Here is an 85,364-nt window from a genome sequence, read left to right on the forward strand (position 1 = left end):
ACGGATGCCCCGACCGGGCGCACGTACGGACCGGCCAGCCACGCGGTGGGAGCCGCCGCACCGGCCGGGTCGGCGGGTGCGGCCGCGTTCGCCGCCTGCACGGCCTTCGCCCGCGGCAGCAGCCCCAGCTCCGACTCGAGGTGCGCGGCCTCCTGCGCGTGCCCGGTGATCCCGGGATGCCAGAACGTGAACTTGTCGGCGCTGTCGCGGTAGTCGGTCTCGGCCGAGAAGCCCGGCGGCACCTGCTGGGTCTCGGTCTCGAAGAACTCGTCCACCCAGCGGTAGAGGTTCGAGTCGCCGGGCGCCGGCTCGTGTCCGGCGAAGAGGTCGTGGATGTCGGTGACGTGGATCGCCTGGGGCACGCCGGGCTGCTGGTTGTACGCGGCGACGAGCGTGTCCTGGAGGGCGTTCGCCTCCAGGCCCAGCTGCCGCACGCCGGCGGATGCGTCGTACTCGTAGTCGCCCCAGCAGATCACGTGGTAGTCGCAGAGGATGTACGGGGTGTCCGTAGCCAGCAGCGGATAGCCGAGGATGACGATCTGCGCGTCGGGCTGCAGCTTCGCGGCGAGCTCGTCGAGGATCTTCCGCGTCGCCTCGACCACGCCGGAAAGGTCGGCTTGTGCGGCGTCGACCGAGCTGCGGCATCCGTCGGCGCTCCGGAAGGCCACCAGGAAGCAGTTCTCCACGATCGTGGAGAACCCCACGTCGTTGCCGCCGATCGTGAACATCACGAGGTCGGTGTCGGGCGAGACCTGCGGCAGCTGGGTCTCGAGGATGTCTGAGGTCTCCGCCCCGCTGTGCGCGTAGGAGACGTACTGCACCGGCAGATCCGGCTGCGTGGAGAGCCAGTCGGCGTAGAGGTTCGCCCAGCTGCGGTGGCTCCGGTAGGCGGCAGGGTCGCCGTAGTAGTCGCCGGCGCCGTTGCCCGCGGAGTAGGAGTCGCCCATCTGCACGACGTGATAGACCTCCTGGGCGTCGCCGTCCGCGGCCGTCGCCGTCACCGCTCCACCGAGGACGAGTCCGGCCGCCGCGACGAGTGCAGCGACGCTGCGGAATCCTGACGCCATCGCGAACTCCTCTGTTCCGTGTGCGGTCGAGCCGCGGGCCGTCGTCGGCCGCTCCGTCCGAGCACAGTCTCGGGCACCGGCGCCCCGGTGTCGATGGACTCAGGTCCCGGTTCGGTCACGGCAGCGGCATCCATTCAGTTGTGCACAACTGAATTGTGTGCAATGGTTTATGCATGGTCGCCGTCCTCGATGACATGCTGTGCTTCTCGCTCTACGCGGCGAGCCGCGCCATGACGGCCGCCTACCGCCCCGTGCTGGAGCCGCTCGGCCTCACCTACCCGCAGTACCTCGTGCTCGTCGCGCTGTGGAGTGAGGGGACGCAGACCGTCGGCGATCTGGGTGACCGGCTCGCGCTCGACTCCGGCACGCTGTCGCCGCTGCTGCGCCGGCTCGAGACGCGGGGACTCATCGAGCGCGCCCGCCGCGCCGCCGACGAGCGGGTGGTCGAGGTCACCCTCACCGAAGAAGGCGTCCGGATGCGCGACGAGATGGACGACGTGCAGCCGCGGATCTTCTCCTGCACCGGACTCGACCTCGACTCCGCCCATAACCTCATCTCCGCCTTGCACACCCTCACCGAGGGCCTGCGCACGACCCCTGAGGCGACCGCCTCCTGACCCGGAAGGACATCCACATGGACGCCATCTACACCGCAGAAGCACTCGCCACCGGCGGAGGCCGCAACGGCCACGTCGCCACCAAGGACGGCATCATCAACACGGACGTCCGCGTCCCCAGCGAGATGGGCGGCCCCGGCGGCGCCCCGAACCCCGAGGCCTTCTTCGCCGCCGGCTACGCGGCCTGCTTCCACGGTGCGCTGCAGGCCGTCGCCCGCGCGCAGAAGGTGAAGATCGAGGACACGAGCGTCGGCTCGCGCGTGCACATCGGCGACAACGGCGAGGGCGGCTTCAAGCTGGCCGTCGAGCTCGAGGTCGTCATCCCCGGACTCGCCCACGACGAGGCCCAGGCCCTCGCGGACGCCGCGCACCAGGTGTGCCCGTACTCCAACGCCACCCGCGGCAACATCGACGTGACGGTCACCGTCTCCGACGACTGATCCGCTTCTGTTCGACGAAGGCCCTCGCTCCGGCGGGGGCCTTCGTCGCGCGCGCCGGTGTCTCGCCGGTCACGGCGGTGGTGCCATGCGCGACCCAGGTCTATGGCACGAGCGGATGCCGCGGGTCAGGCTGTACACAACACCTGATCACACCTGGGGGGACCATGAGGAACAGGCGCGCGACGGTCGTCGCACTGATGATCGGCTCGCTGCTGCTGGCAGGGTGCGCGGCGGGCGGGGGGAGCCCGTCGCCCACCGGCTCGGCGACCCCGACCGGGTCGGGGACGCCGGCCGCGGCATCCGCGTGCGTCAGCGATCCGGACGCCGTGATCGCCCGCACCGCCAATCTGCCGAGCACGCCGATGCCGGAGGCCGCAGCATCCGCCATCGACGCGGCCGCGCAGCAGGGACTGAAGGATGCCGCGGCGCCCGGCGTGATCGTAGGCGTGCAGTCTCCGGACGGGCTGTTCCTCAGGGCGTACGGCGTGGCCGATCCGGCGACCGGTGAGGCCATGACGACCGACATGCACCACCGCGTCGGCTCGATCAGCAAGACCTTCACCGGCACGCTGCTGCTGCAGCTGATCGACGAGGGCGAGGCGGGCCTCGACGACCCCGTGTCGGACTACCTCGACGGGGTGCCGAACGGCGATCAGGTGACGCTGCGGATGCTGCTGAACATGACCAGCGGACTGTCGAGCTACACGAAGGACGAGGCGTGGCAGAAGTCGCTCTTCGACGATCCGCTGCGGGTCTGGTCTCCGGATGAGCTCGAGGCGATCGGCCTCGCGCTGCCGCCGGCGTTCGCTCCCGGCACCGATTTCGACTACTCCAACACCAACACGGTGCTGATCGGGAAGGTCATCGAGAAGGTCACCGGCGAGTCGTACGACGACGTGATCCGGGAGCGGATCATCGAGCCGCTCGGGCTGTCGAACACCGTCTGGCCGGGCACGACCGCCGACTTCCCGCTGCCGCACGCCCAGGGCTTCACCCTGCAGGGCAACGACGCCACCCCCGACTCGCCGACGAACGCGACGGAGTGGAACCCCTCCTGGGGATGGACCGCCGGCGAGCTCATCTCGACCGCGGGCGACCTGCTGACCTACGCCCGGCATCAGGCGACCGGATCGGGACTGCTCTCGCCCGAGGTGCAGCGCGAGCGACTGTCGGGCTTCTCGGACTACTCCGGCTACGGCTTGGCCCTCACCTGCGCGGGTGGATGGATCGGCCACACGGGCGAGCTGCCGGGCTTCAACACGATCATGTTCTACGACACCACGACCGACACGACGCTCATCGCCCTCACGAACAGCGACATCCCGTCGGGCGACTGCCCGGTCGGGGCCACGCTCACCGACAACCCCGCGTCCGACCAGGCGTGCAGCTCCCCCGCACTGCGGGTGGCGACGGCGATCTCGACGGCGCTCGGCCACACCTACGACCGGCCCGGCGCGCCGCGGTAGCCGCGACCGCCTTCGGTTCGCGCCGGGGTGCGGCGCAGCATCCGGTCTCTGTCGGCTTTGGTTGACGCCTGCCTCGGGAATCCGGCATCGGATGCCGCACGCAGCGTCAACTGACGAGAACCGGATGCCGCGGCCGCGGCCCGCAGCCCCCACGACCCCGCTCACCTGACTCTTGTCGCGGGAATCGGGCTCGGGATGCGGCGAGAAGCGTCAACCCCGGACGAGCGGATGCCGCGGCCGCGCGTCGCGGCATCCGAGACCGTGCTCACCTGACTCCTGCCGCAGGAATCGGGGGTTGGATGCCGCAGGAAGCGTCAACTCAGGACGAGCAGACGCTGTGGTAATTCCTCGCTGCACCGACCACCCAGCTCACCCGACGCTCGTTGCGGAACCGCGCGCGGGATCCTGCAAAAAGCGTCAACCCAGGATGCGCGTATGCTGCGGCCGCTCCTCGCGGCACCCACCACGTGTTCAGCCGGCTTTCTGCGCGGGAACCGCGCGGGGGATCCCGCAGGCAGCGTCAAGTCACGACGAGCGGATGCCGCGGCTGCTCGCCGCAGCATCCGACACCCTGCTCACCTGACGCCCGTCGCGGAAATCGGGCTCTGGATGCCGCAACAAGCGTCAAGTCACCACGAGCGGATGCCGCAACAAGCGTCAAGTCACCACGAGCGGATGCCGCGGTGAGGTCAGTCGGCGGCAGGCAGGTGGTCGCGGGCCCAGATGGCGGCGCTCGTGCGGTCGACGACGTCGATCTGCCGGAAGACGCTGCCGAGGTGGGCCTTGACCGTGCGCTCGGCGATGCCGAGCTCGGTGGCGATCTGCTTATTCGCGTAGCCCTGGGCCACCAGACGCAGCACCTCGCGTTCGCGCGGGCTGAGGCCGTCCTCCGCGGGGGACGTCGGCAGGAGGGCGCCGGCCACGCGCGGGTCGAAGGGGGCGTTGCCGGCGGCGACGGCGCGCACCGCGGCGCGCAGCTCGGACGGCTCGGCGTCCTTGAGCTGGTAGCCAGTCGCGCCCGCCTCTATGGCCTGGCGCACGCGCGCCCGGTCGGAGAACGACGTGAGCACCAGCACGCGCGTCGACGGCACCCGCCCGCGGACGCCCCGTGTCGCCTGGACACCGTCCATGACGGGCATCGAGAGGTCCATCACGACGACGTCGGGCTCGAGCTCGACGGCGAGGGCAATCGCCTCCGCGCCATGGGCGGCCGATCCGATCACCTCGATGTCCCCGTCGCCGGCGAGCACCGCCGACAGGCCCTCGCGCACCATGGCGTGGTCGTCGGCCACGAGCACCCGGATCATGCCCCGCTCCCCTCGCCCTGAGACCGCCCGCCCGGGATGCGCAGGCGCCAGGCGGCGCCGCGACCGGGGGCGGCGGCCACAGACAGCTCCGCGCCCGCCTCGGTCGCCAGATCGACGAGCACCCGGGTGCCGAGGTGTCCCTCCGCCGGCCGCGACGTGACCTGGGCGAGGTCGAAGCCCGGTCCGTCGTCGGAGACCTCCAGCAGTACATCGCCGCCGGGCGCGCCGCGCAGATCGACGCGCGCGCGACAGGGCGCGGCATGCGCGGCGACATTGCGCAGCGCCTCCTGGGCGATGCGGTGCACGAGGCGCTCCTGCTCGGCGGACAGCGGCGGCAGGTCGGGCGCGATCGTGACCCGCACGTCCACGCCGCGCGTCCGCGTGGTGGCGGCGAGGTCGTCGAGCGCCTGCGGGAGGCCGGCCGCCGCGAGTCCGGCCGGGTAGATGTCGACGAGAAGCGAGCGCAGCACGCGGATGTTCCCTCGGACGGATGCTGCGACCCCGCGCAGCTGCGCAGCGGCGCCCTCGTCGCCGCGGCGAACCGCCTCACCCGCCGCGCTCTCGGCGGCGAACGTGGTGGCGATCAGCTCCTGGACCGGACCGTCGTGGAGGGACCCGGCGATGCGTCGGCGCTCCGCATCCGAGGCGTCGACGGCGTGCTCGAGCAGAGCGGTCCGACGCCTCTCCTCCGTGCGCAGCCCGCGCAGGAGACGCCAGACGATCGGCGCGGTGAGCACGACCAGCAGGAGGAGGCTGCTCGTGGTGACGCCGGCGAAGCCGCGCCAGAGTCCCTCGGCGCGGGCGGCGACCGGCTCGTAGGGGAAGTAGACCTCGAACAAGAGCTGACGGCCGTCGGGCGCCCACACCGGCCGGTAGACCTCGAGAAGCCGGCCGCCGGTCTCGAACTCGTTCTCGGCCTCATCCAGGTCGCTGACGTCGGCGCGGGTCTGCGGATCGGACAGCGCCTCGCGCTGCGCCTCGTCGAGCGGGAACGTGCGACCGATCAGCTGCGGCTCGTCGGCGTAGAGCACCTCGCCGTCGGGGCTCCAGATCTTCACCCGCGTGACCTCGTCGCCGAGGACCCTGGTGCGCACGAGCGCGTCCATGACCCCCGCGGCCGCCGGATCCCCGTCGGCGAGGGCGTCGGTCACGGCGGGCTGCACGACCGCTTCGGCGAGCACGTCAGCGATGGTGGCGGCGTCGTTGACGGCCTCGCGTTCGGCGAGCCACTGCGCGGCGAACGCGCCGAGCAGCCCGACGGCGATGAGCACGGCAGTGAGCCCTGCCGCCAGGCGCAGGGCGACGGTCCGCGCCGTCGGCGTCCGACGTGACGCCGCCTCGCGCGAAGGGGCCTCGACGAGGCGCGTCCAGGGAGCGGCGGGCAGGCGCGCGGCTGTGCCCTCGGTCGACGACAGGTCGATCGGGGGCGCATCCGGGCCAGAGTCGATGCTCAGTGGTCGCCTCCTGAGCCGTCGTCGTCGGATCCGCCGCGATCGTCCGACCCATGACCGCCGGAACCCGCGCGGTCGTCCGAGCCGCCGTGCCCGCTCGAGCCGGAGTCGTCCGAACCCGAGTCGTCCGAACCCGAGTCCGAACCGTCCGAACCCGAACCCGAACCCGAAGCCGAATCGCCGGAGCCGGAGCCCGAACCCGAACCCGAATCGCCAGAGCCGGAACCGGACCCGGACCCGTCGGAAACGGACCCGCCCGACCCCCCGTTGTCGTCGTACCCCGCGACGTCGTCCGACCCGGTCGAGCCCGAACCGTCCGAATCCGAACCGCCCGAGCCGCCCAAACCACCCGACCCGCTTGAGTCGTCGCCGGTAGCGCGCCGGTCGTCGCCCGTCTCGGTGCGCTGGTCGCGCGGCACGTCTCCGCCGTGGTCATCGACCCCGGTGGACCCGGACGGCGACGCAGTGGGGCTCGTGGTCGGGGTCGCCGATGAGACGGGCACCGCGGTCTGCACCTGACCTGACGCCGGCACCCGCACCGGCACGGACTGAGCGAACGAGGTGTTGCCCCAGAGCCCGATGACCGCGGGCGCCGCCACCAGCACCAGTGCCGCACCGCCCACCAGCAGTCGATTCCTCATGGTTCTCCCTCTCCGCCATTGTGGCCGGTCGCCACGGGATCGGACGTCTCGTCCGCATCATGTGTCCCAGCCTCGCGGGGAGGTGCAGCATCCGCCATTGCACCTTGGTCGTAGTACCAACGTCCGATTGTCCGCGCCCATCTCCGACGGGGAGGGTGAGTGCTGCTCCCCCACCGACCCCATGAGAAAGAAGAAGCGCATGAGAAGCATCCCCCTGGCACGTCGAGGCGTCCTCGCCGCTGCCGCCGTCTTCGCCGCAGCCGCCGTCGTGCTGGCCGGCGCCGGAGCCGCGGAGGCCAAGACGACCTCCGCGGGCGGCGACTACGCCGTCACCGTCAACGGCACCACCTACAACCCCGCAGCGGGCAAGGACATCAAGCTCGAGAACGTTGCGGTCTCGGGCCTGATCACGGTGACGGGGCGCAACAACTCCTTCACCATCGACTCCCGCACGCTCGGCGTCTACGACTACACGCTCACCGGAGCGCCCGACACCCAGCGCATGGTCACCTCGCCGACCGTCGTGTTCGCCTCCAAGGTGCCGACCCTCTCCGCCGCCCAGCGCGCCGGAGTGCGCCTGAGCAAGCTCGAGATCAAGGACGACGCTCTCGTCGCGATCTTCACCACCAACGCCGGCAAGCTCAAGGTGCAGGCGAAGGACGGCGCCCAGGGCGGCATCTTCCAGATGGAGCCCGAGTTCGCCGGCCCGGTCGAGCTCGTGCACACCCTCGCACCCGGCATCTTCTACTTCGTGAACCAGTACACCGGCAAGGTCAACTTCGGAAACGGAGTGGATGCTGTCGCCACCGGTGCGAACGCCCACCAGATGCTGCTCGGCAAGGACAGCCCCCAGGTCGCCACGAAGACCTCGCAGACGGCGACCGTCACGACGTGGACCGTTCAGCCCGGCGGACGCATGGGCGGCGTGCTCGGCGAGGACGCCGTCGAGCTGTCGGCCGGCGCGACGAACTGCACGAGCCAGTGCCAGGCGCAGAACCGCATCAAGGGTTCGCTCCCTGTTCCTCCCGACCCGACCAACCCGACCCCCATCGGCGGCTGATCGCGTCGACGCAGGACGAGGACCCCGGGACGACGTCCCGGGGTCCTTCGCGTGCGCTGCATCCCGCCCCCTCCGCTCCCCGCCCGCCCCGGCCGCTCCCCGCCCGCCGCCGCATCCGCTCCCCCGGCCGCTCCCCGCCCGCCGCTGCATCCCGCCCCCGCAGCTGCCCACCCGCCGCGGGAATCGGGCCTGGATGCCACGAGAAGCGTCGACTCAGGGCGAGCGGATGCCATGGCCGCTCGTCGCAGCACCCACCACCTGCTCACCTGACTCTTGTTGCAAAAATCGGGCGGCGGATGCCACAAGAAGCGTCAGCTGAGGACGAACGGATGCCGCACCCAGCGGCCGCAGCATCCGCCCCCCTGGCTTCACCTGACGCTTCGTGCGGCTACCGCGCGAGGGATGCTGCAGGAAGCGTCAGGTGAACCGGCGACCACGACACCGGCAACACCGAAAGCCGCGACCACGAACCGGCGACCGCCCGGCTCAGGAGCGCGGCGGCGGTGCGTAGGTCTGACCGAGCAGGCCCGACAGGGCGACGAAGATGCGGACGGCCGGCGCCTCGCAGATCTCGTCGCCCGGGTCGTCCTGGAGCGTCGGCGAGTTCTCGCAGCCACCCGACGCGATGTCGCTGTTGGCCTGCACGACGACCGTGGTGTCGGTCGCGGTGTCGTAGAACATCGTCGAGTTGTAGCCCGAGAGCTCGCCGCCGTGCCCGACCCACCCCTGGCCGCAGCCCATCGCGAGTCCGTAGCCGCCGGCGCCCGGGGCGGGCGGGCTCTGCGACGGGTCGAGGAAGCTCTCGAGGCGGATCCTCTGCATGTCGTCGTCGAGGATGCCGGCGCCGGTGCCGAGCGCACGGCCCATCGTCAGCATGTCGTCGGTCGTCGAGATGACCTCGCCCGCGGTCCAGGCCCACGAGGGGTTCCAGTCGGTCGAATCGGTCGGGCTCTCGGGGGTCGCGGCATCCCCGTTCAGGGTGAATCCGCGGGCGAACGGCTCGGGGATCGCGTTCGAGTCCCCCGGCCACGACGTCGAGGTCAGACTCAGCGGCTCAAGGATGCGCTCGTCCAGCTCATCCGCGAACGGGCGGCCCGTCACCTTCTCGATCGTCTCGCCGAGGATGATCGTGCTGCCGTTGGAGTACAGGAACCGCTCGCCCGGATCGGCCGCCGGCGAGACCTCCACCGTGGCGGCGACGAGCTCATCCGGCGTGTAGACCGCGGACGGATCGGCGAAGTACTTCGTGATGAAGTCCTCGTTCGCCGTGTAGGTGTTGACGCCGCTCGTCATGTCGGCGAGCTGCGCCAGGGTGATCCTGTCGCCGTTCGGGATGCCGCTGACGTACTGGTCGACGGTGTCGTCGAGCGACAGCTTCCCCTCCTGTGCGAGCTGCAGCAGGATCGTGCCGGTGAACATCTTGGTGAGCGAGGCGATGCGCGTGTGCATCCCGACCGCCATCGCGGTGCCGGCCTTCGGATCCGCCAGTCCGTAGGCCTTCGTCCAGCGGCCCTCCGGCGTCTGGACCCCGACGATCGCGCCTGGCGATGCGCCGAGGTCGAAGGCCTGCTGGGCCGCGGCGTCCAGCGTCGCCACGAGGTCGGCCGGCAGCTCGCCCGTCGGCGCGGGCGTCTTGCCCGCGGCGATGGCGGCGTCGGGATCGGCGACGCACGTCGAGACGGCGAGCGGAGCGGACGTGGATGCCGCGGGTGAGGCCGTCGGCCCGCTCGGGCTCGGAGCGGTGCATCCCGACAGGAGGAACGCGCCGACCACGAGGAGGGCGGCACCGGCGAGCGGCGTGCGAGCGTGCATGGAGTCTCCTCGGGCGTCGGGGCGCGCGGTCATCCCGACGCCGCACCCCCAGCATCCGTGCCCGGCGCGACGCCGACCATAGACCCAGGTCTCGTCCGCCGCTCAGCGCCGCGCGGGGGCCGCCTCCACGCGGGACTCGAGCCAGTCCGCGACCTGCGCGCGGACGGATGCCGCGTCGTAGGCCGACTCGTCGGCGTTGTCGGCGCGCAGCACGAACACCGGGATGCCGGCCTCCTCCAGCGCCCGGGTGATCGCCCACCCGCCGCGGGGGTCGTCGGAGACGAGGTGCACGACACCGTCGACGCCGTGCTGCTGCGCCTGATCGACGTACCACTCGGTCGCCTCGGGCGCGACGTAGAGCCGCTCGGGGAAGCCGATGAACCGCGAGGCGAGCGCCCGGAGCGGATCGCCGCCGTAGCGCGCGTACCCGTCGGCCGCGATCGACAGGTACATCGACCAGACGAAGACCGCGCCGTACTGCTCCTCGAAGTGGCGGTAGAAGTCCATGTCGAACCACAGCCCGCGTCCGATCCACATCAGCCGCGCGCGCTCGTCGGCCACGACGCCCCGGCCCGCCTCGACCCGCTCGGCGATCTCGTCGTGCAGCGCCCGGGCGGCGTCGCGGCCCCACTCCGTGCCGCGATGCCACTGCGGCAGCATCACGGCCGGGATGGTGTCGGTGACCCGCACCGGCAGCGGACGCGCGGCGGCGATGAGGTCGCGGGTGCGGCGGTTCCACTCGGCCTGCTCGTTGCCGAGCCGCATGATCTCGCGCAGCGCCGTCTCGTCGTAGGCCCGGCCGCTGATCCGCTCGAGCACGGGGATGAGCTCCCGCAGCTCGGCGACCATGAGGTCGATGCGGCGGCTGCCGACGACGTGCTCCCACTGGTCGGCGACGGTTTGCCACCACTCCTCCACCGGGGCCGTCTGCACGGCGCTCTCGAAGGCGAAGAGCTCGACCCCCACGACGTCGCGCCACGCCTCGAACAGCTTGCCGGTGACGTCCCCAGTGCGGTCGGTCGCGACCAGCGCGGGCCGCGGCAGCACGCCCCACCCGGGAACGTCGTCGGCGTCGCCGTTCAGCACGTTCCCGAGCCCGATCGTGTTGTACGGCTCGGAGTCGCGGGGCAGCCCCGCGCGGGCGACGGCGTCCAGGCCCGACTGGGCGGCGCCCCGGGAGGCGGCCACCGACGACCACCACTGGTTCACGACGTACGGCACGTCGAAGGCACGGAACAGCTCGTGCGGAACGTCGGCGTTCACCAGTGCGACGGGGCGCCCGGCCTCCGCCTCGGCGCGCAGCTCGGCGAACCACTCGCGCTGATGCCGGAGGGCTTCCCGCGCGGTGCGGAGTCGGTCGTCGGTCATCGCAGCATCCCGATCTGCTCGAGTCCGCCGCGGAGGACGGAGAGGTCGATGTCGCCGGCGGCCTGCTCGTGCACGACCACCACGGGCAGCGCGGTCGCCGCGCGCAGGGTGCCGACCTCCCACATGGCGGCGTCGTCGCGGCGCCGCGCGTACGAGACGATCGCGGCCGCGCCGGCGCGCTCGGCGCGGACGGCCAGGGAGGCTGCCCGCTCCAGCGCGGAGCCGCGGTGCGCGCTCTGCCCGTCGCGCCAGGCGCGCTCGGCGATGCCGTCGACGGACGGCTCGCGCACGTCGAGCTCGAGCCCGAGCGCCCCGCCCGCGCAGTCGTCGGCGACGACCCGCACGCCGCACTGCTCGATGCGCTCGACGACCGCCGGCCCCCACTGCGAGCTCCCCGTCAGGGCGATGCGCGGCAGGTCGGCCGGAGATGAACGGCGGGCGGATGCCACGGCCTCGCGCAGCGCGACGAGCGCCGCCTCGGGGGCCAGCTCGTCGGCCCGCGCGCGCAGCAACGCGAAGTCCGCGCCGCTGATCGCCGGACGCAGGTCGGCCAGGAGCCACAGCGCCCGGCGCACCTGTCCGCGCGCGCGGGCGGCGTCGGCGACGTCGCCCGCCGACGGACGCCGGCCGGTCCAGTCGCCGAGCGCGTCCTGCAGCCGTGCGACCTCGGCCGCCGTGTAGGCGAGCGACGACGCCCGCGGCAGATGCAGCACGTCGGCGAGGTGGACCGGCGGGAGCCCGCGGTCGTGCTCGCGCCGCGCGAGCTCGCGGAGGGCGTAGTAGAGGCGCTGCGTGGCATCCGCATCACTGCACAGCACGATCGCGTCGAGACCCGACGGGTCGGCGAGCACGTGCGCGAGGGTCGCCGTGGCATCCGGGTCGATCCCCGTGCCGAGGATCTCCCCCGCCTCGGCGAACGCGTCGGCGAAGGCCGGCCCGGCGGCGCCCCGCGGCAGCGCGTCGAGCCGCCGCACCCGGGCGCCGACCGCGTCGAACACCTCGATCGGCACGTCCCGTCCGACGACGCCGATCACGGCCTCGCCGCTCATACGACGCGCGCGTCGGCGAGGCCGGCGATCCGCTCCGCCGAGTAGCCGAGCAGCTCCTCGAGCACGTCCTGCGTGTCGGCGCCGAGCGCGTGCGCGGGCCGGTCGAGACCCACCTCGCTGCGGCTGAAGGTGATCGGCACGCCGGTGCCCCAGAGCTCGGTGTCGACGTGGAAGTCCGGATGCTGGATCCGCACCACTTCGCGACGCGACTGCACCCGCGGGTCGCGGACGGCGTCGGCAAGGGCCCGGACGGGCGCGCAGGGCACGCCGTTCGACTCGAACGCGGTGACGGCCTCATCGACGGTGCGGTGCCCGGCCCAGTCGGCCATCCGCTCGTGCAGCTCGTCGGAGTTGCTCACGCGGGCGTCGCGCATGGCGAAGCGCGGATCGTCCAGGAGCTCGGGGGCGTCGATCGTGCGGAACACCCCCGCGGCGAACGCGTCGGTGGGCCCGCACACGGCGAACCAGCCGTCGGAGGCCCGGAAGGTGCCGAACGGCGCGAGCCGGGGCACGTAGTCGCCGGTGCGCGTGGGGTACCCCATCGACTCGAAGGCGTCGAAGGGCTCGCAGGCGACGAGCGAGGTCATCGCACCGAGCATCGACACGTCGACGTGCTGGCCCTCGCCGCTGCGATCGACCTCCATGAGGGCGGCCAGGGTGCCGATGACGGCGAAGAGCGGGGCCGACAGATCGGCGATGGGCAGGCCGAAGCGCACCGGGCTGTCACCGGGCTCGCCCGCGGTCATCATGATGCCGCTCAGCGCCTGGACGATCGTGTCCATGGCCTTCCCGCCGTCGCCCGCGTCGGAGCCGAAGCCGGTGATGGACGTGTAGACCAGGCGCGGGTTGGCCGCCCGGACGGCCTCGTAGTCGATGCCGAGCCGCCGGGTGACGCCGGCGCTGTAGTTCTCGACGAGCACGTCGGCGTGGGCGATGAGGTCCATCAGGACGGCACGGCCCTCCTCCGTCTTCAGATCGAGCGAGATGCTCTCCTTGTTGCGGCCGCGCAGCAGCATCGACACCGACATGTCGTCGGCGGCGGTCTTGACCGGCGACAGGCCGTCGCGCGTCGCGTAGGGCGAGTTGGTGCGGGAGCTGTCGCCGCCGCGGTGGGGGTTCTCGACCTTGATCACCCGGCCGCCGAGGCCGCCGAGCATGAGGGTGGCGTAGGGGCCCGCGAGGGCGGTGGTGAGATCCAGGACGAGACGTCCGTCGAGGGGGGCGCCGGTCATGAGGGCTTCTTTCTGTCGGCGTGGGGAAGAGGGCGGATGTCGGGGGTGCGGGCGAGCGTGCCGCGCAGCGGCCGGCGGGCGGCGGCCGCCTCGGCGGCCTCCACGTCGCCGAACCAGCCGCCCTGGAGGGTCTCGGCGAGGGTGGCCAGGATGGCGGGCACCCGCTCGCGATCGGCTTCGCTCAGGTCCGACATCGCGCGGGCCTGCATCATGCGCAGTTCGCCGCGTGCGGCATCCAGCACCTCCCAGCCCGCATCCGTCAGGCGCGCGAGCTTGATGCGGCCGTCGGTGGGGTGGTCGACGGTCTCGACCAGTCCGCCCGCGACCAGCGTCGAGACGACCTGGTGGCTCGACTGGGGGGTGACGAACGCGCGACGGGCGAGCTGCGCGGAGGACAGCAGCACGCCCTCCGCGAGGACGAGCAGCACGTTGAACTCGGCCAGGCTCACCCCGTGCCGCCAGGAGATGTCGTCGGCGGCGCGGTTCATCGACCGGGACAGACGGTTAAGCGTGTAGTAGAGCTCGTCGGTGGCGAGGCTGGTGGCGCGAGGGGGCAGCTGCTCGTTCATGGAGCGAAGGTATCCGAGACGATGCCGTCGGCGGGATGGGCGGAACCCTCGATCTCGGACAGGAACACGGCGACCTCCCTCGCCAGGCGGGCCGGGCTCTCGCCCGCCATCATGTGGCCCTCGTCCTCCCAGAGGACGGCCTTGGCCCCGCGCACGTTGACGGCGGCGCGCAGCGTCGCCTCCGGACTGATGACGCCGTCGCGCAGGGCCCCCAGGATCAGCACCGGCACCCGGATGGAGCGGAAGATCTCGGCGAGCTCCTCGTCGGTGCGCGCCTCGGGGAAGGGCTTGCCCTGGTTGATGCGCGCCTCCTCCTCCGACTGGCCGGCGAAGGTGTCGATCATGCGGCGGAACATGTGCTCGCGGCCGGCCTCGCGGCGCGGCTCATCGGTCCAGCCCGCGAGCTTCCCGAACTGCGCGCGGATCACCTCGGGGTCCTTGCGGCCGGCGATGACGGCGGCGCGGCCGGCCGAGCTGGCGGTGCCGCCCGCGCGGTCGTGCGGGGCGCCGACGACAGAGATGAGTGCCGCGAGGCGCTCGGGATGCCGACGGGCGAGGTGCCAGCCGATGCCCGCGCCGTGCGAGACGCCCGTGTAGACGAACCTGTCGATGCCGAGCTCATCGGCGACGCGGCAGACGTCGTCGGCCCACGTATCGAGCCAGCCGTCGGGCGGGGTCTCTGCGAGGTGGGTCGAGCGTCCCCATCCGCGGGCCTGGATCTGGATGACGCGGCGGCCGAGCGGGTCGCGCGAGAGGATCTCGGGGTAGCCGCCGGGCTCGAACGACGAGGCGCTGGCCAGAATGGGCATCCCCTCTCCGGAGAACTCGTCGTACCAGAGCGACACGTCGTCGACGGGCATGTGGGGCATCAGCGGGTCTCTTCCTGGGGGAGCGGGGCGGAGCGGCGGGAGGCGTGCCCCGCCTGGGGCACGGACTCCAGCAGCGCGCGCGTGTAGTCCTCGCGCGGGTCGGCGAACAGCTGCTCGGTGGGGCCCGACTCGATGATCCGGCCCCCGCGCAGCACGACGACCTCGTCGGAGATCTGGCGCACGATCGCGAGGTCGTGCGAGATGAACAGCAGGCTCAGTGCGAGCTCGCGCTGCAGACGCGTGAGCAGGTTCATCACGTCGGCCTGCACCGAGAGGTCGAGCGCGCTGACCGGCTCGTCGCAGACGATGAACTCGGGGTCGGTCATGAGGGCCCGGGCGATCGCGATCCGCTGGCGCTGGCCACCGGAGAACTGAGCGGGATACCGCACCAGCGCGCCCTCGTCGAGTCCGACCGTGGCGACGAGCTCACGGGCACGGGATGCCGCGGCATCCGCCGTCATGCCGTGGAACCGTGCCGGCTCCATGAGGCTGTAGCCGATGGTGCGCAGCGGGTCGAGGGAGCTGTAGGGGTCCTGGAAGATGACCTGCCGCACCTTGCCGAGCTCGCGCCGGCGCTTCGCGGAGACGTCGTGGACCGGCTGACCGAGGAAGCGGATCTCGCCCGCGGCGACCGGCACGAGGCCGAGCACGGCCATGCCGATCGTGGTCTTGCCCGAGCCCGACTCGCCCACGAGGCCGAGCGTGCGCCCGCGGCGCACCTCGAAGCCGACGCCCTCGACGGCCGTCGAGCGCTTGCGGCCGGCGCCGTAGTCGACGCGGATGTCGCGCACCTCCAGCACGGGGGTGGTGTCGCTCATGCGCGGACCTCCTCGTCGACGAGGGCGCCGATGCGGATGCAGCGGCTCACCCGCTCCGCTCCGGCCTCGCGCAGGGCGATGGGGCCGGAGGAGCACTCGGGGGTGGACAGCGGGCAGCGCGCGGCGAAGCGGCAGCCGTCGGGCCAGGATCCGGGCGGCGGCACGACGCCGCCGATGGTGGGGAGGATGTCGCCGCGGCGCGCGCCGTGCGGGTCGGAGGCGAGGAGCCCGCGCGTGTACGGATGGCGGGGGGCGCCCAGCAGGGCGTCGACGCCGGCCTCCTCAACCAGCTGGCCGGCGTACATCACCAGCGTGCGGTCGCACGTCTCGGCCACGACGCCCCAGTCGTGGGTGACGAGGATGATCGACATGCCCGTCTCGTCACGGAGGCTCGAGAGGAGGGAGAGGATCTCGGCCTGCACGGTCACGTCGAGGGCCGTCGTGGGCTCGTCGGCGATGAGCAGACGCGGGCGGCCCGCGAGGGCCTTCGCGATGACGACGCGCTGGGCCATGCCGCCGGAGATCTGGTGCGGGTAGCTGCGGAAGACGCGCTCGGGGTCGGGCAGGCGCATCGAGACGAGCAGCTCGATCGCCCGGCGGCGCGCGTCGGCGCGAGACGTCCGGTCGTGGCGGCGCACGACCTCGACGATCTGGAAGCCGACGGTGAACGAGGGGTCGAGGGCCACGAGCGGCTCCTGCGAGATGTACGCGATGCCGCTGCCGCGGACGGCCTTCATCGCCGCGGCGTCGCCGGAGATGGTCTGCCCCTCGAACGACACGGTGCCGCCCGTCACGCGGCCGCCGCGGCCGAGGAGGCCGATGGTCGCCAGCGCGGTGACGGTCTTGCCGCTGCCGGACTCGCCGACGATGCCGAGGATCTCGCCGCGACCGACGTCGAAGGTCACGCCGTCGACGACGGTGAGCGGCTCGCGCCCCCCGCCGAAGGCGACGGTGAGCTCGTCGACCGCGAGCAGCGGGTCGGCGGCGTGGCGACGGGCCTCGACCGCGTCGGCGGGGCGGGCGGCGTCGCGGGGTGCGCGGACGGCACGCGTCGGGGCGCCGCGCTGCTGCACCTGCTCGGCGGTCACGTCGCGCAGGGCGTCGCCGAGGAGGCCGAGCGCGAGGGTCGCGATGACGATGACGCCGCCGGTGGGCACGAACATCCAGGGGAAGGACTGGATCGCGGAGGCCGCCTCGGCGACCATCCCGCCCCAGGTGGGCGCCGGCGGGGGCGGCCCGAAGGCCAGGAACGACAGACCGGTCTGGATGCCGAGGGTGGCCGCGGCGAACAGCGACGCCTGCACGAGGATGGTGCCCCGCGCCTGGGGCAGCACGTGCCGGAACAGGATGAGCCGGGTCGGCAGGCCGGTCACGACGGCGGCCTGCACGAACGGCTCCTGCCGCAGTGCCAGCACGGCGCTGCGGAACACGCGGGTGAACGCCGCCGAGGCGAGCGCGCCGATCGTGATCATGGCGGCGAGCATGCTGTTGTTGAAGATCGCCAGCGACGCGAGCGTGATCAGGATGGCGGGGATCGACATCACGATGTCGATGACCGACAGCACCGCGCGGTCGAAGGCGCCGCGGATGTAGGCGGCGAGGATGCCGACGGGCACGGAGATGACGAGCATCACCAGCAGTGCCTCCGCGACGCCCAGGAGCGAGTCGCGCCCGCCGTACATGATGCGGGTGAGGAGGTCGCGGCCGAGGAGGTCGGTGCCGAGCCAGTGCAGCGCCGACGGCCCCTGGCGGGCGACGGACGGGTCCTGGGCCAGCGGATCCCACGGCGACAGCAGCGGGGCGAAGATCGCCGCGAGCACCAGGAGGAGCACCACGACGAGCGCGGCGACGCCGAGCGGCTTGCGCAGCAGCGCCCGGGTCAGGGAGGCCGACGGCGGCCGGCCCGTGGAGACCGGACGCGTGACCGGGGCCGGCTCGCCGGCCAGGACGGGGAGGGTGGGCGACGTCATCGGCTCTGGCGCACTTTCGGGTTCAGGGAGGCGTAGGCGAGGTCGACGGCGAGGTTGATCACGATGACGATCGCGGTGAAGGCCACGCCCACACCGAGGATCACCGGCAGGTCGTGCCGGGTCGCCGCCGAGGTGACGAGGCTGCCGAGGCCGGGGAGGACGAAGACGTTCTCGATGAAGACCGCGCCGCTGAGCGCGCCGACGGCCATGAGCCCGATGAGGGTGGTGGTGGGGATGGAGGCGTTGCGCAGCACGTGCAGCAGCACGATGCGCGTCTCCGAGACGCCGGTCGATCGCAGCACCCGCACGTAGTCGCGCTCCAGCTCGCGGCGGGCCGAGTCGCGCATCTGCTTCGCGATGACCGTCACCCCGCCGAGCGAGAGCGCCGCGACCGGCAGCACCAGCGAGTTGAGCCAGGGGCCCGTCCCCGCGGCCGGGGGGACGTACCCGGTCGCGGGGAACAGGCGGAGTCCCACGGCGAAGATCGCCACCAGCACGATCGCGATCCAGAAGCTCGGCAGCGCGAAGCCCACGAGCGACAGGGCGTCGATCGTGCGTCCGATCCAGCCTTCCCGCAGCGCGCTGGCCAGACCGATCACGATGCCGAGGATCGCGATGGCCACCGTCGAGCCGATCATGAGCGCGAACGTGACGCCCATGCGGCCGCCGACGAGCTTGGTCACCGGCTCGCCGCTGTAGATCGACTTCCCGAGGTCGCCGCGCAGCACGCCGAGCACCCAGTTCCCGTACTGCTGCCAGAGGGGCTGGTTCAGGCCGAGCTGCTCTCGCAGGTAGTCGACCGACTGGGGCGTGGCGTTCTCGCCGAGGATCGTCTGGGCCGCATCTCCGGGGACCAGCGACATGAGCACGAAGATCGTCAGCGTCGAGACGAAGATCAGCACGATCGACATCAGCACGCGGCGGATCACCAGCAGCGTCATCTCATCTCCTTTCGGTGCGGCCCGGACGATTCAGGATGCCGGGGACCAGGCCAGGTCGGCGGAGGGCGCGACCGGGATCGGGTTCGGGTTCAGCGTCGAGACGCGCACGTTCTTCACGTCCGGCGAGATGTAGTACACGTTGTTCGTCGCGATCAGCGGCAGGAACCACGCCAGCTCGTTGGAGCGTTCCGTGACAGCCTGCTCCGCAGCATCCTTGCCGTCTCCGGTCGCCAGGATCGCGGCCTGCGTGAGCTCCGCCAGCTCGGGGTCGGTCACGCCGAAGGCGTTCGTGAAGCCCGGGCCGGTGAAGGTCTGGGAGTAGTCCGAGGCGACGTCGCCGACGATCGGCCAGATGATGGCGGGGTACTGCTTGCTGCCGGCCTTGCCGATGAAGTCGGGGATCGCGCTGGCGACGTCGAGCGTGACGTCCACGCCGATCTCGCCCAGGTGGGCGATCGCGGTCTGCGTGATGAGCGACTGGTTGTCGAGCGGCGTCTCGGACAGGAGCGTCATCGAGAAGCCGTCGGGGTAGCCCGACTCGGCCATCAGCTTCTTGGCCGCGTCGAGGTCGTAGTCGAAGCCGGCATCGGCGACGTGACCGACCTCCTGGTCGGTCGTCAGCTGGCTGAGCGCGGTGGCGAACTCGTCGCCGCCGCGAGCCGAGACGATCGCATCGCGGTCAATCGCGTAGGCCATCGCCTGGCGCACCTTCTCGTCGCCCAGCGCCGGCACGATGGTCCCGTCGCGGTCGAGCACGATGAGGCCGTAGTTGAAGTACGGCGCGGACAGCAGGGAAAGGCCCGCCGCCGTCGCGGCCTCCGCCGTGTCGGCCCCGCCGCCGGCGAACTGCACCTGGCCGGTCGTGGCCGCGGAGATGACCGCGTTGGGGTCTCCGATGACCTGGATGGAGATCTGGTCGTACTTCTGCGCGTCGGTGTTCCAGTAGCCGTCCCAGCGGTCGTACACGTAGCTGGACTCGGCGACGGACGTGTCGGGGTTGTAGCGGTACTGACCGGTGCCGTCCATCGTGGTCAGGAGCGACTCGGGGTTCTTCACGCCCTCCGGTCCGATGATGAGCCCGAGCTGGTTCAGCTGCGTGAGCTTGGACGGCCCGGCGGGGTACGGGCTGGCGTAGGTGATGAGGACGGTGTCGTCGTCCTCGGCGGTGATCGTGTCGATCGGGCCGACGGTGGGAACCTGGCCGCCGCCCGCGCCCATGAAGTAGTTCATCGAGTCGGCCACGGACTGCGCGTCGAGCTCGGCGCCGTCCTGGAAGGTCACGCCGTCGCGGATGGTGAGCTCGAGCTGGGTGTTGTCGGCGTCGCGGAACGACCACTCGGTCGCCAGACTGGGCACGAGGTCGCCGTCGCCGCTCAAGTAGATGAGCGGGTCGTAGGCCAGCGCCGTGTAGACGACGCTGCCGCCACCGCCGGCGAGCGCGGGGTTGAGGCTGATGGGGATGCCGGTGAACTGGAGGGCGAGCTTGTCGCCGCGGCCTCCGTCCGAGGTGGCGGCATCGGTCGAGGCGGCACAGCCTGACATCGTCAGCGCGGTGACCGCGGCGATGGCGAGCAGCGCCACGGCAGGGCGTCGGTGTGACATTCGTTGCTCCTTTGCAAGGGTCAGGGGTCACTCATCGACACCCTCGATCCGGAAACTTATCAAGTAGACTGATGATTCACAACCCTTCCCGGAAGGCTTCGCCGATGAAACCCTCTGCCCGGTCCGTCACGTTCCTCGACGGCGCGCGTGCGCCGTTCGGCACCGCCGCCCTGTCGCCGGGCGCCGAGGTCCCCGCCGCCTCCCGCCTCACGATCGATCTCGACGGTGCCCGCTACGTCGAGGAGGAGTTCCTGCTGTCCGGCTCCGCGGGAACCTGGGAGACGGGCGACCCCGGCGCTCCGCGGCGACGGGACGACGGCATCCCGTATCGCACCCGTTTGCTGGTGCGACGGCCCTCGTCGCTCCGCGATGCCACCGGTGTGACGCACGTCGAGCCGCTGCATCCGCACCGCGACGCCGGTCTCACCTGGGACGCGCTCGCACCGCATCTCCTCCGCCGCGGCGACGCGTGGGTCGGGGTCACGGTGTTCCCCGACGTCGCACGGCTCATGCGCGATCAGCTCGATCCCGGCCGTTACGGGCAGCTGCTCGTGCCGGGGCTCGGCACGGAGTGGGACGTGCTGTCCGACGCGCTCGGCGCGGTCCGCGAGAACGCGCTCGGCGCACTCGAGACCCGGCGGATCGTGCTGTCGGGCTGGTCGGCGACGGGCAGCGTCTGCCGGGTCTTCGCACGCGAGGGCTTCGCGACCGCGCGCGGCGGGCTCGTCGACGGCATCGCCATCGTCATCTCGTCGGGCGGGGCCGGGCCCGCCGGGTACCCACCCCTCACCCCGGATGCCGCGATGGTCGACCTGGCCGACCCGCGGCGGACGGTGCGCGACGTGGGCGTGCCCGTCTTCGAGATCCTCAGCGAGACCGAGTCCGAGACGCATCGCGCACAGCTGCGCGACGACTCTGACGACGCGGGCGACACCTACCGCCTCTACCAGCTGGCCGGCGCCGCGCACATCGAGGACTGGCCCGGACGCCACGCCACCAACGCGCAGACGCTCGCCGCGGCGGGTCACGCCGACGGCGCCGTGCCGATGCGGGAGGCGCTGACCGACGCCCGCTCCGACCTCGTCGTACGGGCCCTCTTCGACCGGCTCGTAGACGCGATCGACGGCCATGCCGCACCCCGCGCTCCCCGGTTCGCCTACGAGACGGGCGACGTGCCGGAGGAGCGGATGCTGCGGCGCGACGCCGACGGCAACGTGCTCGGCGGCATCCGCACGCCCTGGATCGAGGCCGCCCTCGCGGCCTACGCCCCGCACGGCACGCCCGCCGCCGAGGGGTCGGGACCCGACTGGACGCCGATGGCGAATGCCGGATTCGCGGCACGGCTGACAGGGACCATGACGCCGTTCCCCCCGGCGGAGGTGCGCCAACGGTTCCCGTCGCGGGAGTCCTATCGGGAGGCGTTCACCGCGTCGACCGACGTGCTGCTGGCCGATCGGATGCTGCTCGCTGACGATGCGGGCGAGCTGATCTCGGCGGCGACGAGGCGGTGGGAGGCGGCAGCGGGTGCGGGCGATGCGACGGCCGTCCCCTCGCCGGAAGCGGGCGTCTGACGTGACCGCGCAGCCTCTCGTCATCGCCGCCGTCGGCGACCTCATCGTCGATCAGCCTGAGCCTGGCCGGTTCTTCCGCGACGTGACCGCACATCTCCGAGCGGCCGATCTCGCGATCGGCCACATCGAGGTGCCGCACTCGACGACGACCGAGGTGACGAGCGTCGACGTGCCCGCCCCGCCCGCCGACCCGAGGCACCTCGCCGCGGTCGCCGACGCCGGCTTCGGCGTGGTCACGCTCGCCGGCAACCACATCTACGACTCCGGTGCGACCGGCATCGCCGACACGATCGCCGCGGCCGCCCGCGTCGGCATGGTCACGGCCGGCGCCGGTGCAGACCTCCCCGCCGCGAAGCGGCCCGCGGTGCGGGAGATCGCCGGTCGCCGCGTGGGCGTGGTCAGCTACAACTGCGTCGGGCCCCGCGAGTCGTGGGCGACGAGCCGCAAGGCCGGCTGCGCCGCCGTCGACGTGCTCACCCACTACGAGATGCGCAACGCGAATCCCGGCGGACCCCCGCGCGTCCGCACCTTCTGCGACCCGGCGTCGCTGCAGGCCTTCCGCGACGACATCGCCGCGGTCGCCGCCGAGACCGACGTCCTCGTCGTCGCCCTCCACAAGGGGCTCGTCCACACGCCCGCGCGGCTGGCGGACTACGAGACCGAGATCGCCCATGCCGCGATCGACGCGGGGGCGCACGCCGTCATCGGCCACCACGCGCACATCGGCCGCGGGGTCGAGCTCTACCGGCAGCGGCCGATCTTCCACGGCCTGGGCAACTTCGTGACGGTGACCGACGCCCTCACCCCGTCGCACGACTCGTCCGAGGAGGCCGCGGCCTGGGCGGCCGGCCGCGCCGAGGTGTTCGGCTTCGTCCCCGACCCGGCGATGCCCGCGTACCCCTTCCATCCCGAGAGCCGGCACACGATGATCGCCCGGCTGACGATCGGAGACGAGGTCGCCGCCTCCTTCGTCCCCTGCTGGATCGAGGACGACGGCCGGCCCGTCCCGCACGGCCGCGACGCCCGCGGCGAGCAGATCCTGGAGTACGTCCGCTCCATCTCCGCCCGCGCCGGGCTGATCACGCGCTACGACTGGGACGGCGACCTCATCCGCGTCCACTGAGTCCCGCGCGCCGCGGCCCCGTGCCAGCATGGCTGGCATGCTGATCGATCTCACCGGCCGGACGGCCGTCGTCACCGGATCCACGGCCGGCATCGGCTTCGCCATCGCCCGCGGGCTGGCCGGGGCCGGCGCGCGGGTCGTCGTCAACGGCCGCTCCCCGGAGACGGCGGATGCTGCGGCCCGGCGCATCCGCGAGGAGGTTCCCGCGGCATCCGTCCTCTCCGTCGCCGCCGACGTCACGACCGAGGACGGCGCGCGCAGGCTCGTCGACGAGGCCGGCGATGTGGACGTGCTGGTCAACAACCTCGGCATCTTCGGCGCGACACCCGCGCTGGAGATCGGCGACGAGGAGTGGCGGCGGTACTTCGACGTGAACGTGCTCGCCGCCGTGCGGCTGATCCGCCTGGTGCTGCCCGGGATGATGGAGCGCGGATGGGGTCGCGTGCTGAACATCGCGAGCGATTCGGCGGTCGTGATCCCGGCGGAGATGATCCACTACGGCGTCTCCAAGACGGCGCTGCTCGGCGTCTCGCGGGGCTTCGCGAAGGCCGCCGCGGGCACGGGTGTCACGGTCAACTCGGTGATCGCCGGTCCGACGCACACCGGCGGCGTCGAGGACTTCGTCTACGAGCTGGTCGATCGCGATCTGCCGTGGGACGAGGCGCAGCGCGAGTTCATGCGAATCCATCGACCGCAGTCTCTGCTGCAGCGTCTCATCGAGCCCGAGGAGATCGCGAACATGGTGGTCTACCTCGCCTCACCGCTGGCCTCGGCCACGACGGGCGGAGCGCTGCGGGTCGACGGCGGCTACGTCGACTCGATCCTGCCGTAGCCGCCGCGCGGCGTCGGCGCGGCCCGGCGTCGGCGCGGCGCCTCGCAGCGCCGGGCCCACCTGCGCGAGCAGTCACAACACGCCGTTCCACGTTCGGCTGGAACAGCGTGTTGCGACGTCTCGGCACCGCCGCCCCGATTCAGTGGCCGGCGCCGAGCCCGCCGCTGAGCCGCCCGTGGAAGCGGGTCGTCGCCTCGTTCATCCCCTCGAGGGTGACGGTCTTGCCGAGCCGGTCGTATTTCGTGCGCACGGCGTCGAGGGCCGCGACCGTCGAGGCGTCCCAGATGTGCGAGCGCGACATGTCGATGACGATGCGCTCCGGATCCTGCGTGTACGAGAACTGCGTGGTGAGGTCGTTGCTCGAGGCGAAGAAGAGCTCGCCGTCGACGTCGTAGTGGGCGGTGGCCGCGGCATCCGTCCCCTCGATCCGGCGCGTGACCGTCACGAAGTGGGCGACGCGTCGTGCGAACAGGATCATCGCGGCGATGACGCCCCCGCCCACGCCGAGGGCGAGGTTGTGGGTCCAGACGGTGATGACCACGGTCACCACCATGACGAGGGTCTCGCTCTTCGGCAGGCGCCGCAGCGTCGAGGGCCGCACGCTGTGCCAGTCGAAGGTCGCCACCGAGACCACCACCATGACGGCGACCAGGGCCGCCATCGGGATGATGGCCACGACGTCGCCGAGCACGAGCACGAGGATCAGGAGGAAGACGCCGGCGAGGAAGGTGGAGATGCGCGTACGGGCGCCCGAGGCCTTCACGTTGATCATGGTCTGCCCGATCATCGCGCAGCCGCCCATGCCGCCGAAGGCCCCGGAGAGGATGTTCGCCGCACCCTGTCCGAGCGCCTCGCGCGTCTTCGGCGAGTGCGTGTCGGTGATCTCGTCGACGAGCTTGGCCGTCATAAGCGATTCGAGCAGTCCGACGACGGCCATCGCGGCGGCGAAGGGCAGGATGATGCCCAGCGTCTCCCACGTCACAGGCACGTCGGGCAGGAACAGCTCCGGCAGGCTCTCGGGCAGTGCGCCCTGGTCGCCCACCGTCGGAACGCTGATGCCGAAGACGACCGCCGCGCCCGTGAGGAGCGCGATCGCGAAGAGCGGCGCGGGCACGACGCGCGTGACGAGCGGCATGAGGTACATGATCAGCAGCCCGACCACGACGAGGGGATACACCGCCCACGGCACGCCGATCAGCTGCGGCACCTGCGCGATGAAGATCAGGATCGCGAGCGCGTTGACGAAGCCGACCATCACGCTGCGCGGGATGAAACGCATCAGCTTGGCGACGCCGAGCACGGCAAGGACGATCTGGATGACGCCGCCGAGCAGCACCGTGGCGATGAAGTAGTCCATGCCGTATTCGCGGGCGACCGGAGCGATCACGAGCGCGATGGCGCCGGTGGCGGCGGTGATCATCGCCGGACGTCCGCCGAGGAACGAGATGGCGACGGCCATGATGAACGACGAGAACAGCCCGAGGCGCGGATCCACGCCGGCGATGATCGAGAACGCGATCGCCTCGGGGATCAGGGCGATCGCGACGACGAGTCCGGCGAGCACCTCGCGCGTCAGGAGGCGCGGGCTGCGGAGGGCCTGCAGCACGGTGGGTTCGATGCGCGGCCGGGTCGGCGCGGGCGTGACGGCGGTCATGGGGCTCCAGAGGAACAGGGCGAGCGGGGGCTCGACGGCGGAGCGCGGCACTGCGCGGAGGGAAGGAGGGGAGAAGATGGGATGTCGCGGCACCGGCGACCACGATGAACCCTACCGTAACGTCAGGGTTGCGCCGAGAAGAGGACGAGATGCCCGGACCCGGGACGATGCACATCGGCGAACTCGCCGAGCGCACCGGGCTGTCGCTGCGGACGCTGCGCCACTACGACGAGATCGGCCTGCTCACCCCGTCGGGGCGCACGGACGGCGGCTTCCGGCTGTACACGGCCGACGATGAAGCCCGCCTGCTGCTCATCCGGCGCATGAAGCCTCTGGGGTACTCGCTCGAGGCGATGGGCGAGCTGCTCGCCGTCATCGACGGGCTCGAGGCGACGCCCGGCGACCGCGTGCTGCAGCAGCGCCTCGACGCCATCCGGGCGGAGGCCCTCGAGCGACGCGGACGTCTCGAGGCGCAGCTCGCCGCCGCCGACGAGTTCGTCGAGCGGCTCAGCGGCCGCTGACGGCACCGCTCCCGCGCCCGCGCCCTCTAGCGCCCGCTCCCGCTCTCGCTCCCGCGCCCCTCTCGCTCGCGCTCTCGCCGCGAGAAGTCGCAACACGCCGTTCCACGGTCGGCGGGAACGGCGTGTTGCGACGTCTCGCCGGGGAGGTGGGGGAAGGGGGGAGGACGCCCCGGCACCAGGCGACGCCGCACGCTCCACGACATGGCCGGAGTAGCCTCGACCCGTCGGCGGGCGCCGACCCGCGGCATCCAGGAGTCTCATGCACACGCGCACACTCGGTCAGGACCTGCTCGTCTCCGCCGTCGGACTCGGATGCATGGGGATGTCGCAGAGCTACGGACCGAACCCGGGCGACCGCGACGACATGATCGCGGTACTCCGCTCGGCGGTCGACGAGGGCGTCACCTTCTTCGACACCGCCGAGGTCTACGGACCGTATGTCAACGAGGAGCTCGTGGGTGAGGCGCTCGCGCCCGTGCGCGACGAGGTCGTCGTCGCGACGAAGTTCGGCTGGCGCATCGAGGGCGGCCGGAGCGTCGGCCTCGACAGCCGTCCGGAGCAGATCCGCCGGGTCGCCGAGGCGTCCCTCACGCGACTCCGCACCGACGTGATCGACCTGTTCTACCAGCACCGCGTCGACCCCGACGTGCCGATCGAGGACGTCGCCGGCACGGTCGCCGACCTGGTGCGCGAGGGCAAGGTGCGCCACTTCGGCCTCTCCGAAGCCTCCGCGGCGACCATCCGCCGCGCGCACGCCGTCTTCCCCGTGACGGCGCTGCAGAGCGAGTACTCGCTGTGGACCCGCGACCCCGAGCGCGAGATCCTCCCCGCACTCGCCGAGCTCGGCATCGGATTCGTCCCCTTCAGCCCGCTCGGCAAGGGTTTCCTGACGGGCACCGTCGACACCACGACCGGCTTCGCCGACGGCGACATCCGCTCGAGCATCCCGCGCTTCTCCGAAGAGAACCGTGCCGCGAACCAGGCACTGGTGGACCACGTGCGGCAGCTGGCGGAGGGGAAGGATGCCTCCCCCGGCCAGGTCGCACTGGCCTGGCTTCTTGCTCAGCACCCGTGGATCGTCCCGATCCCCGGAACGCGCCGCACCTCGCGCATCCGCGAGAACGCCGGTGCGACCGCGGTCGCCCTGTCGGCCGACGAACTCGCCGACCTCGACGGACTCGCGCAGCGGGTGGGCGTCGCGGGCGCCCGCTACAACGAGGTGCACATGGGGTTCGTCGACAACTGAGCCGCCACCCTCCGGACGACCGCGTAGCGCGGCATCCTGTTTCGCGCAAGGTGCATCCGCAACGGCCGCGCCGGACGAATCTCTGAGAAAGGTGCCGTCCACTCGCACGGCTCGCACTCACGGAGGTGTCCCATGACCACGATGACCCGCACACGAGGATCGGCGACGAGCCGGCGCATCACGGCCGGCCGACTGCTGGTGCTGATCCTGGCGATCGGTCAGCCGGTGTCGTCGCTGGCGTTCGATCTGCTGTCACCGAACGAGCTGCAGGGCGGGGCGGACTTCTCGCCCATCGTGCCCCCCGGGCCGATGTTCAGCATCTGGGGACTGATCATCGTCGCGAGCATCTTCTGGTCGCTGCTGCAGGCGCGCCCGAGCGTGCAGGTCTCCCCTCTGCGCGACCGGCTGGTCGCCCCGAACTCCGCGCTCTACGTCGGGTTCTTCCTCTGGCTCTCGGCCGCCGCGATCGGTCAGCAGTCGCCGCTCACGCTGGTCGTCTTCGTGCTGATCGTCGGGGCGAACCTCGTCGCGTGGGCGCGCATCTCGCAGGGGCGCGAAGAGATCGCCGGCTGGAAGAGGGTCGACCGCGTCTCGCTGTACCTGTCGCAGGGCGTCTACGCCGGCTGGACGTCGATGGCGTTCTTCGTCAACGTGGCGACGGTCGTGCAGGGCAGCGGGGCTCCGATCGAGGGCGGCTGGGGCACGACGTGGCAGATCCTCGTGATCGCCGCGGCCGCCGGCACCGCTGTGCTGTTCCTCGTGGTCTCGCGCGGATCGATCTGGTACGCCGCCATCGCCTCCTACGCCCTCGTCGGTGCGACGATCTCGACGGCCGTGTCGGGGTTCGGCGTGCTGTCGGTCGCGCTCGTGTCGGGCCTGGTCATCATCGCGGTGACGACGATCGCGGTTCGTCGCCGGCTGGGTCCGGCCGTCCAGCGCTGAGCCGCCGGGGCGCTGACGTTCCTCGTCCCGCACCGCCCTGCCCTGCCCTGCCCTGCCCTGCCCTGCCCTGCCGAGCCCCGCCGAAACGTCGCAACACGCTATCCCGCGCCGTCAGCGAAAGGCGTGTTGCGACGTTTCGCGGAAGGGTGACGAACGTGACCGCGTGCGCAGCGCGGCGGGGCGACGCGGCATCGCATCGTTGTCACGTGACGCTTCCTGCTGTCATCACAGGCCGGTTCCCGCAGCGAGCGTCAGATGAACGGACGCAACCGAGCCGATTCCCGCGGCGAGCGCCAGATGAACAGACGCACCCGCGCCGGTTCCCGCAGCGAGCGCCAGATGAACGGGCGCAACCGCGCCGGTTCCCGCGGCGAGCGTCAGGCGGTGAGCCGAGCGGATGCCGCGGGCAGCCGTCAGCGCGGTGAGCCGAAGCGGCTCTCGGGGTCGAGCTGGGCGCCCAGCAGGGCCGTGATGCGCGCGAGGTGCGCGAGGTCCTCCTCCGACAGCGCGTCCACGACGAGCCGCCGCGCGGTCTCGATGTGGCCGGGGATCGCCCGGATCAGCGCCCGCCGCCCCGCGCCGGTCAGCGCGACGGTGGTCACGCGGCGATCCTCCGGCGACGGAGAGCGCGAGATCAGCCCGCGCCGCTCCAGCCGCGAGCACACGTGCGACAGCCGCGAGAGGCTGCCGCTCGTGGCGTCGGCGATCTCGCTCATCGACACGGAGGCATCGGGCGCCCAGCGCAGGAACGTCAGCACGGCGAACTCGTAATGCGTCATGTCGGCGTCGCGCTGCAGCTGCGAATCGAGCTCGCTCGGCAGCAGCTCGCACACGCGGATCAGCCCGAGCCACGCCTCGCCCTCGGCCGGCGACATCCGCGGGACGGGATACATCACGCCGCCGTCAGGTCCAGGAGGTGCCCGGTGTGGTCGCGCTTGGCCTGCAGGTACCGCGCGTTCGCCGGCGTCAGGTGCACGCCCGTCGGCACGACCTCCTCCACCGCGATGCCGTGGGCGGTCAGCTGCGCGGCCTTGTCGGGGTTGTTCGTGAGGAGACGCAGACGGTGGATGCCGGCGGCACGAAGCATCTGCGCGGCGGCCGCGTAGTCGCGCTCATCCTCACCGCGGCCCAGCGCGGTGTTGGCCTCGTAGGTGTCGAGACCCTGGTCCTGCAGCGCGTACGCGTCGAGCTTCGCGTACAGGCCGATCCCGCGTCCCTCCTGACGCAGGTAGAGCAGAGCGCCGCCCGCGACGGACAGGCGCTCGACGGCCTCGCGCAGCTGCGGGCCGCAGTCGCAGCGCTCGGAGCCGAACACGTCGCCGGTCAGGCATTCGCTGTGCAGCCGTACGAGCGGAGCCGGAGCGGGTCCGGAGGCGGCAGCATCCACTCCCCCGCCGAAGCTGAGCAGCAGGTGCTCGGCGCCGTCGACGAGGTGGCGGAACGTCGACACGCGCGCCTCCGCTCGGAAGCCGTCCGAGAAGCGCAGCGGCACCGTCACCGTGGTGCGGATCTCCGCCTCGGGCAGCGACGCACGGTCTTTCCCGAATCCGCTCACGCCGCCACCCCCTCGGGCGCGACGGTCAGGAGCGTGCCCCACGGGTCGCGCAGCCGCAGCGCGCTGCCGTCGTCCTCGGCCGAGACGCCGTGGTGGCGGGCGCGGTCGGCGAGCGAGAGGATGTCGCCGCGCTCCGGCATGCGCAGCCGCACGTCTCCGAGCCCGAGCGACACCGCCCGCGGTCCGGCGCCGGCGCTGTGCCACGTGTTCAGGCCGATGTGGTGGTGGTACCCGCCGGCCGAGATGAACAGCGCCGAGCCGAGGTCCATGATCACATCGAAGCCGAGCATGTCGACATAGAAGCGGCGTGCGGCGGCGATGTCGCCGACCTGCAGGTGCACGTGCCCCACCGTCGCGGCGTCGGCGGCGACCCGGTTCGGGTCGAGGTGCGTGCGCAGGAACGCGTTCGGATCGATGGCGGTGTTGGTCGGCATCCATCCGTCAGGCTGGTTCTGCCAGATCTCCACAGGACGGTCCCAGTAGAGCTCGATGCCGTTGCCCTCCGGGTCGCTGAAGTAGAACGCATTGCTGAAGGTGTGGTCCGTGGCGCCCTGGTAGAGGTGACCGGCGCGCTGGGCCATCGACAGCACCGCCGCGGCGAGCGCCGCCCGATCGGGGAACGCGATGGCCGTGTGGTAGAGCCCGGCGGCGTGCCGGTCGACGGGCGGAAGGTCGGGCGTGTGTGTCAGCGTGACGATCGGGATGCCGTCGCGCCCGAGCGTCGCGCGTGCACCCGACTGGTCGAGCACGTCGAGCGTCACCGCGTCGCGGTAGAACGCGGTCTGCGCGTCGAGGTCGCCGACGAGCAGCTCGACGGTGTCCATGCGGGTGGCGTCGGCGGCCGCCCCGAGGGTGCGGATCGGCGCGGGGCGCCAGTCGAGCGGCGAGGCGATCATGCCGGAGTCCTTCGTTCGATGCGCGACGGTATGCCGCGACCATTAGTTGACACAACAACCAATGCTCGGGTCTATTCCCCCGACCTCCGCGGCGCCTCACGTTCGCCTGACCGGAGTTGCAGCATCCGACCCCCCATTCGGGCAGCACGCGTCGACTCGAGCCGGAGCGGGCGCTGCCGCCGCACAGACCGCCGGCCTCACCTGACGCGGCGTGCCGCATCCCGCTGCTCGATTCCGCAGGAAGCGTCAACCCGACCGGGCGAACCGGGCGAGACCGGCAGGATGAGGGCATGGAGCACACGACGGAGCGGACGCCATGCGGATAGTCGTCGTCGGCGGGAGCGGCCACATCGGCTCCTTCCTGGTTCCGCGACTCGTGCGCGCCGGCCACGACGTCGTGAACATCACACGCGGATCGAGCAGCGCCTACGTCGACGCCCCGGAATGGCGAGCCGTCACGCAGATCGTGGCCGACCGTGAGGCGCAGGATGCCGCGGGCGAGTTCGGGCGGACGGTGCTGGCGCAGCATCCCGAGGTCGTCGTCGACCTCCTCTGCTTCACGCTCGCGTCCGCGAGCGCCCTCGTGGACGCGCTGCGCGGTCGCGTCGACCACCTCGTGCACTGCGGAACCCTCTGGCGCTACGGACCCGCCCTGAAGACTCCCATCCACGAAGGCGAGGGGACGCCGCCGTTCGACGAGTACGGCATCCAGAAGGAGGCCATCGCACGGATGCTGCAGCGCGAGACCGCCGGCGGCGGCCTCGTCACGACCTCCGTGCACCCCGGTCACATCGTCGGCCCCGGATGGTCGCCGGTCGGCCCGCTCGGCAACGGCGATCCGTCGGTGTGGCGCACCCTCTCGGAGGGCGGCACGCTCCGCATCCCCGGCATCGGGTCCGAGCTCCTGCACCACGTGCACGCCGACGACGTCGCCCAGGTGTTCGAGCTCGCCGTCGCGCACCGCGACGCCGCCGCCGGCGAGGACTTCCACGCGGTCGCCCCGTCGTCGCTGAGCGTCCGCGGCTACGCCGAGATCGCGGCCTCGTGGTTCGGCCGGACGGCGACGCTCGAGCCGATCTCGTGGGAGCAGTTCCGCGCGGAGAACACCGAGCGGCACGCGGACGCGAGCTGGGGGCACCTGTTCCGCAACCACCACCTCAGCATCGACAAGGCTCGTCGCGTGCTCGGCTTCGCGCCGCAGTACGAGCCGGAGGCGGCGATCCTCGAGTCGGTCCGGTGGCTGATCGATCGCGACCGCCTCGACGTCGCACGTCCTCTGCAGGTGTGACGAGCCGGATGCCGCGGCCCCGGCTAGCCTGACGGTATGACCGACTCGAGCTCACGCCGGACGACGGACGCGGTCGTCGTCCGCCGCAGGGTGACGGCGTTCGTCATCGACGCCGTGCTCATCGTCATCTTCGCCGCGATCGGCCGCGCCAGTCACACCGAGGGCATTTTGGCCGGGCTCTGGACCACCTCGTGGCCGTTCCTGCTCGCGCTCGTCGTGGGCTGGGTGCTGTCGCTCGCGTGGCGGGCGCCGCTGGCCGTCGTGCGCACCGGCCTGCCCGTATGGGCCATCACCGTCGCCGGCGGGATGCTGCTGCGCGCCGTGACGGGACAGGGTGTGCAGATCGCATTCGTGATCGTCGCGGCATCCGTCCTGCTGCTCTTCCTGGTGGGGTGGCGCGGCCTGCTCGCCCTGCTCCGACGCCGGAGCCGCACCCGCAGCTGAACCTGCCCGCACACGGGCCCGATCCGAGCGCTTCAGCTCTCAGACTCGACCTGCTCGGCGATCTTGTCGACCTTCTCGACGTATGCCTTCGGGTCGGTCTTGCGCTCGAGGCCCGCGGCGTTCATGTAACGCACCGTGCCGAAGACGGGGCGCTCGGTCCACCCGCGGTCGTGCTGGCCGAAGAGCCACGCGATGTTCGAGAACGAGTTCGCATCGCGCCCGTCGAGGAAGTACCTGTTGTTGAGGTAGAGCGCGGTCCGGTAGGCCGTCTCCGGAGTCTTCGACCACTCGATGATCTTCTTGCCCCAGTACATCCGCATGTGGTTGTGCATGTAGCCGCTCACGACCATCTCGCGCATCGCGGCGTTCCAGTACTCGTCGTGCGTCTCGCCCTTCTCGAGCTGCCCGCGGGTGTAGACGTGCTCTCTCTTGTCCGTCGCATGCTTCTGCAGCGTCTCGCGCGCCCAGTCGGGCAGCCCCTGATACGAGTCGTAGTGCGGCTCGTAGAACACGAAGTTCTGCGGCAGCTCGCGCCGGATGATGAGCTCCTCGAGGAACCCGTCGACGTTCTCGCCCCCGCCCGCCTTCTTCACCTCGAGCGCGAGGTAGACCGGCGAGATCTGCCCGAAATGCAGGTACTTGCTCATGTGCGAGACGTCGTTCGTCTGGGGCTGGTTGCGATTCTCGGCGTAGTGCGGCAGCGAGTCCTCGATGAAGTGCCGCAGCATCGTCTTCGCCGCGGTGGTGCCGCCGGTGAAGATCGTCACCGGGGGCACGTCGCGCTCGATGGACAGCTTCTTGAGAAGCGTGGGGATGTCGCTCAGGTCCTCCCCCGCGATCTCCCTCCCCAGGCTCGTGTTCTTCACCGTCGTCGCGCGGAGCGGCGCGAGGAAGCGCTCCAGGTGCTTCGTGATCTTCGGGCGGAGGGTCCGCGCCGCAGTCTCCTTCTTGTCGGACGCGAGCTCGACCGGCACCACGACGTCGCTCTCGACCTGGATGACGGGGACGTCGGCGTCCTTCGCGACGCGGTCGCGCCACTGTCCCTGGATGCGGAGATAGCCGCGATCGGTGACGACGAGGGACGCGTCCTTCGAGAGCTTCGCTGCGACGTCGTCCGGCGTGCCGCGCTGGGCGACGAAGGTGATGCCTCGCTTCTCGAGCGCCTCGGCGACGTCGGCGAGCCCTTCGAGCATGAAGGAGTAGTGCCGCTCCTGAGCGTCGGGGTAGTCCTCGGTGATGCCGAAGCAGACGAGGATCGGCTGGTCGAGCTCATTCGCGCGGTGCACGGCGTATTCGAGCGCGTGATTGAACTCCGCCCGCTGCGACTGCTGCATCCAATAGAGGACGTACGCGCCGTCGCCGATCTCCTCGATGTCGTTCAGCTGCTGGACGCGCTCGGACTGGATGCCGGCGTAGACGTCGATCTCCGCGACGTCGTGGGTGTCGTCAGGGGCCATGCGCTCATCTTGACGGCCTGTCCGGGCGCGCAGGAGGGGTTGCGGACGCGGTCCTCGTCGGATTCGCAGAGGAACTCAGGCGATCGCACCTCCCGCGCCGACCGCGGCTAGACTCGAGCTTTTGCGCCGGGTCGGGTCCGGCGCCGGCCGGGCACGAAGGCGGGAGGTGACCATGAACCGGCGCGAGCGGACCGTTCTGAAGGCGCTGTCGGGCTTCGTGCGGACAGGCGCATCGACCGACACCTCGACCGATACGCTCCCCGTCATCGACGACCGCCTCGCAGTGTCGATCCTCGACCTGGCGGTGCGCATCGGCGAGACGATGCTCGTGGCCGGAGCCAGCGCCAGCGCGGTGACGACGACGATCGTCCGCGTCGCGGGCGCCTACGGCGTCGACCCGGTCGACGTCGACGTGACCTACAACTCGATCACCGCAGCGCATCACCGCACGGGCGCGGCATCCCCGGTCACGCTGCTGCGCGTCGTGCGCGGCTCCGCGCCCGACCATCTGCGACTCGAGCGCCTGCAGGCGCTGGTCGCCGAGATCGAGCAGGGTCGCGACCCCGCCGATGCGCTGGCCCGCTGCCGGGAGATCCGGCGCACGCCGTTCCGCTACCGGCCCGCCGTGGTGGTGCTCTCGCAGGCCCTGCTGGCGGTCGGCGTCGCGATCATGTTCGGCGGCAACGGACTGGTGATCGCCCTCGCCTTCGTCGCCGCTGCGGTCGCCGCCCTCACGCAGTTCGCCCTCGCGCGCGCCCGCGTCCCCTACTTCTTCAGCCAGATCGCCGGAGCCTTCGTGCTGACGATGATCGCGGCGGCCACTCCGCTGCTGCGGCAGACGGGGTGGGATGCCGCGGCCCAGGTGCGTCCGTCGGTGATCGTCGCCTCGGGCGTGGTCCTGATGCTCGCCGGGCTCACCGTGGTCGGAGCCGCCCAGGACGCGATCGACGGCTTCGCGCTGACCGCCATCGGGCGCATCCTGGAGCTCACGACGAACACGCTCGGCGTGGTGCTCGGCATCCTGGCGGGGCTGGAGACGGCCAGCGCGCTCGGGTTCGCCATGTCTCCCCCGACAGAGGCGCTGCCGCTCGGTCCGGTGCCCCTGCAGTTCTTCGGCGCAGCGCTCATCGCCGTATCGGTGGCCATCTTCAACGGCGGCGGCGGCCGCATCATCGGCGTCAGCGCGGCACTGAGCCTGGTGGCGTGGGTCGGGTACCTCGGCGCGACCCGGCTCGGCTTCGAGGTGGCTGCCGCAAGCGGCTTCGGCGCCTTCCTCGGCAGCCTCGCCGGAGTGCTCATCGCCTACCGACTGCACGTTCCGTCCGTGGCGATCACCACCGCTGCGATCCTGCCGCTCGTGCCGGGAGCCGCCGTGTTCCGGGGCCTGCTCGGCGTCGTGGAGTCGGGACAGAACGCGTCGCTGCTGCTCACCGGGTTCACCACCCTGGCCGGCGCGGCGACGATCGGCATCAGCCTCGCGGTCGGCGCATCGCTCGGCATCTACCTCGGCCAGCCCGTGCGCGCCTCGCTGCGCGGAATCGCCGGCACGCGGGCACGCCTGCGCCGCTGATCGCCCGGCCGCCCCGGCTCAGATGCGACCGCCGGCCTCCCACAGCCGGATGAGCTTGAGGGCGAGGTGCAGGGTGCTGCGCTTCATGCCGTCGGCGAGCGCATCGCGCACCTCGGCCGGCATCCGCTCGAGACGGTAGTAGAGCGTCGTCCGGTGGATGAACAGCACCTCGCATGCCGCCGGAACATTGCCGGCGACGTCGAGGTAGGTCTCGACGGTGCGCCTCTGGGTCTCGTCGCCGTGTGTGACGAGGGTGTGCGCGGCCGGCGAGACGGCCGCCAGGCTCGCCGGGTCGACCTTCGCGGTCGCGAGCAGCAGCCAGCCTCCCAGCGCGCTGACGTCGACGGCCGGGCGGAACTCCGCGAACGCCGCCGAGAGCTCCGCCGCGTGCGTGGCCTCCCCCACGGCGGCATCGAGGTCGGGAGCCGCCGGCACCGGGGAGGCGGTTCCGATCCCCAGGACCCGGATGCCTCGTGCCTCCGCTTCGCGATGGATGCGCGCGTCGAGGTCCGACTCGGTCGACGGCCCCACCACGATGACGGCTCCGCTGCGCATGCCCGCCAGGTAGGCCGGGACGGGGCGCAGTGCCGCCAGCTGACGCCCGAAGCCCGCGCGTCTCAGCGAGGTCACGGCGTTGTCGATGAGCACGACGCGGACGACGGTGCCGGCGCCCCGTTCCAGCCACCGGTTCTCCACAGCGGTCTCGAACGCCTCGCGCCTGGCGGCCGGGTCGGCCGAGGTCAGCGCGAAGAGCACACCGTGGCGGTCGGCGTGGCGCGCACCTTCCGACTCGCGTACGAGGTCGCTCATGGCTCTCCCTCACGGTGGGCAGCCGCACGCGGGGTCGCGAGGCGGACGCGGCCGTGTGCGGGGGTTCTTGTGGAGTGTTGCTTCATTCGACCGCGTGGGCCGCGGGGACACCAGGAAGAAAGGGGGCAGAAATCACGTTTCCGGGATTTTGCGGCGATTGCGCGATCTGCCAGGCTCGCCGTAGGACGTCGCACGCGAGATCCCACGAGGACGCGCGTGATGCGGGATGTCCTTCAGCCGGGAGACGAGCTCGTGTCGCAGCATCCATTCGGTGTCCTGCTTCGCCGCCGTCGCCAGCACGCCGATTTCACGATCGAGCACCTCGCCGAGCGGTCGGGACTGAGTCCGCGGGCCATCGGCGACATCGAGCGCGGAGTAAGCACGGGTCCGCAGCGGCGGACGGTCATCGCCCTCGCCGACGGACTCGACCTCGGCGGCGACGACCGCGCGGACTTCCTCCAGGCGGCCCGCCCCGGGCGGCGAGCCGCGTCGCTCGATGCTCCGGCCGTCTCCGTCCGGCCCTTCCGCCTGCCCGACTTCACCGCCCGCGAGGACGAGCTGGAGGTCCTCACGACGCTGCTCGCGGGGAGCGACGCCGCCGTCACCACCCCCGTGCTCGTCACCGGCATGGCCGGCGTGGGAAAGACGACCATCGCGCTCGAAGCGCTCCACCGGGTGACGACGGATGCCACCGGCATCCTGTTCGTGAATGTCCACAGCCCCGACAGCCTTCCGCTTCCTCCTCTGCAGGTCCTGCAGGCTCTGCTCCGGCAGACCGAGGCCGGCGAAGAGGCGGACACGATGGACGATGCCGTCGCCGCGTGGCGGCGGGCGACCGCCACCGCGTCGCTCGCCGTGCTCCTGGACAACGTCGCAGGCGAGGAGCAGGTGCGAGCGGTGCTGACGGCGACCCTGCCGGTCCGGCTCGTCCTCACGTCGCGACGCCCGCTCGCCGGCCTGGAGGGGTGTCGCCGGGTGGCCCTCGGTCCCCTCCCCCGCCCTGCGAGCATCGACGTCCTCTCGAGGATCATCGCGCCCGCGCAGCTCGCCCGTGGCGATCTCGACGAACTCGCCGCACTGTGCGCCGACCTGCCGCTGGCGCTGCGAATCGCGGGGAGCCGGATCTCGTCCCGTCCCGACTGGAGCGTCGAGGACTACGTCCTGCGGCTGCGCACGGAGACGACGCGACTGCGGCATCTGGTGGCGGGCGACCTGAGCGCGGCATCCGCGTTCGCTCTCTCGTACGACACGCTGGCACCTCGGTCCCAGCAGCTCTTCCGCAGCCTCTCCCTCATCACCGGACCGTCCTTCCGCGCCGACATGGCGGCGGCGGTCGCCGCCCTGAGCGCGGAGGCGGTCGCCGAGAGCCTCGACGAGCTCACCGACAGCGCGCTCGTGGAGCCGCTGATCGGCGAGCGCTATCGCATGCACGACCTCCTCCGCGTCTTCGCGAGGGAGAGGCTCGCGTCGGCCGAGACGACCGAGCAGATCGACGAGCGACAGGCCGGCCTGCGGCGCTGGACGCTCGACACCGCCCGCAGGATGGCCCAGGTCACCGAGGAGCAGGATGCCGCGGCGGAGGCCGGCGGCGTCACTCTCGCGTCGGCGCACGACTGGCTGACGACGGAGGCGGACGCATGGTTCCGCGCGCTCGAGACCGCTGCGGCCGGCGCCGGCGACCCGCCGGACACCGTACTCGCGACCGCGGAAGCCCTCGCGCACTTCGCCGAACGGTGGCTGGGCTTCCCGCACTGGCGGACCGTCCTGGAGATCGCCGTCGCCGCCGCAGAGCAGCTGGGCGATCAGACCGTTCTGGTCAGGCAGCTGCACTGGCAGGCGGCCCTCGAGCTCGGTCTGGTGGACGGCGACGCCGACCGCGCGCTGACGATGTCGCACCGCGCCCGTGACATGGCCCTCGCAGCGGGCGCGACGGAATCGGCGGTCTGGGCACTCGTGACCCTCGCGTGGAGTGAGACGCGACGCGGGGAGCTTGCGGCGGCACGCGAGACGGCCGCGCTGGCCCTCGCCGAGGCGACGGCCGCCGATCTGGTCGAGGCGCAGGTGCACAGCCGCTACTTCCTCGCGAGCGGGTGGATGGAGGACGATCCCGAGCGGGCGCTTCAGGAGGCCGGCGAGATCCGGCGCGTGCTCGACGAGCGCGAGGCCGACCTCGCCATCCGCGAATGGAACACCGCCAACAACTCGCAGACCGCCATCGCCGCCAAAGCGCTCCTCCAGCTGAAGCGGTACGACGAGGTGATCGTCGTGGCCGAGCGGATCATGGACGACGCCGCGCTCTTCCCCCATGAGCCGGGCTTCCTCGCGCGGGCGCACCGTCACCGCGGCTTCGCGTTCCTCGGGCTCGGCGCGACCGAGAAGGCGCGCGGCGATCTCCAGCGCGCGCTGGATCTCGTGCAGCCGCACGAGCGCCCCGACTGGTGGGCGGCGGAGATCCAGACGGCGCTCGACTCCCTGCCGCAGCCGTGACCACGCCGCGACGCGGATCTCGCGACAGGTGTCGGATGCGCTGAGAGGCGGAGGATGGGATGCTGGGGCCCCAGCTCGCCGCCCGAAGGACCTCGCATGAGCGCAGACACCTCGTCCCACCGCGTGCCGATCGAACCGCAGAAGGTCGATGCCCCGCTCACCCAGCACGCGATCTTCCTCGTGCTCACGGTGCGCGACTCGGATGAGGCCCGTGCCGCGGTCCGCGCCGGGCTGGGATCGATCAGCGATCTGGTGAAGAACGTGTCGTTCCGCGACCTCACCGGCGCGCTGTCGTGCACGGTGGGGATCGGCAGCGACGTGTGGGCCGCCGTCACGGGGCAGCCCGCCCCGGGGGAGCTCAAGCCCTTCCAGCCCATCGTCGGCGCCACGCACACAGCGGTCGCCACCTCGGGCGATCTGCTCTTCCACATCCGCGCCGACCGCCGCGACCTCTGCTTCGAGCTGGAGCGCCAGCTCCTCGCCGTCCTCGGCGACGCGGTCGACGTCGTCGATGAGACGACCGGCTTCCGCTATTTCGACACCCGCGATCTGCTCGGCTTCGTCGACGGCACCGCCAACCCCGTCGGGCCCGCCGTCCTCGATTCGACCGTGCTGACGGAGGACGACGGTCCGGGCGCCGGCGGCACCTACGTGGTCGTCCAGAAGTACCTGCATCCCCTCGACACGTGGCGCGCGCTCACCACCGAGATGCAGGAGCAGATCATCGGCCGCACGAAGGCGGACAACACCGAGCTCGACGACGCCGTCGACGGCCAGAAGTCGCACAAGACGCTCTCGACCATCGTCGACGAGAACGGCGAGCACGACATCCTCCGCGACAACATGCCGTTCGGGTCCCCGGGTTCCGGCGAGTTCGGCACCTACTTCATCGGCTACGCGCGTCACCTGTGGGTGATCGAGCGGATGCTGCAGCGCATGTTCATCGGCGACCCGCCGGGTCTGCACGACCGGCTTCTGGACTTCTCGACGGCGCAGACGGGGAGCGTGTTCTTCGCTCCGAGCGCGGACCTGCTCGACGGTCTCGGCGACAGCTGACGACCGGCGCGCGGGCGCGCCGGTCGCGGACCCGCCCGACCTCAGAAGTCGGTGCGCGCCTCCTGGTCGATGTCGAGGACGGTCTCGTCAGCAGCCCACGCGTCCAGCGCGCCGTCGAGCTGCCGCTTGAGCCAGTCCGCCGGGAGCGGTGCCGCCGCCTCCCGCTGGGCGAGCTGCTGTCGCCGCTCGTCCGCGCTGCCGGTGAGGTCGTCGAGTGTCGGGGAATCGGACATCGGGTAACTCCTTGCGCTGGTGATCGTGAGGCGGGGGCAGACGCCGGGTGCGGCATCCGCTCGTCGGAATGCGGGAGGAGGCGAGACCCGGCATCGCCGGACCGCGCCTCCCCCGCGCGTCGACCTACTTCTGGATGAACGCGAGCAGGTCGGGGTTGATGACGTCGGCGTGAGTGGTGAGCATGCCGTGCGGGAAGCCCTCGTAGATCTTGAGCTCCGAGTTCTGCAGCAGCTCGTGCTGCTTCAGAGAAGCGTCCTTGTAGGGCACGACCTGATCGTCGTCGCCCTGCGTGACGAGCACCGGCACCGTGATGGCCTTGAGGTCCTCGGTCTGGTCGGTCTCCGAGAACGCCTTGATGCCCTCGTAGTGGGCCAGCGCGCTGCCGGTCATGCCCTGGCGCCACCAGTTGGCGATGACCGGGGCCGACACGTCGGCACCGGTCCGGTTGAATCCGTAGAACGGTCCGGAGGCCACGGCCTGGTAGAACTCCGCGCGGTTGGCGGCGAGCGCGCTGCGGAACCCGTCGAAGACGGAGACCGGGGTGCCGTCGGGGTTCGCATCGGTCTGCACCATGAGCGGCGGCACGGACGAGACGAGCACGGCCTTGGCGACGCGCCCCTGCGGTTCGCCGTACTTCGCGACGTAGCGGGCCACCTGGCCGCCGCCGGTGGAGTGACCGATGTGCACCGCATTGCGCAGGTCGAGGTGCTCGACGACGGCGCTGGCATCACTGGCGTAGTGGTCCATGTCGTGACCGGTGCCGATCTGCGACGAGCGGCCGTGGCCGCGGCGGTCGCTGGCGACGACGCGGTAGCCCTTGCTCAGGAAGAAGAGCATCTGCGCGTCCCAGTCGTCCGAGGACAGGGGCCAGCCGTGGTGGAACATGATGGGCTGCGCATCGCGGGGCCCCCAGTCCTTGTAGTAGATCTCTGCGCCGTCTTCTGTGGTGATGAATGACATGATCGACCTCCGCGTGCGTGTAGGACCAAGCCGGAGCCTGGGACGGGGTGTGGTGATTTCGCCACGGGATGCCGGGCGAGTGCGTCCACGGTAACGCCGGCGATTCCCGCCCCGCGAGGGCCTCAGCGGTACTTCCGACAAGTGTCTGAGGGCGCGGGTCGGCGCGACGCATCCGTGGATACGATCGGTCGTATGAGCTCCTGGGAGACCGTCCGTCCGTACTTCGCGCGCGGCGCGCTGGCGCACATCGCGACGCTGCTGCCCGATGGCGCCCCGCACTCCGTGCCGGTGTGGATCGGCGTCGAGGGCGACCGGCTGGCGGTGTTCATGGTCGAGGACTCGCGGAAGGACCGCAACCTGCAGCGGGATCCGCGTGTGGCGCTGTCCACGACGCGTCCCGACCAGCCGCTCGACATGGCGACCGTGCGCGGTCGCGTCGTCGAGCGCATCACCGGCGAGGCGGCGATGGAGGTCGTCGACCGTATCGCCCGGCTCTACACGGGCGCGGACTACGACGTCCGCTCCGGCATGGCGGTCTTCTTCATCGAGCCCGAGAGGGCCTGGTCGCAGGACTACTCGGGCTGACCGCGACGCAATCCCGTCCGCGCGGCGCCTCAGACGCTAGGCAGTGCGGCGTGGGCGACGACGACGTCGCCCGTTCCGCGCAGCTCCATGCGCACCGTGTCCTCCCGCATCACGCCGGCGTTCATCCGGCACACGATGGGCACGTCCGAGCCGAGCACTTCGCCGGCGGAGAACTCCTCACCGTTCGACCCGACGAAGACGAGCTCGTACGTCGCGCCCACGGTGAGACCCGTGGCCTCGAGGTACGCCTCCGTGCCCCAGGTGTGAGCGACGAGCTGCGCGTGCACGTCGGCTGCACCCTCGTCCTCCACGACGGAGATCTGTTCGACGGCGCCGAGCGTCCCTGGCGGACCGGATGGTGGAGACGGGGCGAACAGCCCCGCACTGTTGACACCGATGACGAGGCCCAGCACGAGGCACGCGGCCGCCGAAAGCGGGGCCAGCCACCGGCGCCGTCGACGCGCTCCCTCTGCGGTGACCGCCTGCGAGGGCGACGGCGACAGGGCTGTGAGGTCGTCCCTCTGGATGGACGCCGCGATCCGGTCGGCGAGGTCGTCGGTTCCCCGAGGAGCCACCCACGTCAGGTCGCCCTGACGCAGTCTGCCTGAGATCCCCTGGAGCGCGACGTACTCCTCCGCGCGTCGCGTATCGCTGCGGCGCAGGTCATCGAACTCCGCCGCCTCGGAAGAGGTCAGTTCTCCGGCGAGGGCGGCGGCGGCCAGCTCGGCCCATCTGTCATCGGGAGTGCGCATCATGCTCATCCATCTCTTCGAGGTGCGTCCTGAGTGCGCGCAGCGCATGGAAGGTCCGGGTGCGCCACGTGGCGACGGGAACGCCTGTGGCCTCCGACAGTTCCCGGTAGCTGCGGCCGTGAAGATGCACGGCGACCACGGCCGTACGGTGCGACTCGCTCAGCACGGACAATGCCTCCAGCATCCGGAGACGCTCGAGCGGATCGATGGCCTCTGTCGCGCGGCTCTCGAGCTCGGCGTCGTCGCCGATGATCGGCAACCGCGCCCGGGCGCGGACGGCGTCGACGATGACGTTGCGGGCGATGGAGAACAGCCACGTGCGCTCCGACGCGGACCGCGGATCGTATCGTGTGCGTGCCCGCCATGCGCGCAGGAAGGTCTCCTGCACGCAGTCTTCGGCGAGCGGCCGGTCACGGAGCGCGTTGACCGCGTACCCCAGGAGAGCGCCGCCGTGATCCTGGAAGGCACGATGCACGTCGAAGATGTCGTCGCGTCGAGAAGGGGCATCCATATGCACCTCCCCGCCTCCCGCGGCGGGATCCACCGTCCGTCCGGCCATCGGCCCGTCCCTTCGAGGCTAGCGGTCGCGGTACTGCCGGCCTTCGCCAGGGGATACGTCCACAAAGCGCGGGACGTTCATTTCGCGACGATTCCGGCAGCGGATGAACATGCGGAGGGTGCGGGTCGTACACCCCCGACAACCGGACCATGAGCGTCCCGATCGAGAGGCACGACGATGACGAAGAAGACGTACACCCGCCCACTGACGATCGGAGCGCTCGCGGGCGTCGCCCTGCTGGCTGTGGGAGCGCCCGCCTACGCCGAGACCGAGGTCTCCGAGCCGTCGGAGTTCACGAGCGCGTTCACCGTGATGGCCACGCCCGACCAGGTCATCAACAACGACGGCGTCGCCGCCCCCGGCGAGAGCGGCGCGACGGGCACCTTCACCTTCCGCATCAACTCCGATCTCGAGATCATCTGCTACGACATCCGCCTCGAGGGCGTGACCGGCGACTACCAGAGCCCCGCCAAGACCGCCACGCACATCCACGAGGCGGCTGTCGGCAAGCCCGGGCCGCCCCGGATCTCCTTCCCCAATCCGGCTCCCGCCGGCGACGGACCTCGTACGTCGTCCGGCTGCCTGCAGGGTCCGTTCACCACCGGGATCCTGGCGGAGGGCGTCGACACCGGCGAGGGCTTCACCCTCGCCCAGATCGAGGCGAACCCCGCCGGGTTCACCGGCGACTCGCACACCGTCACCTCGCCCGCGGGGGTCGTTCGCGGGCAGCTGTCCGCCATCCCCGTCGGCGGTGTCGACACGGGAGCAGGCGGAGCCGCCGACGCGGGCATGAACCCGCTCGTCGTCTCGGCCGCCGTCGGCGGTGCGGGCCTGCTCGCCGCGAGTGCGGTGCTGGTGCACCGACGTCGCGCATCCGCAGGGCGATGACCTCGAGATCCCACACGACACAGCGGGGCGCCCGATCAAGGCGCCCCGCGCTGGTCGCGGGCCTGGTCGCCCAGGTGACGATGTCAGGGCTGGCCGGGTGCACCGCGTCCGGCAGCGCTCCCGCCGGCGCCGGTGGCCGGCGCGACCGCGTCCGCCCCTCCTGCTGAGTCGGCGACGCCGGCGGCTTCGCCGACGCCCTCCGTACGGGCGTCACCACCGCGGTCAGCCGAACCGTCGCGACTGGTCATTCCGGCACTGGGGCTGGATGAGCCTCTCATCGAGCTGGGCATCGCCCCGGACGGCAGCATGGAGGTGCCCGTTGACTACGACGAGGTCGGCTGGTTCACCGGCGGCGGTCGCCCCGGCAGCACCGGTCCCACCGTGATCGCCGCGCACGTCGACTCACCCACCGGACCCGCGGTCTTCCGTCATCTCGCCGACGTCTCGACCGGTGACGTGATCGAGGTCCACGATTCGCAGCAGCGTACGCACCTCTACCGCGTCACGGAGACGCAGGACTACGCGAAGGCACTCTTCCCCACCGCGCAGGTCTTCGGGGCGACGCCCCGCGATGAGCTGCGCGTCATCACCCGCGGCGGTGTGTTCGACCGCGGAACGGGGCATTACCTCGACAACCGGGTCGTCTTCGCCGAGCGCATCTGATCACCCGCACGAGCCGGATGCGAGTGCCCGGGCACGACCCGCCTCACTCCCCCGCCGGCCACCAGGCGGGGAGGAGCCCGCCGATGCGCGTCCCGGCTTCGCTCACCTCGGCGTCGTCCGACATCGTCCAGACCTCGATGACACCGACGAGCCCGCCCGCGATGTAGGCCGCCGCCTCGGCACGCTCGCGCGGATGCTCCGGCACGCCCTCGACCCCCTGCGTCGCGAAGACGGCGAGCGCGTCCTCGGCGCGCGCGCGCAGACGAGATTCGAGCGCCGCGCGGAAGGCTCCGCGCGAATCGGAGGTCAGCAGGGCCCGGTACACCGTCCGGTCGACGACGAGGTGCGCGAGCAGCTCCCGCAGGGAGGCGAGGTACCGGCCCGCCACGTGCGCCGGTGTCTCCTCGTCGACATGCACCTCGACCGTCGCGATCCGATCGAGCTCGGCGGTGAACTCCGCGATGGCGAACTGGCGGACGCCGGTCGCGTGGCCGTAGAAGGTGGTGCGGTGCACGCCGGACGCGCGGCACAGCATCGCCACCGAGATGTCGTCGAGGGAGTGCTCCGCCAGCAGCGACCGGAGCGACTCGCGGAGCGCCGTGCGGGTGCGTGTCGTGCGCGGGTCTTCACGCATGGCGCGGCCTTCCTGAAGACGAGTGGATGGAGTCGTAGTGCGAGAGCCCGGCCGTCTCTCCGCCGTCGGCGACGAACTCGGCGCCGGTGGAGAAGCTCGACTCGTCGGAGGCGAGGAAGAGGATCAGGTTGGACAGCTCGATCGCCTCGCCCATGCGGTGGAGTGCGACGTGGTTCTGCTCGCTCGGCAGCCCGTCGGTCATCGGCGTGCGGATCGCACCGGGGTGCACCGAGTTGACGCGGATGTTGTACTTGCCCAGGTCGAGCGCGGCGCTCTTGGACAGGCCGCGGACGCCGAACTTCGCCGCGTTGTAACCGGGGAGGGCCTCGTAGCCCTGCAGACCCGCCGTCGAGGACACGTTGATGATGGAGCCCTTGCCGCTCTTCTTCAACGGCTCGATCGCGGCCTTCGTCCCGTAGAACACGCCGGTGAGGTTGATGGCGATGATGGTGTCCCACGCCTCGAGGGTGTAGTCCTCGATCGAGGCGAAGTTCGCGATACCGGCGTTGTTGACGACGATGTCGAGTCCGCCGAATTCGTCGACGGCCGTCTGCACTGCGGCCTCCCACTGGGCGTAGTCGGTGACGTCGAGGTGGACGTATCGCGCGGCGTCGCCGAGTTCGGCGACCAGCGCCTCGCCTTCGGCGTCGAGCAGGTCGCCGATGACGACCTTCGCTCCTTCGTCGATGAGCAGCCGTGCGTGGGATGCTCCCATTCCGCGGGCTCCGCCGCTGATGAGGGCCACTTTGTTGCTGACGCGTGCCATGGTGTGCACCTTTCTCCTCGAGGAGTCCCGGATGCGATCCGGGGCCGTCGCTTCCTGGGCGACACCACTATTTTACAAGTGTCGATTAGCTGAGGGGCCGGTGGCCAAAGACGTCGAGCTGTTCAGACGAGACGCTGGACGGCCGCGCAGACCGCGGACGTCACCAGGGCATCAGCCGGTCGGGATCGCGCGTGCTGTCGTCGGGGATGTGGGGCAGCTGGTCGCCGCCGGCGCGGATGCACAGCCAGCGCAGCTCCGTCGGACTGTCGGGCGCCGCGCGCCACGTCCGCCACACGCCCTGGCCGACGCGCACGACGGTCCCGGCCTCCACGTCCACGACCTCCTCATCGAGACCCATCTGGCCGCGTCCGTCGAGGAAGACGTACAGCTCCTCGATGTCCGCGTGCGTGTGCCAGTAGCCGGCGTCCTCACCGGGGAGGAGCGCGTTCGCCGTCATCCCGATGTACTGCATCGACAGCTCGTGGTCGACGACCCGCCGTCCGTCGCGCGACCGCGCCGGAACGAAGCCGCCGAAGTGATCGCGCCAGGCATCCGGCGCGCCGATCCGAGTCACCTCGAAGTCCGTCATCACGTTCTCCTCTCCTCGACACCTAGCCTGCAGCGAGTCGCGGCGCATGGTGCCAGTCGCCGTCGCGCAGCTCGTACACGACCCGCGTGTGCCGGCGGTCCTCGGCTCCCTGCCAGAACTCGACCCTCACCGGCATGATCCTCCACAGAACCCACTCGCCCGGCTCGACACCCGCGCGGGCTGCGGCGGAGCGGGCAGCGAGATCCGCGTCGCTCTCTTCGCGGGATGCCTCGCGGACCGGTCCCCGGAGGCGCACGGCGCGCATGATCGGCTGCCACCAGAAGGTCAGCGCCGCTGCCGGGTTCGCCGCGAGGTGGGATCCCTTGGCGGACGAGCGCGGACCGGCGACCGCCCAGCCCCTGCTGTCGGCATCCTTCAGGATGAGGGTTCGCGCATCGGGCATGCCCGCAGCATCCACCGTCGACATCGTGGCGGCCAGCGGCTCCGGAACCCCTGCCCCGACGGCCTGCTCGATCCACGCCTGGAAGAGCTCGACCGGCTGGGTGGGCAGCGCCGTCGTGTCGAAGGGCGGCGGAGACCCCGTGAGCGAGGGCTGTTCTCTCAGCCACGTCGCGAAGGGTGAAGGCACCTCCCCATCATGACAGCGAGCGAAGCCGGCTGTCGGTCGCGGGGAACGCGACCGAGTAGGAGATCTGCGTCGCCGTCATGTCGCCCCAGTCGTCCTTCTTCACGCGAATCGTCGAGGGTGACACCTCCGCGATGCGCACGCGCAGCCAGGTCCCGTCGTCCAGCCGCAATTCGTACGGGTCGGCGAGATAGCCCAGACCGAGATCGTCGAGAGTCTCCTCAGCGAGCATCCAGTCCACGACCCCTGTCCGCCGCCGTCCCAGCAGGTCGATCACGATGAACCCGTCGTCGACGGGTTCCATCCACCCCACTCGTTCGCCATCACCAGAACGTCGGTGCTCGATCCACTCCGCTTCCACGCGCCAAGGCTAACGACGATATCGAGTCGGTGTCATCGAAGACGGCGACGCTCATTCGGGTGCGACCTCTACGCGAAGTCCCCGACCGGCGCCATGTCGGTGAAGCGGGAGAAGTGGCCCTGGAAGGCGACGGTGATCGTGTCGGTCGGGCCGTTGCGGTGCTTGGCGACGATGAGGTCGGCCTCGCCGGCACGGGGGCTGTCCTTCTCATAGGCGGCCTCGCGATGCAGCAGCACCACCATGTCGGCGTCCTGCTCGATCGAGCCCGACTCGCGGAGGTCGGAGAGCGCGGGCTTCTTGTCGGAGCGCTGCTCGGCGCCACGGTTCAGCTGCGACAGCGCCACGACCGGCACACCCAGCTCCTTGGCGAGGAGCTTGAGCGCGCGCGAGAACTCCGAGACCTCCTGCTGGCGCGACTCGACGCGCTTGCCGCTCGTCATGAGCTGCAGGTAGTCGATGACGACCATCTTCAGGCCGACGCGCTGCTTGAGGCGACGGCACTTCGCGCGGATCTCGACCAGCGTCATGTTCGGGCTGTCGTCGATGTAGAGAGGGGCGTCGTTGATGCGTCCGCGCACCGACGCGATCGTCGTCCAGTCGCGGGAGTCGAGCGTGCCCTTGCGCATCGCCTGCAGGGGGATCGCGCCCTCGGCGCTCATGAGGCGCATGGCGATCTCGCTGCGACCCATCTCGAGCGAGAAGAAGATGGTCGGCATGTCGTTGCCGATGGCCGCGGTGCGGGCGAAGTCGAGCGCGAGCGTCGACTTACCCATGGCCGGACGCGCGGCGATGATGATCATCTGCCCCGGGTGCAGGCCGTTCGTCAGCTGGTCGAGGCCGGCGAAGCCGGTCGGGATGCCGGTCATCTGACCGTCGCGACCGCGGGCGGCCTCGATCTCGTCGACGGCGGCGTCGACGGCGACCGTCAGCGGGACGTAGTCCTCGACGGCGTCGGCGCCGGTGACGCCGTAGATCTCCGCCTGCGCGGTGTTGACGAGGTCGAGCGCCTCGCCCTCGCCCTGGTAGCCCATCTGCACGATGCGCGTGCCGGCCTCGACGAGACGGCGCAGCAGCGCGCGCTCGGAGACGATCGAGGCGTAGTAGCCCGCGTTGGCCGCCGTCGGCACGATCGAGGTCAGGGTGTGCAGGTAATCGGCCCCGCCCGCGCGCTGCAGCTCGCCGGTCTTGATGAGCTCGTCGGTGACCGCGACGACGTCGGTCGGCTCACCGTGCGAGTACAGCGAGAGGATGGCCTCGTAGATGAGCTCGTGCTTCGGCACATAGAAGTCCGCGCCGCGCAGGCTCTCGATGACGTCGGCGACGGCGTCCTTCGAGAGCAGCATGCCGCCCAGCGCGCTCTGCTCCGCCAGCACGTCGTGCGGAGGCGTCCGCTCGTACTGCCGGGGTCCCCCCAGACGCTCCTCCGAGATGTCGGCGATCGACATGCTGCCGTCCTCTCCTGTCGTCTTCACCCTCATCGCGCGTGCCCGTGAGGTGCGCGCGCGAACAGCGCCGATCCGATCTGCGGATGCCGCGGCATCCGCTCCCCGATCGAGCACAGCCCACCACGAACCGCCGACATCGCATCACCCCCGATGGATGACGGCGCAGTCGTCCGATGGGCCGGACCCCACGCTATGGAGGGTGATTCCGAGGCGCAAACAGCCCTGTGGATAACTCTGTGGAGAACATGCGCGAAACGCCGCGGACCCTGTGCACAACGGATGTGGACAACCTTCTTATCGCGAGTGGGTCGAAAGAATTTAAGTGCTCCTGATCTGCCCTTCTCATCGCGGTGAGGGTGTGGAGGAAGAAAGAGGTGAACTCGGGATTGAAGGTTCGGTCTGATAGGAGCGGCTGTGTACAGATCTGGGGATGACGAGCGACGTCGTGTTCTCGATCGGTACGCGACCGACAGCCGGCCGTTCGGCGACAGCCGGCCTCCTCTGGGCGCCTCTGCGGCACGCAGAGCAGGACCCCACCCCGAACAGCTCAGCGCTCCCACGGGTGCGCACAAGGCCCTCCTGCGGTCTCCGCCCCTGCTTCGTCCTCCCCATCGCACTGATCGAGCGATCCATACGCGACGCGACGACGGCCGAGGCCCGTCGCGACGAAAAGGGGGCCTCACCTACCCACGTCGCGATCGCAGGGCTAGCTTCAGATCACCAGGCACCCCTAGATCTGCTCCTCACGGACGGATCTCCTTTTACGTCGTCGTATTCGGGAGGTGAACATGGACGCCATTCATCCGCAGCGCGTGTCGAGGATCTCCACGCTGCTGATCGCCTCCCTCGGCGTCGCGTTCGCCTGGGTGCTCCTGTCTCTCGTTCTGGGCTTCTCCGCGCCTCAGGCGCACGCCGACGACGACGGTCTGCTCGGCACGGTGACCTCCACGGTCGAGCGCACCACCTCCTCCGCGACCCAGGTCGTCTCCGACACCACCTCGTCCGTGACCGACCTCGTCAGCGACACGGTCGCCGCCGTCTCGGAGCCGGCCGCGCCGCCCGCCCCGATCGCGCCGCCCGCCCCCATCGCGCCGGTCGTCGAACAGGTCGCGCCGGTCGTGGCCCCCGTGGTGGAGACGGTCGCCCCCGTGGTCGCCCCGATCACCGAGGCCGTGGCCCCCGTCGTCGCCGGTGTGACCCCCGTCGTGGAGACGGTCGAGTCCGCGGTCGGCACCGTCACCACGGGTGCGACGGAGATCGTCGATGCCGGCGTCATCAGTCCGGTCGTGGATGCGGGCGTCGAGGTCGTGACGTCGCTCCCTGTCGTCGGTGACGTCGTGGCCTCCACCGGCGTCGATGACGCCCTCTCGTCCGTCGGCCACACCGTCGACGGCGTGCTGCAGGGCACGACGGAGGCGGTCGTCCGCCCCGTGACGGAGATCGTCGACACCGTGACCGACCCCGTCGAGGGTGTCGTCGACGGGGCAGTCCCCGCTGCGGTGACGCCTGTCGTGCCGGTGACCGGCAGCCTCACGCCGCTGTCGCCCGCGCTCGCCCCCGCCTCAGAGCTCCCCGCCTCCCGCACTCTTCCCCGACCCCTCGACGCGACGTCCGCAGCCGGACCGCTGGACTACTTCGCGCGTGCGGCGGTGCTGAGCGGCACCGCCCTGTGGATGGCCGTCGCGCCGTCCGCCACGGCCGTCGTGTCGTCGGCGGATGCCGCGGCCATCGGCGGCGGCGCATCGAACGACCCGTTATCGCTGCTGCGTTCGACGCTGCAGGGCGAATCGTCCTCCATGGGGCCCGCCGGTGCGGGTTCCGGTGCCTGGGCGCTGATCGCCGTCGCGTTCGTGCTCGCATACCGTGCCTGGATGCGACGCACCGGACTCGAGGACGACGCGGCTCCCGTGGCACCCACCTACCCCACCGACGTCTCTCCCGACTGATCGGACCTCGTCGCCCCCTCGGCGACCGAGTGTCATCGCGCATTCCCGCGCATCCGAACAGTCAACACATCTCGAGGAGAGATCATGAACACCTTCATCACGCGCGCCTTGATCGGCACGCTTCTCGCCGGCGGCGTCACGCTGCTCGGCGCGACGGTCGCCAACGCGGCCGAGACCACGGGCGAGGACGGACTGCTGTCCGGCACCCAGGCCCTCATCGACGTGTCGGCCCCGGTCGACGTCGTCGGCGACGCGGTGTCGCTCATCGGGGACAGCTCATCCACGACGGCCCCGGCACCCGCGGAGGCCGCACCGGCTCCCGCGGCCGAGGTCACGACGAGCGGCCTCGACGGCATCCTGTCGGGCGATCAGGCCATCGTGAGCGTCGACATCCCGATCACCGTCACCGACAACGCGGTATCGGTCATCGGCGACAGCACCGTCGAGGACGCGGCTCCCGCTGCGCCGGCCGAGCCTGCCGAGCCTGCTGCACCCGCCGAGGCTCCGGCCCCCGAGGCGAGCACCAGCGGCGAGGACGGCATCGCGTCGGGCAACCAGGCGGTCGTCGACCTGGACGTTCCGGTCACCGTCGGCGGCAACGCCGTCTCCGTCATCGGAGACAGCAGCGTCACCGACACCGCCCCCGCAGCGGCGCCGGTGGCCCCGGCCACCGGCGGCACCACGACGGCACCCGTCACCACCGGCGAGGACAGCATCCTCGGCGGCAACCAGGTGATCCCCGTCGTCGACATCCCCGTCACCGTCGGCGGCAACGCCGTCTCCGTCATCGGAGACAGCAGCGTCACCGACACCGCCCCCGCAGCTGCCCCGGCAGCCCCGGCCACCGGCGGCACCACGACGGCACCCGTCACCACCGGCGAGGACAGCATCCTCGGCGGCAACCAGGTGATCCCCGTCCTGGACATCCCCGTCACCGTCGGCGGGAACGCCATCTCGGTCATCGGAGACAGCAGTGTGGTGGGCGGCACGGGCACGGGAACCGGCCTCGGCGGCGGATCGCCTCTCGCGCCGATCACCTCGGGTGAGGACGGCATCCTCGGCGGCAACCAGCTGATCCCGGTCGTCAACCTCCCGATCACCGTCGGCGGCAACGCCATCTCCGTCATCGGAGACAGCACCGTCACCACCCCCGGCACCCCGGGAACGCCCGGCACACCCGGCACCCCCGGCACCCCCGGCACCCCGGGCACCCCCGGCACCCCGGGCACCCCGGGCACCCCCGGCACCCCGGGAACGCCCGGCACGCCCGGCACCCCGGGAACGCCCGGCACGCCCGGCACCCCGGGAACGCCCGGCACACCCGGCACCCCCGGCACCCCCGGCACCCCCGGCACACCGGGCACTCCCGGCACCCCCGGCACCCCCGGCACACCGGGCACTCCGGGCACTCCGGGCACTCCCGGTACCCCGGCCACTGCCGGAACACCCGCGGGCGCGACCGTCTACGCCGCCGCGTCGACCGCAGCCGCGTCGACCGCGAACGCCCCGGCCGCGCGCCTGGCGACCACCGGAGGAGAGAGCGCCCTTCCGGCACTCCTGATGGCACTCGTGCTGTTCGGAGCCGGCGCGGCGTTCCTGCTGCGGCGCCGCACCGCCTGACGCGGACGGAGCGGGCCGGCCGTGCCTGGTCCGACCTGCTCCGCCGCCGACGCGGCCGGTGAAAGGACGGATGCCGCGACCCGAACCCCTGTGGAGGGGCCGGGCCGCGGCATCCGTCTGCCTTCTGCGCCTTACTTGGCGGAGACCACCTGAAGGGTGATCACGGCGGTCAGGTCGTCGCGGAGACGCACCGTGGCCTCGTGCTCGCCGATCGACTTGATGGGCGTGGTGATGTGGATCTTGCGCTTGTCCAGGTCGCCCAGGCCGGCGGCCTTGACGGCGTCGGCGATGTGGTCGGTCTTGACCGAGCCGAACAGACGGCCTTCGCTGCCGGTCTTGACGGCGAGCTTGACCTTGTTGGACTCGAGCGTGTTCTTGAGCGCCACGGCCTCTTCGTGATCGTGGATCGCGCGGGAGTCACGGGCGGCGCGGATCGACGCCACCTGCTTCTCGCCACCGCGGGTCCACGCCACGGCGAAGCCCTGGGGGATGAGGTAGTTGCGGGCGAACCCGTCCTTGACCTCGACAACGTCTCCGGCGCCGCCGAGACCGGCGACCTCGTTCGTGAGAATCAGCTTCGACATCGGTGCCCCTTAACGGCCAGCGCCGGCGTAGGGCAGGAGCGCCATTTCGCGCGCGTTCTTGATCGCGCGGGCGATCAGACGCTGCTCCTGCACCGAGACTCCGGTGATACGGCGGGCGCGGATCTTCCCGCGCTCCGAGATGAACTTGCGAAGCGTGGCGACATCTTTGTAGTCGATGAGGCCGACGCGGGTCGGCTTCGCGGGAGCGGTGACTTTGCCGCCCTTCCGCGGCTTCCGGCGGTCGCCGGTGGACTTTCCAGCCATGGTTCTTCCTTACTGAGTGTGTAGATCGGATGCTGCGACCCGGCCTGCGCCTGACGGGCGGCCGGATTCGCGGATCAGAACGGGGTGTCGTCTCCGTAGGAGCCGGGAGTGCTCCACGCGTCGGCGCCGCTGTTCGAGGAGCCGCTGTTCGACCCGGGGGTCGACCACGGCTGGTCGGCGACCTGGCCGCGGGACTGCCCGCCGCCCTGTCCGCCGCCGGCACCGCCGGAGGAGGCCGCACGCGTGATCTGAGCCGTCGCGTAGCGCAGCGACGGGCCGATCTCGTCGACCTCGAGCTCCATCGACGTGCGCTTCTCGCCTTCCTTCGTCTCGTACGAGCGCTGCTTCAGGCGACCGCTCGCGATGACGCGGCTGCCCTTGGTCAGCGATCCGGCGACGTGCTCGGCGAACTCGCGCCAGACGCTCGCGCGGAGGAACAGCGCTTCGCCGTCCTTCCACTCGTTCGCCTGACGGTCGAAGGTGCGCGGCGTCGACGCGATCGTGAAGTTCGCGACGGGGAGTCCGTTCTGCGTGTAGCGCAGCTCGGGATCAGCCGTGAGGTTTCCCACGACGGTGATGATCGTCTCGCCGGCCATGACCCTTACGCGTCCTGCTTGACCGCGGGCTTGGCGGGACGGGCAGCCTTGCGGGCGGCCTTCTCGTCGGCGCGCTGCTTCTCCGACGCGATCATCGCGATCGCCTCTTCGGCCCGGAGGACCTTGGTGCGCATGATCATCTCGCTGAGCTTGAGCTGACGGTCGAGCTCGCGCGTGGCGTCACTGGATGCCGTGAAGCTGACGACGGCGTAGATGCCCTCGTTCTTCTTCTGGATCTCGTATGCCAGGCGGCGCTTGCCCCAGACGTCGACGTTCTCGATGGAACCGCCGTCGTTGGTGATGACCTTCAGGAACTTGTCGAGGTTCGGAGCGACCTGGCGCTCATCGATCTCGGGGTTCAAGATGACCATGAGTTCGTACTGGTGCGTCACTGACCCACCTCCTTCGGACTAGAACGGCTGTCGGGCATTTCCCGGCAGCAGGAGGGTGTGTGCACGTGTCCGGCCGGATTCGGGCTGGGCCGAGGCCGGACAACCTTCACAGTGTACCGGATGCCGCGGCATCCGCCGGAATCGGGATGCCGCGCCCGCGCGACGACGAGGCGCGACGGCCTCCCGCAGGTAGCGTGGCCGCCATGGAATGGACGGCGGACGTGGCGGCGGGCGACTGGATCCGGGACAGGGTCGACTCGCCCTGGCGCGGGACGATCCACGACATCGTGCCGCGCGGCTTCGCGGAGTACGTGCGCATCTTCCATCCGGCCACCCGCGACCGTCCGGTCGGCGAGCGCTGGCCCGGCCTGCCGTACGCCCGCCACCGCCGCGAGTGGGACGAGTTCCAGCGTCGCGACCCCGAGATCGACGTCGAGCGGGTGTCGTGGGCGCAGACCGCGGCCGCCATCGGCACGACGATGCACGCGCGCGCCCAGTGGGACGCCCTGGTCGCCCCCGGCCGGCTCGTCGAGAACGAGGACGGACCGCGCGATGCGGCCGGCTGGCGCTACGGCACCCCCGACCTGGGAGACCTCCCGGCCGATCTCGTCGCCGTCGTCGCCGGTCACGCGGCTGCGCACACGACGACACCGGACGACGGCTGCGTCGCGGTGTGGGAGGGCTTCGGCGGTCTGGTCGGCTTCATGGGGCCGGCACCGTCGCGCACGTTCTACCAGTTCACCTCCACCCCCTCCGAGGAGGTGAACGCGCACAACGAGATGCTCTCGCGCTCGGTGCGCGACCCGTACGACAAAGGCTTCCGCAAGGACACCTGGCAGGACGGGATGCTCGACCGCGCCATCTCGGAGGGTCCGCGCCTGCGGCTGCTCAACCGCGCTCACGTGCTCTTCCGGGGAGGGGTGATCGAGCTCGCCCGGCCGGACTGGTTCCTCGACGTCCCCTGGCGCGACCGTGAGGCCGAGGAGCACGGGTTCCCACCCAGCGCCCACGCTCCCACCCTCGTCTGGCCCGACGACCACGCCTGGGTCATCTCGACCGAGGTCGACTACGACTCCACGATCGTCGGGGGCAGCGCCGATCTGGTGCGCGCGCTGCGCGCCGACCCGCGGCTCGAGGCGATCCCGATCCGGGAGGACACCGCGCTCACCTGGGACGCCGACGAGGTGAACCGATGAGCGCGGGCACCTCCGCGAGCGGCGGCGGCGCGGCATCCCTCCCCTTCGACACCCGCGCCCTCACGGCGCCGGTCGACAAGGCGGAGCTGCGCGCCTACACCGCGCAGCTCAAGGCCCGAGGGGAGGCCGGGACGACATTCGCGCAGGTCCTCACCGTCGTCGTGGTGGTGTTCGCCGCACTCATCTTCCTCACCCTCTTCGGATCGATCGCGACGGTCGCGGTGTCGATGTTCTCCCGGTCGGGTGCCCGCGGCGGCCTCGGCGTCGTGGTGTTCGTGATCATGATCGGCGTCATCGCCGCGGCCGTGGTCGCCCTGGTCCGCGGCATCGCCAGGGGCTCGGAGCGCCGGTTCCGTCTCGCGCGCTTCGCGGCGTCGAACGGCATGTCGTACCTGCCGACGCTCAGCGATCCGGCGCTCCCCGGCATGATCTTCGGTCGCGGCAGCTCCCGCAGCGCGAGCGATCTCGTCCGCGGCGAGCGCCCCCGGTTCGTCGAGTTCGCCAACTACCGGTACACGACCGGCTCGGGCAAGAACCGCACCACTCACCGCTGGGGCTACGTCGCGATCAAGCTCGACGTGCCGCTGCCGCACATCGTGCTCGACGCGCTCAGCAACAACGGCCTCTTCGGCTCCAACCTGCCGCAGAGCTTCGACCGCGACCAGCGCCTCAGCCTCGAGGGCGACTTCGACCAGCACTTCGCGCTGTACTGCCCGAACGGCTACGAGCGCGACGCGCTCTACCTCTTCACGCCCGACATCATGGCGCGCTTCATCGACAACGCCGCGGCGCTCGACGTCGAGATCGTCGATCAGTGGCTCTTCCTCTACGCCAAGCGCGACATGTCCACGCTCGATCCCGCCACCTGGGCGTGGCTGTTCGGCGCGGTCGGGGCGCTGCTCGACAAGCTCGCCCAGTGGGGCCGCTGGCGTGACGAGCACCTGGGGGCGGATGCCGCGGCATCCGCTCCTCGCCCCGTCTCCGGTGACGCGCCGGCCTCGGGCATGCCCGCCCCCGACGGTCTTCCCGCCGGGATGGTGACGCCCGGCGCCGCCGCTCTGCCGTTCGCCGCGCCGCCCCAGATGCTGACACCGCCGCCGGGAGTGGCGCCGCAGGGCCGGCGGCTGCAGAAGCGAGTGCCCGTCGCCACCATCATCGTCATGGTGATCTTCGGCATCGTGTGGCTCGCGATGCAGTCGGGTCTGCTCACCCAGCTGATGCGCTGACCCGGCCGCCCGGGTTCAGCGCTTCGCCGCGGACGCGCGGAGCCGGCGCATGCTCAGGCTGTGGAGCGGTCCGACGAGCACCATGAGGAACAGTGCCGCGTAGCCGATGCTCGGCACCAGGACGGCGACGGCGAGACTCACCAGGAAGAGCCCGGTGGTGAGGACGTCGGCGAGGATGCCGGAACGGAGCTGATCGTCGGGGATGTCGTGCAGACGAGGGTTCGCGCGCAGGTAGAGCCGCGTGCAGACCTGGAGCATGGCGGTCAGCGCCATGCTGCCGATGTAGAGCACCCGCTGCAGGTCGTCCGTATCCATCTGGCCGATGACGGCGGTCGCCACGGGGAGCCAGACGATCGTCAGGGCCCACATCATCGTGATCCACACGAGGGCCTCGGTCACCCGCTCCACCCTCGCGAAGACCCGGTGGTGGGTCATCCAGAAGTTCGCGATGATCACGAAGCTCAGGACGAACATGATGATCGGCGAGAACTCCTCCTGGAGCCACTCCAGCGTCGTCAGGTTCTCCGACGCCGCCTCGCTGACGCTCTCCAGCAGCGGCAGGATCAGCAGCGTCATCGCGATCGCCACCACGGCGTCGGTGAAGGCCTTCAGCCGCTCCGCCGGCGGCAGCAAGCGGCTCCCGTCGTCCTCGCGCGCCGTGCGGCCGGCTCTGTCCATGGCCAGATGCTAGCGGGTGGACCGCCAGAGCTCACGGCGCGCTTCCTGCTGCACCGGGTCGGGCACGGGCAGCGACGCCAGCAGACGCCTGGTGTAGTCGTCGGAGGGCCGGCTGAGCACCTGCACGGTCGTGCCCTGCTCGCGGATGACGCCCTGTCGCAGCACGATCACGCGGTCGGCGACCTCGTCGACCACGGCGAGGTCGTGACTGATGAACAGGCAGGCGAAGCCGAACTCGGCCTGGAGGTCGGCGAACAGCCGCAGCACGCGCGCCTGCACCGAGACGTCGAGCGCGGAGGTCGGCTCGTCGGCGATGAGCAGCTTGGGGTCGAGCGCGAGCGCACGCGCGAGCGAGGCGCGCTGGCGCTGTCCGCCGCTGAGCTCGTGCGGGTAGCGGTCGCCGAAGGCCGTCGGCAGGTTGACCGCGTCGAGCAGCTCGTCCACCTTGCGCCGTGCGCTGCGGGCGTCGCCGGCGCGACGGTGCACGATGAGCGGCTCCGCGATGCACTCCGCGATCGTCAGCAGCGGGTTGAAGCTCGTCGCCGGGTCCTGGAAGACGAACCCGATGTCGGGGCGCGTCTTGGCGAGCTGACGGTTCTTCACCCCGCGCATCTCGGTGCCGAGCACGCGCAGCGAGCCGCCGACGACCTCTGTGAGGCCGACGATGGCGCGGCCGATGGTGGTCTTGCCCGATCCCGACTCGCCGACGAGGCCGAGCACCTCGCCGGGCGCGATCCAGAAGTCCACGCCCTTCACGGCGACGACACCGGCGGCGCCGAAGCGACCGGGGTAGCCGATCTCCACCTTCTCCGCGACGACCAGGCTGCCCTCTGGCGGTGAGGTCGGGGCGGCGGTGTCGAGCGACTGCGTGGCGCTCTTGCCGCGACCGACGTGCGGCACGGCCGCGAGGAGCTCGCGCGTGTAGGCCTGCTGCGGCGCGGCGAAGAGCTCGCGCACCGGCGCCTCCTCGACGATGTCGCCCTGGTACATCACCACGACGCGGTCGGCGAGGTCGGCCACGACGCCCATGTTGTGGGTGATGAGGACGATCGTCGCGCCGAACTCGTCGCGGCAGGTGCGCAGCAGCTCGAGGATCTCGGCCTGCACCGTGACGTCGAGCGCGGTGGTCGGCTCGTCGGCGATGATGAGGCCGGCGTCGAGCACGAGCGCCATGGCGATCACGACGCGCTGCTTCTGCCCGCCGGAGAACTGGTGCGGGTAGTCGTCGACCCGCTTCTCGGGGTCGGGGATGCCGACGCGCCGCAGGATGTCGACGGCCTTGGCCTTCGCCTCCGCGGCCGAGAGCTTCTCGTGGGCGCGCAGGCCCTCCGCGATCTGCCAGCCGACCGTGTAGACCGGGTTGAGCGCGGTGGACGGCTCCTGGAAGACCATCGCGGCATCCCGTCCGCGCATCTCGCGCAGCTGCGCGGCGGTCGCGTGCACGATGTCGGTCTCGTCTCCGTCGCGGCCGCGCACGATCACGGCACCCGAGAGGGTAGCCGTCTCGGGAAGAAGTCCGAGGAGCGTGTTGGCGGTCACGGTCTTGCCCGAGCCCGACTCGCCGACGATGGCGAGCACCTCGCCGGCGCGCGCCTCGAGCGAGATGCCGGAGACGGCGACGACCGGCGGGCCGTCGGTGGCGAAGGCGACGCGCAGGTCGTCGACGCGGGCGACCGGTGCGCCGACGGAGCGCCCGGGGCGGGCGGCGGTGGGGGTCATGACGTGCTCCCGTCGGAGGCGCGAGGATCGGTGGGGCGGCCGGTCTCGGTCACCGGTGCGACGGCGTCGTCGGCGGATGCTGCGACCCCGGCGACCGGCACGGCGGCCGTGGCCCCGGCGGGAACGGGAGCGCCTCCGGCGCGACGGCGCGTGCGCAGGCGCGGGTCGCTCAGGTCGTTGAGGCTCTCGCCGACGAGCGTGATGCCGAGCACCACGAGCACGATGGCGACGCCGGGCGGGATGGCCGTCCACCAGATGCCGCTGGTCACGTCGGCGACGGAGCGGTTGAGGTCGTAGCCCCACTCGCCGGCCGCGGTGGCTTCGATGCCGAAGCCGAGGAAGCCGAGGCCCGCGAGGGTGAGGAGGGCCTCCGATGCGTTCAGCGTGATGACGACCGGCAGCGAGCGGGTCGAGTTGCGCAGCACGTGGCGCACCAGGATGCGCCCTGTGGGCACGCCGATGACGCGGGCGGACTCGACGAACGGCTCGGCCTTGACGCGCACGACCTCGGCGCGGATGACGCGGAAGTACTGCGGCACGAAGACGACGGTGATCGAGATTGCCGTGGCGAGGATGCCGCCCCACAGCGTGGACTGACCGCGCGTGATCGCGATCGACATGACGATCGCCAGCAGCAGCGACGGGAACGCGTAGATCGCGTCGCAGACGACGACGAGGAGGCGGTCGAGCCACCCGCCGAAGTACCCGCCGACGAGTCCGAGGAAGATGCCGAGGAAGATCGAGAACACGATGGCGCAGATGATGACGAGCAGCGCCGTCTGGGCGCCCCAGACCACGCGCGACAGCACGTCGAATCCGCTGACCGTCGTGCCGAGGAGGTTGAGGGCGTTCGGCGCCTGCTGCGTGCCGAACTTCACGCCGTCGGCCGACTGTTGGGCGAACCCGTAGGGGGCGATCACCGGAGCGAAGATCGCGGTGAGGATGAACACCGCGGAGATGACGAGGCCGATGACGAGCATCGTCCGCTGGAGCCCGACGCTGCGGCGCAGCTGCGAGACGATCGGCAGGCGGTCGCGCAGGGGCACCTTGCGGGTGGTCAGGGCATCCACGAGCGGGGTGGCGGCGGCATCCGGACCGCTGCTTCTGCGGGTGTCGGTCATGTCAGTACCTCACTCGCGGGTCGATGAGCGCCGCGATCACGTCGACGAAGAAGTTGGTCAGCGCCACCACGACGGCGATCATCACGACGATGCCCTGCACGGCCACGAAGTCGCGGGCCTTCAGGTACTCGCTGAGCATGAAGCCGATGCCCTTCCACTCGAAGGTGGATTCCGTGAGGACCGCGCCGGACAGCAGGAGCGCGATCTGCAGCCCGATGACGGTGACGATCGGGATGAGCGCCGGGCGGTACGCGTGCTTGGTGACGAGACGGAACTCGGGCACGCCGCGGGAGCGGGCCGAGGTGACGTACTGCGCGCCGAGCGTGCCGATGACGTTCGTGCGCACGAGGCGCAGGAAGATGCCGGCGGTCAGGATGCCCAGTGCGAGCCCCGGGAGGACCGCGTGGGTGAGCACGTCGCCGATCGCCGCACCGTCGCCGAGGCGGAGGGCATCGATCAGGTAGATGCCGGTCGGTGCGTCGAGAGACTGCAGCTTGAGCTCGGTGCGGGTGCCGGCGCGGCCGGCGACCGGCAGCACGCCGAGCCAGATGGAGAAGACGAGCTTGAGCAGCAGCCCGACGAAGAAGATGGGGGTCGCGTAGCCGAGGATCGCGCCGATGCGGAGCACGGCGTCCTGCCAACGGTCGCGGCGGTAGGCGGCGATGAGGCCGAACGGGATGCCGATGAGGAACGCGACGATGAGCGCGTAGAACGCCAGCTCGAGCGTGGCGGCGCCGTACTGCACGAGGATGCCGATCACCGGCCGGTTGTCGGTGAGGGTCGTGCCGAAGTCGCCGCGGAACACCCCGCCCAGGTACTCGAGGTACTGGATGAAGAGCGGCCGGTCGTAGCCGGCGGCCGCGATGCGCTCCGCGAGCTGATCGGCGGGGAGCCGGCCGCCGAGGGCGGCGGTGATCGGGTCTCCGGTGATCCGCATGAGGAAGAAGACCACCGTGACGAGGATGAACACCGTCGGGAGGATCAGCAGGAGTCGGATGAGGATGTAGCGCCACAGACCGCCCCGGCGAGGGGTGACGGGTGTGGCGATCGCGGCTGCGTCGACGGCGGTGACCATGGGGGAAGACCTTACTTCAGCGAAGAAGAACCGGATGCCGGTGGCGTGTGCCACCGGCATCCGGTTCTCTTCTGCTACTTGCTCAGCGGTGCGTAACGGAACTTGAACGAGCCGTCGAGGGTGGCGCCGTTGACGGACGCACCCACGATCGCGACCTGCTTGCCCTGGAGCAGCGGCAGCGTCGACAGGTCGGCGGCCACCTTGTCCTGGATCTCGCCGATCGTCGCCTCACGGGCGGCCGCGTCGGTCTCGGTCGCCTGCTCGGCGATCAGGTCCTGGACCTCGGCGTTGTCGTAGTGGTTCGCCAGGAAGTTGTCCTTCGTGAAGAACGGCGCGAGGTAGTTGTCGGCGTCGGAGTAGTCCGGGAACCAGCCGAGCTGGTACAGCGGGTAGACGTCGGACGTGCGGTCCTTGGAGTACTGCACCCACTCGGTCTGCGCGAGGTTGACGGTGAACAGGCCACCCTCCTCCAGCTGCCCCTTGACCGCGGCGTACTCGTCACCCGACGAGGGGCCGTAGTGATCGCCGTTGTACTGCAGGTTCAGCACGACCGGCGTGGTGATGCCGGCGGCCTCGAGCGTGGCCTTCGCCTTGTCGGTGTCGGGTCCGCCCTGGCCGTCACCGTAGAGACCCTTGAGCGCCTCATTGGCACCGGTCAGGCCCTGCGGGACGTAGGAGTACAGCGGCGAGAAGGTGTCCTTGTAGACGTCCTTCGCGATGGCCTCGCGGTCGATGAGGTCGGCGGCCGCCTGACGGACGGCGAGCGACTTGGCCGCGTCGGCCTCGGGCGTGGTGGCGCCGAACGGCATCGTGTCGAAGTTGAACACGATGTAGCGGATCTCTCCACCGGGGCCGTCGACGACCTTGACCGCGTCGTCGCCGGACAGGTCGGCCACGTCGGTCGCGCTGAGGCTGCGGAAGGCGACGTCGATCGCGCCGCTCTGGATGTCGAGCTTCAGGTTCGACGAGTCGGCGTAGTACTTCGCCGTCACGCCGCCGTTGGCCGCGGCCGGCAGGCTGCCCTTGTAGTCGGCGAACGGCGTGTAGGAGATGAGCTCGTTGACCTTGTAGGAGTCGATCTCGTACTGGCCGGCGAACGCCTTGCCCGAGACGATGTCGTCGTCGGGGGTGACCGCGTCGGCGGAGAAGACCTCTTCGTCGACGATCGGGGCGGCGGGGCTGGAGAGGATCTGCGGCCAGACCTGGTCGTTGCCGTTCTTCAGCGTGAACACGACGGTGGTGTCGTCCGGGGCGGCGACGCTGTCGAGGTTGTAGAGCAGCGAGGAGGGGCCGTTCTCGTCGGCGATGGCGACCTGGCGGTCGAAGGAGAACTTGACGTCCGAGGAGGTCAGCGCGTGCCCGTTGGCGAAGGTGAGACCCTCCTTGAGCGTGACGGTGTACTCGGTCGGCGAGGTGAAGTCCGCCGATTCGGCGATGTCAGGCGTGACGTCGGCCGTGCCGTACTGGCTGTTCAGGAGGAACGGGTAGACCTGGTTCATCACGGCGAACGAGCCGTTGTCGTACGAGCCCGCGGGGTCCAGCGACGTGATCTTGTCGGTGGTGCCGACGATGAGGGGCTCGTCCGAGCCGCCGCCGCCGTCGCTGGCGGTTCCGCCGCCGCCGCCGGCACAGCCGGCGAGGAGAAGGGCCGAGGCGCCGAAGGCCCCGAGGGCGAGGCCGAGGCGGCCGCGACCGGTGTGGTGCAGTGACATGTGTTACCTCTGCTGTGAAGGAATCAGCCGCGACGGGTGCGCGCGGCCCTCCGCATATCTTGGTGCCCGACCTGGTCGGCGCCAACTCACGGCACCAATTCGTGACGAGACCGAAACCCGCCCGACCCGGGACCCCGTGCCACGCATCACCCGCGAGCTTCCCCGCGAGACGTCGCAACACGCCGCGCCCTCACGCCGTCGGACGGCGTGTTGCGACGTCTCGCGGGGGTGCGGGCATGACGGATGTCACGGGCAGGACGTGACGGAGGGGCGAGGTGCGCGCACGGCGCCGAGGCCACGCTGGAGCCATGCACACCACCACTGAGAGCGCGGCCGGAGCCGCGGCATCCCTCGAGGACATTCCCGCCGTCGACGCCCGCGGTCTCGTCAAGCGCTTCGGCGCCGTGGAGGCCGTCGCCGGAGTCGACCTCGCCATCCGCCAGGGCGAGGTCGTCGCCTTCCTCGGACCGAACGGGGCCGGCAAGACGACCACCATCGACATGATGCTCGGCCTCGTCGCCCCCGACGCGGGCACCGTGGAGGTCTTCGGCCGCTCGCCGCGCACCGCCATCGCCCAGGGGTTCGTCTCCGCGGTGCTCCAGACCGGCGGACTGCTGAAGGACCTGACCGTGCGCGAGACGGTGCGCCTCACTGCGAGCCTGTTCGCCCGGACGCGTCCGATCGACGAGGTGCTCGAGCGCGCCGGTATCCGCGACATCGGCGACCGCCTGGTCGGCGCCTGCTCCGGCGGCCAGCAGCAGCGTCTGCGGTTCGCGATGGCCCTGCTGTCCGACCCCGGCCTCCTCATCCTCGACGAGCCGACCACCGGCATGGACGTCGAGGGTCGCCGGTCGTTCTGGAACGCGATTCGGAAGGATGCCGCGCGAGGCCGCACCGTGCTCTTCGCCACCCACTACCTCGACGAGGCCGACGAGTACGCCGACCGCATCGTGCTGATGAGCCGCGGCCGCATCGTCGCGGACGGCACGACCGCGGAGATCAAGAACCTCGTCTCCGGCCGGATCGTGCACGCCACCCTCCCCGGGGCCGACCCCGTCGCCCTCGCCGCGCTCCCCGGCGTCGAGGACGTCGAGACCACGGGCGACCGCATCGCCGTCCACACGAAGGACTCGGACGCCGTCGCCCGCCACCTGCTGACGAGCACCGCCGCGCGGGATCTCGAGATCACCGCGCAGAACCTCGAGAGCGTGTTCCTCGCCCTCACCGCAGCATCCGCCCCCGCGTCCACCCCCGTCGAAGGAGTCCGCTCATGACCACCGCAGCCCCCACCGACCGCGTCAGCCTCGACCGTCAGGTGCCGCCCCTGGGCGGCTTCACCCTCACCTACCTCGCCATCGAGCTGAGGCGCAAGCTGCGCAACCGGCGCACGCTCATCTTCACCGTGATCTTCCCGGTGGTGATGTACCTCATCATCGGCCTGCCCATGATCGACGAGCAGCTCACCGCGACGCCGATCTCGCAGGGCGGCCCCTCGGTGGCCGCGTACATCATGGTGTCGATGGCCATGTACGGCGCGATGATGTCGGCCACTCAGACCGGTGCCGCCGTGGCCGTGGAGCGGGCCCAGGGCTGGAGCCGCCAGCTGCGCCTCACGCCTCTCAACCCGGTCGTCAACGTCGTGATCAAGATGATCGCGGGCATGATCTTCGGGCTGCTGGCCATCGTCGGGACCTACATCGCCGGCGCCGCCAGCGGCATCGACCTGAACGCCGGGCAGTGGATCTCGACGGGGCTGGCCGCCTGGCTGCTCGCGGGTGCGGTCTTCACCGCCCTCGGACTCTTCGTCGGCTACATCACGCCGGGTGAGAACGCCGCGCAGATCACCAGCCTGGCGATCGTGCTCTTCGCCTTCATCGGCGGGCTGTTCTACCCGGTCGAGGGCATGCCCGACTTCATGCAGGTCATCGCATCCTTCACCCCGGTCTACGGCATCAGTCAGATCGCCCGCGCACCGCTGACCGGCGCCGGTGTCGACCTGCTGTGGTTCGTCAACGCCATCGCGTGGCTGGCCATCTTCGTCGGCGGCACGGTCTGGGCCTTCCGCCGCGATACCAAACGGGTCTGACACGCGGACACCCCGCCTCATCCGCCCGGCAGGCGGATGACACACCACCGCGGCTCCGCCGCAGGACGGATCTAGGGTGAGGCACATGGACAGGGCCTACCTCCCCTCGCGCGATGCGCGGATGGAGCGCGCATCCGAGACCCGCCGGTTCGGGCCGGGCTGGCCGGTGCGGGCGGCCGCCGACGGCCCCGACCCGATCGCCGTCTTCCCGGCCGTCCTGTGGTCGCGCGGATCGCGCAGCTGGTACATCGGCGCGGTGTTCTCGTCGCTGTGGATGGTCTCGGTCGGGCAGGCTGTGATCGAGGCGAGTCCGTCTGCGGCGTCAGCGACCGCCGGCATCCTGTTCGTCGTCCTCTTCAACCTCGCGTTCCTCATCGCGGCGCCGATCGCCTGGACGCTCGGCTCCCGTGGACGCCTGATCGTGTGCGCCGCGCTGCTGGCGCTGACATTCGTCCTCACCCCGTGGCTGGGATGGAGCATCACCGGGATGTGGACCTACGTCGGCGTCATCGTCGGCATGGCGGTGCTGCCGTGGCGGACGACCTGGCTGGTGATCGGCGGGCTCGCCGCCGTCGACCTGGCCGGCGAGGTCGCTGTGGCGGGCGCCTGGGACGATTCGCTCCTGTTCGGCCCGGCCATCATCCTGTCGATCTCGATGATGATGGCCGCCTTCGCCCGCACGATCGCCGCCGTGAACCAGCTGCGTGCCACGCAGGACCGCATGGCCGTGCTGGCCGCAGAGCGCGAGCGCGGACGGGTGGCCCGCGACATCCACGACATCCTCGGCCACTCGCTCACGGTCATCACCGTCAAGACCGAGCTCGCGGGGCGGCTCGTCGATGTCGACCCGGCCCGCGCGAAGGCCGAGATCGCGGAGGTCGAGACTCTCGCTCGCGGCGCGCTCGCCGACGTGCGGGCGACGGTCGCCGGGGTGCGGGCCGTGACGATCAGCGGCGAGCTCGCGGCGGCCGGCATCGCTCTGTCCGCCGCGGGGATCGAGGCGGAGCTCCCCGGGTCCACCGACCTCGTTCCGCCCGACCGGCGCGAGCTCGCGGGCTGGGTGGTGCGCGAGGGGGTGACCAACGTGGTGCGGCACAGTGCGGCATCCCGTTGCCGTGTGACGCTCGAGCCGCACGGTGTGGAGGTCGCCGATGACGGCGTCGGTCCGCTGACGTCCGCGTCGAGCTCCACCGGACTGACCGGTCTGCGCGAGCGGGTCGAGTCCGCCGGCGGTCGCATGACCGTCGGCCGCAGCGACCTCGGCGGCTTCAGCCTGCGGGTCGCGCTGTGAGCGGTGCGAGCATCCGGCTGCTCATCGCCGACGATCAGGCGCTCGTGCGCGGGGCCCTCTCCGCCCTCCTGGGGCTCGAGCCAGACATCGACGTCGTCGCCGAAGTGGGTCGTGGCGACGAGGTGGTGGATGCCGCGGCATCCGCCCACCCGGACGTCGCCCTCCTCGACATCGAGATGCCCGGCATGGACGGCATCGCGGCGGCTGCGGCCCTGCGCACCGCCGTGCCCGCCTGCCGGGTGCTCATCGTGACGACGTTCGGGCGCCCGGGGTACCTGAAGCGTGCGATGCAGGCCGGCGCGTCGGGGTTCGTGGTCAAGGACACCCCTGCGGCGCAGCTCGCCGACGCCGTCCGGCGCGTGGCCCAGGGGCTGCGCGTGGTCGACCCGGCACTCGCGGCCGATTCGCTCGCGCAGGGCGACTCGCCGCTGACCGAGCGTGAGACGGACGTGCTCGAGGTCGCGCGCGCGGGCGGATCGGTCGGCGACATCGCGCGCATCCTGCACCTGTCGGAGGGGACGGTGCGCAACCACCTCTCCAGCGCCATCGGCAAGACGGGCGGGCGCAATCGCGCCGACGCCGCCCGCATCGCCGAGCAGAACGGGTGGCTGTAAACGTTTCGACTCGCCCCCCCGCCAGCCCTCCCACGCCGGCCAGCCCTCCCACGCCCGCGAGACTGCAGCGGGCCTGCGAGACAGCGGGCGAACCCCTGGGTCTCGCCGCGCGGGTGCAGTCTCGCGGTCGGAAGGGGGGCGCTCAGCCCGCCGCGGGCTTGAGCCCGAAGAACTCCAGCTCGGCGTCGTTGAGCATCCGAGAGCGGATGATGAAGCGCATCCCGGTCGGACCCTCGACCGAGAACCCCGCCCCACGGCCGGGCACGGCGTCGATCGTGATGTGCGTGTACTTCCAGTACTCGAACTGCGCCTCCGAGATGAAGACCTCGATCGGGTCGAGGCCGTCCACCTCGAGCGTGCCCAGCTGCACGTCGCTCGGGCCCGTGATGAACATCCCCACGGGGTAGCACATGGGCGCACTGCCGTCGCAGCAGCCGCCCGACTGGTGGAACATGAGCGGACCGTACGTGACGGTGAGGTCGCAGAGGAGGGATGCCGCGGCATCCGTCAGATCCACGCGCTGATACGTGCCGATCGAGACCATGTCCTCTGCTCCTTCTGACGATGAGGCCGTGCCCGTGCCTTCGACGAACGATGCGGCCGTGCCCGTGCGCGCAGTCACGGGCACGGCCGCGCGTGGCGAGCTCAGAAGAAGCCCATCGGGCCCTCGGCGTACGACACCAGCAGGTTCTTCGTCTGCTGGTAGTGGTCGAGCATCTTGAGGTGGTTCTCGCGACCGATGCCGGACTGCTTGTAGCCGCCGAACGCCGCGTGCGCGGGGTACTGGTGGTACGTGTTCGTCCAGACGCGTCCGGCCTGGATGGCGCGGCCCGCGCGATAGGCGGTGTTCATGTCGCGGCTCCACACGCCGGCGCCGAGGCCGTACAGCGTGTCGTTCGCGATCGAGATGGCGTCGTCGAAGTCGGAGAACGACGTGACCGAGAGCACCGGCCCGAAGATCTCCTCCTGGAAGATGCGCATGTCGTTCGTGCCCTCGAAGATCGTCGGCTGCACGTAGTAGCCGTCGGTGAGGTCGCCGCCGAGGTCGGCGCGCTCGCCGCCGATCAGCACCTTCGCGCCGCCCTGCCTGCCGATGTCCATGTAGGACAGGATCTTCTCGAGCTGGTCGTTCGAGGCCTGGGCGCCGATCATCGTCTCGGGGTCGAGCGGGTTGCCCTGTCTGATGGCCCGCACGCGCTCGATGCCGTCGCCCAGCAGCTGGTCGTAGACCGACTTCTGGATGAGCGCCCGCGACGGACACGTGCACACCTCGCCGTTGTTCAGCGCGAAGAAGGAGAAGCCCTCGAGCGCCTTGTCGTAGAACGAGTCGTTCGCCCGGGCGACGTCCTCGAAGAAGACGTTCGGGCTCTTGCCGCCGAGCTCGAGGGTCACCGGGATCAGGTTCTGCGACGCGTACTGCATGATGAGGCGGCCGGTCGTGGTCTCGCCGGTGAACGCGATCTTGCGGATCTTCTTGTGCGACGCCAGCGGAGCGCCCGCCTCGATGCCGAAGCCGTTGACGATGTTCAGCACGCCCGCGGGGATGAGGTCGCCGATGATGTCCATCAGGAACAGGATCGACGCCGGCGTCTGCTCGGCGGGCTTGAGCACGATGCAGTTGCCCGCGGCGAGCGCCGGAGCGAGCTTCCACACCGCCATGAGGATGGGGAAGTTCCACGGGATGATCTGCCCGACCACACCGAGCGGCTCCTGGAAGTGGTACGCGACGGTGTCCTCGTCGAGCTGCGAGATGCCGCCCTCCTGGGCGCGGAGCACGCCGGCGAAGTAGCGGAAGTGGTCGATGGCGAGCGGGATGTCGGCCGCGAGGGTCTCGCGGACCGGCTTGCCGTTCTCCCAGGTCTCGGCGACGGCGATCTTCTCGAGGTTCGCCTCCATGCGGTCGGCGATCTTCAGCAGCATGTTGCTGCGTTCGGTCGGGCTCGTCTTGCCCCACGTCGCGAAGGCCTTCCACGCGGCATCCACCGCCCTGTCGATGTCTTCCGACGTGCCCCGTCCGACCTCGCAGAACGGCTTGCCGTTGACAGGCGAGATGTTCTCGAACCACTGGCCCTTCACGGGGTCGACGTACTCGCCGCCGATCCAGTGCCCGTAGCGGGTGCGGTACTCGGCAACGGCTCCGCGCGAGCCCGGGGCTGCGTAGACGCTCGAGACGCCCTCATCGACGATGGTCATGCTGTCTCCTTCGACGGTTCATGATTCCGCGACGCGTGCGCCGCGATCGGATGCCCCGACCGTACGTCGCGGGACGTTGCATCCCGTTGCACCCTTGGGTCTCGCTCGCTGAGCGGGCGCGCCCCGCCCCCTGAGCGGGCGCAGCGGGCCGGAACCCCGCCCTCAGCCCTCGAGCGCCTCGATCCGCGCGACGAGGCCCGCCCGCCGCGGCGAGCGCGGCGGCAGCTGCTGGAGGCACAGCCGCAGCACGTCGACGTCATCGGCACCGTCGTCGGTGTCGGCATAGGCCAGCAGCACGTCGAGCCCCGCCTCGGCGAGCAGAGCTTCGCGCACGGCCGTCCGCACGCTGTCGCGGAGCTCCTCCACACCGGGCGAGACCGAGTCGGGCAGCACCGGTCCGCGATACGCCGCAAGTGCCACCCGGTGCGCGCCGCGGTCGAGCAGCGACACGACATGCTGCGCGTCGGTCTCGAGCGGCGCGGTCAGCCGATACGGACGGGATGCCGGCACCAGCTGCGGCGCGCAGCGCTCAAGCACCCGCCGCAGCCGCACCATCTCGGGGCGGAGCGTGTCGACGCTGTCGGTCGGGCCGTAGACGAGCTCACCCAGCCGCTCCGCGGAGAGGCCCTGCCGGTGGGTGGCGAGCATGAGCAGGATCTCCGCGTGCCGCCCGCTGAGGGTGATCATGCCGCCCGCGTCACCGGAGGTCTCGAGGAGCGCTCGATCCCGCCCGAGCACACGCAGCGTCGCCCGCGCGGACACCGGACGCGCCGAGACGGGCCGCACGACCCGGCGCTGCGGCTCGGCCCGGGCCCTCAGCCGCGCGATGAGCAGTTCGCTCTCGATGGCGCGGGCCGCGGCATCCACCAGCAGCTGAGCCTGGGGCGTGACCGCCTCGACGCCGCCGGTGACGTCGATCATCCCGACGATGCGGCGGGTCTCGGGGTCGTGCACGGGCGCGGCCGTGCACGACCAGGGCTGCACGAGCCGGTTGTAGTGCTCGGCCCCGCGGATCTGCACGGAGCGGTCGAGGGCGAGCGCTGTTCCCGGCGCGGAGGTGCCGACGGCCGCCTCCGACCAGTCGGTGCCGGCGACGAAGCCCATCTCACCGGTGAGCGAGCGGATGCCGCGGTCACCCTCCACCCACAGCAGGCGTCCGGCGGCATCGCCGACCGCGACCACGACCCCGGAGTCCTCGGGGGTGCCGGGCAGGAGGAGCCCGCGCACCATGTCCATGACGCCGGCCAGCGGGTGGGTGCGGCGGTACTCCTCGAGCTCGGCCTCGGTGAGCGAGATCGGCGGCGGCGCCTCCGCTCCGACGAGCCCGGCGTAGGCGCGGCGCCACGATTCGCGCACGAGCGGCCGGACGTCGAGCAGTCGCGGATCGGCCGCGTTGCCGGCGACGAGCTCTTCGTGCGCGCGCTCGATCAGCAGGCGCGAGGTCTCGGCGGACACGTCGCGCCGCTGCGACCACGGCGATGGCATCGAGCTCCGTTCGTCATCGAGGAGCGATGGGTCCAGTGTAGGCACCGCCCCGACACCCGTGGCGTGCGCTCCCCGTCACGCGAAACGTCGCAACACTTCACGCGAAACGTCCCAACACGCCGTTCCCGCCCGGGGTGGAACGGCGTGTTGCGACGTTTCGCGTGAAAAAGGGACGGGGCCTCGACGCGTTCAGCCGCGCGAGGCCCACCACTCGCGGAGGCGCTGCTCCGCGGCATCCGCGCCGATGACGCCCTCGTCGAGACGCAGCTCGAGGAGGAACCGGTACGCCTGTCCGACCTCGCGGCCCGGCGGGATGCCGAGGATCTCCTGGATGCGGTTGCCGTCGAGCTCGGGGCGGATGGCGTCGAGCTCCTCCTGACCGCGGAGCTCGTCGATGCGGCGCTCGATGTCGTCGTAGGCGCTCGCCAGCCGCTGCGCCTTGCGCTTGTTGCGGGTGGTGACGTCGGCGCGCGTGAGGATGTGGAGCCGGTCGAGCTGGGCCCCGGCATCCCGCACGTACCGGCGCACCGCCGAGTCGGTCCACGCGCCCTCGGAGTAGCCGAAGAACCGCAGGTGCAGCTCGATGAGCGTCGCGACCGCCTCGATCGTGTCGGAGTCGAAGCGCAGCTCCTTCAGGCGCTTGCGCGCCATGCGGGCGCCCTTGACGTCGTGGTGATGGAACGTCACCGCTCCGCCCGGCTCGAGCCGCCGCGTCGCGGGCTTGCCGATGTCATGCAGCAGGGCCGCCAGCCGGAGCGGCACGTCGGGGGCCGCACCGGGGTTGCGGGCGATCTCGAGCTCGCGCGCCTGGCGCAGAACGGTCAGAGAGTGCTCGTAGACGTCCTTGTGGTGGTGGTGTTCGTCGATCTCGAGGCGCAGCGCGGGAATCTCGGGGAGGAACAGCTCCATCAGCCCGGTCTCGACCAGCAGGCGGATGCCGCGCACCGGGTCGTCGGTCTGCAGAAGCCGTGTCAGCTCGCCCTGGACGCGCTCGGGGCTGACGATCCGGAGGGTGCCGGCCAGACGTCCCATAGCCTCGACCGTCTCGGGGTCGACGTCGAAGGACAGCTGGGATGCGAAGCGGGCCGCGCGCAGCATCCGGAGCGGGTCGTCGCCGAAGCTGATGTCGGGGTCGACGGGGGTGCGCAGGCGCTGCGCGAGGAGGTCTTCGACGCCGCCGCTCGGGTCGACCAGGCTCCGGCCGGGCAGGCGCAGCGCCATCGCGTTGACGGTGAAGTCGCGCCGCACGAGGTCGTCGTCGAGGTTCGTGCCGAACTCCACGACGGGCTTGCGGGTGACGCCGTCGTAGCTGTCGGCGCGGTAGGTCGTGATCTCGACCTGCTCGCCGCGCACGCGCGCACCGATCGTGCCGAAGTCGCGGCCGATGTCCCAGCGCGCTGTCGAGACGGGCGTGACGATCCGCAGGATGTCGTCGGGCCGGGCATCGGTGGTGAAGTCGAGGTCGTGCGTGTCGCGGCCGAGCAGCGCGTCGCGCACCGGACCGCCCACGAGGGCGAGCTCGAACCCCGCGGCGTCGAAGGCGCGCGCCAGCGCGTCGACCACGGGAGACTGCGTCAGGGCGTCGAGGCGCGCGACACCCTCGGCCATGTTGAGCATCCTCCGAGCCTAACGAAGCCCGGCGGGTGGCCCCGCTGCGACCGCCGAGGTGACGGTGTCTGCGGGCACCGGCGCCGGCACCCGGCAGAAGGCGTCCGGTGAACGACGAAAGAACCCGGATCAGGCGAAGACCAGGAACCCCGTGAACAGCAGCTCGCGCACGCGCGGCAGGAGGTCGGCGCGGAGCTCGACGGCATCGACCTCCAGCAGCTGGGCGATCGCGTCGATGAGCACGCCGACCGGCAGGTCGCCGTCGCAGGCGCCGACCAGGCCCGCCAGCGCGGGATCGACCGACAGCGTGCGCGCGAACCCGCCGCCCTGCCGGAGCTCGATCACGGTCGGATCCTCCGCTCCGGGCAGCTGATGACGCGCCTCGGTCACGTCGGGGGCCGCCTTCAGGACGGATGCTGCGATCCCGGCGTCATCCAGAGCCGTCGCCCGGTCGTGCGCCGCGAGCGCCGCGGCGAGGTGGCCGCCGATCGCCTCGTCGCCGAGGCTCTGCCAGACGGCCTCGTAGCGCGAGAGGCTCACGGTCCCGTCGACGGGACGGCGGAGCAGGACGTAGCCGAATCCGACCTCCGTCACGTCACGGGTCGCGAAGTCGTCCAGCCACGCATCCATCAGCCCGGCGAACGCGGGATCGGACGGGACGGTGCCGCCGTCGCGGATCCACAGCTCCGCGTATGCGATCGGGTCGAGGTTCTCTCGGGCGATGACCCACGCGTCCAGCGGCACCGGCGAGCGCGCCACCCATCCCCGCACGCGGTCCAGACCGTCGACGTCGCCGCGCGACTCCCAGTTGCCCAGGAGCTGCGCCACCCCGCCCGGCTTCAGCCGTGCACCGACGCCCGCGATCACCGCCTCCACGAGCGCGTCGCCGACCATTCCGCCGTCGCGGTACTCGTACTCCGGAACGCCGTCGCGCCGCGGGGTGATGACGAACGGCGGGTTGGACACGATCCGATCGAACGCCTCGTCGCGCGCGGGCTCGAAGAGCGTCCCCCGGGCGGTCACGATGTCCGTGACTCCGTTCAGGAGGGCGTTGAGGCGCGTGAAGCGGAGCGCCCGCTCCGAGATGTCCGTCGCGAGCACCGTCTCGGCGTGACGGCGAGCGCGCAGCGCCTGGATGCCGCATCCCGTCCCCATGTCGAGCACCGAGACGGTCGGCGTCGGCAGCTGGATGCCCGCGAGCGTGCGCGACGCCCCGCCGACGCCGAGCACGTGCTCGACCGGCAGCGACCCGCCCAGAGCCGCCTCGTCGAGGTCGCTCGCGATCCACCACTCCACCTCGCCGCCCGCATCGGCGAACGACTGCGGGCGGATGAGGACCAGCGGACGGATGCTGCGCCCACCCCCACCGGCCGGATCGCCGGCGGCCGCGGCATCCGCCACCAGACCCAGCTGCACCAGTCCGTCGAGTCCGGCGGTCGGCACGGCGCCGGCGACGTCCGGCGCCGGCTGCGGCACGCCGAGCACGAACAGCCGCGCCAGCACTGCCAGCGGGTCGCGTCGCTCACCGAGTGCTCGGAGGGCGGGGCGGTGGAGGCCGCGGGCGATCGCGTCGTCTGCGTCGTCGCCCCAGGCGGCGCGGACGGCCGCGGAGGCGTAGCCGGCCGCGGAGAGATCGTCGGCGAGCGCGGCGGCCGCGCGGGCATCGGGTTCGGGGAGCACGTCTCCATTCAACCGCGCCGCGGCCACGGCTCGGACGCGTGCGGGCCCCCTCCGCAGCGGCGAGAACCTGCCCTCCGCCCGCGCGCGCTCGGGAGGCTCCGAGGGTCGCGACCGTAGACTCGCACCGGATCGTGCGGTCGCGTACCGCACAGGACGCCGCCCTATGACTCCGCCTCCCGCCCGCCCCCGCCTGCTCCGCCGCCGCGCGCCGCGGGGCGGCGGTTCCACGCCCAGCCACGCCGGCACCGAGGGCACCGGCCGCGCCGGCACCGCGGGCGCCGGCCGCGCCGACACGACCGGCCGGCCGCGGGTGCTTGCCCGCGTCACCGCCGTGCTCCTCGCCGCCGGCCTCGCGCTCGCGCCGCAGACGGCGACCGCCGCGACGCCCACCCCGACGCCGACGGGCCCCTCCGGGATCGTCACGGCGACCCTCGCACCCGGCTCCGACGGCCTGCTGCGCGCCGACCGTGGTCTGACCGCGACCATCGCGATCGACAACGACACCGCGTCGGATCTTCCGGCCGGCCGCGCCTCCCTCCAGCTCGGCGCCACGCCGCTCGCCGACCGCGCTGCCCTCGCCGCCTGGCTCCAGAGCGGCGCCGGAGACTTCCCCCTCGCCGAGGTGGGTGCCGCGCAGCTCGATGCCGTCGCGGCCGACTCCTCCCGCGCCGCCGCCGTCTCGGTGACCGCCGACAACCCGGCGCTGGCCGGGCGGGCACCGGGTGTCTACCCGCTGCTCACCTCCTTCTCCACCCCGTCCGGAGCCGTGACGGCGACCAGCGTGGTGACGGTGCCTGCCGCGTCGACCGACGCGGTGCCGGTCGGCGTCGTCGTGCCGGTCACGGCGGATCCCACCACACGGGGACTCCTTTCGGCCCGCGAGCTCTCCACCCTCACGGCCGAGGGCGGCTCGCTCACCGCCCAGCTCGACGCGGTGGCCGGGACCTCGGCGATCCTCGCCATCGACCCGTCGGTCGCGGCATCCATCCGCGCTCTCGGAACGTCCGCCCCGACGACGGCGGTCGCCTGGCTGGAGCGGCTCGACGACCTCCCCAATTCACGCTTCGCCCTGCAGTTCGGCGACGCCGACATCGCTAGCCAGCTGGCCGCCGGACAGCCCGCCCCCGCCCAGCCGACGTCCCTGACCGCGTACATGAAGTCCACGGACTTCAGTTCGCCGTCGGGCGACACGGCCACCGCCAGTCCTGCCCCCACAGGCACCGAACCGGCCCTCCCCCCGCTCGACGAGCTCACCGACGTCGGCGCCACCGTGCCCGTGTACTGGCCCACGACGGGTACCGCGGGCGGCGACACCGTCTCCGCCCTCAGTGCTCTGGGGACCCCGGATGCCGCGGCCACCACGCTCGTCGCCTCCACCAGCACCACCGCCGGCCAGAACGGCGCCGCCGTCGCCGCGGCGGGACGCGCGGGCGATGCCCCGGTGCTCGTCTATGACGCCGCGGTGTCCTCCGCGCTGCGCGACGCCGCGCGCGTGTCGGACGACGCCCTCCGCGGGGCCCCGCTCGCCGCCGCCAGCGCCTATCTGTCGCTCGCCCTGGGCTCCACGGCCGGCCGGCCGCTCCTGGTGACGGTCGACCGCGGCTCGAACCGTGTCGGCGCGGGTCTCGCCGACGCCGTCGCCGCGGTCCAGCTGGCGCCCGGCACGACCTCCGCGTCCCTTCCGCAGCTGCTCGCGACCCCGGCGGCCGATGTCGAGGTGACCGCGGGCGTGGTCGATCCGGAGAGGGTGGCCGCGGCATCCGCTCTCTTCTCCGACGAGACGTCACTGCAGCCGCTCGCGAGCGTCGTGTCCGAACCGGAGCTCATCACCGGACCGGCGAGAGCCGAGCTGCTGCAGGTGCTCGGTGGCGGCTGGCTGGACCAGACGGACGCGTGGGATGCTGCGGTCGCCGCCCACCGGAAGGCCACCGCCGACACCGTCTCGGCCGTGGAGATCCTTCAGCCGACACCGGTGAGCCTTGCCAGCTCCGGAGCGCCCCTCGGCGTGTGGATCCGCAACGACCTGCCCTATCCGATCGACGTCGACCTGATGGTGACTCCGGACGATCCCCGTCTGACGGTGCAGCGCACGACGTCGGTGACCATCCCCGCCTCGAGCAACATGCGCGCGAAGGTGCCGGTGGAATCGCGCGTGGGCAGCGGCGAGGTCACGTTGACCATGGAGCTCCGCAGCGCCTCCGGAGAGGTCGTCGGACCGGTCCGCAGCGTCGACGTGACGGTCCGCGCGGAGTGGGAGGGCGTCGGGATCGCCGCGCTGTCGGTGGTCGTCGGAGCCCTCATCGTCTTCGGCCTGGTGCGCACGATCCTGCGCCGCCGGCGGGCCCGCTCGACGGAATAGCGCGCGGCTAGCATGGGTTGAAGGCTGTGGAATCAAACGAAGGGGCCACGGACATGCGTCAGGTCATCATCATCGGGTCAGGACCTGCGGGCTACACCGCCGCGGTGTATGCGGCGCGCGCCAATCTGTCGCCGCTCGTCATCGCGAGTTCCGTCGAGGCCGGCGGTGAGCTGATGAACACCACGGAGGTCGAGAACTTCCCCGGCTTCCCCGACGGCATCCAGGGCCCGGAGCTCATGGAGAAGATGCAGGCCCAGGCCGAGAAGTTCGGCGCGGAGGTCGTCTACGACGACGTCGTGGGCCTCGACATCGACGGACCCGTCAAGACCATCACCCTGGGCAGCGGAGCGGTGCACGAGACATCCGCTCTCATCTACGCCACCGGTTCCGCGTACCGCAAGCTCGGCCTCGACGGCGAAGACCGCCTGTCGGGTCACGGCGTCTCGTGGTGCGCGACGTGCGACGGCTTCTTCTTCCGCGAGCGCACGATCGCCGTCGTCGGCGGCGGCGACTCCGCGATGGAGGAGGCCACCTTCCTGACGCGCTTCGCGTCGAAGGTGTACATCATCCACCGCAAGGACTCGCTGCGGGCCTCGAAGATCATGCAGGAGCGGGCCTTCGCGAACGAGAAGATCGAGTTCGTCTGGAACAGCCAGGTCGTCGACGTCCTCGGCGACGGCGCGCTGACCGGCGTCGTGCTCGAGGACACCGTCGACGGCAGCCGCCGGGAGCTCGCGCTCGACGGGCTCTTCATCGCCATCGGCAACGACCCCCGTACGCACCTCGTGCACGACAAGCTCGACCTCACCCCCGATGGCACCATCTGGGTCGACGGGCGCTCCTCGCGGACGTCGGTGCCCGGTGTGTTCGCGGCAGGCGACGTGATCGACCCCACCTACCGTCAGGCCGCCACGGCCGCCGGCAGCGGCACGGTCGCGGCTCTCGACGCGGAGCACTTCCTCGCCGCCCTCGGCGAGGCCGGGGCCCCGGAGCGCTTCGACGACCAGATCGAGCGCCTGCCCGTCGCCTGAGCGCGTGCTGTGAGCAGCCGCGCGGCGGAATGAACCCGCTGCTCGGGGCGTTCACCCTCAACAGAGACTTCCGACAACAAGGAGAGATGGAAATGACCGCTAAAGCAACCACGTCGGCGACCTGGGAGCAGGACGTCATGCAGGCCGACGGTCCGGTGCTCGTCGACTTCTGGGCCGCCTGGTGCGGACCGTGTCGCATGGTCGCTCCCGTCCTCGACGAGATCCAGTCCGAGAACCCTGAGAAGATCACGGTCCTCAAGCTGAACGTCGACGAGAACCCCGATCTGGCCGCGAAGTACCAGATCACCTCGATCCCCGCCATGAAGGTGTTCCAGGGCGGCGAGGTCAAGACGACCATCATCGGCGCCAAGCCCAAGTACGCGCTCGAGCAGGATCTCGCCGCCTTCATCGGCTGAGAACGCTCGCGCGACGGCCTGCCCGTCATCACGAAGCCCCCGCGACCTCACGGTCGCGGGGGCTTCGTCGTTCGCCCGGGCTGTGGGTCCGCGCAGGCGGCCGCTGCGTCGGACCGGGTCGTCAGGGGACGTCGGCGCGGACGACCGCGTCCCAGCGGCGGTGGGTGTTGGCGTCGCCCAGCAGGCGCCATACGGCCGGCGTGAGCTCCGGGTAGTCGAGCGAGATCTGGCGCAGCACGCGATAGTGACGAGCGGATGTCGGGCGTCCGCCCCCGTTCGCGGCGATGTTCTCAGCTCGCAGCACGAAGACCACGAGCTCGTCGACGGACGGCAGGTCTTCCATGAAGTCCCAGGGGTCCTCGCCGTCGCGGAGGCGCTCCTCCACGAGCACCGACAGCTCGTCGGCGGCCTCGGCGCGGAGCACCTCGAGGCTCGCCCGACGCTGCGGGTGGTCGTCGCGGAAACTCATATGACAAGCCTACGTCGGCTCTTCGGACGGTGGTCCTGACACGAGGATGCAGGTGCGACGGCGAGGCGCTGAGTCCGGCCGCCGAGCGTGCGCGGCGCCGGACGTGCTTGTGCTCAGCTCGCGCCGTAGCCGTCCTCGCCCAGCTCACCGAGAATGCGATTCAGATCCTGAATTGTTGCGAAATCCACGATGACCTGGCCTTTTCTAGCACCAAGCGCGATCCGCACCTTCGTGTTGAGACGGTCACCGAGTCGTTCGGCGACCTCGTCGAGATGTGCGCGACGCGCCCCCGGCTGAGGGATCGGACGACGCGAGGTGCCGGCATCCGACGTCTTCGCGGCGGCTTCGGCCGCTCGCACCGACAAGTCCTCGTTGACGATCTTGTCGGCGAGACGCTGCATCGCCTCCGGCTCCTGAAGCGAGAGGATCGCACGTGCGTGACCGGCCGAGAGGACGCCGGCGGCGACGCGCTGCTGCACGGGCACCGGGAGCTTCAGGAGACGGATCGTGTTGCTGATCTGGGGGCGCGAGCGCCCGATGCGCGCGGCGAGCTCCTCCTGCGTGATGCCGAAGTCAGCGAGGAGCTGCTCGTACGCGGAGGCCTCTTCGAGCGGGTTGAGCTCGGACCGGTGAAGGTTCTCCAGAAGCGCGTCGCGAAGCAGGTGCTCGTCGGACGTCTCGCGCACGACGGCAGGGATCGACGTCAGTCCGGCCTCGCGGGCGGCGCGGGTGCGCCGCTCGCCCATGATCAGCTCGTAGGTGCCTTCGCCCGCGGCGCGGACGACGACGGGCTGCAGCACGCCGAACTCGCGCACGCTGTGCACGAGCTCCGCCAGATCGTCGGCATCGAAGACCGTGCGCGGCTGGCGCGGGTTCGGAACGATCGAGTGAGGATCGATGTAGGCGAGGTGGGCGCCCGGGACCTCCACCAGTCCGAGGTCGGTGACATCGTCGGCGTCGGATGCTGCGGGCTCCGCCGACGCGCTCCTGTCACGCGTCGACGCCCCGGTCGTCGACGCTGTGGAGGACGCGCCGGGGAAGAAGACGTCGACCGGACGAGCCTCGCTCGGCTCGGACGTAGGGATGAGAGCGCCGATGCCGCGGCCCAATCCGGTTCGCTTGGCCATCAGGAGCCTTCCTCGGTCTCGCTCGCCCCGTCGGGGGCGTCACGCGTGATGATTTCGACGGCGGCTTCGCGGTAGGCGACGGCGCCTGCCGACTGTCCGTCGTAGGAGATGACGGTCTGCCCAAAGCTCGGGGCCTCGGATACACGCACCGACCGCGGGATGACGGTGCGGAGGACCTCCTGCGGGAAGTGCTGACGCACCTCCTCTGCGACCTGCTGCGCGAGCCGCGTGCGACCGTCGTACATGGTCAGCACGATCGTCGACAGATGCAGCGACGGGTTGAGGTGCTTCTGGATCATCTTGACGGTGCCCATCAGCTGGCTCAGGCCCTCGAGCGCGTAGTACTCGCACTGGATGGGGATCAACAGCTCGGTCGCCGCCACGAACGCGTTGATCGTGAGCAGGCCGAGCGAGGGCGGGCAGTCGATGAGGACGAAATCGAGCGGCTCGTCGAGCGACGCAAGGTACTCATCGAGCGCCGTCCTCAGGCGATGCTCACGGGCGACCTGCGAGACGAGCTCGATCTCCGCACCGGCGAGATGGATCGTGCTAGGGGCGCACAGAAGGTTCGGAGATTCCGGGCTGACCTGGACTATTTCTGCAATCGGGAACTCATCGATGAGCACGTCGTAGATGCTGGGGATGTCCGCCGTGTGCGGCACGCTGAGGGCCGTCGACGCATTGCCCTGCGGGTCGAGGTCGATCACCAGCACACGAGCGCCGACCGATGTGAGCGCCGCCGCCATGTTGACGGTGGTCGTGGTCTTCCCCACACCGCCCTTCTGGTTCGACACCGTGAGCACGCGGGTGCGACCAGACAGCGTCACATCGGTCGTCGCCAACGCGCGGCGTCGTGCAGAGAGATCGGCCAGTTCTCGTGCGAGCGGCGTGTCATCGCCGGCGAGGGAGAAGGGTGCCGAGACGTTCGCGTTCTCGGGCTGTTTCACGTGAAACACTCTCACTTTCGCATCGATCGGGAGCCCCTCCACTCTAACCCGCAGCGCCCCTACGCCCGTCACGCCAGGCGGTCAACGCCGACGTCACGGGCGCACGAGAGCGTTCCTTTTCCGGGTCCAAGCCACGTGTGCGCGCCGTTGCGCGCGCCTGTGCAGCTCCTCCTTGTCGATCAGGTCGTCAGGCCAATTCGGCCCGGTCGTCTCGCGTGCTGTCTGGGCAAGGAGTTGACCGGGCTGTGTTTCACGTGAAACGCGCTGGTGCGCGTGCCGGGATGCACTGCGCGCGTGGCAAATCGCGGCGAGAGGCTTCAGCGGTGAAGCGAATGACCATCGCCATGATCGTGGGTTTCACGTGAAACAAGAACGCCCGCGGTCGTCGAGTCGCCGATAAGGACTTCTCTTGACCCCAGAACAGCGGGCTTTCGTCCGCACACGAACTCTCAGCCATCACACCGGCAGATTTCTCACGGGGGAGTCGCACGTCGCCGGATCTGCGCCAGCTTTTCGATTTGGCGGGACGGTGGACTACAGGTCCTTAGCCCGATGAGGTGGCGGCGCGGCCAGGTCAATGTTTCACGTGAAACACAATGAGCTGGCCACGACGCTGTGCGCTCGCCACGCCCGCGAACGCCGTGTGTTCATCGATCTATCTTGATCGAACCCGACTTCATGATTTCAACGGACGGTGGTGCGGCGCTGTTATCGCGTCGCAGACACAGCCGACAGTTTCACGTGAAACGCCCGAATGCACGCCCATCGGCATGCTTGGCGCATTTGTCTTTCGTGTGGGGCGCCTGCGCGTCAGCGCCATGTTCCCCTAGCCCGTTTCACGTGAAACATCAGCACAGACGGCTGCCCGCAGCGGGCGTTCGAGGGCACAGCCTGATGAGAGGGCACGTACTGATGCGCTGGCGGCCGACGAGGTGCGTGTAGTGGTCGATGCGTCGAGCCTCACCACTGGTTCACGTGAAACGGTCCCCACGAGCGCCGTTCACAACGCCGACGCGCCGATTGCGCGCCGATCAGTATCCGGCTCTACCGCGTGCGGCTGTTTCACGTGAAACGGCCGACAGCGTTACCGAGCGACGCGCACCACTTTCGCTGATCACCCTTGAACGGCCACGAAACGACCAGTTGAGCGTTGTGATGCCGCTCTCAGAAGCGTAGTCCGGCGAATCTGCAGCTGCACCCATATCCAAGCATGCACCGACGGTGGCTTAGATACTGACGCCGAATCCGCCTTGGTTGGATGTGGCGCAGCGGTATATCCGGGAGCGCCATGTTGACCATCCACCAACAAACGACGCAATGAGAGGCACATTGTCCGCTCGTTTCACGTGAAACACGAAGAAGGGACATGTATCGGGCCCTTGGTTCGATTGGATGCGATACGCATTGCTCAGACGTATCCACCCCGAGCGCGCCCACGTCGAGGAGGCCATGAAGCAGATCAGCTGGCTCGGCCCGGATTTGCGTTTCAGGGAATGTCGGCGCGCGCCCGCCGCGGAGTCAGGGGTCCGGCTTTCCTATGGATCGGGTTGAGCGCGACGAGTGCTTTCGCGACACGAAGCATGTTTCACGTGAAACCCTGCGGCACACGAATCGAAGAGGAACCGGGTGCCACTTATGCCAGACACGCCGATCGCACGCCCCGCCCGCTGTCGACGATCGCGGTGGTGGCACTAGGGACGCCCCCGCACGGCGGAGTTAGAGCTAAGGCAGCCACCGCTCTCAAAGTGCGGCAGAGGAGGACCGACTGCCACCGCGCCCGCCACCAACTAGGGCCTGGTCGCGGGTGATTCGATAAAACACCCGGTCAAGGGCCAAATAAGCGGACATTGGCTCGCAGCACGCGCGTCGGCTCAACGACGAGGTCCTCGCCGGCGAACTCGACACGCACGTCCGACAGACCGAAGGCGCGGATCTGCTTCCTCGCCGCGTCGATCTCGCCGGCGACACTCGCTCCCTTGAGCAGAACGAGCTCGCCGCCGCTGCGGACCAGGGGAGCCGTCAGCGGGATCAGCGTCTTGAGCGCGCTGACGGCGCGGGCTGTGACGACATCGAGCACGCGCCCGCGATCCCAGTCCTCCGCACGTGCGCGCACGATGTCCACGTTGTCCAGACCGAGCTCGTCCGTCTGTTCCGTCAGCCACGCCACGCGACGCTCCATCGGCTCGATGAGCACGAACTGAAGGTCGGGGCGCGCGATCGCGAGCACCATCCCCGGCAGCCCTGCGCCGGATCCGACGTCGCCCACCGTGCCCGAGAACAGCGGAGCCGCCACGGCGCTGTTCAGGATGTGGCGCGTCCACAGCCGCGGAAGCTCGAGCGGCCCGATGAGGCCGCGCTCCTCGCCATGGACGGCCAGTGCACGTGTGAACGCGCGCGCGATGTCGATGCGGTCGCCGAAGACGGGTGCCGCGGCATCCGGCTCCTGCTCGAGCTCGCTCATGGCACGCGCGGGATCAGGATCGACGGATGACCGTGTGGCGGTCGGCGCCGTCACCGTAGGACTCCGAGACGAAGCCCTTCTCCGCGACGATGTCGTGGATGAGCTTGCGCTCGTAGCTCGACATGGCCGGAAGCGACGCCTGCGAGCCGCCCTCGTCCAGACGCGCGATGGCGCGGTCGACCAGCACCTCGAGCTCGCGCTGGCGCGTGTCGCGTGATCCGCCGACGTCGAGGATGAGCCGGGAGAACCGACCGGTCTTCGTCTGCACGGCGATGCGCGTCAGCTCCTGGAGCGCCTGCACGGTGTCGGGGTCGGCCAGCAGCCGGAGGGAGTCCGACTCGTCGGCCTCGACCGACACGTAGGCACGCCCACCACGCACGTCGAGAGCGAGGTCTCCGTCGATGTCGGAGATGTCGAGGAGTCCCTCGAGGTAGTCCGCGGCGACGTCGCCCTCTTCCTCGAGCTGCTCGACGGTCGACACGGCACGCTCCGGCGCGGTGTCGGTGGACGTGTTACCGGACGTATCGGTCATTTTTCCTCGTCAGAACGGGGTCGGGGCCGACGTGGAATCGGCGAGATCAGAGGCCGCGGACGGCGCCGGAGGTCAGGACGTCGCGCCGGCGGCCGGGTCCGTCGGCCGCGGTGAAGCGGTCCGCGGCGCGGCCGTGCTCTTGTTGGCGTTCTGCACCGGCGCAGCCTGCGACTGCTTCTTCGCGCGCTGCTTGCCGACGGGCTGCTGACGCTTCGGGGCGACGGCCTTGGCGCGCTCGGCCTCCTCGAGGAGGCGCTGCTGCTCGGCCTGGTACTTCTCCATCGAGATGATCTTGCCGCTCGCATCGAGGGCCTTGCCCTTGCGCGCCAGGCGCTCCTCACGGGCCTTGGCCGCGTCGGAGCCGGGGGTCGGCATCTCACGGATGACGATGAACTGCTGCACCATCGTCCACAGGTTGCTCGTGAACCAGTAGATGACGACACCCAGCGGGAAGAAGACACCGGAGAAGATGAAGCCCAGCGGAAGGATGTAGAGCATGATCTTCTGCATCTGGTACGCCTGGCCGGTCTTGGCCTCGGGCGACAGGTTCTTCGAGATGATCTGAAGCTGCGTGAAGAACTGCGACGCGATCATGAGGACGACGAGCACGATCAGGATCACGACCGTGATCTGACCGTCGGGCTGACTCCACGCCTCCACCAGGGTGGTGTGCAGGGATGCCACGTCGAACAGCTTCGCGTCGTAGAACTCCTTCGTCAGCTCGGGGTTCAAGAGCCCCACACCGCCGACGTTGTTGACCGCGTTGGTCTTGATCGAGCTGAGCACGCTGTAGAGCGAGAAGAACACGGGCATCTGCACGAGAAGCGGCAGGCAGCTCGACACCGGTGTCGTGCCGTGCTTCTTGTACAGCGCCATGGTCTCGCGGCTCATCGCCTCGCGAGAGAGCTGATCACGCTTGCCCTTGTACTTCTCCTGCACCTTGCGCAGTTCGGGGGCGATCTCCATCATCTTGCGCTGGCTCTTGATCTGCTTGACGAAGAGCGGGATCAGAGCGGCGCGGACGACGATCACGAGACCGACGATCGCCAGCACCCAGGTGATGCCGGCGGCGGCGGGGAGGCCGACGGCGGTCAGGACGGAGTGCCACGCGACCAGCACGAGCTCCACCAGCCACTTCAGGGGCCAGAGGATGGTACCGAGCAGATCCACGGGTCAGTCCTTTCCGGGTGGCACGACGAATCCGTGCCGGGTCAATTCGTGGGCGAAGCGGGGATGCGGACGCACGTCGTCGATGCCGCCGACCGCCCACGGGTGGCATCGAGCCAGGCGAGCGGCAGCCAGCGCCGCTCCCTTGACCGCTCCGTGCTGCTGGACTGCGCCGACGGCGTAGGCCGAGCAGGACGGGTAGTACTTGCAGACATCTCCATATGTATGGGAAATCGTCGCACGATAACCATGGAGAAAGGCGAGAGCCGCATTACGCGGCAGGAGCGGGATCGCACCCCACACCGTGGAGGAGTGCAGATGCCCGTGGCCCACCGAGGACACCGGCAGCGTCGCCGAGCTCATGCCGCCCTCCGGGCCAGACACCGGGAGACCTCCGCACGGAGATCTCCGAACGAGGCTGCCGCGGCCGCGGGCAGGGCTCTGATCACGACGTCCGTGCCGGAGGGAAGCTCCGCCAGCGCCTCGGCGCAGACCGCCTTCAGCCGCCGGCGCACGGTGTTGCGCACCACGGCGCCGCCGACCTGCTTGCTGACGATGAAGCCGAAGCGGGTCGACGATGACGGGTCCGCCGTCTTCGACACATAGGTGATCGTGTGCGCGCCCGCGCACCGACGGCCCCTGCGGACGACGGTCTTGTAATCCGTCCCGCGGGTCAGTCGGTTCGGCCGCGCGAGCACCGGTGGGTCAGGCCGAGAGCTCGGTGCGGCCCTTGGCGCGACGGGCCGCGAGGATGCCACGGCCGGCGCGGGTGCGCATGCGGGCACGGAAGCCGTGCTTCTTGGCGCGACGGCGGTTGTTGGGCTGGAAAGTGCGCTTGCTCATGGGATTACTTCCGGGTCTGGTGTCACCGGGACGCTCTCGACCGGGGACGTGCGGATGTGGGACTGCCGGGAAGGCATAAGTCAACCGATCTAGACTAAGCCGACCCGCGTCATAACTCAAACCCGCGATTCGGGCCTGACATTATCCACAAGCCTTGCACACAGCCTGGCGAG

General features: G+C 70.8%; 82 protein-coding genes (1 of these 82 running past the window's edge). 29 read left to right on the plus strand and 53 right to left on the minus strand.

All coding sequences use genetic code 11. The annotated features are described in order from the left end of the window. On the minus strand, positions 1–1,067 hold the 5' portion of the coding sequence (locus tag CVS47_RS17080; protein ID WP_127097027.1) for a GDSL-type esterase/lipase family protein. The gene continues 895 nt to the left of window position 1, outside the view; 1,067 of the gene's 1,962 nt are visible here — the first part of the coding sequence; the start codon lies at positions 1,065–1,067; its stop codon lies off the left edge, out of view. 173 nt (positions 1,068–1,240) lie between these two features. On the opposite strand from CVS47_RS17080, the gene CVS47_RS16290 reads away from it, so the two are divergent. The 3 genes from CVS47_RS16290 (at position 1,241) to CVS47_RS16300 (ending at position 3,590) form a co-directional block, all read left to right on the plus strand. Beyond that, positions 1,241–1,684, plus strand: a complete 444-nt coding sequence (locus tag CVS47_RS16290) for a MarR family winged helix-turn-helix transcriptional regulator (protein ID WP_241240209.1) — start codon at positions 1,241–1,243, stop codon at positions 1,682–1,684. A 17-nt stretch (positions 1,685–1,701) separates the two neighbouring features. After that, positions 1,702–2,124, plus strand: a complete 423-nt coding sequence (locus tag CVS47_RS16295; RefSeq protein WP_127097028.1) for an organic hydroperoxide resistance protein — start codon at positions 1,702–1,704, stop codon at positions 2,122–2,124. A 164-nt stretch (positions 2,125–2,288) separates the two neighbouring features. After that, positions 2,289–3,590: a serine hydrolase domain-containing protein gene (locus tag CVS47_RS16300; RefSeq protein ID WP_206502679.1), complete on the plus strand. Its 1,302-nt coding sequence runs from the start codon at positions 2,289–2,291 to the stop codon at positions 3,588–3,590. A gap of 689 nt (positions 3,591–4,279) precedes the next feature. Here the strand turns inward: CVS47_RS16300 and CVS47_RS16305 are convergent. The 3 genes from CVS47_RS16305 to CVS47_RS16315 form a co-directional block, all read right to left on the minus strand. Continuing rightward, positions 4,280–4,897 (minus strand): response regulator, encoded by a 618-nt coding sequence (locus CVS47_RS16305; RefSeq protein ID WP_127097029.1) that lies wholly within the window; start codon positions 4,895–4,897, stop codon positions 4,280–4,282. After that, positions 4,894–6,168: a sensor histidine kinase gene (locus CVS47_RS16310; RefSeq protein WP_127097030.1), complete on the minus strand. Its 1,275-nt coding sequence runs from the start codon at positions 6,166–6,168 to the stop codon at positions 4,894–4,896. Before CVS47_RS16310 ends, CVS47_RS16305 begins: the two co-directional genes overlap by 4 nt. Positions 6,169–6,347: 179 nt before the next feature. Next, positions 6,348–6,989, minus strand: a complete 642-nt coding sequence (locus CVS47_RS16315; RefSeq protein WP_127097031.1) for a hypothetical protein — start codon at positions 6,987–6,989, stop codon at positions 6,348–6,350. Positions 6,990–7,188: 199 nt separating this feature from the next. Between CVS47_RS16315 and CVS47_RS16320 the strand changes: the two genes are divergently transcribed. Next, positions 7,189–8,049 carry a hypothetical protein gene (locus tag CVS47_RS16320; RefSeq protein ID WP_127097032.1) on the plus strand — a complete coding sequence of 287 codons (861 nt, stop codon included), beginning with the start codon at positions 7,189–7,191 and terminating at the stop codon, positions 8,047–8,049. Positions 8,050–8,535: 486 nt separating this feature from the next. On the opposite strand, the gene CVS47_RS16325 is transcribed toward CVS47_RS16320, so the two are convergent. From CVS47_RS16325 to CVS47_RS16370, 10 genes are all read right to left on the minus strand, one after another. Then, positions 8,536–9,861 (minus strand): serine hydrolase domain-containing protein, encoded by a 1,326-nt coding sequence (locus tag CVS47_RS16325; RefSeq protein WP_127097033.1) that lies wholly within the window; start codon positions 9,859–9,861, stop codon positions 8,536–8,538. A 102-nt stretch (positions 9,862–9,963) separates the two neighbouring features. Continuing rightward, entirely contained in the window at positions 9,964–11,229 is a 1,266-nt protein-coding gene (locus CVS47_RS16330; RefSeq protein ID WP_127097034.1) for a 2-hydroxyacyl-CoA dehydratase subunit D, read from the minus strand. Then, entirely contained in the window at positions 11,226–12,278 is a 1,053-nt protein-coding gene (locus tag CVS47_RS16335; RefSeq protein WP_127097035.1) for a 2-hydroxyacyl-CoA dehydratase family protein, read from the minus strand. The genes CVS47_RS16330 and CVS47_RS16335 overlap by 4 nt, the downstream gene beginning before the upstream one ends. Further along, a complete protein-coding gene (locus CVS47_RS16340) occupies positions 12,275–13,510 on the minus strand; it encodes a CaiB/BaiF CoA transferase family protein (RefSeq protein ID WP_127097036.1) in 1,236 nt (411 codons plus the stop codon). The genes CVS47_RS16335 and CVS47_RS16340 overlap by 4 nt, the downstream gene beginning before the upstream one ends. Beyond that, positions 13,507–14,079: a MarR family winged helix-turn-helix transcriptional regulator gene (locus CVS47_RS16345; protein WP_127097037.1), complete on the minus strand. Its 573-nt coding sequence runs from the start codon at positions 14,077–14,079 to the stop codon at positions 13,507–13,509. The genes CVS47_RS16340 and CVS47_RS16345 overlap by 4 nt, the downstream gene beginning before the upstream one ends. Then, positions 14,076–14,948, minus strand: coding sequence for an alpha/beta fold hydrolase (locus CVS47_RS16350; protein WP_127097038.1), 873 nt, complete (start codon positions 14,946–14,948; stop codon positions 14,076–14,078). The genes CVS47_RS16345 and CVS47_RS16350 overlap by 4 nt, the downstream gene beginning before the upstream one ends. Next, positions 14,948–15,766, minus strand: coding sequence for an ABC transporter ATP-binding protein (locus tag CVS47_RS16355; RefSeq protein WP_127097039.1), 819 nt, complete (start codon positions 15,764–15,766; stop codon positions 14,948–14,950). The genes CVS47_RS16350 and CVS47_RS16355 overlap by 1 nt, the downstream gene beginning before the upstream one ends. After that, complete coding sequence (locus tag CVS47_RS16360; protein WP_127097040.1) at positions 15,763–17,736, minus strand: dipeptide/oligopeptide/nickel ABC transporter permease/ATP-binding protein; 1,974 nt, start codon at positions 17,734–17,736, stop codon at positions 15,763–15,765. The genes CVS47_RS16355 and CVS47_RS16360 overlap by 4 nt, the downstream gene beginning before the upstream one ends. Beyond that, positions 17,733–18,677 carry an ABC transporter permease gene (locus CVS47_RS16365; protein ID WP_127097041.1) on the minus strand — a complete coding sequence of 315 codons (945 nt, stop codon included), beginning with the start codon at positions 18,675–18,677 and terminating at the stop codon, positions 17,733–17,735. The genes CVS47_RS16360 and CVS47_RS16365 overlap by 4 nt, the downstream gene beginning before the upstream one ends. Positions 18,678–18,707: 30 nt before the next feature. After that, positions 18,708–20,279, minus strand: a complete 1,572-nt coding sequence (locus CVS47_RS16370) for an ABC transporter substrate-binding protein (RefSeq protein WP_127097042.1) — start codon at positions 20,277–20,279, stop codon at positions 18,708–18,710. Between the two features lie 104 nt (positions 20,280–20,383). On the opposite strand from CVS47_RS16370, the gene CVS47_RS16375 reads away from it, so the two are divergent. The 3 genes from CVS47_RS16375 to CVS47_RS16385 are packed head-to-tail and all read left to right on the plus strand — an operon-like array spanning position 20,384 to position 23,805. Beyond that, positions 20,384–21,850, plus strand: a complete 1,467-nt coding sequence (locus tag CVS47_RS16375; RefSeq protein ID WP_127097043.1) for an alpha/beta hydrolase domain-containing protein — start codon at positions 20,384–20,386, stop codon at positions 21,848–21,850. 1 nt (position 21,851) lies between these two features. Then, positions 21,852–22,973, plus strand: coding sequence for a CapA family protein (locus CVS47_RS16380; RefSeq protein WP_241240210.1), 1,122 nt, complete (start codon positions 21,852–21,854; stop codon positions 22,971–22,973). A gap of 37 nt (positions 22,974–23,010) precedes the next feature. After that, on the plus strand, positions 23,011–23,805 hold the full coding sequence (locus tag CVS47_RS16385) for an SDR family NAD(P)-dependent oxidoreductase (RefSeq protein ID WP_127097045.1): 795 nt from the start codon (positions 23,011–23,013) through the stop codon (positions 23,803–23,805). Positions 23,806–23,944: 139 nt separating this feature from the next. On the opposite strand, the gene CVS47_RS16390 is transcribed toward CVS47_RS16385, so the two are convergent. Next, positions 23,945–25,459 carry a SulP family inorganic anion transporter gene (locus tag CVS47_RS16390; RefSeq protein WP_127097442.1) on the minus strand — a complete coding sequence of 505 codons (1,515 nt, stop codon included), beginning with the start codon at positions 25,457–25,459 and terminating at the stop codon, positions 23,945–23,947. 149 nt (positions 25,460–25,608) lie between these two features. On the opposite strand from CVS47_RS16390, the gene CVS47_RS16395 reads away from it, so the two are divergent. The 3 genes from CVS47_RS16395 to CVS47_RS16405 all read left to right on the plus strand — a co-directional run bounded on the left by CVS47_RS16395 (position 25,609) and on the right by CVS47_RS16405 (position 28,168). Continuing rightward, positions 25,609–25,980 (plus strand): MerR family transcriptional regulator, encoded by a 372-nt coding sequence (locus CVS47_RS16395; protein ID WP_127097046.1) that lies wholly within the window; start codon positions 25,609–25,611, stop codon positions 25,978–25,980. A 259-nt stretch (positions 25,981–26,239) separates the two neighbouring features. After that, a complete protein-coding gene (locus CVS47_RS16400) occupies positions 26,240–27,226 on the plus strand; it encodes an aldo/keto reductase (RefSeq protein ID WP_127097047.1) in 987 nt (328 codons plus the stop codon). Positions 27,227–27,358: 132 nt separating this feature from the next. Further along, the gene (locus tag CVS47_RS16405) at positions 27,359–28,168 is read left to right on the plus strand and encodes a hypothetical protein (RefSeq protein WP_127097048.1); all 810 of its coding nucleotides are present in this window, start codon (positions 27,359–27,361) and stop codon (positions 28,166–28,168) included. Positions 28,169–28,581: 413 nt separating this feature from the next. Here CVS47_RS16405 and CVS47_RS16410 read toward each other — a convergent pair whose 3' ends face one another. Genes CVS47_RS16410 through CVS47_RS16420 form a run of 3 tightly spaced genes read right to left on the minus strand, consistent with a single transcriptional unit; the run spans position 28,582 to position 30,619 of the window. Further along, complete coding sequence (locus tag CVS47_RS16410) at positions 28,582–29,043, minus strand: MarR family winged helix-turn-helix transcriptional regulator (protein WP_164734682.1); 462 nt, start codon at positions 29,041–29,043, stop codon at positions 28,582–28,584. Between the two features lie 17 nt (positions 29,044–29,060). Next, entirely contained in the window at positions 29,061–29,723 is a 663-nt protein-coding gene (locus CVS47_RS16415) for a GTP cyclohydrolase II (RefSeq protein WP_241240211.1), read from the minus strand. Beyond that, on the minus strand, positions 29,720–30,619 hold the full coding sequence (locus CVS47_RS16420; RefSeq protein ID WP_127097050.1) for a VOC family protein: 900 nt from the start codon (positions 30,617–30,619) through the stop codon (positions 29,720–29,722). Before CVS47_RS16420 ends, CVS47_RS16415 begins: the two co-directional genes overlap by 4 nt. Before the next feature lie 316 nt (positions 30,620–30,935). On the opposite strand from CVS47_RS16420, the gene CVS47_RS16425 reads away from it, so the two are divergent. Together CVS47_RS16425 and CVS47_RS16430 are read left to right on the plus strand one after the other, a co-directional pair. Continuing rightward, positions 30,936–31,907 (plus strand): NAD-dependent epimerase/dehydratase family protein, encoded by a 972-nt coding sequence (locus CVS47_RS16425; protein ID WP_127097051.1) that lies wholly within the window; start codon positions 30,936–30,938, stop codon positions 31,905–31,907. A gap of 36 nt (positions 31,908–31,943) precedes the next feature. Beyond that, entirely contained in the window at positions 31,944–32,351 is a 408-nt protein-coding gene (locus CVS47_RS16430; protein WP_127097052.1) for a DUF3054 domain-containing protein, read from the plus strand. A 32-nt stretch (positions 32,352–32,383) separates the two neighbouring features. On the opposite strand, the gene CVS47_RS16435 is transcribed toward CVS47_RS16430, so the two are convergent. After that, positions 32,384–33,808, minus strand: coding sequence for a deoxyribodipyrimidine photo-lyase (locus CVS47_RS16435; protein WP_127097053.1), 1,425 nt, complete (start codon positions 33,806–33,808; stop codon positions 32,384–32,386). Between the two features lie 172 nt (positions 33,809–33,980). Between CVS47_RS16435 and CVS47_RS16440 the strand changes: the two genes are divergently transcribed. Beyond that, positions 33,981–35,378 carry a threonine/serine exporter family protein gene (locus CVS47_RS16440; protein WP_127097444.1) on the plus strand — a complete coding sequence of 466 codons (1,398 nt, stop codon included), beginning with the start codon at positions 33,981–33,983 and terminating at the stop codon, positions 35,376–35,378. A gap of 18 nt (positions 35,379–35,396) precedes the next feature. On the opposite strand, the gene CVS47_RS16870 is transcribed toward CVS47_RS16440, so the two are convergent. Continuing rightward, positions 35,397–36,188 carry a helix-turn-helix domain-containing protein gene (locus tag CVS47_RS16870; RefSeq protein WP_206502680.1) on the minus strand — a complete coding sequence of 264 codons (792 nt, stop codon included), beginning with the start codon at positions 36,186–36,188 and terminating at the stop codon, positions 35,397–35,399. Positions 36,189–36,407: 219 nt separating this feature from the next. Between CVS47_RS16870 and CVS47_RS16450 the strand changes: the two genes are divergently transcribed. Beyond that, complete coding sequence (locus CVS47_RS16450) at positions 36,408–38,675, plus strand: helix-turn-helix domain-containing protein (protein ID WP_164734683.1); 2,268 nt, start codon at positions 36,408–36,410, stop codon at positions 38,673–38,675. Between the two features lie 96 nt (positions 38,676–38,771). Continuing rightward, a complete protein-coding gene (locus tag CVS47_RS16455) occupies positions 38,772–39,731 on the plus strand; it encodes a Dyp-type peroxidase (protein WP_127097055.1) in 960 nt (319 codons plus the stop codon). A 41-nt stretch (positions 39,732–39,772) separates the two neighbouring features. On the opposite strand, the gene CVS47_RS16460 is transcribed toward CVS47_RS16455, so the two are convergent. Beyond that, positions 39,773–39,964 carry a hypothetical protein gene (locus CVS47_RS16460; protein ID WP_127097056.1) on the minus strand — a complete coding sequence of 64 codons (192 nt, stop codon included), beginning with the start codon at positions 39,962–39,964 and terminating at the stop codon, positions 39,773–39,775. Between the two features lie 124 nt (positions 39,965–40,088). Beyond that, a complete protein-coding gene (locus CVS47_RS16465) occupies positions 40,089–40,925 on the minus strand; it encodes an alpha/beta fold hydrolase (protein ID WP_127097057.1) in 837 nt (278 codons plus the stop codon). Between the two features lie 192 nt (positions 40,926–41,117). Between CVS47_RS16465 and CVS47_RS16470 the strand changes: the two genes are divergently transcribed. After that, positions 41,118–41,510, plus strand: a complete 393-nt coding sequence (locus tag CVS47_RS16470) for a TIGR03618 family F420-dependent PPOX class oxidoreductase (protein WP_127097058.1) — start codon at positions 41,118–41,120, stop codon at positions 41,508–41,510. A 29-nt stretch (positions 41,511–41,539) separates the two neighbouring features. Here CVS47_RS16470 and CVS47_RS16475 read toward each other — a convergent pair whose 3' ends face one another. Both CVS47_RS16475 and CVS47_RS16480 read right to left on the minus strand, forming a co-directional pair. Next, on the minus strand, positions 41,540–42,262 hold the full coding sequence (locus CVS47_RS16475) for an anti-sigma factor (protein ID WP_164734684.1): 723 nt from the start codon (positions 42,260–42,262) through the stop codon (positions 41,540–41,542). After that, a complete protein-coding gene (locus CVS47_RS16480) occupies positions 42,246–42,806 on the minus strand; it encodes a sigma-70 family RNA polymerase sigma factor (protein ID WP_241240212.1) in 561 nt (186 codons plus the stop codon). The genes CVS47_RS16475 and CVS47_RS16480 overlap by 17 nt, the downstream gene beginning before the upstream one ends. Positions 42,807–42,998: 192 nt before the next feature. On the opposite strand from CVS47_RS16480, the gene CVS47_RS16485 reads away from it, so the two are divergent. Together CVS47_RS16485 and CVS47_RS16490 are read left to right on the plus strand one after the other, a co-directional pair. Continuing rightward, complete coding sequence (locus tag CVS47_RS16485) at positions 42,999–43,709, plus strand: CHRD domain-containing protein (protein WP_127097060.1); 711 nt, start codon at positions 42,999–43,001, stop codon at positions 43,707–43,709. A 288-nt stretch (positions 43,710–43,997) separates the two neighbouring features. Beyond that, positions 43,998–44,372, plus strand: coding sequence for a class F sortase (locus tag CVS47_RS16490; RefSeq protein ID WP_241240371.1), 375 nt, complete (start codon positions 43,998–44,000; stop codon positions 44,370–44,372). A 43-nt stretch (positions 44,373–44,415) separates the two neighbouring features. Here the strand turns inward: CVS47_RS16490 and CVS47_RS16495 are convergent, their stop codons facing one another. The 6 genes from CVS47_RS16495 to dnaB all read right to left on the minus strand — a co-directional run bounded on the left by CVS47_RS16495 (position 44,416) and on the right by dnaB (position 48,753). After that, positions 44,416–45,006, minus strand: a complete 591-nt coding sequence (locus CVS47_RS16495) for a TetR/AcrR family transcriptional regulator (protein WP_127097062.1) — start codon at positions 45,004–45,006, stop codon at positions 44,416–44,418. Beyond that, the gene (locus CVS47_RS16500) at positions 44,999–45,772 is read right to left on the minus strand and encodes an SDR family oxidoreductase (protein ID WP_127097063.1); all 774 of its coding nucleotides are present in this window, start codon (positions 45,770–45,772) and stop codon (positions 44,999–45,001) included. Before CVS47_RS16500 ends, CVS47_RS16495 begins: the two co-directional genes overlap by 8 nt. Positions 45,773–45,932: 160 nt before the next feature. Further along, entirely contained in the window at positions 45,933–46,361 is a 429-nt protein-coding gene (locus CVS47_RS16505; RefSeq protein WP_127097064.1) for a cupin domain-containing protein, read from the minus strand. A 22-nt stretch (positions 46,362–46,383) separates the two neighbouring features. Then, the gene (locus CVS47_RS16510; RefSeq protein ID WP_127097065.1) at positions 46,384–46,950 is read right to left on the minus strand and encodes a pyridoxine/pyridoxamine 5'-phosphate oxidase; all 567 of its coding nucleotides are present in this window, start codon (positions 46,948–46,950) and stop codon (positions 46,384–46,386) included. A 7-nt stretch (positions 46,951–46,957) separates the two neighbouring features. Continuing rightward, positions 46,958–47,251, minus strand: a complete 294-nt coding sequence (locus tag CVS47_RS16515) for a hypothetical protein (RefSeq protein ID WP_241240213.1) — start codon at positions 47,249–47,251, stop codon at positions 46,958–46,960. Between the two features lie 125 nt (positions 47,252–47,376). After that, positions 47,377–48,753, minus strand: coding sequence for a replicative DNA helicase (gene dnaB / locus CVS47_RS16520; protein WP_127097067.1), 1,377 nt, complete (start codon positions 48,751–48,753; stop codon positions 47,377–47,379). Positions 48,754–49,541: 788 nt separating this feature from the next. Between dnaB and CVS47_RS16525 the strand changes: the two genes are divergently transcribed. Together CVS47_RS16525 and CVS47_RS16530 are read left to right on the plus strand one after the other, a co-directional pair. After that, complete coding sequence (locus CVS47_RS16525) at positions 49,542–50,699, plus strand: hypothetical protein (RefSeq protein ID WP_127097068.1); 1,158 nt, start codon at positions 49,542–49,544, stop codon at positions 50,697–50,699. A gap of 84 nt (positions 50,700–50,783) precedes the next feature. Beyond that, positions 50,784–52,319: a chaplin family protein gene (locus tag CVS47_RS16530; protein WP_127097069.1), complete on the plus strand. Its 1,536-nt coding sequence runs from the start codon at positions 50,784–50,786 to the stop codon at positions 52,317–52,319. 131 nt (positions 52,320–52,450) lie between these two features. Here the strand turns inward: CVS47_RS16530 and rplI are convergent, their stop codons facing one another. From rplI to rpsF, 4 genes are all read right to left on the minus strand, one after another. Continuing rightward, the gene (rplI, locus tag CVS47_RS16535) at positions 52,451–52,903 is read right to left on the minus strand and encodes a 50S ribosomal protein L9 (protein WP_127097070.1); all 453 of its coding nucleotides are present in this window, start codon (positions 52,901–52,903) and stop codon (positions 52,451–52,453) included. 9 nt (positions 52,904–52,912) lie between these two features. After that, positions 52,913–53,167, minus strand: coding sequence for a 30S ribosomal protein S18 (gene rpsR / locus CVS47_RS16540; RefSeq protein WP_127097071.1), 255 nt, complete (start codon positions 53,165–53,167; stop codon positions 52,913–52,915). A 74-nt stretch (positions 53,168–53,241) separates the two neighbouring features. Next, positions 53,242–53,763 (minus strand): single-stranded DNA-binding protein, encoded by a 522-nt coding sequence (locus tag CVS47_RS16545; protein WP_127097072.1) that lies wholly within the window; start codon positions 53,761–53,763, stop codon positions 53,242–53,244. Positions 53,764–53,768: 5 nt separating this feature from the next. Continuing rightward, entirely contained in the window at positions 53,769–54,155 is a 387-nt protein-coding gene (gene rpsF / locus CVS47_RS16550; RefSeq protein ID WP_127097073.1) for a 30S ribosomal protein S6, read from the minus strand. 203 nt (positions 54,156–54,358) lie between these two features. Between rpsF and CVS47_RS16555 the strand changes: the two genes are divergently transcribed. Further along, positions 54,359–55,351, plus strand: coding sequence for a hypothetical protein (locus tag CVS47_RS16555; protein ID WP_127097074.1), 993 nt, complete (start codon positions 54,359–54,361; stop codon positions 55,349–55,351). Continuing rightward, on the plus strand, positions 55,348–56,577 hold the full coding sequence (locus CVS47_RS16560) for a hypothetical protein (RefSeq protein WP_127097075.1): 1,230 nt from the start codon (positions 55,348–55,350) through the stop codon (positions 56,575–56,577). Before CVS47_RS16555 ends, CVS47_RS16560 begins: the two co-directional genes overlap by 4 nt. 15 nt (positions 56,578–56,592) lie before the next feature. On the opposite strand, the gene CVS47_RS16565 is transcribed toward CVS47_RS16560, so the two are convergent. The 5 genes from CVS47_RS16565 to CVS47_RS16585 all read right to left on the minus strand — a co-directional run bounded on the left by CVS47_RS16565 (position 56,593) and on the right by CVS47_RS16585 (position 62,882). Then, on the minus strand, positions 56,593–57,255 hold the full coding sequence (locus CVS47_RS16565; protein ID WP_127097076.1) for a TMEM175 family protein: 663 nt from the start codon (positions 57,253–57,255) through the stop codon (positions 56,593–56,595). 9 nt (positions 57,256–57,264) lie between these two features. Further along, positions 57,265–58,974, minus strand: coding sequence for a dipeptide ABC transporter ATP-binding protein (locus tag CVS47_RS16570; protein ID WP_127097077.1), 1,710 nt, complete (start codon positions 58,972–58,974; stop codon positions 57,265–57,267). Further along, the gene (locus tag CVS47_RS16575) at positions 58,971–60,095 is read right to left on the minus strand and encodes an ABC transporter permease (protein ID WP_127097078.1); all 1,125 of its coding nucleotides are present in this window, start codon (positions 60,093–60,095) and stop codon (positions 58,971–58,973) included. Before CVS47_RS16575 ends, CVS47_RS16570 begins: the two co-directional genes overlap by 4 nt. 1 nt (position 60,096) lies before the next feature. Beyond that, positions 60,097–61,170, minus strand: a complete 1,074-nt coding sequence (locus tag CVS47_RS16580) for an ABC transporter permease (RefSeq protein WP_127097447.1) — start codon at positions 61,168–61,170, stop codon at positions 60,097–60,099. 74 nt (positions 61,171–61,244) lie between these two features. Then, positions 61,245–62,882: an ABC transporter substrate-binding protein gene (locus CVS47_RS16585; RefSeq protein WP_127097079.1), complete on the minus strand. Its 1,638-nt coding sequence runs from the start codon at positions 62,880–62,882 to the stop codon at positions 61,245–61,247. Between the two features lie 308 nt (positions 62,883–63,190). On the opposite strand from CVS47_RS16585, the gene CVS47_RS16590 reads away from it, so the two are divergent. The 4 genes from CVS47_RS16590 (at position 63,191) to CVS47_RS16605 (ending at position 66,873) form a co-directional block, all read left to right on the plus strand. Next, the gene (locus CVS47_RS16590) at positions 63,191–64,156 is read left to right on the plus strand and encodes an ABC transporter ATP-binding protein (RefSeq protein WP_127097080.1); all 966 of its coding nucleotides are present in this window, start codon (positions 63,191–63,193) and stop codon (positions 64,154–64,156) included. After that, on the plus strand, positions 64,153–64,968 hold the full coding sequence (locus CVS47_RS16595) for an ABC transporter permease (RefSeq protein ID WP_127097081.1): 816 nt from the start codon (positions 64,153–64,155) through the stop codon (positions 64,966–64,968). The genes CVS47_RS16590 and CVS47_RS16595 overlap by 4 nt, the downstream gene beginning before the upstream one ends. Positions 64,969–65,053: 85 nt before the next feature. Next, complete coding sequence (locus tag CVS47_RS16600; protein ID WP_241240214.1) at positions 65,054–66,259, plus strand: sensor histidine kinase; 1,206 nt, start codon at positions 65,054–65,056, stop codon at positions 66,257–66,259. Then, entirely contained in the window at positions 66,256–66,873 is a 618-nt protein-coding gene (locus CVS47_RS16605) for a response regulator transcription factor (RefSeq protein WP_127097082.1), read from the plus strand. Before CVS47_RS16600 ends, CVS47_RS16605 begins: the two co-directional genes overlap by 4 nt. Before the next feature lie 142 nt (positions 66,874–67,015). On the opposite strand, the gene CVS47_RS16610 is transcribed toward CVS47_RS16605, so the two are convergent. From CVS47_RS16610 to CVS47_RS16630, 5 genes are all read right to left on the minus strand, one after another. Then, positions 67,016–67,417, minus strand: a complete 402-nt coding sequence (locus tag CVS47_RS16610; protein WP_127097083.1) for a DUF779 domain-containing protein — start codon at positions 67,415–67,417, stop codon at positions 67,016–67,018. A gap of 101 nt (positions 67,418–67,518) precedes the next feature. Then, complete coding sequence (gene exaC / locus CVS47_RS16615) at positions 67,519–69,066, minus strand: acetaldehyde dehydrogenase ExaC (protein WP_127097084.1); 1,548 nt, start codon at positions 69,064–69,066, stop codon at positions 67,519–67,521. A gap of 162 nt (positions 69,067–69,228) precedes the next feature. After that, positions 69,229–70,551 (minus strand): sigma-54-dependent transcriptional regulator family protein, encoded by a 1,323-nt coding sequence (locus tag CVS47_RS16620; RefSeq protein WP_127097085.1) that lies wholly within the window; start codon positions 70,549–70,551, stop codon positions 69,229–69,231. Positions 70,552–70,740: 189 nt separating this feature from the next. Next, positions 70,741–72,168: a CCA tRNA nucleotidyltransferase gene (locus CVS47_RS16625; protein WP_127097086.1), complete on the minus strand. Its 1,428-nt coding sequence runs from the start codon at positions 72,166–72,168 to the stop codon at positions 70,741–70,743. A 120-nt stretch (positions 72,169–72,288) separates the two neighbouring features. Then, positions 72,289–73,839, minus strand: coding sequence for a DUF7059 domain-containing protein (locus CVS47_RS16630; RefSeq protein WP_127097087.1), 1,551 nt, complete (start codon positions 73,837–73,839; stop codon positions 72,289–72,291). A 163-nt stretch (positions 73,840–74,002) separates the two neighbouring features. Between CVS47_RS16630 and CVS47_RS16635 the strand changes: the two genes are divergently transcribed. From CVS47_RS16635 to trxA, 3 genes are all read left to right on the plus strand, one after another. Further along, complete coding sequence (locus CVS47_RS16635; protein ID WP_127097088.1) at positions 74,003–76,198, plus strand: DUF6049 family protein; 2,196 nt, start codon at positions 74,003–74,005, stop codon at positions 76,196–76,198. Positions 76,199–76,251: 53 nt separating this feature from the next. After that, positions 76,252–77,229: a thioredoxin-disulfide reductase gene (gene trxB, locus CVS47_RS16640; RefSeq protein ID WP_127097089.1), complete on the plus strand. Its 978-nt coding sequence runs from the start codon at positions 76,252–76,254 to the stop codon at positions 77,227–77,229. A 92-nt stretch (positions 77,230–77,321) separates the two neighbouring features. Next, entirely contained in the window at positions 77,322–77,645 is a 324-nt protein-coding gene (gene trxA, locus CVS47_RS16645; RefSeq protein WP_127097090.1) for a thioredoxin, read from the plus strand. Positions 77,646–77,766: 121 nt separating this feature from the next. Here trxA and CVS47_RS16650 read toward each other — a convergent pair whose 3' ends face one another. The 9 genes from CVS47_RS16650 to rpmH all read right to left on the minus strand — a co-directional run bounded on the left by CVS47_RS16650 (position 77,767) and on the right by rpmH (position 85,191). After that, positions 77,767–78,114: a tryptophan synthase subunit alpha gene (locus tag CVS47_RS16650; protein WP_127097091.1), complete on the minus strand. Its 348-nt coding sequence runs from the start codon at positions 78,112–78,114 to the stop codon at positions 77,767–77,769. A gap of 113 nt (positions 78,115–78,227) precedes the next feature. Continuing rightward, positions 78,228–79,241 (minus strand): ParB/RepB/Spo0J family partition protein, encoded by a 1,014-nt coding sequence (locus CVS47_RS16655; protein WP_127097092.1) that lies wholly within the window; start codon positions 79,239–79,241, stop codon positions 78,228–78,230. Continuing rightward, positions 79,241–80,188: a ParA family protein gene (locus tag CVS47_RS16660; RefSeq protein WP_127097093.1), complete on the minus strand. Its 948-nt coding sequence runs from the start codon at positions 80,186–80,188 to the stop codon at positions 79,241–79,243. Before CVS47_RS16660 ends, CVS47_RS16655 begins: the two co-directional genes overlap by 1 nt. Positions 80,189–82,013: 1,825 nt before the next feature. After that, complete coding sequence (gene rsmG / locus CVS47_RS16665) at positions 82,014–82,649, minus strand: 16S rRNA (guanine(527)-N(7))-methyltransferase RsmG (RefSeq protein ID WP_127097094.1); 636 nt, start codon at positions 82,647–82,649, stop codon at positions 82,014–82,016. Positions 82,650–82,662: 13 nt separating this feature from the next. Then, on the minus strand, positions 82,663–83,181 hold the full coding sequence (locus tag CVS47_RS16670; RefSeq protein ID WP_127097095.1) for a Jag family protein: 519 nt from the start codon (positions 83,179–83,181) through the stop codon (positions 82,663–82,665). A 72-nt stretch (positions 83,182–83,253) separates the two neighbouring features. Continuing rightward, entirely contained in the window at positions 83,254–84,351 is a 1,098-nt protein-coding gene (yidC, locus tag CVS47_RS16675) for a membrane protein insertase YidC (RefSeq protein ID WP_127097096.1), read from the minus strand. A gap of 3 nt (positions 84,352–84,354) precedes the next feature. Then, the gene (gene yidD, locus CVS47_RS16680) at positions 84,355–84,711 is read right to left on the minus strand and encodes a membrane protein insertion efficiency factor YidD (RefSeq protein ID WP_127097097.1); all 357 of its coding nucleotides are present in this window, start codon (positions 84,709–84,711) and stop codon (positions 84,355–84,357) included. Beyond that, the gene (gene rnpA / locus CVS47_RS16685; RefSeq protein ID WP_127097098.1) at positions 84,708–85,046 is read right to left on the minus strand and encodes a ribonuclease P protein component; all 339 of its coding nucleotides are present in this window, start codon (positions 85,044–85,046) and stop codon (positions 84,708–84,710) included. Before rnpA ends, yidD begins: the two co-directional genes overlap by 4 nt. A 7-nt stretch (positions 85,047–85,053) precedes the next feature. Next, positions 85,054–85,191, minus strand: coding sequence for a 50S ribosomal protein L34 (rpmH, locus tag CVS47_RS16690; RefSeq protein ID WP_013584598.1), 138 nt, complete (start codon positions 85,189–85,191; stop codon positions 85,054–85,056). Positions 85,192–85,364: the final 173 nt, after the last annotated feature.

The organism is Microbacterium lemovicicum, from assembly GCF_003991875.1.
Classification (GTDB): Bacteria; Actinomycetota; Actinomycetes; order Actinomycetales; family Microbacteriaceae; genus Microbacterium; species Microbacterium lemovicicum.

What these genes read in the sequence shown, in the direction of transcription:
- CVS47_RS16495 (WP_127097062.1), bottom strand. Translation starts at nt 45,006, where the DNA reads ATGCGTGAAGACCCGCGCACGACACGCACCCGCACGGCGCTCCGCGAG.
- CVS47_RS16620 (WP_127097085.1), bottom strand. Translation starts at nt 70,551, where the DNA reads ATGCCATCGCCGTGGTCGCAGCGGCGCGACGTGTCCGCCGAGACCTCG.
- CVS47_RS16290 (WP_241240209.1), top strand. Translation starts at nt 1,241, where the DNA reads ATGGTCGCCGTCCTCGATGACATGCTGTGCTTCTCGCTCTACGCGGCG.
- CVS47_RS16545 (WP_127097072.1), bottom strand. Translation starts at nt 53,763, where the DNA reads ATGGCCGGCGAGACGATCATCACCGTCGTGGGAAACCTCACGGCTGAT.
- CVS47_RS16655 (WP_127097092.1), bottom strand. Translation starts at nt 79,241, where the DNA reads ATGGCCAAGCGAACCGGATTGGGCCGCGGCATCGGCGCTCTCATCCCT.
- CVS47_RS16345 (WP_127097037.1), bottom strand. Translation starts at nt 14,079, where the DNA reads ATGAACGAGCAGCTGCCCCCTCGCGCCACCAGCCTCGCCACCGACGAG.
- CVS47_RS16500 (WP_127097063.1), bottom strand. Translation starts at nt 45,772, where the DNA reads ATGGCACGCGTCAGCAACAAAGTGGCCCTCATCAGCGGCGGAGCCCGC.
- CVS47_RS16465 (WP_127097057.1), bottom strand. Translation starts at nt 40,925, where the DNA reads ATGTCATTCATCACCACAGAAGACGGCGCAGAGATCTACTACAAGGAC.
- rpsR (WP_127097071.1), bottom strand. Translation starts at nt 53,167, where the DNA reads ATGGCTGGAAAGTCCACCGGCGACCGCCGGAAGCCGCGGAAGGGCGGC.
- trxA (WP_127097090.1), top strand. Translation starts at nt 77,322, where the DNA reads ATGACCGCTAAAGCAACCACGTCGGCGACCTGGGAGCAGGACGTCATG.
- CVS47_RS16355 (WP_127097039.1), bottom strand. Translation starts at nt 15,766, where the DNA reads ATGAGCGACACCACCCCCGTGCTGGAGGTGCGCGACATCCGCGTCGAC.
- CVS47_RS16360 (WP_127097040.1), bottom strand. Translation starts at nt 17,736, where the DNA reads ATGACGTCGCCCACCCTCCCCGTCCTGGCCGGCGAGCCGGCCCCGGTC.
- CVS47_RS16340 (WP_127097036.1), bottom strand. Translation starts at nt 13,510, where the DNA reads ATGACCGGCGCCCCCCTCGACGGACGTCTCGTCCTGGATCTCACCACC.
- CVS47_RS16575 (WP_127097078.1), bottom strand. Translation starts at nt 60,095, where the DNA reads ATGACCGACACCCGCAGAAGCAGCGGTCCGGATGCCGCCGCCACCCCG.
- CVS47_RS16475 (WP_164734684.1), bottom strand. Translation starts at nt 42,262, where the DNA reads ATGCGCACTCCCGATGACAGATGGGCCGAGCTGGCCGCCGCCGCCCTC.
- CVS47_RS16335 (WP_127097035.1), bottom strand. Translation starts at nt 12,278, where the DNA reads ATGAGCGGCGAGGCCGTGATCGGCGTCGTCGGACGGGACGTGCCGATC.
- CVS47_RS16460 (WP_127097056.1), bottom strand. Translation starts at nt 39,964, where the DNA reads ATGTCCGATTCCCCGACACTCGACGACCTCACCGGCAGCGCGGACGAG.
- CVS47_RS16320 (WP_127097032.1), top strand. Translation starts at nt 7,189, where the DNA reads ATGAGAAGCATCCCCCTGGCACGTCGAGGCGTCCTCGCCGCTGCCGCC.
- trxB (WP_127097089.1), top strand. Translation starts at nt 76,252, where the DNA reads ATGCGTCAGGTCATCATCATCGGGTCAGGACCTGCGGGCTACACCGCC.
- rpmH (WP_013584598.1), bottom strand. Translation starts at nt 85,191, where the DNA reads ATGAGCAAGCGCACTTTCCAGCCCAACAACCGCCGTCGCGCCAAGAAG.
- CVS47_RS16315 (WP_127097031.1), bottom strand. Translation starts at nt 6,989, where the DNA reads ATGAGGAATCGACTGCTGGTGGGCGGTGCGGCACTGGTGCTGGTGGCG.
- CVS47_RS16525 (WP_127097068.1), top strand. Translation starts at nt 49,542, where the DNA reads ATGGACGCCATTCATCCGCAGCGCGTGTCGAGGATCTCCACGCTGCTG.
- CVS47_RS16530 (WP_127097069.1), top strand. Translation starts at nt 50,784, where the DNA reads ATGAACACCTTCATCACGCGCGCCTTGATCGGCACGCTTCTCGCCGGC.
- CVS47_RS16870 (WP_206502680.1), bottom strand. Translation starts at nt 36,188, where the DNA reads ATGAGCGACCTCGTACGCGAGTCGGAAGGTGCGCGCCACGCCGACCGC.
- CVS47_RS16350 (WP_127097038.1), bottom strand. Translation starts at nt 14,948, where the DNA reads ATGCCCCACATGCCCGTCGACGACGTGTCGCTCTGGTACGACGAGTTC.
- CVS47_RS16300 (WP_206502679.1), top strand. Translation starts at nt 2,289, where the DNA reads ATGAGGAACAGGCGCGCGACGGTCGTCGCACTGATGATCGGCTCGCTG.
- CVS47_RS16470 (WP_127097058.1), top strand. Translation starts at nt 41,118, where the DNA reads ATGAGCTCCTGGGAGACCGTCCGTCCGTACTTCGCGCGCGGCGCGCTG.
- CVS47_RS16635 (WP_127097088.1), top strand. Translation starts at nt 74,003, where the DNA reads ATGACTCCGCCTCCCGCCCGCCCCCGCCTGCTCCGCCGCCGCGCGCCG.
- CVS47_RS16485 (WP_127097060.1), top strand. Translation starts at nt 42,999, where the DNA reads ATGACGAAGAAGACGTACACCCGCCCACTGACGATCGGAGCGCTCGCG.
- CVS47_RS16595 (WP_127097081.1), top strand. Translation starts at nt 64,153, where the DNA reads ATGACCACCGCAGCCCCCACCGACCGCGTCAGCCTCGACCGTCAGGTG.
- CVS47_RS16395 (WP_127097046.1), top strand. Translation starts at nt 25,609, where the DNA reads ATGCCCGGACCCGGGACGATGCACATCGGCGAACTCGCCGAGCGCACC.
- CVS47_RS16325 (WP_127097033.1), bottom strand. Translation starts at nt 9,861, where the DNA reads ATGCACGCTCGCACGCCGCTCGCCGGTGCCGCCCTCCTCGTGGTCGGC.
- CVS47_RS16650 (WP_127097091.1), bottom strand. Translation starts at nt 78,114, where the DNA reads ATGAGTTTCCGCGACGACCACCCGCAGCGTCGGGCGAGCCTCGAGGTG.
- CVS47_RS16565 (WP_127097076.1), bottom strand. Translation starts at nt 57,255, where the DNA reads ATGGACAGAGCCGGCCGCACGGCGCGCGAGGACGACGGGAGCCGCTTG.
- CVS47_RS16390 (WP_127097442.1), bottom strand. Translation starts at nt 25,459, where the DNA reads ATGACCGCCGTCACGCCCGCGCCGACCCGGCCGCGCATCGAACCCACC.
- CVS47_RS16435 (WP_127097053.1), bottom strand. Translation starts at nt 33,808, where the DNA reads ATGGCCCCTGACGACACCCACGACGTCGCGGAGATCGACGTCTACGCC.
- rplI (WP_127097070.1), bottom strand. Translation starts at nt 52,903, where the DNA reads ATGTCGAAGCTGATTCTCACGAACGAGGTCGCCGGTCTCGGCGGCGCC.
- CVS47_RS16425 (WP_127097051.1), top strand. Translation starts at nt 30,936, where the DNA reads ATGCGGATAGTCGTCGTCGGCGGGAGCGGCCACATCGGCTCCTTCCTG.
- CVS47_RS16400 (WP_127097047.1), top strand. Translation starts at nt 26,240, where the DNA reads ATGCACACGCGCACACTCGGTCAGGACCTGCTCGTCTCCGCCGTCGGA.
- CVS47_RS16365 (WP_127097041.1), bottom strand. Translation starts at nt 18,677, where the DNA reads ATGACGCTGCTGGTGATCCGCCGCGTGCTGATGTCGATCGTGCTGATC.
- CVS47_RS16625 (WP_127097086.1), bottom strand. Translation starts at nt 72,168, where the DNA reads ATGCTCAACATGGCCGAGGGTGTCGCGCGCCTCGACGCCCTGACGCAG.
- CVS47_RS16420 (WP_127097050.1), bottom strand. Translation starts at nt 30,619, where the DNA reads ATGATCGCCTCGCCGCTCGACTGGCGCCCCGCGCCGATCCGCACCCTC.
- CVS47_RS16455 (WP_127097055.1), top strand. Translation starts at nt 38,772, where the DNA reads ATGAGCGCAGACACCTCGTCCCACCGCGTGCCGATCGAACCGCAGAAG.
- CVS47_RS16505 (WP_127097064.1), bottom strand. Translation starts at nt 46,361, where the DNA reads ATGACGGACTTCGAGGTGACTCGGATCGGCGCGCCGGATGCCTGGCGC.
- dnaB (WP_127097067.1), bottom strand. Translation starts at nt 48,753, where the DNA reads ATGTCGATCGCCGACATCTCGGAGGAGCGTCTGGGGGGACCCCGGCAG.
- CVS47_RS16570 (WP_127097077.1), bottom strand. Translation starts at nt 58,974, where the DNA reads ATGACCCCCACCGCCGCCCGCCCCGGGCGCTCCGTCGGCGCACCGGTC.
- CVS47_RS16590 (WP_127097080.1), top strand. Translation starts at nt 63,191, where the DNA reads ATGCACACCACCACTGAGAGCGCGGCCGGAGCCGCGGCATCCCTCGAG.
- CVS47_RS16430 (WP_127097052.1), top strand. Translation starts at nt 31,944, where the DNA reads ATGACCGACTCGAGCTCACGCCGGACGACGGACGCGGTCGTCGTCCGC.
- CVS47_RS16385 (WP_127097045.1), top strand. Translation starts at nt 23,011, where the DNA reads ATGCTGATCGATCTCACCGGCCGGACGGCCGTCGTCACCGGATCCACG.
- CVS47_RS16440 (WP_127097444.1), top strand. Translation starts at nt 33,981, where the DNA reads ATGAACCGGCGCGAGCGGACCGTTCTGAAGGCGCTGTCGGGCTTCGTG.
- CVS47_RS16410 (WP_164734682.1), bottom strand. Translation starts at nt 29,043, where the DNA reads ATGTCGCCGGCCGAGGGCGAGGCGTGGCTCGGGCTGATCCGCGTGTGC.
- CVS47_RS16370 (WP_127097042.1), bottom strand. Translation starts at nt 20,279, where the DNA reads ATGTCACACCGACGCCCTGCCGTGGCGCTGCTCGCCATCGCCGCGGTC.
- CVS47_RS16305 (WP_127097029.1), bottom strand. Translation starts at nt 4,897, where the DNA reads ATGATCCGGGTGCTCGTGGCCGACGACCACGCCATGGTGCGCGAGGGC.
- exaC (WP_127097084.1), bottom strand. Translation starts at nt 69,066, where the DNA reads ATGACCATCGTCGATGAGGGCGTCTCGAGCGTCTACGCAGCCCCGGGC.
- CVS47_RS16600 (WP_241240214.1), top strand. Translation starts at nt 65,054, where the DNA reads ATGGACAGGGCCTACCTCCCCTCGCGCGATGCGCGGATGGAGCGCGCA.
- yidD (WP_127097097.1), bottom strand. Translation starts at nt 84,711, where the DNA reads ATGAGCTCGGCGACGCTGCCGGTGTCCTCGGTGGGCCACGGGCATCTG.
- CVS47_RS16585 (WP_127097079.1), bottom strand. Translation starts at nt 62,882, where the DNA reads ATGTCACTGCACCACACCGGTCGCGGCCGCCTCGGCCTCGCCCTCGGG.
- CVS47_RS16670 (WP_127097095.1), bottom strand. Translation starts at nt 83,181, where the DNA reads ATGACCGATACGTCCGGTAACACGTCCACCGACACCGCGCCGGAGCGT.
- CVS47_RS16295 (WP_127097028.1), top strand. Translation starts at nt 1,702, where the DNA reads ATGGACGCCATCTACACCGCAGAAGCACTCGCCACCGGCGGAGGCCGC.
- CVS47_RS16555 (WP_127097074.1), top strand. Translation starts at nt 54,359, where the DNA reads ATGGAATGGACGGCGGACGTGGCGGCGGGCGACTGGATCCGGGACAGG.
- CVS47_RS16610 (WP_127097083.1), bottom strand. Translation starts at nt 67,417, where the DNA reads ATGGTCTCGATCGGCACGTATCAGCGCGTGGATCTGACGGATGCCGCG.
- CVS47_RS16515 (WP_241240213.1), bottom strand. Translation starts at nt 47,251, where the DNA reads ATGGAACCCGTCGACGACGGGTTCATCGTGATCGACCTGCTGGGACGG.
- CVS47_RS16375 (WP_127097043.1), top strand. Translation starts at nt 20,384, where the DNA reads ATGAAACCCTCTGCCCGGTCCGTCACGTTCCTCGACGGCGCGCGTGCG.
- CVS47_RS16560 (WP_127097075.1), top strand. Translation starts at nt 55,348, where the DNA reads ATGAGCGCGGGCACCTCCGCGAGCGGCGGCGGCGCGGCATCCCTCCCC.
- CVS47_RS16405 (WP_127097048.1), top strand. Translation starts at nt 27,359, where the DNA reads ATGACCACGATGACCCGCACACGAGGATCGGCGACGAGCCGGCGCATC.
- rsmG (WP_127097094.1), bottom strand. Translation starts at nt 82,649, where the DNA reads ATGAGCGAGCTCGAGCAGGAGCCGGATGCCGCGGCACCCGTCTTCGGC.
- CVS47_RS16450 (WP_164734683.1), top strand. Translation starts at nt 36,408, where the DNA reads ATGCGGGATGTCCTTCAGCCGGGAGACGAGCTCGTGTCGCAGCATCCA.
- CVS47_RS16580 (WP_127097447.1), bottom strand. Translation starts at nt 61,170, where the DNA reads ATGGTCACCGCCGTCGACGCAGCCGCGATCGCCACACCCGTCACCCCT.
- CVS47_RS16330 (WP_127097034.1), bottom strand. Translation starts at nt 11,229, where the DNA reads ATGACCGACGACCGACTCCGCACCGCGCGGGAAGCCCTCCGGCATCAG.